Origin of the sequence: Jannaschia pohangensis, from assembly GCF_900113875.1 — a bacterium.
In the GTDB taxonomy this organism is placed as follows: domain Bacteria; phylum Pseudomonadota; class Alphaproteobacteria; order Rhodobacterales; family Rhodobacteraceae; genus Jannaschia; species Jannaschia pohangensis.
In genome coordinates, this window is the sequence record NZ_FORA01000001.1 from 1 (window position 1) to 112,360 (window position 112,360).

The following is a 112,360-nucleotide window of genomic DNA, read 5'->3' on the forward strand; positions in this document are numbered from 1 at the left end:
GGCCGTGAAAATACGTCGAAAACTGTAGCGGATGGACGGGTGATCCACGGGTGATCTGCGTCGGACGTGACTCGGGGTGGGTCCGGACAGGCTGAGGGGACGGCTTGAGTATTTGGGAAGCAGAGAAGAGATGGGATAGTGACGGGGGGGCGATGTCGGCGGTCGGGGGCGTCTGCTTTGATGTGGAGGACGATCCAAGTCCTTTGGGGCGGGCGGGCCGTTTCGCCGTGGTCTCCACCGCACCCTGCGCGCGCCCCGGTCGGCGAGGGGCGGCTGGTCGCCACCCCGAGGCAGCGCGAGAATGCCGCGCGCAACCTGTTGGACGTTGCGTGGCCGGGCAAGCGGGCGTAACCCGATCCAATGCGTATTCTTTTTCTGGGCGATGTGATGGGGCGAAGCGGCAGGCGCGCGGTGAGCGAGCGATTGCCGGGGCTGCGTCGCGACTGGCGGCTGGATGCCGTGGTGGTGAATGGCGAGAACGCGTCGTCGGGCCGGGGCCTCAACGCCGCGCAGGCCAAGGACCTGTTCGAAGCGGGGGCCGATGTCGTGACCCTGGGCGATCATGCCTTCGACCAGAAGGACATGATGCAGGCCATCGAACAGGATGCCCGCATCCTGCGCCCCATCAACTTTGCCAAGCAGGCCCCGGGCAAGGGGTGGCGGGTGTTCGACATCGGCGGGCGCAAGCTGCTGGTGGCGCAGGTTCTGGGGCAGGTGTTCATGTCGCGGCCCTATGACGATCCGTTTTCGGCCATCGACCCGGTGCTGAACGCGCATCCCCTGGGCCGGGCGGTCCACGCGACGCTGGTCGATGTGCATTGCGAGGCCACGTCCGAGAAGATGGCCATGGGGCACTTCTGCGACGGGCGGGCGAGTGTCGTGGTCGGCACCCACACCCATGTGCCCACGGCGGATGCCGGGATCCTGCCCAAGGGGACGGCGTATCAGTCGGATGCCGGAATGTGCGGCGATTATGATTCGGTGATCGGGATGGATAAGACGGAGCCCTTGCGGCGTTTCGTGACGGGCATGACCCGCGCGCGGTTCGAACCTGCGGGCGGGGAGGCGACGCTCTGTGGTCTTTTCGTCGAGACCGAGGATGCCACGGGCCTTGCGCGGACGGTCACACAAGTGCGCGTCGGCGGACGCCTGTCGCAGTCGGGGCCGGAGGCATGAGCCTGCTGGACCTGCCGGCCGGGTCGGAAGCCTGGATCACGCTGGCCACGCTGGCGGTGATGCTGGCCCTGTTCATAAAGGAGGTCTATCCGACCGAGGTTGTCGCCATGTCGGGCGCGGCTTTCCTGCTGGTCCTGGGCATCCTGCCCTATGACGCGGGGCTGGCGGTGCTGGCGAACCCGGCGCCCTGGACTATCGCGGTCATGTTTCTTCTGATGGGGGCCCTGGTGCGGACCGGCGCGCTCGACTGGTTCACGCGCTTTGCCGAAGGGCAGGTGGGGACGCGCCCCAAACTGGCCATTGCCATGCTTCTGGCCTTCGTTCTGGTGGCGTCGGCCTTCGTGGCCAACACGCCGGTGGTGGTCGTGATGATCCCGGTCTTCGTGCAATTGGCGGCGGCGATGAAGATCGCGCCGTCGAAGTTGATGATCCCGCTGAGCTATGCGTCGATCCTGGGGGGGACGATTACCCTGATCGGGACGTCGACGAACCTGCTGGTGGATGGCGTGGCGCGGGCGCGGGGGCTCGAGCCGTTCACCATCTTCGAGGTGTCGCCGCTGGCCGTGCCGCTGGCGATTGCGGGGATGGCCTATCTCTATCTGGTGGGGCGGCACCTGTTGCCGGACCGGACGTCGATGGCCGCAATGCTGGGCAAGTCGCGAAAATCGGCCAAGTTCTTTGCCGAAGCGGTTATTCCGCCCGACTCGAACCTGATCGGACGCGAGGTGCTGGACGTGAAGCTGTTCCAGCGCGACGGCGTGCGCCTGATCGACGTGCTGCGCGGGGATGCGTCGCTGCGCCGGGATCTGAAGGGGGTGACCCTGCAGATGGGGGACCGGGTGGTCCTGCGCACCGAGATCGCGGAATTGCTGACGTTGCAGCGCAGTCCGGACCTCAAGCGCATCGACCAGGTGGGCGCGGTCGAGACGACGACCGTCGAAATCCTGATCACTCCCGATGCCAGCATGGTGGGCCGGCGTTTGGGCGCGCTGCGTCTGCGGCGGCGGTACGGTGTCTATGTGCTGGCCTTGCACCGGCGGGATCGCAACATCTCGGGTCAGCTGGACGATATCGTGGTGCGGGTCGGGGACACGCTTTTGCTGGAGGGGAACGCAGAGGATATTCACCGCCTGGCCCTCGATCAGAACCTGGTCGAGGTGAGCCAGCCGCGCGAACAGGCCTATCGCCGCGAAAGGTTCTGGATCCCCGTGGCCGTGGTGGCGGGCATCGTGGCGATGGCGGCGCTGACCAGCGTGCCCATCCTTGCCCTGGCCGTGATCGGGGCGGTCATCGTCCTGCTGACGCGGTCGGTCGATGCGGACGAGGCCTTCGGCTTTGTCGAGGGGCGGCTTCTGGCGATGATCTTTGCCATGCTGGCCGTGGGCGCCGCGCTCGAGGCGTCGGGCGCGGTCGAGATGATCGTGGCCGCCATCGCGCCCTTCCTGACGGGGCTGCCCGGTCCGCTCCTGGTGCTGGCGGTCTTTGCGCTGACCTCCACGCTGACCGAAGTGGTCAGCAACAATGCCGTCGCCGTGGTGGTGACGCCGATCGCCATTGCCCTGGGTCAGACGCTTGGGGTGGACCCGCGCGGGCTGGTCGTGGCGGTGATGGTGGGGGCGAGTTGTGCCTTTTCGACACCCATCGGATATCAGACGAACATGTTGGTCTATGGTCCGGGCGGATATCGGTTTACCGATTTCATACGCGTAGGAATCGGTATGAACATCGTGATCGCTCTCCTCGCGTCGGTTCTGATCCCTTTGATCTGGCCGCTCTGAATTGCCAAAAACGGAGGCCCGAATGCGCCCCATCCTTGCCCTTGCCCTTGCCCTTGTTCCTCTTGCTCTTGCCGCGTGCCAACCCATTTCCGGCGCTGGCGGCGCCACCTCCACGCCGGTGCCGTCCGGGCAGGTGCGCGTGGCCGACGCTTCGGCGACGCCCAACCGTCTGACCCTGCGCATGTCCGATGGCGCGCGCTGCGTCGCCGACCGCCCCGAAGGACAGACCGGCGGCTGGTCCGGTGTCACGCAGGATTGCGGTTACGCCCTGCCGTTCACGGTCGCCTTCTACCAGAGCGGCACGGCACAGCGGTTCACCATCGAGGCGACGCCGGTGCCCCTGGGGCCGGACGGCCGTCCGGGTGCCCGGGCCGAGATCTTCGTGACGGATGTGGACGGGGTGCGCCGGTTGTTCATCTCGTCCCTCGGGCCGAACGTCCGCTTCGAGACGGCGCCGCAGGGCTGAGGCGAAGGGCGGGTTATTCGCCCGCCAGCAGGGTCCGGTCGCCGCGTTGCGGGGCGCTCGGTTCCAGATTTCCGGGGGCCTTGCGGCCCTCGGCGGCCAATTTCGACAGCGCGGCATTCAGGCGACGGCGGGCCGCCGGACCATTTGTCTTGCGCAGGATGTGCCCTGCGACCAGCGCCTGAAGCCAGGGGCGGTCGATCCGGTCGGTCTTGCGCAGCAATCCCGTCAGCCAGGGCGCGTGATCGCGCCGGGCCCGCCAGAGTTGCGCAAAGCGCAGCGGGGTCAGGGTGTCGGCCTCGGCGGCGGCGACAAGCCGGTCAAGAATGCCGATCCCGTCCAGACGCGCCAGGATATCACCGCCCGCATGGGGGGCAGGCAGGCGCGTGACATGGTCGCCCTGAAACAGGCTTGCGTGCATGGCGTCGGCGTCTTCGGTCGGGTCGGTCACGACAAAGACGCGGCGCGCGCCGTCGATCATCCGCGCCGCATTGCTGTAGCGCGGCCCGAACGGCAGGACCCAGCTGGAGCGGAAGCGCCGCTCCCACGGGGCGATGTCGCGGGCCAGCGTCGCGTAGGGCTGCACCAGAAAGACGGTCGATCCGGGTGCCGCGACCGAGAAGGCGGCCGCGCCGTAAGCGCCCATCCCGCCGCCCATGAAGACAACGCTGTCGTAGTCGTCGAAGAACCCGTCGTCGGTCAGCCCGTCGAAATAGTCGAAGAGATCATCCTCGCGAAACCAGGTCCGCCCCTCGGCCATGATGTCGAGGGTGGCCCAACCCTTCTTGCGGGCGACCCCGGTGCTGATCGGCAGGCCACCGGGCCGGTCGCGCATGTCATCGAGCATCTCGAAGCTGACCACGAGGGTGTCGCCGCCGTCGCGGTGCAGAGCCAGATGATCGTCGCCGACCTGTCGCAGATAGCCGACCTCGCCCGCCGCGGCCGTCAGGGCGACTCGGTGCTCGGCACGGGTCATGGACTGATGGGCTGTGGCCGGCATGGGAATCCTCGCAAGATAGGGCTAGGTCCAGCCTAACCCGGAAAACCGGTGCGTTCAGGCCAAAAAAGGCCAAATTTGGTTTATATTCCGATTGTATTGTCCCCGTATGCGCAATGATCGGGGGCCGCGCCGATCGATCGTCCGTCAGTGAGAGCCATGCCAGACACCAGACCTACGCCCCGGATCACCGTCGTCACCTGTCTTCGCGACGAGGGTTCGTTCCTGGTCGACTGGGTTGCACATCTGCGCGCGCTCGGGGTGGACCGGGTGCTGGCCTATACCAACGATTGCCGCGACGGGACCGAAGCGCTGGTCGAGGCGCTGGCCCCCGAAGGCGTCATCCATTGTCCGCAGGGCGACATTCTGGGCGACGGCGGGGCCAAGCCGCAATGGCGCGCCATGGCCGACGCCTGGGATCATCCGGCCTGTGCCGAGGCCGATTGGCTGCTCCACATCGACCCGGACGAATATATCGCCCTGAACGGTCCGACGGATTTGCCCGGTCTGATCGACGCCATGCCCGGTGCCGAGGCGATTGCGCTACCCTGGCGGTTGTTCGGCTGCGCCGGGCGGCTGGAGGCGGGGGACGGCAGCACGCCGGTGCGGTTCGACCGGGCCGCGCCGCCCGGAATGGCGTTTCCGGCGCTCGGCAGCTTCATCAAGACGCTGTTCCGCCGCGACGGTCCCTTTGCCGGCTTCGGTATCCATCGACCGCAGCAATCGCGCCCGCCGGTCTTTTGCGATGACACCGGGCGGCGCGACGACGATCTGGCGGCGGACGGCAAGCGCATCCTGCTCTGGCGCGGCGGTATCGTGGTCGAGGACCGGCTGGTGCAGTTGAACCATTATTCGACACGGTCGATTCACGAATTTCTGGTCAAACGGGGGCGCGGATTGCCCAATCATGTGGGCAAGGCCATCGACCTGGAATATTGGGTGGAACGGAACTTCAACGAGACGCGCTGCGCCATGATCAAGCCCCAACTTCCCGTCCTAGCCCAGGTTGCGGCCCGGCTGCGCGCTCTGCCGGGGGTCGCAGGGGCCGAGGGTGCGGCGCGCGACTGGCATCGCGCCGCCCTGTCGCAGGTTCTGGCCACGCCCGAGGGCGCGAAGCTGTGCGGCCGTCTGGTTCTGGCCGCAGGCAGCCGCGCGCCCGAGGCGGGCCTGGGTCGCATGTTGCTGGCGCAATACGCAGCGGCGCAAAAGGCCCGGTCATGACGGTTGAGACGCGCGCCCTGTCCGCCCGGATGGCGGGCGATGTGCCGGTGCTCGATGTGCTGGCGGACGGGCCGGACCGGCTGCGCCTGTTCCTCGGGGCCGGGGTCGCGCCCGCGCGTCTGGCGGCACGGGGGGGCGTGGTGCCGACCAGGGTCGTGTCGGTGAACGGGTCGCTGATGGTGATCTGCGCGCGCGATGCGGGCGGGCCGGAGGTCGAGTTGCCGGTTTCGGACGTCGCGGCGGTTCTGCCCGTGACCGCGCCCGAGCCGGAGCTTTTTGCCGGGATGCGCGTCCTGATGGGCGTGCGCAACGGTCAGACGGCCGGGCAGGTGCACGACTGGCTGCGCCATCACGTGGACGGTCAGGGGGCGGATGCCGCGCTGATCCTGGACCGGACCCGGCCCGGAGAGACGGCGCTGGCCGCCGACCTGGGGGACGCGTTGCGGGACGCGCCGATCGCGGGGCTGGCGCGGGTCGTCTGCGTCACCTCGGACCTGCCGCTTGGGGCCGATGAGATCAGCGAACGGCACCCGATGCAGGCGCCCGATGCGCCCGGCAAGGACCGCATGGCCCGACCCGAACCCGACCCCTGGACGGCGCCGCTTGGGCATCTGATCCTTCTCGACCAGCTGCGCTGGCGCTTCCTGACGGCGGCGCGGGCGGTTGCCTTTCTGGACGTGACCGATGTGCTGGCCCCGATGCCGATTGGTCGGCGGGCGTTCGATCTGGTGGAGGGATCGGAGTTGGGCATCGTGTCGCTGGTCGGGCGGCGCATCTATCCCTGGCGGGTGCGCAAGGGGCAGGCGGCGACCTTTGGCGATCACATTTGCGACCTGTTCGACAATCCGGGCGGCAACCGCCGGTGGGTGGCCGACCCGGCCCGTGTGCCCGAGGATGCGCCGTTTCGCCTTGTCCGGGTGGGCGGGTTGAAGCCCGATCCGCGCGACGTGGCGTTTTTCTATCGGGCGATGGCGCTGCGCTGTCCCGAGGCGGATGGCCTGCCGCTGGCACCCAAGACGGGCCTGATCCTCGACGATGATCTGCTGAAACTTGCGCGCGACGGGTTCGGGGCGGACCCGGTCCTGCCGCCCGCGTCGGATGGTGGCGCGCAGTCGTCGGCGGCGATGCCCGCGGCGGTGCCGGGGCGGACGGCCATCGTGACCTGCATGAAGAACGAGGGGCCGTTCATCCTGGAATGGATTGCCCATCACCGCGCCATCGGCGTGGACGACTTTCTGGTCTACACCAACGATTGCACCGACGGGACCGATACCCTGCTGGACCTGTTGCAGGCGCATGGCGTGGTGCAGCACCGCGAAAACCCGTTTCGCGGCACCGATCTCAAGCCGCAGCACGCCGCGCTGCAAGCCGCCGAGGCCGAGCCGATCATGGCGCGGGCGGGGTGGGCCATCTGTATGGATGTGGACGAATTCATCAATGTTCACGCGGGGGGCGGGCATCTGCGCGATCTCTATGCCGCCGTGGGCGATGCAAACATGATCTCCCTGACATGGCGGCTGTTCGGAAATTCCGACTTGCATGATTTCATCGACATGCCGACACCCGCGCGCTTTACCCGCTGTGCCCCCGAAATGGCGCGCAAGCCGCATCAGGCCTGGGGGTTCAAGACGCTGTTCCGCAACCTGGGGCTCTACAAGAAGATGGGCGTGCATCGACCCAAGGGCCTGAAGCCCGACCTTTGGGAAGAGATTTCCTGGGTCAACGGGTCGGGGCAGGAGATGCCGAAGGAGATGCTGCGAAATGGCTGGCGCTCGACGGTGGATACCTATGGCTACGCCCTGGCGACGTTGAACCACTACGCGGTGCGCGATGCCGAGAGTTTCCTCGTGAAGCGCGACCGGGGGCGGGTGAACCATGTGGAGCGGGATCAGGGCCTCGCCTATTGGTTCCGGATGAACAACAACGCCGAGGAAGATACCTCGATCCAGCGGATGCTGCCCGCGCTCGAGGCGGAACTGGCCAAGCTCAGGGCGCTGCCCGGGGTCGCGGCGCAGCATGACGCCTGCGTCGCCGCGCATCGCACCCGGATCGAGACGCTCAAGAGCGGGGAGGCTTTCGGGGCGTTCTATGCGGAAATCACCGGCGACCGGATGCAGCGGCTGAGCCGGATGCACACCAGCTTCGGGTCCAATGTCTTTCTGGCCGGTCCCGATTGCGTGCCGGACGAGGTGGTTTTCGAAGATCAGCCCGAGGGGTTCTTCTTCACGGTGGAGACGGTGGACGAGACGGCCCACTGACGCCGCGCTTCAGCTGTCGCAAATCTCGCGCAGGGCCTGCCATGTGATGTCGTCCAGCACGGGCGGCATGTCCGTGGGCGGCGCCTCGCCCGACGGTTGGCCCGTGGCGGCGGCATAGGGGGCCCAGGGCAGCCGGGCGGCGGCAAAACCGGGCTGCAAGGCGTCGGGCCCCAGAACGACCGGAGGGCGCAGCAGCAATTGTTCGACATGGTCGGTGATCGTCTCGTCCCGGACTTCGCCCGAGGCGAGGATGCGGACCAGCGCCTGTGCCCCGACCCCATCGAGAAAGGTGCCGAGCGGGGCGCGTTCGCGCGCGGTCAGGAAGGCGGCCATGATGTGACCCGCCGCGACCGTCGGGTCATCCTGTGTCACCAGCACGACATCGGAAATGACAACCAACCCGCCCGGCAGTGCAAGTGCCGGCTGCGGCAGGTCGCGCAGCACCGCGAAGCGCACGGGCGACGTCGGGATCAGGCGGTCGCGCAGGATCCGCAGCGCCTCGTCCCCCGTGGGCGATCCGCAGGGCGGACCGGTCAGGGTCGTCAATTCGGTCATCATCCGGTCGCCGATGTCGGCGCGCTGCGCCGCGGGCATGACGTTTTCGGCGTGGTTGCGCAGGGCCCCTGGCAACCACAGGATCAGAAGCCCGACCGAAAAACCGGCGATCAGACCCACAGTCAGACGGCGCAGCGCCCCGGGCCTGCGGCGGCCCATCTCGACGGCGTCCATGACCCGGTCAAGCGCCGCGATCATCACGCTTTCGTCGATCTCCAATTCCTCGTCCGCGCCTTCGGATGGGGCATAGATGGCGGGCGATTCACCCGGATTTCGCCGGATCAGCGCGGGAAGGGACCAATGGCTGAGCGCCGTGCCCCCCCGGTCCTGCACGACCAGTTCCGCCTCGCCGATGCTGACATAGACCTCGCGCCGCTGCGCGCCCGCTTCGGGGCGCCACAGAGCCGTCGTCTCCAGCCGGGCCAGTCCGTCGATTGCGGTGGTGCCCCTCATCCCCTGACGCGTTCTCGCAGGACGAATTTCTGGATCTTGCCGGTGGACGTCTTGGGAAGCGGCCCGAAGACCACCGATTTCGGCGTCTTGAACCCGGCGAGGCGGGCGCGGACGAAGGCGATCAGATCGGCCTCGCTCACTTCGGCGCCGTCGCGCAGTTCCACGAAGGCGCAGGGCACTTCGCCCCATTTGTCATCGGGTCGGGCCACGACCGCGCAGAGCGAGACCGCGTCATGGTGCATGATCGCGCCCTCGACCTCGACCGAGCTGACGTTCTCGCCGCCCGAGATGATGATGTCCTTGGCCCGGTCGCGGATCTGGACATAGCCATCGGGATGCTTGACGCCCAGATCACCCGATCGGAACCAGCCGCCTTGGAATGCCTCTGCAGTCGCCTCGGGATTCTTGAGGTAGCCCTTCATCACCGCATTGCCGCGCATCGCGATTTCGCCCTGCGTCTCGCCATCGGCGGGGACGGGGCGGCCATCATCGGCAAAGACCTCCACCCCCTCCATCATCGGGAAGGGCACGCCCTGCCGCGCCTTCATGGCCGCCCGGTCGGTGGCATCCAGCGCGTCCCAATCGCCCGGTTGCCAGACGTTCTCGACCACGTGGCCATAGGTTTCGGTCAGACCGTAGACATGGGTCACGTTGAACCCAAGCGATTCCATCCGGGCCAGCGTCGCGGCGGGGGGCGGAGCGCCGGCGGTATAGACCTCGACGTGCTGATCGAACGGCCGACGCGCGTCGGCAGGCGCGTTCACCAGCGCGTTGAGCACGATTGGCGCGCCGCCGAAATGGGTCACGCCTTCGTCCGCCAAGGCGCCGAAAATCTCGGGCGCAGTCACATCGCGCAGGCAGACGACCGTGCCCCCGACCAGCGGCATCATCCAGCTGTGACACCAGCCGTTGCAGTGAAACAGCGGCACCACGACCAGAAGGCGGGGATAGAGCACCATGCGCCAGCTGACCACGGTGCCCATGGTCATCAGATAGGCGCCGCGGTGGTGATAGACGACGCCCTTCGGTCGCCCTGTCGTCCCCGAGGTATAGTTGAGCGCGAGGCTCTCCCATTCGTCGGCGGGCATGTGCCAGGCGAAATCGGGATCGGCCTGGGCCAGCAGGTCTTCGTAGGTCGGGTGGTCGCCCGTCGGCAGAAGGCCCGCCTCCAGGTCCGGAACCTCGACGATGACGGGCGGCATGGCGAGGGTGGCACATGCCGCCACGGCCAGATCGAGGAATTGGGTATCGGCCAGCACGACCTTCGCGCCGCCATGTTCGAAGATATAGGCGACGGTATCCACGTCGAGCCGGGTGTTGATCGTGTTCAGCACGGCTCCGCAGGCGGGCACGCCGAAGCTCGCCTCGACCTGTGCGGGCACATTGGGCAGAAGGGTCGCGACCACGTCGCCGGGGGCCACACCCAACCGGGCGAGGGCCGAGGCCATGCGGCTGACCCGCTCCCGGTAGTCCCCGTAGGTCCGCCGGATGTCGCCGTAGACCAGAGCCTCGCGCCCGGGCCAGATCGCGGCGGCGCGCACCAGATGCGACAGCGGTGTCAGGGCCACGTGGTTCGCGGCACATCTGTCCAGACCCGTTTCGTCGTGCATCCAGCCCATGTGAACCCCCCGTTGCTCTTGCTCCATCCCGGGGGCAATACTGCACAGGCGCGCGGGCGAAGGACAAGGTGCAATGCAGAACAGACCGCTGGCCTCCGCGTCGTTGATCCTGGTCGCGATGGCGATCATCGGCTTCATCGACCAATACGTGCAGGTCATCGCCGAAACCTCGAGCCTCTGGACGTTTCACCTGCTGCGGTCGGTGATGATGTTCGCGCTGGCGGGGGTGTTCCTCGTGCTGACGGGGCGGCGGCTTCGGGTGTTGAACTGGCGCGGGGTCCTGGGGCGGTCGGCCTTCAATTCGACGGCGATGATCATCTATTTCGGCTCGCTCGGGTTCATGCCGGTGGCGCAGGCGGCGGCAGGGCTCTTCACGGCTCCCCTGTGGGTCTTGCTGTTTTCGGTCGCGCTGTTCGGTTTGCGGGTCGGGCCGGTGCGTGTCCTGGCGGTGGTCATCGGATTCGCGGGCGTCCTTCTGGTGCTGTCGCCCGATGTGTCGTCGATCACGGCGCTGACCTTCATCCCCGTGGTCGCGGGGGCCTTCTATGCGGTATCGGCGATAGCCACGCGGGCCTGGTGCGCGGGCGAAGATGCCCTTGGCCTGACCCTTGGCATATTCGGCTTCATGGCGCTTTGGGGCCTTGGCGGTGTGATCCTCTCGGGCGGCGGGGACAGCTTCCTGTCGCGCGGTTGGGTCATGCCCACGCCGCAGGTCTGGGGCCTGATCGCGATGCAGGCCGTGGGCAGCCTTGTCGCCGTCGTCCTGCTGGTCCGGGGCTACCAATTGGCCGAGGCGTCGGTGGCCAGCATGTTCGAGTTTTCGGTGCTCGGGTTTTCGGCGCTCTTCGGCTGGCTGCTTCTGGGACAGGCGACCGGCGCGCTCGGGCTGACGGGTCTGGCCCTGATCGCGTTGGCGGGCAGCATGATCGCACTGCGCGGTCGGCAGGTGCAGGTGGCATGATCGTCTCGCCCGGACGTGGCTATGTGATGGTCCATGCGCCCAAGACGGGGGGCACGGCCCTGACGCTTGCGCTGGAAGAGCGGGCGATGGCCGATGACATCCTGATCGGGGACACCCCCAAGGCACAGCGGCGCAAGGCCCGGCTGAAAGGCGTGCAGACCGCCGGGCGACTGTGGAAGCACTCGACCCTGCGCGACATTCGCGGGTTGTTGCCCGATGCCGTGCTGGACGGTCTGCGGCCCATCCTGCTGGTGCGCAATCCCTGGGACCGGGTGGTCAGCTATTACCATTGGCTCAAATGTCAGACATTTGAACATCCCGCCGTCGTGGCGGCCAAAGGTCTGACATTCGACGCCTTTCTGGCGGATGGGGCCGTGGCAAACAGCTTCCGCGCCAATCCCTATGCGTCCTATGTCGCGGGCGGGCGGGATCCGATCTTCGTGCGGCTGGAGCATCTGGCGACGGACCTGGCCCCGGTCGAGACGCTGCTTGGCTTTGCCATCGACATGCCCGTGGTGAACCGATCCGACCGCGCCCGCGATTGGCGCGGCTACTACGATGCGGCGGGGCGTGACCGGGTGGCGGAATTCTGCGCGGCGGACATATCGGCGTTTTCCTACCGATTTGACGGGGACGATCCGGCGTAAGCCTGCCGGTTTCGGCCCTGTGCAAAGTTTCGCGCACCTCCGCTGGGCGAGGCGGGCAGGATGGTGAGCGGTGTCTGCCGCAACACCCCAAGGGACGAAAGAAACCCATCCATGACCCAGCCTGTTCTGTTCAGCCGCCCGGCCTTTCCGATCTCCGAACTCTCCCCCGATGCGATCCCGCGTTTCATGAGCGGCACGCTCTTTGCGACGTCGACCGCGCCCCGTGCGATCGAGGCGATTTCCGTCGGGGACTCCATCCTGACCAAGGACGGACCGCGGCGGGTGTCGCGGGTGGCGCAGACGAATGTGTTGCGACAGGATTGGGCGTATCACCGTGACATCTGGCCGGTTCGGGTGCCCGTGGGCAGCCTCGGGAATGCGCGGCCCCTGCGGTTGTCGCCCGATCAGCGGGTGATCCTGTCGGGGCAGGTCGTGCGCAAGGTCTGCGGTGTCGCGGCGCTGTCGGTGCCCTGTCGGGACCTTGTGGGACTGCGCGGGTTGATCGTCGAGCGGCCCCTGGCGGACCTTCGGTATTACGGCATCAGCTTCGGGATTCCGGCGCAGGTGGATGCCGAAGGGGTGTGGTGCGATCTGGATGAGACTCCGCCCTGTCCCGTGGACCGGGAGGCCGTGCGCGAGGCCTATCAGGCGATGCATGCGGCGGGTGAACCGGCGCTGCGCCCCCTGGAATAGACCCTAGCGGAGGGTCCAGCTTTCTTCGGTCGAGCGGCCGCGCTTCTGCTGCATGACCACGATATTTCCACGCATGTAGAGATACTTGCAATCAAGCTCCACCTCCAGCCCGTTCAGCCGGGTGCGGTGGCAGAGCGCGCCGTTGTTCCAGACCCACCCACCCGAGACGGTGGCGCGGTCCTGCTGACCGCCGATGCCACCGTTGGCCGCGAACACGCGGGTTCCGCCGAATTCATCGACCAGGGTGCGGTCGGCGATATAGGAGCGGAAGGCGTCTTCGGTGCCGATGCGGGTGAAGTCCACGGCCTGCGCCGTTGGGGCGCAGGCGAGGGTGGTGATGGCCGCCAGGGCGACCACGCGGAGTTGATGTTTCATTTCCCATATCCCAGTCAGTTGGGGGGCTTCGCCGCAAAGGGTGACGGCCAATCGGGGCAGAAATGTGGACAGTCTGGGGTTTCTATGGGCGATTGTTGCCGGGGCGTTCGGGGCGTCGAATTTCAGGGGTGATCTGCGGGTGATCCACGGGTGATCTGCGTCATACCTGAATTTCGCACAGACTCTGGGGTCTGGACTGCATTCGGTGCGCACCACGCGGGGCTTGCCCGTTACCCGTCGCGGCCCGGCTCATCCGGGTTGCTGGAGAAGAGCGCGATCTTGTTGCCTTGCGGGTCGCGCAGATAGCCGACGTAGAACTGCGGACCATAGGAGGCGCGGAAGCCGGGTTGGCCCTCGTCGGTGCCCCCCGCGGCAAGGGCGGCGGCGTGGAGATCGCGGACCTGTTGCTGGCCGCCCGCCTGAAACGCGGTCATCGCCCCGTTCCCGGCCGAGGCTGGCCGTCCGTCGAAGGTCGGCTTGACGTAGAAGTCGGGGAACGTCGGCGCGTGACCGGGCGCGACGGGCAAGGCGAAGCTGAGCCCCTCGGGCCCCTCGGTCAGGTCGTAGCCAAGGGGCGGCAGGATGGCCGCATAGAATCGCTTCGCTCGGGCGATGTCATCGGCCCCGACGGTGACATAGGCGATCATGCGGGACGGTCCTTTCGGGTCATTGGTCGGGTCACCCCAGGCGATGTGGGTCAGATGGGGGCGGGTTTCGTGTGGCGCGTCAAGGGGCGGCTTCAGCTTCGGGCCGCGGATCGCTTTGGGTGTCGGTTTCCGTCCAGTTGGGAGGGGAGTGCGAGGTCTTGGCGGAATGACCGCTTTGAGCCCATACCCACCGAATGCTGCAAAGCAGCTAGATGATCCGTTGCTCAAGCTCGGTAGGATCGGCAACGTCGATATGCCAAAAGGCGCGCGCTCCAACCGGGAGCTTGGCTAAGACGCGCTCGAAGTCTCTTCCGTTGGTGCAGCGCCGAACTGCCCATGCCGTTGCCTCAATCGCATTGTCTGGCGTCAAGTTGTGGTTCACCCGCACCTGTTTGACTTCCGAGATGAGCGCCTCTCGGCCAACAAATGCCGCGCGAGGCTCCGTAACATCCCAGTCTTGAACAAAAATCGCACGAAGAACGCAGGGCAAAACACTTGCGAATTCCAAACCCTCTTGAGCGGTCAGACGACACCGGAATACCTGAAATACCGCATCGACGGCCGTGTAAGCCATGTTGTCCGACTCAAGGGACATGCGCTCTTTCACGTCATCAAGGAAAGCGCGCCACTCCTTGGAAGAGTGCCGATATGTCCACGGCATTGGCATGAGTCGCTGGTTCCTTCGTCAGCAGTGTCACCGACAGCCTTATCGAAATACACGAGCTTTGTCGAAGAAGCCAACGGCAGCAAGGTCCGCACAGCCGCCCTCCACCACAAACGAAATGACCCCGGGCGGTGGCGCGACACCCGGGGCCTGCTCGATAGGGGCGGGTGGCGCGCCCGCCGCCGGTAGACCGTGTCCCGACATGCGGGGCACGGGGAAGGTCAGGCGGCTTTGGGGGCCGCGCTGCCGTAGAACGTGGCGCCGGACGCGGCCATTTCGGTGAGGGTCTTCGGCGTGGCGAAGCGGTCGCCGTATTTGGCCGCAAGCGCACCCGTGGTTTCCGCGGCCCAGGGGGCACCGACGATGTCGAGCCAGCTGAACGGGCCGCCGGACCAGGGCGCGAAGCCCCATCCGAGAATGGCACCGACGTCGCCTTCGCGGATGTCCTCCAGCACGCCTTCCTCCAGCGCGCGGACGGCTTCGAGGACCTGGGCGAACATCAGGCGGTTCTGGACCTCGTGCAGGTCGGGCTGATCCTCGGCCAGCGGATAGCGCGCGCCCAGTTCGGACCAGAGGCCCTGGCGCTTGCCCTTGTCGTCGTAGTCATAGAAGCCCGCCGACGATTTGCGGCCCAGACGGCCCGCATCGGCGAAGGCAAACAGCACCTCGTCCACCGCGCCGTCGGGATAGGCGTCGCCCATGGCGGCCTTGGTGGCCTTGGCGATCTTGACGCCGAGGTCGATGGAGGTCTCATCCACCAGCTGGAGCGGCCCGAGGGGGAAGCCAAGCTGCTTGGCCGCATTCTCGATCAGCGAAGGCGAGACGCCTTCGGCGACCATGCGGATGCCTTCGTTGATGTAGGGGATGATGCAGCGGTTGGCATAGAAGAAGCGCGCATCGTTCACCACGATGGGCGTCTTGCGGATCTGGCGGACGAAATCGAGCGACTTGGCCACGGCGCGGTCGCCCGTCTCTTTGCCCTTGATGATCTCGACCAACAGCATCTTGTCGACGGGGCTGAAGAAGTGGATGCCGATGAATTGCGCGGGGCGCACGCTGGCCTTGGCGAGTTCGGTGATCGGCAGGGTGGAGGTGTTGGTGGCGAAGATGCAGTCGTCGCCCACGATCGCCTCGACCGCCTTGGTCATCTCGGCCTTGACGCCCACATCCTCGAACACGGCCTCGACGATGAGGTCACAGCCCTTGAGGGCCTGGAGGTCGGTGGTGGCGGTGATGCGGCCCAGAACCTCGGCCTTCTTCTCGGCGGTGACTTTCTTGCGGGCCATGCCCTTGTCGAGCAGGCCCTCGGAATAGGCGCGGCCCTTGTCGGCGGCGGCCTGTTCGCGGTCGATCAGTACGACCTCGATGCCCGCGTTGGCCGAGACATAGGCGATGCCGGCGCCCATCATGCCCGCACCCAGGATGCCCACCTTGGCGACCTTCTGATCGGGCGCGTCGGGGCGGTTCGCGCCCTTTTCCAGCGCTTCCTTGTTGATGAAGAGCGAGCGGATCATTGCCTCGCTGCTGGGGTTCATGAGGACATGGGTGAACCAGCGCGCCTCGATCCGCAGGGCGGTGTCGAATGGCACGAGCGCGCCTTCGTAGACCGCCGAAAGCAGGGCCTTGGCGGCGGGAAACGCGCCTTGGGTCTTGCCGTTCACCATGGCGGAGGCGCCCACGAAGGTCATGAAGCCGGCGGGATGATAGGGGGCGCCGCCGGGCATCTTGTAGCCCTTCTGGTCCCACGGCTTGACGATATCGGCGTCGGTCGCCGACAGGACCCAGGCGCGGGCGTCGGCCATCGGGTCGGCGCTGACCTCGTCGATCAGGCCCGCGGCCTTGGCGCGCTGCGGATCGCTGAGCTTGCCTTCGAGCAGGAAGGGCGAGGCGGCCATGGCGCCCAGTTTCTTGGACAGGCGCGTGGTGCCGCCCATGCCGGGGAAGATGCCGACCATGATCTCGGGCAGGCCGATCTTGGCCTTGGGGTTGTCGGCGGCGAAGATGCGGTGGCAGGCCAGCGGGATCTCGAACCCGATGCCGAGCGCGGTGCCCGGCAGGACGCAGGCCACGGGCTTGCCGCCCTTGTTGGTCTTGGGGTCCATGTTGGCGCGTTCGATGCGGCGCAGGATGGCGTGGGATTTCATCAAGCCGTCCATCAGCCCCTTGGCGGGGTCGTCGCCCGACATCGCCTTCATCTTGGCGATGACGTTGAGGTCCATGCCGCCGGCGAAGGTGTCCTTGCCGGAGGTGATGATGATGCCCTTGACGGCGTCGTCGGCCAGTGCGTCGGTGACGCAGGCGTCCAGATCGTCCCAGCCTTCGAGGCTGAGCACGTTCATCGACTTGCCCTTGACGTCCCAGGTGATGGTGGCAACGCCGTCGGCGTCCTTGGTAAGCGTGAAATCGGTCATGTGTCTATCCTGTCGGTCGGCTGTGCGGGACGGTGGCGGCCCCGGGGGGCAGGCGCGCTATCCTGGTTTCAGAGTTTGTCGGGCGGCGAGGCGTCGCCCTGGCGGTTGCGCTTGACCAGCGCGGGGTTGAGTACAGTCACCTGGCTGTTGCGGACGGCAACGCGGATGCCGATGCCGAGCCAGACCCCGTCAATCAGGGCCAGACTCATCCAGCTGGCGAAGGGCGGGGTGACATAGGTTCCGGCCTTGAGCACATGCACCATGTGCTGGCCGTCGATCCGGTCACAGCCGGGCGTGGCGAACTCCGCCTCGGTGCAGACCCGGTGGTAATCGGTCGCCCCCTGCCTGCGAAGGCTTTCGACAAAGCCGATTGCGCTGGTTTGCAGGTCTTCCGGTGTTTCGACGCGCAGGGTGCTATCATTGGTCTGCATCTCGTGGGGATAGGACATGGCCGCCGAAACGGTCGCCATGTCGCCCCGCCAGACCGCCTCGGACACAATGTCGAGGTGGCGCTGATAAATGTCCCGCGCGCTCTGCATCAGACCCGCTCGATGATGGTGGCGGCCCCCATACCCGACGCGACGCAGAGGGTGGCAAGGCCGACTTCCTTGTCGGCGCGCTCCAGCTCGTCCAGCAGGGTGCCGATGATGATCGCGCCCGATGCGCCCAGGGGATGACCCATGGCGATGGCGCCGCCGTTCACATTGAGCTTGTCGTGATCGACGTCGAAGGCCTGCATGAAGCGCAGCACGACCGACGAGAACGCCTCGTTCACCTCGAACAGGTCGATGTCGCGGATGGCCATGCCGTGGTCTGCCAGGATCTTGTGGGTCACGGGGACGGGGCCGGTCAGCATGATGGTCGGATCGGTCCCGATCTTGGCCGTGGCGCGGATGCGGGCGCGGGGCTTCAGGCCCCACTTCTCGCCGAACTCCTTGTTGCCGATCAGGACGCCCGCGGCCCCGTCCACGATGCCGCTGGAATTGCCGGCGGTGTGGACATGCTCGATCCGCTCGAGGTGGGGGTATTTCATCAGGGCGATCTTGTCGAAGCCGGGCATGACCTCGCCCATGGCCTGAAACGCGGGGTTCAGGCTGCCGAGCGACTGCATGTCGGTCTGCGGGCGCATGTATTCGTCGTGGTCGAGGATCGGCAGGCCGTTGACATCGCGCACGGTCAGGATCGAGCGGTCGAAGCGGCGGTCGTCCCAGGCGGCCTTGGCGCGGCGCTGGCTTTCGACGGCGAAGCTGTCCACGTCGTCACGGCTGAACCCGTATTCGGTGGCGATGATATCGGCGCTGATGCCCTGGGGCACGAAATAGGTCTCCATCGCGATGGAGGGGTCGACGGCGATGGCCGCGCCGTCCGATCCCATGGCGACCCGGCTCATGCATTCGACGCCGCCCGCGATATAGCCATCGCCCGCGCCGCCCCGCACCTGATTGGCGGCGAGGTTCACGGCCTCCATCCCGGAAGCGCAGAAGCGGTTGATCGACAGGCCGGGGATACGCTCGTCCAGCTTGGAGGCGAGAACGGCGGTCCGGGCGAGGCAGCCACCCTGTTCCATGACCTGCGTGGCATTGCCCCAGATCACATCCTCGACCGCGTGCCCGTCAAAGCCGCTGCGGTCGGCCAGCCCGTCGAGAACCTGGGCCGAAAGGCGCGCGGCCGTCACCTCGTGCAGCGCCCCGTCAGCGCGGCCCTTGCCGCGCGGCGTGCGGATGGCGTCGTAGATATATGCTTCGGTCATGTGGGGGCTCCTTGTTGGCGATCCGAGGGATTGCCGGGCATCAGGTCATAGGGGTGTTTCCAGCCGGGCAGGGCGGAGATGCGGTCCAGCCAGGCGTCGATATGGGGCCAGTCGGCGCGGTCGAAGCCGAAGGGTTCGGGGTAATAGAGATATCCGCAGCACGACAGGTCGGCATTGGTCAGGCCGTCGCCCACGATCCAGTCGCGCCCGTCCAGATGGCGGTTCAGCGTGTCATACGCGGCCTTGAGACGGCCCTGAGAGAAGGCGATGACCTCGGTCGGGCGTTTGTCTTCGGGAAGGAAGTTCATCAGGAAACGGGTCATTCCGGCCTGGCTGGACAGCTTGTGGTTGTCCCAGAGGACCCAGCGCAGCACTTGGTACTTGTCCGCGCCGTCGCCCCCGAACTTGCCGGAGCGGTCGGCGATCCATTGCTGGATGGCGCCCGATTGGGACAGGTGCATGTCGCCGTCGACCAGCACCGGCACTTCGCCCATCGGGTTGGCGGCGCGCCATTCGGGGGTGCGGGACTGGCCGCCGAAGAAATCGACGAAGACCGGCTCCCACTCCAGGCCGCTCAGCTCCAGCGCCAGCGCGGCCTTGTAGCTGTTTCCGCTTTCGCCGAAGCAGTGAAGCTTGATGGTCATGCCGCCGCCTCCTCCTGACGTCTGCGTTCCTTGTGGCCCGAAAAGCCGGGGGTTTTCCACCCCCGGTCCCCCGGAGGATATTTGAACCGAGAAGAAGACGCGCGGTCTTTTCCGGCCCTGTTAAGCGCGCGTTAAGGTTAACGCGCCATGGTTGTCCGGCGGTACAGGCGGGGACGCCGATGACCGCCCGAGGAGAAGCCCTGCTTCCCCGTCCCCGGGGCAGTGATCTGCCCTGGGGGGTTCTTCTCGGCCCAAATATCCCCGCCGGAGGCCCGACACGTCTCCCGCGTGCCGGATCCGAAGCGGGGTGGGCCCGTTCAGAAGGCGGAGGCTTCCAGACCCATGACCGTTTCCGGACCGGATTGGATGCGCGCCAGATGCATGCCGGTGGCGGGCAATTGGCGGGCCATGTAGTAGCGGCCCGTGGCAATCTTGGCTTCCAGGAAATCGCGGTCGGCTCCGTCTTCGCGCAGCTTTTCGCCGGCGACCTTGGCCATCCGCGCCCACATCAGCCCGAGACAGACGTGCCCGAAGAGGTGCATGAAGTCATAGGAGCCGGCCAACGCCGCGTTCGGGTTCTTCATGCCCGATTGCATGAAATACATGCCCGCGGCCTGAAGATCCTTGGAGGCGGCCTTGAGCGGCTCGAGGAAGCCCGCTTTCAGCGTCTCGTCCTCGGCGTTGTCCTTGATGAAGCTCTTGACCATGTCGAAGAAGGCCATGACGTGCTTGCCGCCATCCTGCGCGAGCTTGCGCCCCACGAGGTCCAGCGCCTGCACGCCGTTGGCGCCTTCGTAGATCATGGCGATCCGGGCGTCGCGGGCGAACTGGGACATGCCCCATTCCTCGATATAGCCGTGGCCGCCGTAAACCTGCTGCGCCGCGGTGGCATAGTCGAAGCCCTTGTCGGTCAGGAAGCCCTTGATGACCGGAGTGAGCAGCGAAATCAGCCCCTCGGCGTCCTTGTCGCCCGAGCGGTGGCCCTTGTCGATCATCATCGCGCCCCAGAAGACGAAAGCGCGCGCGCCTTCGACGAAAGACTTCTGGTCCATCAGGTTGCGGCGGATGTCGGGGTGCACGATCAGCGGGTCGGCCGGGCCGTCGGGGTTCTTGGCCCCGGTCACGTCGCGCCCCTGCAGGCGATCCAGCGCATAGGCCAGCGCGTTCTGATAGGCGATCTCGGCCTGGGCATAGCCCTGGAGGCCGACGCCCAGACGCGCTTCGTTCATCATGGTGAACATGGCGCGCATGCCCTTGTTCTCTTCGCCCAGCAGATAGCCGGTCGCGCCGTCGTAGTTCATCACGCAGGTCGAATTGCCGTGGATGCCCATCTTTTCCTCGATCTTGCCGACCGAGACGCCGTTGCGCGCGCCGATGGTGCCTTCGTCATCGACGAGGAATTTCGGGACGATGAACAAGCTGACACCCTTGATGCCCTCGGGGGCGCCGGCGATCTTGGCCAGCACGAGGTGGACGATGTTATCGGCCATGTCATGGTCGCCCGACGAGATGAAGATCTTCTGCCCGGTGATGGCATAGCTGCCGTCGCCGTTCGGCACGGCCTTGGTCCGCATCAGGCCCAGATCGGTGCCGCAATGCGGCTCGGTCAGGTTCATGGTGCCGGTCCATTCGCAGGTCACCATCTTGGGCAGCCACTTGGCCTTCTGCGCATCCGAACCGTGGGCGTGGATCGCGGAATAGGCACCATGGGTCAGGCCCTGGTACATGTTGAACGCCATGTTGGCCGACGACAGGATCTCGCCCACACCGGTCTGCATCAGGTAGGGAAGGCCCTGGCCGCCATATTCCGGGTCGCAGTCGAGCGCCGTCCAGCCACCATCGCGCACCTGGTCGAAGGCCGCCTTGAAGCCGTCGGGCGTGCGGACGATGCCGTTTTCCAGGACACAGCCCTGGGTGTCGCCGATGGCGTTGAGGGGATGGAGGACGTCTGTGGCCAGTTTGCCCGCCTCTTCAAGCACGGCGCCGGTAAAGTCGCGGTCCATCTCGTCATAGCCGGGGATGGATTGGGCGCTGGCTTCCAGAACGTCGTGCAGAATGAACTGCATGTCCTTGGTCGGGGCGGTATAGCTGGGCATTCTTGTCGTCCTCCTCGAGTCGAAAGGGGGTGCCTGCACCCCCGGTCTGGTCTTTGGTCAGCCCGCCTTGCGCGGCTGGGCCTGGGCCATCATCTTTTCGCCCCACCGGAGTTGCTCCTCCAGATCGGCGATCGCAGTGTTGAGATCGTCGCGCTCGGCGACCATGGCCGCCAGACGCTCCCGTCCGATCTCATAGGTGCGGGCCAGCTGGGTCAGCTGTCCATCACCAAGGTCGTAGAGGTCCAGAAGCTGGCGGATATCCTCCAGCGAGAACCCGAAACGCTTGCCGCGCAGGATCAGCTTGAGCCGGGCGCGGTCGCGGCGGGTGAACCACCGCTTCTGTCCCTCACGCTGGGGGAACAGCAGTTCTTTCGCCTCGTAGAAGCGAAGGGTCCGGGGTGTTACGCCAAAGGCGTCGCACATTTCACGGATCGTCATCAAAGTCTCAGACATCCTAGTGTCATCCTCGTCCGATTTCATCTTTGGCGCTGGGCCGAAATGCGGACGCTTGCGACACGTTACAAGCGGGGATGACGTTTACGTAACCCAGACGTTGCGTCACTTACAAGTTGACGTAACTTACCGTCACGTAATCCGCCGATGCGCGACATTTTCTTTCCGCGCGGAAACGATCACGGTTTGGTAAACGTATTGTATTTAAGGGGAATTCTACGGAGTTCGCATCACATATGATGCGCGGGCCGACTCGCGCGCCTTTCGGCGGGGGGTCAGCCCTCTTTGCGCAGGTCGCGCTCGACGTTGTCGCGCAGCTGGCGCAGTTCCTCGATGGCTTCCTGCAGGTCACGCTGGCGTTCGCCAAGCTCGCCCAATTGCTTGTTGGCCATCTCGATCCAGGTCTTCATCTGGGTGCGGCCTTCGGGATCGGCGTCATAGAGCTCCAGCCATTGGCGGATTTCCTCGAGCGAGAAACCGAACTTGCGGCCCCGCAGGATAAGGGTCATCCGGGCGATGTCACGCGCATTGTAGAAGCGGGCGCGTCCGTCGCGTTCCGGAGCCAGCAATTCGATGTATTCGTAGTGCCGCAATGTCCGTGGGGTCACGTCGAACCGCGCGCACATTTGTTTGAAATCCAGCCGTTCCGTCATCGCACTCTCTCCCCCCGTGACAGTCTGACACACAGTCGCCGCCGCTGTCCATCGGTCCGGTGCAGGGTTGCGGGGCCGGTCGCTTCGCGGCAAGGCTGCGGCATGACACAGACCAAAAACGATGCCGATGCCCGCGACCGTGCCGCGCGCCAGTTCATTGCCGCCCTTCCGCATTGCCGCGCCCTGTCCATGCAGGTCGAGGCGGTGGCCGAGGGGATGGCCGAAATCTCCATGCCCTGGGCCGAGGCGATCGTGGGTGACCCGCGCACCGGCGTGGTCCACGGTGGCGCGGTTTCGGCGTTGATGGATACGTCGGGCGGGGCGGCGGTGCTGAGTCATCCGACGGCCCCCCTGGGCACCGCGACGATGGACCTGCGCATCGACTACATGCGCGCAGCGACCCCGCACCAGAAGATCACGGCGCGTGCCGTGTGCCACCATGTCACCCGCTCCATCGCCTTCGTGCGGGCCGAGGCCTTTGACGAAGACCGCGACAAGGGGCCGGTCGCGGTCGCGAACGGGGCGTTCACGCTGGACCGGGGGGACAAGCCATGAAGCGGCCCGAACCCATCCAGGTGGTCAAGCAGCGGCGGGACAAGGCGCTGGCCGCCTTGGTCGACGGTGTGCCCTATATCCAGTTCCTCGGGATCACCTTCGACCGGCGCGGGGATGAACTGACCGGGATCCTGCACTACGATGACAAGCTGATCGGCAACCCGATGTTGCCCGCATTGCATGGCGGGGTGACGGCGGCTTTCCTCGAGGTGACGGCCATCGTCACACTCAGCTGGTCGATGCTGTGGGACGATCTGGAGGCGGGGCGGCTGGAGCCGGAGGGGCTGACGCATGAGACGCTGCCGCGCCTGCCCAAGACCATCGATTTCAGTGTCGACTACCTGCGCTCCGGTCTGCCGCGTGACGGCTATGCCCGGGCGCGGATCAACCGCTCGGGGCGACGCTATGCCAGCGTCCATGTCGAAGGCTGGCAGGACAATCGCGAACGTCTGTTTGCGCAGGCGACCGGTCATTTCCTGATGCCGCAGCGCGACGCATGACCGCGACGCCACCGGTGGACCTGTCGCATCGGCGCATTCTGCGGGTGGCGGTTCCGGTGGTTTTGTCGAACGCCACGGTCCCGATCCTGGGGGCGGTCGACACCGGCGTGGTGGGCCAGATGGGGTTGGCCGCGCCGATTGCCGCCGTCGGGGCAGGGGCCATCATCCTGTCTTCGGTCTATTGGATCTTCGGCTTTCTGCGCATGGGGACGACCGGGATGGTGGCGCAGGCCCTGGGTCGCGACGACCGCGCCGAAGTGGTGGCCCTGCTGTCTCGCGCCCTGCTGATCGCTGCGGCGGCGGGGGCCTTTCTCATCGCGTCCCAATGGGCGCTCTTCGCGGGGGCTTTCCGCGTCGCGCCCACCTCGCCCGAAGTCGAGGCGCTGGCGCGCAGCTATATGTCCATCCGCATCTGGTCGTCACCCGCCGCCATCGCGATCTATGGACTGACCGGCTGGCTCATCGCGCAGGAACGGACGGCGGCGGTCCTTGCGGTGCAAATTGGCATGAACGGGGCGAACATCCTGCTGGATCTGTGGTTCGTCCTGGGTCTGGGATGGGGTGTGCCGGGCGTGGCCTGGGCCACGTTGCTGGCCGAATGGAGCGGTCTGGCGCTGGCGGTCTGGTTTTGCCGCGACGCCTTTGTCGGCCCCGCCTGGCGCGCCACGGCACAGGTCTTCGATGTGGAGCGGCTGCGCCGGATGCTGTCGGTCAACGGCGACATCCTGATCCGATCCGTCCTGTTGCAGGCGACGTTCGCGTCGTTCCTTCTGATGGGCGGGCTCTTCGGGACGGTGTCGCTGGCCGCCAATCAGGTGCTGCTTCAGTTCCTCTTCATCACGGCCTATGCGCTCGACGGCTTCGCCTTCGCGGTCGAAGCGCTCGTCGGCCGCTATTTCGGGTCGGGCGACCGCGCGCGCCTGCGCCGGGCGGTGATGATGTGCGGGGGGTGGGGGCTGGCCACGGTGACGGTGCTGGCCCTGGCCTTCGCGCTTTTTGGCGGGTTGCTGGTCGATGTCATGGCCAAGTCGCCCGAGGTCCGGATCGAGGCGCGCAATTTCCTGCCCTGGATGGTGGCCGCGCCGCTGATCGGTGTCGCGGCCTGGATGCTGGACGGCGTGTTCATCGGGGCGACCCGGTCGCGGGACATGCGCAACATGATGATCCTGAGCTTCGGCATCTACCTGGCCGCGTTGGCGCTTCTGGTGCCGCTCTTGGACAACCACGGGCTTTGGGCGGCGCTGATGGTGTCGTTCCTGGCACGGGGCCTGTCGCTTGGCGCGCGCTATCCCGCGCTGGAGCGGGCGGCGGGCACCGAACGCTAGAGCCAGCGGTCCCGGTCGGTCCCCACGGCCTGCGCCACGTTGGCAAAGCCGTCCCGCGCAAGCAGGGTGTCGAGGCCGGTGGCGATGTCACCGGCAAGGCTGATCCCGCCATAGACGAGCGCCGTGTAGAGTTGCACCGCGGACGCGCCCGCACGGATCTTGGCATAGGCCTGTTCGGCCGTGGCCACACCGCCGACCCCGATCAGGGGAACGCGACCGTCGGTCAGGTGCGACAGGCGGGCCAGAACGCGGGTCGATTTCTCGAACAACGGCTGGCCAGACAGCCCGCCCGCCTCGGCCGCGTGGGGGCCGTGCAGGCCGACCCGGTCCAGCGTCGTGTTGGTGGCGATGACGCCGCTGATCCGCATGGTCGTGGCGATCTCGGCGATGTCGGCCAAGGCCGCGTCGTCGAGGTCGGGGGCGATCTTGATGAAGATCGCGACCTCCATCCCGTGCAGGTCACGCACGGCAATCACGCGATCCAGGATGCGGGTCAGCGCTTCCTTGCCCTGCAGATCGCGCAGCTTTTCCGTGTTCGGGCTGCTGACGTTGACGGTCGCGAAGTCGAGGTGGTCGCCGCAGGTCTTGAACACGGCGGCGAAATCCTCGGATCGGTCGGTGCTGTCCTTGTTGGCCCCGAGGTTCAGGCCGATCACCGCGCCGTCGGGCCGGGCGGCCAATCGCGCGGCCATCTCGTCCATGCCGTTGTTGTTGAACCCGAAGCGATTGATCGCGGCGGCATCCTTGGCCAGGCGAAAGAGACGGGGTCTGGGGTTGCCGGGTTGGGCGCGCGGGGTGGTGGCACCCACTTCGAGGAAGCCGAAGGCGGTGCGCGTCAGCGGCCCCAGGGCATCGGCGTTCTTGTCGAAACCGGCGGCCAGCCCGACCGGATTGGGCAGGTTCATCCCGGCGACCGTGGTGCGCAGGCGCGGCGACGTGACGGGCCCCGCCAGCGGGCCGAGGCCCGCCTTGAGCGCCGTCAGTGCCAGCCCATGGGCCCGCTCCGGGTCGATCCGGTGCAGAAGTGCCAGGCCCAGTCGTTCGATCATTCGAGGCCGGCCGGAAATTGATGCGCACCGTCGACCAGCGGCAGCGGCTGCGCCCAGTCCACCTGATCGAGGGTCAGCGCGGCATAGAGGTGCGGAAACCTGTCCCCGCCGCGCGACACTTCCCATTTCAGCGCCTCACCCAGGGGGCCGTCATCCACGCCCAAGAGCCACAGCCCCTCGACCCCGGCGAAGTGCTTCGCCGCCGTCTCGACCACCTGATCGGCGGTGGAGAAGTGGATGTAGCCGTCGCTCAGGTCGATGGGCGCACCCATCGTCCTGCCATCGGAGCGGAGTGCCTGCCATTCGGGCGTCGTGAAAAGCTTGTAGATCATGTCGCCGGGGATGCCCGCGGGAAAACGCGGCGTCAAGCGGGCCGAACCCTGTCATATCGCTTTGACATGCCCGGGCTAGCTGCGCACCATTGCGCCATCCAACCTAGGGGGTTTGACCAAAATGAACCGATTCCTCACCACTTCCGCCGTGCTGGCCCTGACGACGGGCGTCGCACAGGCCGAGTACACACTGAATATCCTGCACATCAACGACCTGCACAGCCGGATCGAATCGATCAACGCTTTCGACAGCACCTGCGACGCCGAGGGCGAAGCTGCCGGCGAATGCTTTGGCGGTGTCGCCCGGCTCAAGACCTATATCGACGGGCGCCGTGCCGCGCTCGAAGGTCAGAACCTTCTGGTGCTCGACGCGGGCGATCAGTTCCAGGGCTCGCTGATGTACACGACCTACAAGGGCGAGGTGGAGGCAGAGATGTCGAACGCCATCGGCTTTGACGTCATGGCCGTGGGCAACCACGAATTCGACGACGGCCCCGAGGCGCTGGCCAAGTTCGCCGACGCCGCCGATGTGCCGATCATTTCGGGCAACATCGACGTCAGCCAATCGAACGTTCTGGCGGGCAAGGTCGACGACCACATCATCCTGGAAGTCGGCGGCGAGCGGATCGGCATCGTATCGGCCTTGGCCACCGACACGCCCGAAACGTCGAGCCCCGGACCGAACGTCATCTTCACCCCCGAGATCGAAGCCATGCAGGCCGACATCGACGCGCTGACCGAGATGGGCGTCAACAAGATCATCGCACTGACCCACCTGGGCGTCGCCGCCGACACGCGGCTGGCCGAGGGCGTGACCGGGCTTGACCTGATCATTGGCGGGCACAGCCACACGCTGTTCTCGAACACCGAGGAAGGGGCCATGGCCTATCCGACGATGGTGAACGGCGTCCCGATCGTGCAGGCCTATGCCTATTCGAAGTACGTGGGCGACATGAAGGTCGTGTTCGACGACGACGGCAACGTGACCTCGGTCGAGGGCGACAGCATCCTGATGGACGCCTCGGTCACGCCGGACGAGGCGATCCTGGCGCGGGTGGCCGAACTGGCCGGTCCCATCGAGGAGTTGAAGGGCACAGTCATCGGTGAGGCGTCCGACGTGATCGAAGGCTCGCGCGAAGTCTGCCGCGCGGTCGAGTGCGCCATGGGCAACCTTGTCGCCGACGCCATGCTGGACCGCGTCGCGGATCAGGGCGTGACCATCGCCATCCAGAACGGCGGCGGTCTGCGCGCCAGCATCGACTCGGGCGAGATCACCATGGGCGAGGTCCTGACGGTCCTGCCGTTCCAGAACACGCTGGCCACCTTCGAGGCGACGGGCGAGACGATCATCGCGGCGCTGGAGAATGGCGTGAGCGAAGTGGCGGACGGCGCGGGCCGCTTCCCGCAGGTCGCGGGCCTGACCTATGCCTTCGACGCGGCCGCGGAGCCGGGCAGCCGGGTCAGCGACGTCATGGTCGGCGGTGAACCCATCGATCCCGCCGCGACCTATGGCGTGGTCACCAACAACTACGTCCGCAACGGCGGCGACGGCTATGCGATGTTCAAGGACGCGGCCAACGCCTATGACTTCGGCCCGGGCCTCGAGGTGGTCGTGGCCGACTACATTGCGGCCCAGGGGGGCACCTACTCGCCCTACACGGACGGGCGTATCACGGTGAAGTAGCCGATGTTCTTGCTATGTCTTATGACATAGCCGCGTAAATCATTGAGGGGGAAGGATTTTCAAAAATCTTTCCCCCTTTTGGTTTTTTAACCCGTGCGGTAGTGATTGGGGGTGGCGGGAGGCGTCAAAAACGATGGACCCTGCGCGAGTTTTTAGTAACGGATCATTTGAACCTGTCGCGGGATGCCCGTGGCCGAGACTTCGGAGACCTGCTCATGCTGGCCCCAACTCCGGTTAACCAACCCGACCGCCTTGCCGCCATCCGGCGCTATGACCTTGGAACGCAATCCCACAAGGGCGCCTTCGACGGGATCGTCGAGCTGGCCGCCCAGATCTGCAATTGCCCGATCGCGCTCGTTTCGATCGTTCATGAAGACGACCAGCGGTTCGAGGCGGTTTGCGGTTTGAACCTGTCGTCCACCGACCTGCCGTCGTCGATCTGTTCCCATGCCATTCTGCAGGAGGACTTGCTGGAAATCTCGGATACACGGCTCGACATGCGGACCATCGACAACCCGCTCGTCGTCGATGAATCGGACCCGATGCTGTTCTATGCCGGGGCGCAGATCCGCACCGCTTCGGGCATCGCGCTCGGGTCACTCTGTGTGCTGGACCGGCGTCCCAGGCGTCTGGGCGATGCCGAACGGCGGGGCCTGCGGATCCTGGCGGATCAGGTGATGCAGCGGCTGGAGCTGCACGACGCGCTGCGTCAGCAGGATGCCATCCGCCGCGAGGGAGACCACCGCGTCAAGAACAACCTGGCAAGCATCGCGGCGTTGACGCGGATGACCGCGCGTTCCGCCAGCCCGGAGGTCAAGGCCGCCCTGCAAGCCGTGGAGCGCCAGATCGACGCCATGTCGGAACTGCACGGCATGCTGCACCGGGCCGAGGCTTCGGAAGCGCCGGTGCAGGTGCAGGATTTCCTGAACGGTATCGCCGGGCGGCTGATGCATCTGGCCCCCGAGGGGGTCGTCGTGGAAAGCCGGATCGACCGGCTGATGGCCGAGGCCGGTCATGCTTCTGCCCTGGGCATGTTGGCCAACGAGATGATCTCGAACGCCTGCAAGCACGCGTTTCCGAACGGCGGACCCGGTCGGATCGTCTTGCAGGGGGTGCAGACGGGCACGCGCTACCGTCTCAGCTGCGATGATGATGGCGGCGGCGGTGCCGTGGTCGGAGAGCCTGGGCTGGGTCGGCGGATCATGGAAGCCTCGGCCCTGCAGGTCGGGGGCAACCTCGAGTTCGCCTGCCGTGATGACGGATGCCATGTCGCAGTGGAATTTGCCGTCCCGTCGATCTAGACCGGCGACATGTGTGGACGCTATGCCCTGACACTGCCCCATGACGCGATGGTCCATGTCTTCGGTGCCGTCCCGTCCAACGATTTGCCCGATGTGCCGAACTGGAACATCTGCCCGACGGTGCAGGTGCCGGTCGTGACGGCGGGCCGCAGGCTGGTGTCGATGCGGTGGGGGTTCGTGCCGCAGTGGTACAAGACCCCGACGGATGGCCCGCTTCTGATCAACGCGCGGGCCGAGACAATTGCCGAGAAGCCGGCGTTCCGCGCCGCCTGTCGCGAACGCCGCTGCCTGATCCCGGCGACCGGCTTTTATGAATGGACGAAGGACGAGGGCGGCAACCGGCTGCCGTGGTATTTCGCCCCGACGGACGCCGATCTGTTGGTCTTTGCGGGTATCTGGCAGGAGTGGGGGCCGGACGCGATGTCGACCTGCGCCATCGTGAGTTGCGCGGCGGGGCCGACCATGTCCGAAATCCATCACCGGGAGCCTGTGACACTGGCCCCTGAAGATTGGGGCCTGTGGTTGGGCGAGGACGGGAAGGGCGCAGCGCCCCTGATGCGCGCCGCGCCAGACGGGCGGATGCATCGGCACCGCGTCAGCCGCGCCGTCAATTCCAACCGCGCGACCGGGCCGGAGCTTATCGAGCCACTGATCGACGACGCGGATATCTGAAACCTTGGCCCGAAAGTGGAGCGACCCGCGTGAAACACGCGGGCCGACCAGTCTTTAGGGAGAGAGAGACTGACGACCGGCCCGGGGGATCGCTAAGGGGGGAGGATATTGATCAACCCCGAACCAGTTCGTCGTCTTGAGATCAAGATGCCGTCCGAATGTGGCGCGATTTGGGCAAACATGGGGTCATGTCGGGACAATCGCGTGTCTTGGCCGGATTGTTTCCGCTTCAGCGCAGGTCGGGCGGCATCGCTTCCAACCCGAGATCGCGGGTCACATCACCAAGGGGCAGGACATTCGTCGCCTTCTCGCCCAGACGGCGCAGGGTGACGGTGCGGTCCTCCACCTCCTGCTTGCCAATGGCCAGGATGACGGGAACCTTGCCCAGGGAATGTTCGCGCACCTTGTAGTTGATCTTCTCGTTGCGGATATCCGCTTCGGCCCGGACACCTGCCTTGACCAGCGCTGCCACGACTTCGCCGACGTAGTCATCCGCGTCCGACACGATGGAGGCGACAACGACCTGCCGTGGGGCCAGCCAGAAGGGCAGCTTGCCCGCATGTTCCTCGATCAGGATGCCGATGAAGCGCTCGAACGATCCAAGCGTCGCGCGGTGCAGCATGACGGGGCGATGCCGGTCGCCATCCTCGCCAATATAGCTCGCGTCCAGCCGTTCGGGCAGCACGAAGTCGACCTGATGGGTGCCGCATTGCCAATCGCGGCCGATGGCGTCGGTCAGCACGAATTCCAGTTTCGGGCCATAGAAGGCGCCTTCGCCGGGATTCACTTCGGGGTCGATCCCGGCAGCGCGGGTGGCCGACAGCAACGCCGCTTCGGCCTTGTCCCAGACCTCGTCGGAGCCGGAACGCACCTCCGGACGGGTGGAGAATTTCACCTTGAAATCGGTGAACCCGAGGTCGCGGTACATGGACGACAGGAAGTCGATGTAGATGCGCGTCTCGCTTTCGATCTGGTCCTCGCGGCAGAAGATGTGCCCATCGTCCTGCGTGAAGCCGCGCACTCGCATGATGCCGTGGAGCGCGCCCGAAGGCTCATACCGCGCGCAGGAACCGAATTCGGCCATGCGCAGCGGCAGGTCGCGATAGGATTTCAGGCCCTGGTTGAAGATCTGCACATGGCAGGGGCAATTCATCGGCTTGAGCGCGTTCACGGCCTTTTCGCGGGCATGTTCCTCGTCCACTTCGACGATGAACATGTTTTCCTGATACTTCTCCCAGTGGCCGGACGCGATCCAGAGCTTGCGGTCCACGACCTGCGGCGTGTTAACCTCCACATAGCCGCCGGCCCGCTGCTTGCGGCGCACGAAATCCTGCAAGGTGGTATAGATCGTCCAGCCGTTCGGGTGCCAGAACACCTGACCGGGGGCCTCCTCCTGCATGTGATAGAGATCCATCTCGCGGCCAAGGCGACGGTGGTCGCGGGCTTCGGCCTCCTCCAGGAACTGCTGGTGCTTCTTGAGGTCTTCGCGGTTGCGGAAGGCCACGCCATAGATGCGCTGCAACTGCGGCCGCGTGTTGTCGCCCAGCCAGTAGGCCGAAGAGACGCGGGTCAGTTTGAAGGCGTCCGCCGGGATCTGGCCCGTATGTTGCAGATGCGGACCCCGGCAGAGATCCTGCCAATGCCCATGCCAATACATCCGGATCGGCTCATCCCCCGGAATGCGGTCGAGCAGCTCGACCTTGTAGGGCTCGCCCGTGTCGACATAGTGCTGGCGCGCCTTGTCGCGGGGCCAGACTTCGGTGCGCACGGGGTCGCGGGCATTGATGATCTTCTTCATCTCCGCCTCGATCGCGCCCAGGTCGTCGGGCGTGAACGGCTCCTCGCGGTCGAAGTCATAGAACCAGCCGAAGTCGCGCACCGGGCCGATGGTGACCTTCACATCGGGCCAGATCGCCTGCACGGCGCGGGCCATGACGTGGGCCAGGTCGTGACGGATCAGCTCCAGCGCCGGGGCCTCGTCCTGCATGGTGTTGATCGCGATGGCGGCATCGGCCTCGATGGGCCAGGCAAGGTCGAAATGCGCGCCATTCACGGTCGCCGAAATCGCCTTCTTCGACAGCGACTTGGAAATGTCGGCGGCCACTTCGCCTGCGGTGATGCCGGCGGGCACGTCGCGCGTATTGCCATCGGGAAAGGTGAGGGTGATCTGGGACAAGGCCTGTCCTCCGTCGTTTTGGCGCCTACGAAACGCCCGGTTGCGGGTATATATGCGCGCCTTTTGGCCGGACGGGGATGGTTTGGCAAGTCGGACGTCGCGCCGCCGCCGTCCGATGGAGGGCGATCACGGAACCCGAGGGCATTTCAAGACGGTTTGATCCCGGTCAAGGCGACCGCCTGACGGGTCTGCACAGGATGGGCGCAACCCAGACAGGAGGACGCCAGATGGGACCGATCATCGCTGCCACGGACCTGAGCCCCCGTTCCGACATCGCGCTTCACCGCGCCGCACAGATCGCCCGCGCGACCGGCGCGCCGTTGCAGATCGTCCATATCCTGGACGACGAAATGCCCGCCGCCGTGCTGAACGATCAGGCCGAGGTGCTGGATCATTCGCTGCGCACCATTGTCGCGGCGATGGACGACGTGGCGAGCCTTTCGCCGCAGATCGACGTGGAGGTGGGACATGTGGCGCGCCTTCTGCCCAAGATCGCGACGGATCGGGGCGCGTCGCTGATCGTTCTGGGGTCGCATCGGGGGCGCGGTCTTGCCGACCTCTTCGGATCGCCCACGCTGTCGCGGGTGATGGGCGCGGTGGGAGTCCCGATCCTGGTGGCCGTGACGGAACCCGTGATGCCCTGGAAGAAGGCCATCGTCGGGTGGGATTTCTCGCCCGCCGCTGAGGCGGCGGCCCGGCTGGCCGTATCCCTCGCACCGGATGTGACCCTGTCATTGCTCCATGCCTGGGCGGACCCCGGCTTGGCCGGACCCTATGCCTTCGAGATGGGCGGCGTCGCCTCGGGGCAGACCATGCAACAGCTGAAAGGCAGCCTTGAGGAGGCGTCCAAGGCGCTTGGACATGCACCCGATGTGGACGGCATCCCCCATGACGCCCTTGTCGGCAATCCGGCCGAAGTGATCCTGCGCCAGGCGCGGGCCGAGCGCCCCGACGTGCTGGTGATCGGGCGACACGCGCGGTCGGGCATCGTGCGCGTCCTGATGGGGGACACGGCGGCGCGCGCGGCGCTTCATGCGCCCTGCGACGTGTTGATCGCGCCGCCCGACTGACGGATGGCGGGGGTTGCCCTCGGGACGGGGCCGTGAAACAGGAAATCGCCAACCGATGCCATGTTCCGGAGAGACCCGATGGAGATTCGCGAGGCCCTGACCTTCGATGACGTTTTGCTTGTTCCCGCCGAAAGCCGCGTCCTGCCCGGCACGGCGGACACGCGCACCCGGGTCACGAAATCGATCGCCCTCAACATCCCGCTGCTCAGTTCCGCCATGGACACAGTGACCGAGGCGCGCATGGCCATCGCCATGGCGCAGGCGGGCGGGATGGGTGTCATTCACCGCAACCTCGACCTCGATGCGCAGCAGAAAGAAGTGCGCCGCGTCAAACGGTTCGAGAGCGGGATCGTCTATAACCCCGTCACCCTGCGCCCCGATCAGACGCTGGCCGACGCCAAGGAATTGCAGGACCGCTACCGCGTCACCGGCTTTCCGGTCACCGACAATCAGGGCCGCGTTCTGGGCATCGTGACCAATCGCGACATGCGGTTCGCCAGCGACGATTCCACCCCCGTGTCGGCCATGATGACGGGCGACAACCTCGCCATCCTGCGCGAGCCGGTGGACCTGGGCGAAGCCAAGTCGATGATGCAGGCGCGCCGGATCGAAAAGCTGCTGGTGGTGAATGCCAAGGGTCACCTGACCGGCCTTCTGACCATCAAGGATATCGAGCAGGCGGTGCTGAACCCCCAAGCCTGCAAGGATGCCCTGGGTCGCCTGCGCGTAGCCGCCGCAACCACGGTGGGCGACGCCGGGTTCGAGCGGTCCGAGGCCCTGATCGACGCGGGCGTCGACCTGATCGTGGTGGACACGGCCCATGGCCATTCCGAAGGCGTCGGCATCGCCGTCGACCGTATCAAGCGGTTGTCCAACGATGTGCAGGTCATGGCCGGCAACGTCGCCACCGCCGAAGGGACCCGCGCGCTGATCGCCTCGGGGGCGGATGCGGTGAAGGTCGGGATCGGCCCGGGTTCCATCTGCACCACAAGGATCGTCGCGGGCGTGGGTGTGCCGCAACTGACCGCCATCATGGATGCGGCCGGCGCGGCGGGCGATGTCCCTGTCATCGCCGATGGCGGCATAAAGTTTTCGGGCGATTTCGCCAAGGCCATCGCGGCGGGCGCGTCCTGCGCCATGGTCGGCTCGATGATTGCCGGAACCGACGAAAGCCCCGGCGAAGTGATCCTCTATCAGGGCCGTTCCTTCAAATCCTATCGCGGGATGGGGTCGCTTGGTGCCATGGCGCGCGGGTCGGCGGATCGCTATTTCCAGAAGGACGCCGCCTCCGACAAGCTGGTTCCCGAGGGGATCGAGGGGCAGGTGCCTTACAAGGGTTCCGCCGGTGCCGTGGTGCATCAGCTCGTCGGCGGTTTGCGGGCGGCCATGGGCTATACCGGTTGTGCCACCATCGACGAGATGCGCCGCAACTGCGGCTTCGTGAAGATCACCGGGGCAGGCCTCAAGGAAAGCCACGTCCACGACGTGCAGATCACCCGCGAAAGCCCCAACTACCGCAGTTGACGCCCGGGATGGCGCGTCTTCCGTATCCCCAATCGAAGGTTCGCTCATGACCCCCGGCGCCCGGCTGCAGGCCGCAATCGAAATCCTGGAGCCGATCCTCGCGGGGCAGGCGGCCGAGCGTGAGCTGACCACCTGGGCGCGCGGCCACCGTTTTGCGGGGTCCGGGGATCGGGCGGCGATCCGGGACCACGTCTTCGATGCTCTGCGACGTCTGCGGTCCGCCGCCTGGGCGGGCGGCTGCGGGGATGTGCCGCTGGACCGGATGGAAGCACGGCGCGTCATCGCCGGTCTGATCATGCAGCAGGGGGCCGATGTCGCCACGCTCTTCAACGGGCAAGGCTACGGCCCCGAGCCGATCGACCTCGCCGATCCCGGACCTGTCCCCGCGGCGGTCGCGGCAGATGTGCCCGACTGGATGCAGCCGCTTTTCCGCGACAGTCTGGACGCCGAAGCCGAAACCGTCATGGCCAGCCTGCGCGACCGCGCCGCTGTGTTCTTGCGCGTAAACCTGGCCCGCACGTCGCGCGATTCCGTGCTGAAGGAACTGGAAACGCTCGGCCATGCCGCCGACCCGAGCGATGTGGCCAACACCGCGATCCGCCTGCGTGGTGCGCCCCGGGGCCTGACGCAGACACCGCTGTTTGCGGATGGCCTTGTCGAGCTTCAGGACGCCGGGTCGCAGGCGCTGGTGGCCCGGCTGCCTTGTCGCGCGGGCGCGCGGGTTCTTGACCTTTGCGCCGGGGGCGGCGGCAAAGCATTGGCCCTCGCCGACCGTGGTTGCGTGGTGTCGGCCCATGACATCGACGCCGACCGCATGGCCGATCTGCCCGTCCGCGCGGCCCGCGCCGGACAGACCATCGATTGCCTTACGGATCCCGCGGCCAGCTCTCCCTTCGACGGAGTCGTTGCGGACGTGCCCTGCAGCGGGTCGGGCAGTTGGCGGCGCGCGCCCGAGGCCAAGTGGCGCCTGACCCCCGCACGGCTGGCCGAACTGCACGAATTGCAATCCACCATCTTGGCCCGCGCCGAACGGCTGACCGTTCCGGGTGGCTGGATCGGCTATATGACCTGCTCGGTTTTCGCCGCCGAGAATGCCGGTGTGGTTGATGCGATGCTGGCGTGCCGCCCGGATCTGACGCTGGAGTCGCGCGTCGATCTTCGCCCCGGACCGGATCACGACGGTTTCCACCTGAGCGTTTTGCGCAAGAACGCCTAGGGGATTTTGGTTTTCGTGCTACCTTCGGCGGACCGTTAAGAGGGAATTAAGACTTGGGGTCGATACAGGAAGGGACTGATTCTGCGGCCAAGGGGCACGATGCATTTGCCCAGGGGAGAAATGATTTGAGCGGCATGACTGCGACTCTGCGCCGCCTTCGGACGGGCTCTCTTGTCCTTTTGCTGGTGGGCATCATTGCGGGCATCGTCGCCCTCGCCACCGCACAGGGGACAACCCGAGTCTTTCTGCTGATCGCCGCAGGGGGCATGATCGGCCTAGTCGTCCTGCTGCAGGGCTATGCCATTCTTGCCGAGCGTGTTGCGCGCAAGAAGCTCCGGATCGTGATGGAATTTCTCGAACACGACAGCGCGCCCGGCTTCTGCACTGATGAAGATGGCGCCATCTTCGCCCAGAACCTCTCTGCCATAGACCGCTTCGGTGCCAAGCACGGCGAGACGATGACCCGCACGCTGGAGCCGCTGTTCGCCAACCCCGATTCCGTCGTCCATCGCCTGCGCTCTGCCGCCCTCGGCCGCACCTCCGCCCGCGAAGACGTCGTAACCCGTCGCGGCCATGTCCGGGTTGCGGTGCATCGCGTGCCGGGCGGCTTCCTGTGGCGGCTCGAGGATCTGGCCGACCGCCCGCAGCGGACGTCCGACGGTGTCGGCCTGCCGATCCTGACGTTCGGGCCCTCGGGCACGGTTCTCTACATGAACGAGGTGCTTCGCGGTTTGATCGGACGGCGGGTCAAACGCCTGCGCGACGTGTTTGAATCGGTGCCGCTGCGCAATGGTCGGCTGAATCGCCTTCTCTCGAAGGAAGGGTCGCAGACCGTCCGGACCGTCTTGTCCGAGCCGGTGAACGGGCGACAGGAGGTCTTCGTTCTGCCGGGTGGCGAAGCGATCGAGGGCCAGGTCGACCTCGATTCCCTGCCGGTCGCGATGTTGCGCCTGGATTCCGAGGGGCGTGTGGTTTTCGCCAACCACCTTGCCCAGGATCTGCTGCCCGCTTGCAGCAACACACAGGAACCGCGCCTTGCCGCCATGGTCGAGGGGCTTGGGCGCAGTGTTCGCGAGTGGGTGGGAGAGGCTGCCGCCGGGCGCGGGCTCTATCGCCCCGAGACGGTTCGCATGACGGGGGCCGAAACCGAGACGTATTTGCAGATCACGCTCGGGCGGCCCCTGCAGGACGGCGAAGGCGGTCTGCTGGCCGTACTCAATGATGCCACCGAACTGAAAACGCTCGAGGCACAATTCGTCCAAAGCCAGAAGATGCAGGCCATCGGCCAACTGGCAGGCGGGGTTGCCCATGACTTCAACAACCTGCTGACCGCGATTTCGGGCCACTGCGACCTTATGCTGCTCAGACATGCTGAAGGGGACGAGGATTACGCCGATCTCATGCAGGTGACGCAGAATGCGAACCGTGCGGCGGCGTTGGTCGGCCAGTTGCTCGCGTTCTCGCGCAAGCAAACGCTCGAAATGCAGCCGATCAATCTGCGTGAAACCCTCGGCGATCTGGCGCATCTGTTGAACCGGCTGGTTGGCGAACGGGTCACGCTGCGCCTTGAACATGATCCGGCCCTGCTTCCGATCCGTGGGGATCGTCGGCAACTCGAACAGGTTTTGATGAACCTTGTCGTCAATGCGCGCGATGCGATGCCCGATGGTGGCGAAATCCGTATCCAGACCGAATGTCGCTTTCTGGAACAGCCGCTGTTGCGCGACCGCGTGAATGTGCCCGTCGGACAATATGTCGTCCTTCAGGTCAGCGATCAGGGCAGCGGAATCAGCCCCGACAACCTGGCGCGCATATTCGAGCCGTTTTTCACCACCAAGCGGCCGGGCGAGGGTACCGGGCTCGGGCTTTCGATGGCCTATGGCATCATCAAGCAGTCCGGCGGCTATATCTTTGCCGACAGTCGCATCGGGCAGGGCACGGTATTCAGCTTGTTCTTTCCGGCGATGTCCGGCGAGCAACCCCAGGTCGCCGGTGCGGCCGCCGAAGTCGAAGTCGAACAGGTCGAACACATACTCGCGAACCCTGAAGCTGATATTCCCGCAGAGCAGATAATCGAAGTCGATGCCGAAGAATTTGCTTACGAAGAGGATTGTGACGTCGCGGAATTGGAGGCTTATGAAATTGAGGGCTCGCCCGTGGACGAAGATGCTGGCCAGGTAGCGGATGAGCACTCGCTTGAGACCCTGCTGAACGGGGTGCTCAACAAGGCCTGGAACGATGCCGACCCGGACCCTGCAGAGCCTGCGCAGGAAGAAATCCTTCTTTCGGCAGAGGCAGAAGGCGTCTCAGGGACCGAAGATCTGGCAGTGACAGAGATCGTTTCTCCGCCAGTGGTCACGGCATCTGCCGATATTGCGCCGACGCCGCCAGTGCAGTCAGCCCCGGATACGGCCTTTGGGCCCGACCCATCGCGTCCGGTCGTTCTGCTTGTCGAGGATGAGGCGCCGGTACGGGCGTTTGCGTCGCGCGCCCTTCGCCTGCGTGGTTACAATGTTCTTGAGGCCGATTGTGCCGAAGCCGCCCTCGACCGGCTCGCTGACCAGGAACTTGCCGTCGATCTTTTCGTGACCGACGTCATGATGCCAGGTCTGGACGGGCCCTCGTGGGTCCGTGAAGCGATGAAGGCCCGGCCTGATGTGCGAACGGTTTTCATGTCCGGCTACACGCAGGATGCCCTGTCTGAGACGAGCGTACCGATCCCCAATGCGATGTTTCTGGCCAAACCGTTCTCACTCGCCGACCTGACGCGCACGGTCGAACGGGCGCTGTCATGATGGCGATGGAACAGGCCTAAGCCTGTCTTGTCAGCGTTTTCCACAGGGCGAAATCGGCGGCGGCCTGCTTCTCGAGGCGGCTCCGCATTTTTTCCGAAAGCGTCAGTTCAATGACCGGCGATACGTTCAAACGCGGCAAGTCTATGCTGCGTCCCAAGCGATCCTGAAGAAATCCCAAAAGATCCTCAGGCCTATCGTAACGGAAAAGGTAATCGACTCCTCCCTCAAGGAATTGTGCCTGCGATCCCACGCGCGCGAATTCCGGCGGCTTCGCGGAAAGATAGGCGTCGATGAACTCGTCAAAGCTGACCTTGGCCGTGGAATTCGGATGACCGTCGAGCTGCGGGCGACCGCGATACCGATACCAACTTCCGAGCCAGGAGATCGGCTCTCGCATGACGGCGCAGAGAGCGAGCGGACGCTTGCCCTTTTGCTCAAAGAACCCCGAAAGCTCCCTTCGGAATTTGCGGACGGTGCAATGTTTCAACCCGGGCGGATTGAGAATAGCGGCATCAGCAAAAGGCGTCAGCGCCTGTTCCAGAGCTGTCGTGCCAGTCTTCGGTACCGCGAGAATTGCGAGCTGCTCCTTCCAGAAAATCAGCATGGATCGGTTTCGCCTCGCTTGCGGTAACGGATATTTAACCTTGAGGCAGCATCATCGTTGCAAGTCGAAAAGACTTGCAAATGTTCCGCGTCTGTTCCATTTGGGTGAGTAGGAACAAGACGAGAACGCAAACCAACGTTGCCGCTTTGATGGCAGCATGCAACAAGGGCGCAAATCATGGCAACGGCGAACTTACTCGATATGGGCGAAAAACGCAGCGCGGACAAACAGAAGGCCCTCGATAGCGCCTTGGCGCAGATCGAACGGCAATTCGGCAAGGGCTCGATCATGAAGTTGGGCGGCCAGAACCAGCTGCCCGAGATCGAGGCGACTTCGACCGGGTCGCTTGGCCTCGATATCGCGCTTGGCATCGGCGGCCTTCCCAAGGGCCGGATCATCGAGATTTACGGACCGGAAAGTTCGGGCAAGACGACCCTGACGCTCCATGCGATTGCGGAAGAGCAGAAGAAGGGCGGTGTCTGCGCGTTTGTCGACGCCGAACATGCATTCGACCCGCAATACGCCAAGAAGCTTGGCGTGAATCTCGACGAGTTGCTGATTTCCCAGCCCGATACGGGCGAGCAGGCGCTGGAGATCACGGATACGCTGGTCCGCTCGGGCGCGGTCAGCATGGTGGTCGTCGATTCTGTTGCGGCCCTGACACCCAAGTCGGAACTCGAAGGCGATATGGGCGACAGTTCGGTCGGCGTTCACGCCCGACTGATGAGCCAGGCGATGCGCAAGCTGACGGGATCGATTTCCCGATCGAATTGCATGGTGATTTTCATCAACCAGATCCGGATGAAGATCGGCGTGATGTTTGGCTCGCCAGAGACGACGACCGGTGGCAACGCCTTGAAGTTCTATGCTTCCGTCCGTCTCGACATTCGTCGAATCGGCTCGATCAAGGACCGGGATGAAGTTGTCGGGAACCTGACAAAAGTGAAGGTGGTCAAGAACAAGGTCGCCCCGCCATTCAAGCAGGTCGAATTCGACATCATGTATGGCGAGGGCATCTCCAAGACGGGCGAGTTGCTCGACCTGGGCGTCAAGGGCGGTGTCGTGGAGAAGTCGGGAGCCTGGTATTCCTACGGCGACGAACGGATCGGGCAGGGACGCGAGAATTCGAAACAATTTCTCAAGGACAACCCGGCGATCGCGGATGAAATCGAAGACAAGATCAGGGCGGCCCATGGTCTCGATTTCGATATGAAACACGACGAGCGAGACGACGTCATCGACGACTGAACTCCGGGCCTGATCAAGCAGTGCCGGAAACCGGGGGCCGCGTGCAAACGTCGGCCCCTTTTGCTTGTCCAGACCTCGGCGTGGGGATAGGACAAGCGCGCATGTGAGCAGAGGGATGACCCATGGCCGGCCTGAATGATATTCGTACGAAGTTTCTGGAGTACTTCGCCCGCAATGGACATGCAAAGGTGGAGTCGAGCCCGCTCGTCCCCCGCAATGACCCGACCCTGATGTTCACGAATTCGGGCATGGTTCAGTTCAAGAACGTCTTCACCGGTGTGGAGCATCGTGATTACAACCGCGCAACCACCTCGCAGAAATGCGTGCGAGCCGGGGGCAAGCACAACGATCTGGACAATGTCGGTTATACCGCACGCCACCATACCTTTTTCGAAATGTTGGGAAACTTCAGCTTTGGGGATTACTTCAAAGCCGATGCGATTCCCTTTGCCTGGGAGCTGATCACCAAGGAATTCGGGATCGATCCGAAGCGGCTTCTGGTCACCGTTTACCATACCGACGATGAGGCGGCCGCGATCTGGAAGAAGGTGGCGGGTCTGTCCGACGACCGGATCATCCGCATTCCGACGAATGACAATTTCTGGATGATGGGCCCGACCGGACCCTGCGGACCCTGCACCGAGATTTTCTATGATCACGGCGACCATATTCCCGGCGGACCCCCGGGAAGTCCGGATGAAGACGGCGACCGGTTCATCGAGATCTGGAACCTGGTCTTCATGCAATATGAGCAGTTCGAGGATGGGACGCGGCGCGACCTGGCTGCCCAAAGTATTGACACCGGCATGGGGCTGGAACGGGTCGGCGCGCTTCTGCAGGGCAAGCATGACAATTACGACACCGACCTGATGCGTGCGTTGATCGAGGCGAGTGCCCACGCGACGTCGACCGAACCCGATGGGCCGGACAATATCCACCACCGCGTGATCGCCGACCACCTGCGGTCGACCTCCTTCCTGATCGCGGATGGGGTGATGCCGTCCAATGAGGGGCGCGGCTATGTCCTGCGCCGGATCATGCGGCGGGCGATGCGTCACGCCCATCAGGCGGGCGCGAAGGATACGGTGATGCACCGCCTTGTCCCCGCGCTGGTGACCCAGATGGGGCAGCATTATCCAGAGCTGGTCCGGGCCAAGTCCTTGATCGAAGAGACTTTGCGGGGCGAGGAAGAGCGGTTCCGCACGACGCTGGACCGCGGGTTGCGCCTGCTTGAGGACGAGGTCAGCAAGCTTCCCGATGGTGGCGTTCTGGGGGGGGAGGCTGCGTTCAAACTCTATGACACATATGGATTTCCGCTGGATCTGACGCAGGATGCGCTGCGCGAAAAGGGGCTGAAGGTCGACACGGAGGGGTTCGATGCCTCCATGGCCGAGCAGAAGGCCCGGGCGCGTGCGGCCTGGGCCGGGTCGGGGGAGCAGGCGGATGCTGCCATCTGGTTCGATCTTGCGGACCGGTTCGGAACCACCGAATTCCTGGGCTACGATACCGAAACCGCCGAAGGTCAGATCCTTGCACTCGTGTCGGATGGCGCCGAAACGCCGTCGGCCAAAGCCGGGCAAACGGTGGCGATCGTGGTTAACCAGACGCCATTCTACGCGGAAAGCGGCGGTCAGGTCGGCGATACCGGAACGATCCGGACCGAAGGTGGACGCGCGCGGATCACCGACACCCGCAAATCGGCGGGCGTCTTCATGCATGTGGCCACGGTCGAAGAGGGCGAAATCGCACCGGGGCAAACCGCAGAGTTGAATGTCGATCACGCTCGCCGTTCCGCGATCCGGGCCAACCATTCCGCCACCCATCTGCTGCACGAAGCATTGCGGGGGGCTTTGGGCGATCATGTCGCGCAGCGCGGCTCGCTCAATGCGCCCGACCGTCTCCGTTTCGATTTCAGTCATGGCCATGCGGTCACGGTCGAACAATTGGCGCAGGTCGAAGCCGAGGTGAACGGGTTCATCCGCCAGAATACGCCGGTGACCACCCGTATCATGGAGCCGGACGCCGCGCGCGACCTGGGGGCGCAGGCGCTATTTGGCGAAAAATACGGTGACGAGGTTCGGGTTGTCTCGATGGGTCAGCAGGCCGGATCGGGGAAGGGTGCGGACAAGCGGACCTATTCGATCGAACTCTGCGGCGGCACCCATGTCGGAAATACCGGCGAGATCGGCGCCTTCGTGACCTTGGGCGATCAGGCGTCAAGCGCGGGCGTTCGCCGGATCGAGGCGCTGACCGGACAGGCGGCGATGGACTTCCTGCGTGCGCAGGATCGTCGCGTCTCCGAGCTTGCCAATATCTTCAAGGTTCAGCCCGAGGAGGTGGGCGACCGCGTCCGCGCCCTCATGGACGAGCGGAAGGCGTTGCAGGCCGAAGTTGCGGACCTTCGCCGTGAACTGGCCATGGGGTCGGGGGCGGAAGCGCAGGAAATCAACGGGATGAAGGCCGTTCTTCAAGTACTATCCGGTGTTTCCGGCAAGGATCTCGGCCCGATGATCGACGCACAGAAACAGGCGCTAGGCTCCGGCGTCATCGTCTTTGTGGCAGACACAGGCGGAAAGCCCGCCGTCGCGGCCGGAGTTACCAAGGACCTGACCGACAAGGTCTCTGCCGTCGATCTGGTCAAGGCCGCGGTCGAAGCGCTTGGCGGTCGGGGTGGCGGCGGTCGTCCCGAGATGGCTCAGGGTGGCGGGGCGGATATCGCGCAGGCGGACGCCGCACTGGAGGCCGTGCGGGCGGTGATCGCGGGCGCCTAGTGCCCCGTGGTCCGCGAAAAGACCTGCATCACGACGATCCCGGTCACGATCAGCGCCATGCCGATCACCGCCGGTACGTCGAGCTTTTGTCCAAAGGCGATCCAGCCGATGCTGGCGATCAGGACGATTCCGAGGCCGGACCAGATGGCATAGGTCACCCCGACCGGGATCGTGCGCAGAACCTGTGACAGCAGGACAAGTGCGACCAGAAAGCAGCTGGCCGCGATGACCGATGGCCAGAACCGTGTGAACCCTTCGGACAGCTTCAGGGCCGATGTTCCGATGGTTTCGGCCACGATTGCGAAGAACAGGTAAATCCAGTGCATCAGCGCCCCACGTAGCGGTCGCGCCGATGATTGACGGCGATGATCAGGTTGACGATCACCGCCCCCAGGACCGAAGCCGCCACCGCAGGCAGGGGCAGCAGCGCCAGCGCGACGGCAAAGAGGACCGCATCGAACGCCAGTTGAACCCAGCCCGCCCGGATGCCGAACGCCTCCTGCACCCAAAGCGCCAGGATGCCGATGCCGCCGAGCGATGCACCGTGCCGGAACAGAACGATCAACCCCATGCCGATGACCGCACCCGACAGGGCCGAGGCGGCCCATGGGTTCAGTGTCTGGAACGTCACGACCTCGGGCATGACCCGCGACAGGACCGACACCATCGTGACGGCGATGGCGGTTTTCACGACAAAGCCCGGGCCCATCCGCAGCCAGCCAAGCACATAGAACGGCAGGTTCACCAGAAAGAACCAGACCCCGAAAGACCAGTCGGTCGCATAGGACAGGATCACGCCGAGTCCCGCGGTCTGCCCGGTAACAAGCCCCGCCGCAGTCAAGAACTGCACCCCGAGCGCGCAAAGCGTTGTGCCCAGCAGGAACGCCTGCGAGTCTTCCAGCAGACTGTGACGGAGCGGCGACGGGCGGTGCGGTTCGCGGCTGTCGGACGGGGGCAGGGAGCGTGTCATCCCCGTGACCTATTGCCGGGCGGAACACCTGTCCAGCGACGCAAACGGAAAAAGGGCGCAGCCGATGCCACGCCCTTCTTTCTTCTCGGCTCAAATATCCCGGGGGTGCGGGGGCTGGCCCCCGCTGCCTTATCCGGCCAGCGCTGCGTTCAGGTTCTGGTCGATTTTTTCCAGGAAACCCATCGTCGTCAGCCACTTCTGATCGGGGCCGACCAGCAGGGCCAGGTCCTTGGTCATGTCGCCCGCTTCGACGGTGTCCACGATGACCTTTTCCAGCGTCTCGGCAAACCGCAACAGCTGCGCATTGTCGTCCAGCTTGGCGCGGTGCTTCAGACCGCCGGTCCAGGCAAAGATCGACGCGATAGAGTTGGTCGAGGTCTGCTTGCCCGCCTGATGCTGGCGGTAGTGGCGGGTGACGGTGCCGTGGGCGGCCTCGGCCTCCACGATCTTGCCGTCGGGCGTCATCAGCTGCGAGGTCATCAGGCCAAGCGAGCCGAAGCCCTGCGCCACGGTGTCGGACTGCACGTCGCCGTCATAGTTCTTGCAGGCCCAGACATAGCCCCCCGACCACTTCATTGCCGAAGCGACCATGTCGTCGATCAGGCGGTGCTCATAGGTGATGCCCGCTTCCTTGAACTGGTCGGCGAATTCCGCGTCGAAGATCCGCTGGAAGATCAGCATGAACTGGCCGTCATACTGCTTGAGGATCGTGTTCTTGGTCGACAGATAGACCGGGTAGTTGCGCTTGAGGCCATAGTTGAACGACGCCCGCGCGAAATCCTCGATCGACTTGTCGAGGTTGTACATCGACATGAAGACGCCAGAGGACGGGGCATCGAAGACCTCGTGTTCCTCGACGGTGCCGTCCTCGCCGACGAATTTCATCGACAGCTTGCCCGGCCCGGGGAACTTCATGTCCGTCGCGCGGTACTGATCGCCAAAGGCGTGGCGACCGATGACGATGGGCTGCGTCCAGCCGGGCACCAGCCGCGGCACGTTGGAGCAGATGATCGGCTCGCGGAAGACGACGCCGCCCAGGATGTTGCGGATCGTGCCATTGGGCGAGCGCCACATCTTCTTGAGGCCGAATTCCTCGACCCGCGCCTCGTCGGGCGTGATCGTGGCGCATTTCACGCCGACGCCGACTTCCTTGATCTTCTCGGCGGCGTCGATGGTGATCTGGTCGTTCGTCTCGTCACGGGCCTCGATGCCCAGATCGTAGTAGAGCAGGTCGATGTCCAGATACGGCAGGATCAGCTTGTCCTTGATGAACTGCCAGATGATCCGGGTCATTTCATCGCCGTCGAGCTCGACGACAGGGTTGTCTACCTTGATCTTGGTCATGGGGGTCTCCGGTGGCGGTTTGATTTGCGGCGTCCTAGCGCAAATGCCGAACGGACGCTAGGCGGTATACGGTGGCATACCGGAATTTTCGCAGATTGGCTGACGAACCGTTTACCGTGCGAAGAACGCCGCGATCCGGGGGCTCAGCCAGTCCCAGAGGGCGGGCGCGCCACGGGCGATCTGGGTGCCGACACGGATGCGCACCGTCTCTTCGGTCACGTTGTAATCCGTCCAGCTGCCGCCGCCATTGGAGAGGTTCAGGTTGGGCGGCTGGAACCGGTCGAGCGACTTGGCAAAGATGGCGTCCGGCGTCTCGGCGGCCTCGAATTCATCCCAGAGGGCGCGGAATTCAGCGGCCTGATCCGCGGGCAGCAGGCCGAAGATGCGGTCTGCCGCGACGGCCTCATCCGCGGCCTGGCCCTGGGTTTCGCCGAAGATCGGCGTGTCGCCCGCGTCGATCTCGACCAGGTCGTGCAGGATCAGCATCCGGATCACCCGGTCGATCTGCACCCCTTCGGACGCGTGGGGTGCCAGCGTCAGGGCAAAGAGCGTCAGGTGCCACGAATGCTCGGCGGTGTTCTCATGCCGCGCCCCGTCGGCGTTCCGGGTCGCCCGGATCACCGATTTCAGACGATCCGCTTCGATCAGGAATGCCATGCGGGCGTCGAGGTCGGCGTGATCCTGCGACATCACCCCAGGTCCCAGGGCCCCTTTGGCGCCTGTTTCTCTTCCGGCTTCTCCGCTGGTTTCTCGGGGGTTTTCGGCGCGGGTTCGGCGGCCTTGGCCGTCTTGCGGGCTTCGTCCGCTTCGGCGGTGCGTGCTGCGGGCCGACTGACGGTGGACTTTGGCTTCTCCTTCGGCGCGTCCCTGGTCTCGGCCTGAGCCTTTGCGGGCTCCGGGATCGGGGCATCCTCCTCTACGGCATCCTTTGCCGTGGCCTCCGTCTCGTCCGGTTGAGCGGCCTTGGCCTTCGCTTCGGCGGCCTTTTCCAGGATCCGCGCGTCCAGAAGTTCGTCGGCCCGGATCGCTGCCCGCTGCACGCGGATCGACGTGATGAAGGCTTCCTGCAACGTCTGGGAGCTGTCGCCGATCGACTTGGAGATGATGTTGATCATCTCTTCATCGCCCGTCTTGTGGATGTGCTCGATCAGGCGCGCGGCGAGTTTGTCGGCAAGGTCGTCAGCAAGTGACACGGGCAGAGTCCTCTCTGGGGGTGGCGATAACCGATCAGCGCGACGTTTCCGTCAGGCGGCGGGCGACGTAGTCCCGCACATCGCCGATCATCGGGTCCATGTAGGGGTCTTCGAAGAAATGGCCCGCACCTTCCATTTCGGTATGCGTGATGGTGATGCCCTTCTGTTCGTGCAGCTTGGCCACCAGCGCGCGGGTATCGGTCGGCGGGGCAACGCGGTCATTTGCGCCGTTGATGATCAGACCGCTGGCCGGGCAAGGGGCGAGGAAGCTGAAATCGTAGCGGTCGGCCGGCGGCGAGACCGAGATGAAGCCGGTGATCTCGGGGCGGCGCATCAGAAGCTGCATGCCGATCCAGGCCCCGAACGAGAATCCGGCGACCCAGCAGTGCTTAGCATTGGGGTTCATCGCCTGAAGATAGTCAAGCGCGCTGGCCGCATCCGAAAGCTCGCCGATGCCCTGATCATATTCGCCCTGCGACCGGCCCACGCCCCGGAAGTTGAAGCGCAGGACCGTGAACCCCAGTTCCAGAAACGCATAGTGCAGGTTGTAGACGACCCGGTTATTCATCGTCCCGCCGAATTGCGGGTGCGGGTGCAGGATGATCGCGATCGGCGCGTCCTTGACCTTCTGGGGATGATAGCGGCCCTCGAGGCGGCCTTCGGGGCCGGGGAAGATCACTTCGGGCATGGTCGCTCCTTCGTCTGACGCGCGAGTTGACGGCGGAACGGGCCAGGGGGTAGTCCCCGTCAACCAGTCGTCCCTGTCGCCGGTGTCAGCAGGTATGCCAGACAGGCAGGGGCGTCAATCGGAGGGGGCGTCATGAAGCTGAGTACCAAGGGTCGCTATGCGATGGTCGCGCTCGCCGATCTGGCGCAGCAGCAGGCGGGGACGACCACCTCGCTGGCCGAAATCTCTCGCAGGCAGGATATCTCGCTCCCCTACCTGGAGCAGTTGTTCGTCAAATTGCGCCGCGCCGGCATGGTCGAGAGCGTGCGGGGCCCGGGGGGCGGCTATCGCCTGGCCCGTTCGCCCTCGGACATCCGTGTGTCGGACGTGCTGGAAGCCGTCGATGAGACGGTCAGCGCCATGCACACCGGCGCTGCCGCATCCGGAGGCCTGTCGGGCAGCCGGGCGCAGTCAATGACGAACCGTCTGTGGGAATCGCTGTCGGCGCATGTCTATGTGTTTCTCCACCAGACGCGGTTGTCCGATGTGGTCCAGAACGAGTTGACGCCCTGTCCGGCGGTGCCCTCCCTGTTCCAGGTCGTCGACGAATAGGACGCGGTTTCGCGCTGCCGCGCGAGAGTATTTGCAAAAGCAGAGAAGGGGGCCGGATGCCCGAACGGGTCTATCTCGACTGGAACGCGACGGCGCCTGTGCGCAGGGAAGCCCGGGACGCGATGATTGCCGCCATGGACGTGGTCGGCAACCCGTCGTCGGTGCACGGCGAGGGGCGCGCGGCCAAGGCCCTGGTGGAACGGTCGCGCGCCGAGGTCGCGACGGCCATGGGGGCCTCTGCGTCGGACGTCGTCTTCGTGTCGGGTGCCACCGAGGGCGCGGCCCTGGCCATGGCGGGGCGCGGCCTTGCCACATCTGCCATGGAGCATGACGCCGTCGCGGCCTGGGGCGACGGGTCGCTTGCCGTCGATGCGCGGGGGCAGGTCGCGGTGTCCGACCCCTCCGGCAGCGCGCTGCAACTGGCCAACTCGGAAACCGGGATCTTGCAGGACCTGCCTGCGGGCCTTGCGCTGAGCGACATGACCCAGGCCTTTGGGAAGATGCCACTGGCCTTCGACTGGTCCGGAGTCGAGATGGCGTTGGTCTCCGCGCATAAACTGGGCGGGCCCAAGGGTATCGGCGCGCTGGTGATCCGACGGGGCCTGGACGTCGTAAGTCAGATAAGGGGCGGAGGGCAGGAGATGGGGCGACGGTCCGGCACCGAAAACATTATCGGCATCGCGGGCTTCGGTGCGGCCGCCACCGCAGCGGCGCAAGATCTGGAGGCCGGAGTGTGGGACCGGGTTGCGCAACTTAGAACTTTTCTAGAAACAAGTCTTGAGGGCGCGGACAATCCGACTATTTTAGTCGGAAAGGAATCGAAGCGCTTGCCGAACACGTCCTGCCTCATCACCCCCGGGTGGAAGGGCGAGACACAGGTGATGGCCCTCGATCTGGCGGGATTCGCGGTCAGCGCGGGCTCTGCCTGCAGCTCGGGCAAGGTTCGCGCAAGCGCCGTGCTGACGGCAATGGGATACGGTCCGGGCGAGGCCGACTGCGCGATCCGCGTCAGTCTGGGGCCGGACACGACGCAAACACAGGTGGCCCGGTTCGTGGAAACGTTCCGCCGCCTGAGGGACAGGAGACGGGCATGACGGCTTTGGATGATGTGCAGGTCAAGGATGGCGTCGCACCGGACGTGCGCGTGAAAGATGGCGTCGACGCCGAAACCGTCGAGGCGGTCAAGGGCCTGTCGGGCACCTACAAGCACGGCTGGAACACCGAGATCGAGATGGAGTACGCCCCCAAGGGCCTCTCCGAGGATATCGTCCGCCTGATTTCCGAAAAGAACAACGAACCCGCCTGGATGCTGGAATGGCGGCTGGATGCCTATCGCCGCTGGCTCAAGCTGGAAGAGCCGACTTGGGCCATGGTCGACTATCCCAAGATCGACTTTCAGGATCAGTATTATTACGCCCGCCCGGCCAGCATGGCGGTCAAGCCCAAGTCCCTGGATGAGGTCGACCCGAAGCTGTTGGAAACCTACAAGAAACTCGGAATCCCGTTGAAGGAGCAGGCGCTTCTGGCGGGGGTGGAGCCCGCGGCAGAGGACCGGAAGGTCGCGGTGGACGCCGTATTCGACTCCGTCTCGGTCGGCACGACCTTCAAGGCGGAGCTGGCCAAGGCCGGTGTCATCTTCTGCTCGATCTCCGAGGCCATTCAGGACCACCCGGATCTGGTCAAGAAATACCTCGGCTCGGTCATTCCGGCGTCGGACAACTACTATGCCACGCTGAACGCGGCGGTGTTTTCCGACGGCAGCTTCGTCTACATCCCCAAGGGCGTGCGTTGCCCGATGGAGCTGTCGACGTACTTCCGCATCAACGCCGAGAATACGGGCCAGTTCGAACGAACGCTCATCATCGCGGACGAAGGCAGCTACGTCAGCTACCTCGAAGGCTGCACCGCGCCCAAGCGCGACGTGGCCCAACTGCACGCGGCCTGTGTCGAGCTGGTCCTGCTCGACGATGCGGAGATCAAGTATTCCACCGTGCAGAACTGGTATCCGGGCGACGAGAACGGCAAGGGCGGCATCTACAACTTCGTCACCAAGCGCGCCGATTGCCGGGGGGCGCGGTCCAAGGTGATGTGGACGCAGGTCGAAACCGGGTCGGCGGTGACGTGGAAATACCCGTCCTGCATCCTGCGCGGCGACGATTCACAGGGCGAATTTTACTCCATCGCCATCGCCAATAACATGCAGCAGGCCGACACCGGGACGAAGATGATCCACCTGGGCAAGAATACCAAGTCGCGGATCGTCTCCAAGGGCATTTCGGCGGGCAAGGCGCAGAATACCTATCGCGGCCTCGTGTCGATGCACCCGAAAGCCAAGAATTCGCGCAACTATACCCAGTGCGACAGCCTTCTGATCGGCGACAAATGCGGGGCGCACACGGTTCCGTATATCGAGGTGAAAAACAACTCCTCCCGCGTGGAACACGAGGCGACGACCTCCAAGGTGGACGACGATCAGCTGTTCTACTGCCGCTCGCGCGGGATGGACGAGGAAGAGGCCGTGGCCCTGGTGGTGAACGGGTTCTGCAAGGAAGTGCTGCAAGCGCTGCCGATGGAGTTCGCGATGGAAGCGCAGGCGCTGGTGGCGATCTCGCTGGAGGGGTCGGTGGGGTGAAGTTTCTTTGCGCCTCGCAAGACGCTGACAAGGAAAGACAATGTTGATGAGGGGCATGGCCAACGATCTTGTTCAGCCGATACCCGGAACGTGGTCGGGTGGCGGCCGGTGAAGCGGGCGCCGTTCACGATCCCCGGTCCGCTGGAGGTGTTGCGGGTTCTGCCGAAGGTGGGTCTGCACCTTCTGCTGCCGGCGATGGTTCTGGGTGCCGTGTTCGGAAGCCTGTTCGATCTGCTCATGACCCACAGCGGCTATCCCGTTGCCCTGGCGGGACTGGTGCTCGGGCCCGTCGTGTTTGCCTTTGCGATCAATGGCATCACCCGCGCGGACGAGGCCTATGCCGAAAAGATGGCGGCCTATGCGGAAAGCTACCGCAAGGCCGAAAACGCAAAACGCACGATTGCCGCACAGGAACGCGGCGATCTGGTTCAGTTGGAAGAACATCGCGCCCGGCGGCGCTGACGAGGAAAAGAAAATGCTGAAGATCAAAGACCTGCACGTAAAGCTCGAAGACGAAGACAAGCAGATCCTGAAGGGGATCGACCTGGAGGTGCCCGCCGGCGAAGTGCATGCGATCATGGGGCCGAACGGGTCGGGCAAGTCGACGCTCTCCTATGTCCTGTCGGGCCGGGACGGGTACGAGGTGACCGAAGGCACGGCGCATCTGGGCGAGCATGACCTGCTGGATATGGAGCCCGAAGAGCGCGCCGCCGCCGGCCTGTTCCTCGCATTCCAGTATCCCGTGGAAATCCCCGGTGTTGGCAACATGACCTTCCTGCGCACCGCCGTGAACGCGCAGCGCAAGGCACGGGGCGAGGAGGAGCTGTCGGCCGGTGACTTCCTCAAGATCGTGCGCGCCAAGGCGAAAGACCTCAAGATCGACGCCGAGATGCTAAAGCGTCCGGTCAATGTCGGATTCTCGGGCGGCGAAAAGAAGCGCAACGAGATCCTGCAGATGGCGATGCTGGAGCCAAAAATGTGCATCCTCGACGAGACGGACTCGGGCCTCGACGTCGATGCGATGAAGTTGGTGTCCGACGGCGTGAACGCGCTGCGTTCCCCCGACCGCGGGTTCCTTGTCATCACGCATTATCAGCGGCTTCTCGACCACATCAAACCGGATGTCGTGCACATCATGGCGGATGGTCGGATCATCAAATCCGGCGGGCCGGAGCTGGCTCTGGAAGTCGAGACCAACGGCTATGCCGACCTGCTGGAAGGGGCGGCCTGATGGTGGCCGACCCGAAGAAAAACGCGACCGATGAACGGCTTGCCAGCCTGACCCTGCCGCAAGAAAGTGGCTGGCTTGGCAGCGCGCGTCAGAATGCCCTTGCCCGGGTCAAGGCGACCGGCCTGCCGGGACGGCGCGACGAATACTGGCGCTATACCAACCCGGCGGCCCTGGTTCAGGCCGATCCTGGAACGACCGTCGGCACACCTCAGGCGGATCCATTCGACGCGATCGAGGCCGTTGTGATCATGGTCGAGGACGACAGGGTCACGCTGACCGAAGACCTGCCTGAAGGTCTTGAAATCATGCGTCTTTCAGATGCCGGAAAGGCGGACATACATTGGGCGCGCGATATCTATGGCGTGCTAGAAATGCGGGGGTCCGGGCCGGTGCCGCGGCCCTTGGCCATGCTCAACACCGCATTCGCGACCGACGGTGTCGTGATCCGCGCGACGGGCAAGATCGCGCGTCCCGTCCACATCCGCACCGTCGGGAAGGGTGACCTGATCCTGCATCACGTCGTCCGGGTCGAGGCCGGGGCATCGCTGACCCTCCTGAAATCCGGCACCAGCGGCGCTCGCGCCAATACCGTGACCGAGGTCGATATCGGCGAAGGCGGCGCGTTGCATCACCTGCGCATCCAGGGCCCCGATCATCACCGGCACGTCAACACCCATGTCTTCGTCCGTCAGGCGGCAGAGACCACGTTCAAGTCGTTCACCCTGTCTGCAAATGGTCAGATGACGCGCAACGAGGCGGTGATCGAGCTGACCGGCGACAATGCCGTGAGCACGACCGCCTGCGCGGCCTTCGGCAAGGGCGACTTTCATCACGATGACACGGTTTTCGTCACCCATGACGCTGTGAATTGCCAAAGCCGCCAGGTCTTCAAGAAGGTCCTGCGCGACGGGGCGACCGGCGTGTTCCAGGGCAAGATCCTTGTCAAGGAAGGCGCGCAGAAAACAGACGGTTACCAGATCAGCCAGGCCCTCCTGCTGGACGATGACAGCCAGTTTCTCGCCAAGCCCGAGCTGGAGATCTATGCCGATGACGTGGCCTGTTCGCACGGCTCCACCACCGGGGCCATCGACGAGACGGCGCTGTTCTACCTGCGCTCGCGCGGTGTGCCCAAGCGGGTCGCGACCGATCTGCTGGTGCTGAGTTTCCTTGCCGAAGCGGTCGAGGAGATCGAGGATGACGGCCTCAGGGAACACGTCGGAGCTTGCCTCGCCGACTGGCTGTCGCAGGGCTGACGTGTCTGTCACCCGCGACATTCCCCGGGCGTGGCTCCGGCCCCGTGCCGTGATGGTGGGGCGCCTCGCGCAGGGCGTGGATGAGCGTATCGCTTTCGTCTACCTCGCCGTCGCCTCAGTCCTGGGGTTCGTCGCGCAATTGCCGCGCCTCGTCCGCGCCTCCCGCGCCTCCGATCCGGAATTCGAAGCGGCGATCCTGTCGGAGGCCGAGCGTGTCGGCGTCGCCATCCCCGCCGATCTGGTCGATGCGAAATTCGAGGCGCTCTTCTCGGGCGCAATCATGGGCTGGATCTTCATCGTCCCGGTTTTTCTCTATATTCTGGCGTTCCTGTCGCATCAGATCGCGCGTCTCTTCGGCGGTCGTGGCACCGGCCTGCGCGCCCGTGTCGCGTTGTTCTGGTCCGTCCTCGCCGTCACACCTGCCATGTTGCTCTTGGGTCTGACGTCCGGTTTCATCGGGGCGGGCCCGGCCCAAACCCTGGTCGGCACTGTCGCGATCTGTGCCTTCATCTGGATCTGGCTCAATTCCCTTTACGTCGCGGAGACGCCCGAATGATTGATGTGGATGCCATCCGCGCGCAGTTCCCGATCTTGTCCCGGCAGGTGAACGGCAGGCCGCTTGTCTATCTCGACAACGGGGCATCGGCGCAGAAACCGCAGGTCGTTCTCGATACGATCCAGCGCGCCTATGGCCATGAATATGCAAATGTTCACCGGGGCTTGCACACGCTTTCGACCATCTCGACCGACAATTACGAGGCCGTCCGCGGCACCGTCGCCCGCTTCCTGAATGCGCCGAGCGAGGATCACATTGTCTTCACCTCCGGCACGACCGAGGCGATGAACCTGATCAGCTATGGGTGGGCCGCCCCGCGCCTTCAGGCGGGCGACGAGATCATCCTGTCGATCATGGAGCATCACGCCAATATCGTGCCGTGGCATTTCCTGCGCGAACGGCTTGGGGTGAAACTGGTCTGGGTCGATACGGATGTGAACGGTGATCTTGATCCGCAGGCCGTTCTGGATGCCATCACCGACCGCACCCGAATGATAGCGATTACGCATCTTTCCAATGTCTTGGGAACCGTTGTTGATGTGAAAACCATCTGCGTCGGCGCGCGGGCCAAGGGTATTCCCGTGGTCGTCGACGGCTCGCAGGCGGCGGTTCACATGCCGGTCGATGTGGCGGATCTCGGCTGTGATTTCTATGCGATCACGGGGCACAAGCTCTATGGCCCGTCCGGCTCCGGCGCGGTCTATATCCGACCCGAACGCATGGCCGAGATGCAGCCTTTCATGGGTGGGGGCGACATGATCCGCGACGTGGGCCGCGATACCATTACCTGGAATGACCCGCCCATGAAGTTCGAGGCCGGAACGCCCGGCATCGTTCAGACCATCGGTCTGGGCGCGGCGCTCGAGTGGATGATGGACCTTGGCATGGACAACATCGCCGCCCATGAGACGGCGCTGCGCGACTATGCGCGTGACCGGCTGGCGGGTCTCAACTGGCTGAATGTGCAGGGACAATCGGCAACCAAGGCCGCGATCTTCAGCTTCACGCTCGACGGCGCGGCCCATGCGCACGACATCTCGACCGTGCTCGACAAGAAAGGCGTGGCCGTGCGCGCGGGGCATCATTGCGCCCAACCTCTGATGCAGCATCTCGGCGTCAGCGCCACCTGCCGGGCCAGCTTTGCGGTCTACAACACCAAGGCCGAAGTCGATGTCCTGATCGACAGCCTTGAACTCTGTCACGATCTCTTTTCGTAACAACGGCTTGACGGGCAAACTTCACGTAAAATCGGCCAGCGTGGCTCCGGTCACGCGCAGCAAATCCTTCGGTGCAATCGGAAAGACGTGCCGCGGCGTTCCGGCTGCGGCCCAGACCACGTCGAAGTCGATCAAACGCGGATCCATCCAGACCGGGCTTGGCGTCAAATGGCCGATGGGCGACACGCCGCCAATGGCAAAGCCGGTCGTGGCGCGGACGACGTTTGCGTCGGCGCGGGTCAGCGGCATCCCGGCCAGTCCCTGCGCCTTGACGTCATCGACCCGGTTGCCCCCTGCCGTCACGAAGAGCGCGCACCCGTTGCCCTGACCGAAAATGATCGACTTCGCGATTTGATCGAGGGTGCAGCCCACCGAAGCCGCCGCCTGTTCCGCCGTCCGGCAATCGCCGAGTTCCGCCACATCGGCGGGCAGGCCCAGGGCCTCGAGCGTTGCGATCACGCGCTTCAATGACTTGCTCATGGGCCTTATCTGCCTGTTGACGCCAAGGCTGCCAAGGGGCCATCTCGGTCAATGTTCCGCAGTTCCATCACCCGCCATCCCATACCTTTCGACACGTCAGCCGGGCAGTCCGCCGTGGACGAAACCGCGCCGCCTGCGTCGGTCGTCGACCTTGTGGCCGGTGCCGCCGGGTGCAGCCCCTATCTCACGGGTCTGATGCGGCGCGAAAAGGAATGGCTGCCATTCCTTTGGGAGACTTCGCCCGAGGCTGTTCTGGAAAGCATCCTGAACGATATCAAAGCAATCGACGGCGACCCCATGGCCCCCTTGCGTCAGGCCAAGCGCCGCGCCGCCCTGCTGATCGGTTTGGCGGAACTGGGGGGTGTCTGGCCGGTCATGCGGGCCACGGCGGCTTTGACCGACTTCGCGGATGCGGCGCTTTCCAAATGTCTGACATTTGGAGTGGCGCGCCACGCCAAGGGGCCGGTGACAGGCGACGGCGGCCTCTTCGCGGTCGCCATGGGCAAGATGGGCGCGCATGAGCTGAACTATTCCAGCGACATCGACATCGTATTGCTTTTCGATGAAACCCGTTATGCGTCAGACGATTACGGGACGGCGCGTGCGATCCTGCTCAAGGCGGCGCGCACCGCGATGGCGCAAATGTCTGACATTACATCGGACGGCTATGTCTTTCGCACCGATCTGCGGCTGCGCCCCGATCCCGGCTCCACCCCCATCGTCCTGTCAACCGAAGCGGCCGAGCGGTACTACGAGGCCATGGGTCGCACATGGGAGCGGGCCGCCTGGATCAAGGCGCGGGCTGCTGCGGGGGCCACGCAGGCGGGAGAGGCGTTCATCGACCGGCTCAGCCCCTTCGTCTGGCGACGGCACCTCGATTTCGCCGTGGTCGAAGAGGCGCATGACATGCGGCGCCGCATCCGAGACCACAAGGGACTGGCAGGCGATTGGGACATTCCGGGCCATGATGTGAAACTGGGTCAGGGCGGCATCCGGGAGATCGAATTCCTCGCCCAGACGCAGCAGATCATCGCAGGCGGACGCGATCCGTCGCTCCGGGTGCGCGGCACCTTGCCCGCGCTCGATGCGCTGGTCGCGGCGGGTTGGGTCAAGCCGCGCGACAGGGAAATCCTCGCGCGGGAATACTGCTATCTGCGTCGTGTGGAGCATTGCGTCCAGATGGTGCAGGACGCCCAGACGCACCGCCTGCCGCGCGATGAAGACGGGTTGCGGCGTCTGGCCTGTTTCATGGGCGAGGGGGATGCCAAGGCGTTCGTCGCCGACCTGCGCGACCGGATGCGCGCCGTCGAGGCGATCACCGAGCCGTCGTTCCGGCCGCGCGGCGTCGTCGGGCCGGAGCAGACGATCGAAGGGGCCGACGCGGTCACCGAGCGCTGGATGACCTATCCGGCGCTGCGATCCGACCGGGCGCGCGTCATCTTCCGGCGGATCGGGCCGAAATTGCTCGGCTCGCTTGCCGGGGCCGTCAAGCCGACCGAGGCGCTCGCAGCCTTCGACGGGTTTCTGCGGGGCCTGCCCGCGGGGGTGCAGGTCTTTTCGCTGTTCGAAGCCAACCCGAAGCTGGTGGCGTTGTTGGCCGATATCTGCGCCACGGCCCCTGATCTGGCGCGCCATCTGGCGGGCAATGCGGGCGTTCTGGATGCGGTGATCGACGGCTCTTTCCTGTCCGACCTGCCGGAGCAATGGACGCCGCCTGACCTTCCGCCCGAGTTCGAGACCGGGCTGGATGCTCTGCGCCTTTGGCACCGGGAGGCGCATTTCCGGATCGGGGTTCATTTGCTGCGCAGCCTTGCCACACCGGACGCCGCCGCCCGCGCCTATGCCCGGCTCGCCGAGGCGACGCTGGCCGCCTGCTGGACCCTGGCCGAGGGCGAGACGGCGCGCCGCTATGGCCGGGTCGCGGGCCTGCGGCTGGCGGGGCTTGGCATGGGGTCGCTCGGCGCGGGGCGGCTGACGGCGCGGTCCGATCTGGATCTGGTTGTTCTGCATGACGGGGGCGAAGGTCAATCGGACGGCAAGCGGGCCATCGGTGCGGGCCAATGGGCGGCGAAATTCACGCAGGTGCTGATCACGGCGCTGACGGCACCCACGGGGGCCGGGCGGCTCTATGAGGTGGATATGCGCCTGCGCCCGTCCGGGCGACAGGGTCCGGTGGCCACGCCCTTGTCGGGGTTTCGCAGCTATCAGGAAACGGAGGCCTGGGCCTGGGAACACATGGCCCTGACCCGCGCGCGGGCCGTGGTCGGCGACCCGGAGCTTTGTCGCTCCACCGAGCAGGTGCGCGCCGACATCTTGCGCGCGTCGCGCTTTGATCGCAGCGCGGTGCTGGAGGCGCTGACCGACATGCGCGCGCGTCTGCTAGAGGCGGGGCGGACCGGCGAGGGATTGGCCGTCAAGGCGGGGCCCGGTCGGATGCAGGACATCGAACTTGCGGCCCAAGCCAACGCCCTGATCTCGGGCGCGGCCCCGCGCGACCTTGCGGCGCAGCTTGGGGGCGGGGGCTGGCTTCCGCAGGATGCCTGCGCGCGATTGAAACGGACGCACGATCTGCTATCGCAGGTGCAGCAGGTGCTTCGGCTTCTGGCACCCGGCGACCCGCCGACCGACCTTGGCGCAGGGGGCGAGGCCTTTCTGGCGCGGGTGATCGGCCAGCCCGATGCGGCCGCGGTCGAAGATGCCTGCGACACGGCCGCCGAAGACGCGCGGCGTGCCATAGACGACAACCTGGAGGAGGCCTGATGGCCAAGGAAGGACAGGGTCCAGACGACCCCAAGGCCCTGATCGCGGAAGCCTACCGCATCGAAGGCATCACCGAGGCCGAATGCCGGATCATCTTCCTCGACTGGGCGCTCAGCCTGCCGGGCGACGTTATCGCGACCATTCCGCGTGTGATGGAGGGCAAGCCCGAGGATCATCCGATGACCTCTGTTCTGCGCGACGGGCTGGTGCGTCCGGCCCGCACAGGTCGGCGCGGCGGCTGGTCCGCGCGCCATCCCGACGGCGACTGACCTCAGGCGTGGGTGCCCCGCTCGCGGTAGGGGGTCGTGCCGTAATGCGCGCGGTAGCATTTCGAGAAATGCGAGGGCGAGGAAAAGCCGCAGGCCAGTGCCACGTTGATGATCGACATATCCGTCTGCATCAACAGGTTGCGCGCCCGGGCCAGACGCAATTCCATGTAGTACCGCTTGGGACTGCGGTCGAGGTAGCGGCGGAACAGGCGTTCCAGCTGCCGCGTGGACATGCCGACCTGTTCGGCCAGGGTCGCGGGGCTGACCGGGTCTTCGATGGCCTGCTCCATCTCGCGAATGACCTGCGCCAGACGCGGATGCCGCACGCCGATGCGCGTCGGGATCGACAGGCGCTGCGTGTCCTGGTCGGTGCGGATCGACGAATAGATCAGCTGATCGGCCACCAGGGCCGCCAGATCCTCGCCGAAATCGCGGGCGATGAGATGCAGCATCAGGTCGATGGAGGCGGTGCCCCCGGCGGTGGTGATGCGCTTGCTGTCGACGGTGAAGATCGCCTTGGTCAGGGTGATGTCGGGGAAATCCTCGGCAAAGCCATCCTGGTTTTCCCAATGGATCGTGGCCTTTCGCCCGTCCAGCAACCCGCTTGACGCCAGCGCCCAGGCCGCCGTGCAGAGGCCCCCGATGACGCCGCCCTTGCGGGCCTCGCGGCGCAGCCAGGTCTTGACGCGAGGGGTCGTGGCGCGTGCCACATCGACGCCGCCCACCAGAATGATCGTCTCGTCCCGTCCGATCTCGCCCAGATCGCCGTCCAGCTGGATCGCCACCCCCGAGGAGCAGCGCTTGACCGCCCCGCCTTCGCCGATGACCCGCCATTCATACAGCGTCTGGCCCGACATCCGGTTGGCCAGGCGCAGCGCGTCGATGGCGCTGGAAAAGCACATAAGGGTGAAGTTATCGAGCAGGACGAAAACGTAGCTGCGTCGTCGATCCGATGCCGACGCTGGTGCGGACGTCTGCCCTTTTTGGGTCTGACTCATGCGGCTATTCCCTGGAAGGCGCGATATCGCCCTTCGAATCCCCTATAAAGGGCAAATCCCAACTTTTGTCCCGGATCAAGCCCATCGGCCGTTTGCGGCGGCACTTCGGATGCGCTAGGGCAAAACCTCACATGATCGCCGGAGGATATTGTCATGGCGTGGTCAAAGACCGACTGGAGAGCGAAACCCCGGGTGCAGATGCCCGATTACCTTGATGCCGAGGCGCTGGCCACGGTGGAGGCAAAGCTGTCGCGCTATCCGGTGCTGGTCTTTGCGGGTGAGACGCGGACGCTGAAATCCGAACTGGCCGCCGCCGGCCGGGGCGACGCCTTCCTGTTGCAGGGCGGCGATTGCGCCGAAAGCTTTGCCGAATTCTCTTCCGACACGATCCGCGACACCTTCAAGGTGATGCTGCAGATGGCCATGGTCCTGACCTATGGCGCCAAGGTGCCCGTGGTGAAGGTGGGCCGGATGGCCGGGCAATTCGCCAAGCCACGCTCGGCCCCGACCGAGGTGAAGGATGGCGTCGAGCTGCCGTCCTACCGTGGCGACATCATCAACGAGCTGGATTTCACCCCCGAGTCGCGCATCCCCAATGCCGCCAAGATGCTGGAGGCCTATACCCAGTCGGCGGCGACGCTGAACCTGCTGCGCGCCTTTTCCAAGGGCGGCTTTGCCGACATCCACAAGGTGCATCAGTGGACCCTGGGCTTTGCGCGCGGCGAGCGGGCGGAGCAGTACCGCGACATGGCGAACCGCATTCAGGATTCGCTCGACTTCATGGCCGCCGCGGGCCTCACCTCCGAGACGAATGCCGAACTGGCGACCGTCGATTTCTATACCTCGCACGAGGCGCTCCTTCTTGAGTACGAAGAGGCGCTCTGCCGTCAGGACAGCCTGACCGGCGACTGGCTGGCGGGATCGGGTCACATGATCTGGATCGGCGACCGCACGCGGCAGCCGGACGGCGCGCATGTCGAATTCTGCCAGGGCGTCATCAACCCCATCGGTCTGAAATGCGGCCCGACCACCACCGCCGAAGACCTGAAGGTGCTGATCGACAAGCTGAACCCCAAGAACGAGATGGGTCGCCTGACCCTCATCGCGCGCTTCGGGGCGGGGCAGGTAGGCGACCACCTTCCGCGCCTGATCAAGGCGGTTCGGGAGATGGACGCCAATGTCGTCTGGACCTGCGACGCGATGCACGGCAACACCATCAAGTCCTCCACCGGCTACAAGACGCGACCCTTCGAAAGCGTGCTGCGCGAAGTGCAGGAGTTCTTTGCCATCCACCGCGCCGAAGGCACCGTCCCCGGCGGTGTCCATTTCGAGATGACGGGCAAGGATGTAACCGAATGCACCGGCGGCGTGCGCGCCGTCACGGACGAGGATCTGTCGGATCGCTATCACACCGCCTGCGATCCGCGCCTGAACGCGTCGCAATCGCTGGAGTTGGCCTTCCTCGTGGCCGAAGAGCTTTCGGGCCTGCGCAAGGAGCGGGCGCGCGCCGCATCCTGACGCAAAAGCCACAGGTTGATAATCATGCGGCCCGTCGGACTTCCCGGCGGGCCGTTTTCCGCTTATCTGGCCGATCCACGCAACCCGCAGCCATGAAGGAGGGGACAACATGACAGTACATCAGATCCTTTCCAGCGCGGGTCGCAGCTAGGGGCACAGGCCCCGTACCCAATACTTGCGATCCGTCGACGCGGCCCTGACCCGGCCGTATCCGAAGACATGAAAGATCGTATCGATGGGCAATTCCCCAATCGGAACCGGCGGCGACGTAGCGCAGCTGTCCAAATTCTATCGCGCGGGCACCTGGATCGAGGGCCGCGCCGAAGACCAATTGACCGAAGTCGCGGGCTGGCCGGGCATGTCCCGCATCGCGGCCTTCCCCGACCTGCACCCCGGGCGCTTTGGCCCCGTGGGGGCGGCGTTTCTGGCGGACCGTCTGTGGCCGCAGCTTGTCGGGCCGGACATCGGCTGCGGCATGGCGCTGTTCGCGCTGGACCTGCCGGGGCGCAAGCTGAACCTGGACCGCGCGGCACGGCGCCTGCGCATGCTCGAAGGGCCGGATGACGGGGCCGACGCGGCCCTGGCGGCGGCGGACATCCCCGACCTCACCGCCATGGGCCTTGGCACCATCGGCGGCGGCAACCACTTCTGCGAGGTGCAGGAGGTGGCCGAGGTCGCACCGGGTGCACCGCTGGCCACCGGCGACCTCTGCCTGCTGGTTCATTCCGGCAGCCGGTCACAGGGCGCGGGCATCTTTGCCGCGCTTCAGGGGGAATGGGGCGCGGGCTTCGCCCCGGACAGCGATGCGGGCCGGGCCTATCTTGCGCGGCACGACGCGGCGGTCCGGTGGGCGCGCCTGAACCGGGCCCGGATCGCCGACCGCGCGGCCCAGGCCCTGCGGTGCCAAGCGACGCTGATCTGCGACACCTCGCACAACCACCTGCGCGAGACGGACAACGGCTGGCTCCACTGCAAGGGCGCGGCCGAGGCGGATCGCGGTCTGGCCCCCCTGGCCGGGTCCCGCGACGCGGCTTCCTACCTGCTGGCGGTGACAGGCCGCGACCCCGACGCGCTTGGCGCGCTCAGCCATGGGGCCGGGCGGCGCTATGACCGGGCCGCGATGCACGGGCGGATGCGCGAGGGGCGGGCCGATCTGGCGGCGATGACGCGCAATGCCCTGGGCGGGCGGGTCATCTGCGAGGATCGCGCCCTCCAGGTCGAGGAATCGGGTCGCGCCTACAAGAATGCGGCGGCGGTGGTGGCCGACCTGGCGGCGTTCGACCTGGCGCATCCGCTGGCGACATTGGTGCCACGCATCACCTTCAAGACCGCCCGGACAGGGGGCGAGGCATGAGCATCGCGACGCTTCTGGTCAGCGCGGGCAATGGTCCCGCCGAATGCCGCATGGCAGTCGGATACCTCATCCCCGTGATCGAAGCGGCGGCATCGGCGTCGGGTCTGGCCATGGACGTCGCGGCGCGCGCGGCACCCCATGGTCCGTCGTCGGCCATCCTGACGCTCACCGGGGCGGGGGCCGAGCCCTTTGCCCGCAACTGGACCGGGCCGGTGCTCTGGCAATGCCCCAGTCCGCTGCGCCCGGCCTATCGGCGCAAAAGCTGGTTCGTTCAGGTCTTCGCCCTGCCACACGGACCTTCTCAGGTTCGCATCGATCCGGCAGAGGTGCAGATGCAGGCCATGCGCGCTTCCGGCCCCGGCGGGCAACACGTGAACAAGACCGACAGCGCGATCCGGGCCCGCTGGCGTGATCCGGGCGGGCAGGAGTATGTGGTCGTCGTCCGGGGCAGCCGGTCGCAGCATCAGAACCGCAAGGCCGCGCTCGACCGTCTGGCGGCGCTGGTCACCGCCGATCTGACCGAGGCCGAGGCCTCGCGTCAGGGTCGGGCGCACCGCCTCCATCAATCGGTGCAGCGCGGTGCGGCGCAGAGGACGTTCAGCGGGCCGGACTTCCGGCCCGCATGACGGTCATTTCACCACGCGCAACCATGGAACGGACGAGGGACGCGCCTGAAACGGCGTCTGACCCTCGGCCAGCCCAAGGGCCGAAATCTCGACCGGCAGATGGTGATCGGTCAGCCGCCGCTGCGGCCCCGCGCCATTCCGCGCCCCGGCCAGCGGCACAAGTGTCGCGTTGGTCAGGCTGAACCTGCGCGGCGTGTCGCGCACCATGCGGTCGGTCACCATCACGGTCAGCGCCTTGGTCGGCTGCCCCGCCGCATCCAGCAGCGGCAGGACGAGCATGCGCCCCGTCACGATCCCTTCCTTGCCATCGGAAATCAGGTCCAGTTCCAGCGATGCGGGCGTATCGAACACCTGTTCGATCTGGTCCACCACGCGGGTGCGGTCGGCCACGTCGAAAAAGGCCCGGATCGGCAGGCCGCGCACATCCATCCCCATCAGGTCGTGCATGACATGGCCGCCGAGACGGACGCGCACCGTGCCGTGCCGGACCTGATCCAGGATCATCGCGTGCCCCAGGATCAGCCGCATCGCATGCGGGTCGAGTGCTGCGCGACGCGGAAGGTCCGACCCCTCCCGAAGCGAGGTCCAATAGCGCCAGGCCTCCTCCAGCAGGGGGGATTTGCGCATCATGCGCAGGCCCGTCAGATCGCCGAACTGGGCAGAATTGCCCCCGGTATTTTCAAAATTCATCATACCCACCGTTCCAATGTTCCTTGGTCTTGGCCGCATCTTCGCCATGTCCGGGACGAAAATGCGGCCAACGCCACCACCCAAAGGCAGAAATAAGGCAAGCTGCCTCAAAATGCTCGCATTTCCTTCACCTTTGGTTAATCGGTTCACGCACCACGAAGACTTGCCGCCGGGTCCGCCGCCGCGCTAGGCCGGGGTATGAAATCGATGACGGGATATGCGGCGCGCGATGCGGATGGACGCCGGTGGGAGCTGCGGTCGGTCAATGCGCGCGGGCTTGATCTGCGGTTGCGCCTGCCCGAGGTGCCGGGGCTGGAGCCTGCGGCGCGGGCGGCCTTGTCGGGGGTGGTGGCGCGGGGCAACCTGACCCTGTCGCTGCGCCTTGGGGAGGGCGAGGGTGGGGCGGTGCCGCGCCTCGACCCCGATGCCCTCGCCGCAGCCCTGGCAGTCATCGCCGAGGTGCAGGCTGCGGCAGAGGCGGCGGGTCAACTCCTCGCCCCGCAGAGCGCGACCGACATCCTGAGCGTGCGGGGCGTCTACGAAACCCGCCCGGCGACCGACGGCCTGACCCTGGCCGAGTTACAGGCCGACCTCACCGATCTGATCGCGGCTTTCGACGCCGACCGTGCCCGCGAGGGGGCGGGGCTGCGACAGGTGCTGGCCGACCAGATCGCGGAGATCGCCGACCTGACCGAGCGCGCCGCCCATCTGGCCGAGGCGCGTGCCGATCACATGGCCGAGACCTTCCGCGCGGCTCTGGCGCGCCTGCGGGATGCGCAGATCGACGAGGCCAAATTGGCGCAGGACATCGCCGCCCTGGCCATCAAGGCCGACATCACCGAAGAGATCGACCGGCTCCGCCTGCATGTCACCGCCGCGCGCGACCTGCTGACGACCAAGGGGCCCGTGGGCCGCAAGCTCGACTTCCTGACGCAGGAATTCAACCGCGAGGCGAATACCCTCTGCTCCAAGGCCAACATGGCCGAAATGACCACCCTGGGCCTTGCGCTCAAGGCCGTGATCGACCGCCTGCGCGAGCAGGTCCAGAACGTGGAATGACCCGATGACCCCCTTGCACGACAGCCGACGCGGCCTTGCCGTCATCCTCTCCAGCCCCTCGGGCGCGGGCAAGTCGACGATGGCGCGCCGCCTGATGGCCTGGGATCCGACGCTCAGCTTTTCGGTCTCGGCCACCACCCGGCCGCCCCGCGCGGGCGAGGAGGAGGGGGTGCATTACTATTTCCGCAGTCGGGAGCAGTTCGGCAAGATGGTCCTCGATGGCGAGATGCTGGAACATGCGGAGGTCTTCGGCAATCACTACGGCAGCCCCCGCGCGCCGGTCGAGGCCGCGCTGACGGCGGGTCGCGACGTGATCTTCGACATCGACTGGCAGGGTGGCCAGCAGATCCGCAATTCCGCCCTGGGCCGCGACGTGGTGTCGATCTTCATCCTGCCGCCGTCGATTGCCGAACTGGAACGCCGCCTGCGCGAACGCGGACAAGACAGCGCCGAGGTGATCGCCGGGCGCATGGCCAAGTCCGAGGACGAGATCAGCCATTGGGCGGAATATGACTACGTTCTGGTCAATGACGACCCCGACGCCTGCGAGGCGCGGCTTCGCACCATCCTGACCGCCGAACGTCTGCGCCGCGATCGGCAACCCTGGCTCAGCGGATTTACCCGCAGCCTGAACGACGAATTCCGAGGGAGAACGACATGATCTATGCGCTGGACGGTATCACCCCCGACATCGCCGACGACGCCTGGGTCGCCCCGGATGCCAACATCATCGGCGCGATCACCCTTTTGGCCGGGTCCAACGTCTGGTTCGGCGCCACGCTGCGCGGCGACAACGAACGGATCACCCTGGGCCGGGGCAGCAACATCCAGGAGGCCTGCGTGTTGCACACCGATCTGGGCTTTCCGCTGACCATCGGGGCGGATTGCACCATCGGGCACAAGGCGATGCTGCACGGCTGCACCATCGGGGACGGGTCGCTGATCGGGATGGGGGCGACCGTTCTGAACGGCGCCAGGATCGGGCGCGGCTGTCTGATCGGGGCCGGGGCTCTGATTACCGAAGGCAAGGTGATCCCCGACGGCAGCCTTGTGATGGGCGCGCCGGGCAAGGTGGTCCGCGAACTGGACGATGCCGCGCAAAAGGCGCTTGTCCAGTCCGCGGTTCACTACTGTGCGAATGCAGCGCGGTTCCGGGATGGGTTGAGGCCCGCCTGAGAGGGTCAGACAATCAGGCTCAGGTGGCGTTCATCCGCGCTGACCGAGACGGGGCGCCGCAACTTGCGGCTGATGTCGGCCAGGATGCCGAACTGCACCTCGGAGCCCTTCAGATCGCGGGGCAGGTCGCCCCGGCCGAGCGATTGCCAGAGCAACTCGTCGATCTTGAGGCGTTTGGCATCGACGTGGATGACCCAGGCCGCTTCGTTGCGGACGACCTCGATTTCCGCCCCCCAGGGGGTCGCCACCTCGATGCAGTTGAGCGCAAGGCAAGCCAGCCGCATTTCGGCGCGGCTGCGCGTCTCCTCGTCGCGCCAGATGACCCGCGACCGTGTCTCGCGGTACATCGCATCAAGGGTCGCGCGGATGTCGCGGGCCGACATCGCCGCCGCATCCGTCGCCGAACCGAAGGCCACGCGAAAGAACTTGATCCGCGCCACCGCCGCATCGACGGATGCCCGGATGAGCGCCATTTCCTCGCCGCCACCGCCGGACAACTCCAGCAATTCCAGTCCGTTGCCGATTGCGCCGATCGGACTGATCAGGTCGTGGCAGAGCCGCGATCCAAGCAGTGCCAGCAAATCAGGCTCGTTTCCCGTCTGGTCCATGGCTATATCGTTCATGTCCTTCATCGGAGGCCTTTCATGGTCCGTGACCTCAATTCCATCCTAGAACCCGGTATGCTTGTCCGCCACCCCGAGGTGCCCGACTGGGGTCTGGGTCAGGTTCAATCGGTCATCGGTCCCCGTATAACTGTCAATTTCGAGAATGCGGGCAAACAACTGATCGACGGGTCCAGAATAACCCTGACCCCGGTGTTCGACTGAATTCGCCCACGGCTACAATACCCCGGGTCTTGCACGAGATGGTTAACAGAAGGTTTACAGCAGGGATTCGCGCGTCAGCGTCGGCGCCTCCCCGCTTGCCTGCGGTGCCGCGGCGCAATAGGCAACCAGGCATGGAGACGAGCCTGACGCTGAGCATTTCGCGCGACCCTGCGGACCTTTGGGCCGTTCGCGCGCTGCGTCACCGGGTCTTCGTCGAGGAGATGGGCGCGACCCCGGGCCCCGACGGGCAGGAGGGGGACGAGTTCGACGCGGGCTGCGATCACCTGATCCTGCGCGACCGCGCGCGGCCCGACCTCGGCGTCGTCGCCACCCTGCGAACCAGACCCGGCGCGGCCTATACCGCGCGGGAGTTCGACGTCGCAGCCTTGCAGGCCACCGGGCGCAAGATGGCCGAGCTTGGGCGGGCCTGCTTGCACCGCGACTATCGTGGGGGATTGGCGGGGCTAATTATTTTCAAGGGCTTGCTCGACATTCTTCACGCGAATGGCGTGGGCCTTGTGGTCGGCACGGCGTCCTTTCCCGGGGCCGACGTCACCCCGCATTTGCCCGCCCTGCGGCGTCTGCGGGCCGAGGCATTGGCCCCGCCGCACCTCTGCCCGGTGGCGCGGGGTGCAGGTGCCGTTCCCATCAGCGGCGATGCGCCGCGCACGGCGATGACGGGGGTTCCGGCGCTCATCAAGACCTACCTCCGGGCCGGGGCATGGGTCGGCGACGGCGCCTATATCGATCGCAACTTCAACACCGTCGACATCTGCATGGTCCTCGACCTGGACCGGGTGGCACCCCTGGGTCGACAGGCGGGGCGGCGGATCACCACAAAGGGAGCAGACACGAATGTCTGACAATCGCCCATGATGTGGGACAACACGACCAAGCCGCCGGTGCGCAAACTGGGGCCAATGGATTGGGTTCGGGTCGTCCTGCGCGGCATCATACTGGCCGTGGTGACCTTCGGCGGGCTGCTCATCCTGTTGCTGACCCGGCTGATCGAGGCGCCGATCCACGGGATGCAGCGCCCCTGGACGCCGCGCATCACCATGGCGGTCTGCAAGTCGGCCTTCGTCATCCTGGGCATGCGGCGCGATGTGCGCGGGCAGGTGATGCAGGGCAAGGGCGCCGTGGTGGCGAACCACGGGTCCTGGCTGGATATCTTTGCGCTCAATGCCTCCAAGCCGATCTATTTCGTGGCCAAGGACGACGTGGCGAAATGGCCCGGCATCGGTTGGCTGGCGCGGGCGACCGGGACCGTCTTTATCAAGCGCGACCGCAGCGATGTGACGCGGCAGCTCGCCGTCTTCGACGAGCGGCTGCGGGCCGGTCACAAGCTCCTGTTCTTTCCCGAAGGGACCACGACCGACAGCCTGCGTGTGATCCGTTTCAAGCCGACGCTGTTCGGGGCCTTCCTGACGGAGGAACTGCGCGAATACATGCAGGTTCAGCCGGTCACCGTGGCCTATCATCCGCCCCCGGGCGTGCCCGAGACGTTCTATGGCTGGTGGGGCGATCACGACTTTGCCGCGCATCTGGTGCAGATGCTGGCCGTGCCGGGACATGGGCGGGTGGAGGTGATCTATCACCCGCCGCTCAAGGTCAGCGATTTCACCGACCGTCGTGAATTGGCGCAAGCCGCCGAAGACATCGTGCGGGCGGGCCTGCGCGACGCCGGGCGTCACATCGGCGAATGATCAGCCGCGCAGCGGGGCCGTCAACTCGCGCAGGCGGGCCATCGGGTCGTCAGCGGTCCAGATCTCTTCGCCCAAGGCGATGAAATCCGTGGCCCCGGCCAGCGCCGCGATGGTGTCGAGGTCGAGCGCGCCTTGAGCCACGACCGGCACCTCGATCATCTCGGACCACCACTGGAACAGGTCGATGTCGGCCCGCGCGCCGCTGCCCAGAACCGTGGGGCCCGCGGGCCCGAAGGCGACGTAGTCCGCCCCGGCTTCCCCGGCGGCCATTCCGTCATGGCGCGAGGTGCCGCAGAAGGCCCCGATGATCGGATCGCTGCCCCAGTCGTCGCGCAGTTTGCGCAACGGGCGCGGGTCGGTCAGATGCACCCCGTCCAGGCCAAGCCGTTCGACCAGTGCCGCGTGATCGGTGATGACCAGCGGCACATCGAAGCGATGCGCCACGTCGCGGCACAGGTCGGCCGCGCGCATCAGCCGGTCTTCGTCGCGGGTTGCAAGGTCGAGGCGCAGGCAGGCGATGTCGGCCCCCTCCAGCACGGCGGCCAGACGGTCGGGAAATCCGGCGTCGATCTCGGGCGGGGTGACGAGGTAAAGCTGCGGCATCTCGGACATGGTCTTCTTCCCCTTGAATCTCGGCCTTCGATTAGCGGTCAGGGCGTTGCGCCGCAAGCGGCGGCGGGGTAGGGCGCGAGGATGGAGAACAAGTCCCCTGCCTTCGTGCTCGTGCGGCCCCAGATGGGCGAGAATATCGGCGCGGCGGCGCGCTCGATGCTGAACTTCGATCTGGACCGGATGCGCGTGGTGGCCCCCCGCGACGGCTGGCCCAATGAGCGCGCCGTGGCGCTGGCGTCGGGGGCCGGACGGGTGCTGGACGCCGCCCAACTGACCGCCACGACGGCCGAGGCGGTGGCCGACTGCACCATGGTCTTTGCCACCACCGCGCGGGACCGCGACCTGACCAAGCCCGTCTATTCCCCCGAAGGCGCCATGGCCGAGGCGCGCGACCGCATTGCCCGGGGTGAGAAGGTCGCGGTGCTGTTCGGGCCCGAGCGGACGGGCCTTGAGAATGACGATATCGTGCTGGCCAACGCCATCGTGACTGTGCCCACGAACCCGGCCTTTCCGTCGCTGAACCTTGCACAATGCGTGCTGTTGATGGGCTACGAATGGCGGCGCGCCCTCGATGCGCCCGCCGCGATGCAGATGGAGCTGGCGGGCACCGACTGGGCCGCGCAGGCCGAGATGGAGGCGCTGGTCGCCCATTACGAGGAACGGCTGGAGGAAGCGGGTTTCTTCTTTCCCGAGGCCAAGGCCCCGGCCATGCGCCGCAACCTGCGCAATCTCTGGAGCCGGATGCCCCTGACCCGGGCCGACGTGCAGATCTTTCACGGCATGATGCGACAGATGGTGCGCTGGAAGGAGCGGGGCTGAGCCCCTACCTCAGGCCCTATACGCAGAGGAACGACCATGGCGAAACGTGCGATTTTCGAGGATGTGACCACCGCCGCGCGGCCCGCGACGACCGGCGGCGTGATCGATGCCGGGCGACGCGGCTCGCGGCTGGCGGTGCGGGCCTGGCTGGCGGTGCTGCTGGCGTTGGTGGTGCTGATCATCCCGGTGGGCGGGATGACGCGGCTCACCGACTCGGGCCTGTCGATCACCGAATGGAACCTGGTGACGGGGACCGTCCCGCCGCTCTCGGCCGAGGCCTGGGAGGTTGAGCTGGAGAAATACCGCGCAATCCCCGAATACCAGCTGCAGAATCGCGGCATGTCGATGGCGGAGTTCAAGTTCATCTATTGGTGGGAATGGGGCCACCGCCAATTGGGCCGGATCATCGGCCTTGTCTGGGGCCTGGGCTTCCTGTGGCTGCTGGCGACGAAACGCATCCCGCCGGGCTGGACCCCGCGCCTTGTGGGCGTGGGCGCGGCCATCGGTGTGCAGGGGGCCATCGGCTGGTGGATGGTGTCGAGCGGGCTGACGGGCACGATGCTCGACGTCGCGTCCTACCGCTTGGCCACGCATCTGGGCGGGGCCTTCGCGATTCTGGCCTTCATCTCCTGGTGTCTGCTGTCGCTGTCGCGCCCCGAGGCGGAGCTCTTGCAGGCCCGCCGCCTGTCCGAGCCGCGCCTGATGACGGCGGGCAATTGGTTGATCGGGCTGACCTTCGTGCAGATCCTCTGGGGTGCGCTGGTGGCGGGCATCGACGCGGGGCGCAACTACATCGACTGGCCCCTCATGGCTGGCGGTCTGACCCCGCCCGGCATGTGGGAGCTGGAGCCGATCTGGCGCAACCTGTTCGAGAACGACGGCACCGTGCAATTCTTCCACCGGCTGTCGGGCTACATCCTGTTTGCCGTCATCGTCGGTGTCTGGTGGGTCGCCCGACGGTCCGCAAACCGCAAGACCAAGGTGGCCTTTTCGGGCGTGATGCACATGGCGATCCTGCAGATGATCCTCGGGATCGTGACTGTGATGAATTCCTCGCCCTGGTATCTGGCGATCCTGCACCAGTTCGGGGCCGTCATCCTGATCATCCTCACCGTGCGGGCCCGGCACCGCGCGACCTATCCCCTCAAGCAATCTGTAAGGACCTGAGATGTCTGATTTTGACCGGCTGATGGCCTGGCAGCGCACGACCGAGGCCCTGGGCCAGGTCGCGGGGCGCACCGGATGGGATCAGGAGGCAATCATGCCGCGCGGGTCCGCGCCGCAGCGCGCCGAAGAGATGGCCGCCCTGGAAGAGGTGCTGCACGCCCGCCGGACGGCCCCCGAACTGGGCGAGCTGCTGGCCAAGGCCACGGCCCCCGATGCCGTGGGCGAGGCCAACCTGCGGGAAGTCCGCCGGTCGTATGACCGCAACATCAAGGTGCCCGCCGATCTGGCCGCCGAACTGGCCCGGGTCACGTCGCTGGCACAGGGGCAATGGGCGGCGGCCCGTGCCAAGGGGGACGCGCCCGCCTTCCTTCCGGTTCTGGCCGAAGTCGTGCGCCTGCGCCGCGAGGAAGCGGCCGCACTGGCCGAGGGCGGCGATCTCTATGATGCGCTGATGCAGGATTACGAGCCGGGCGGGAACGCCGACCAGATGGCCGCGATGTTCGATGCCATGCGCCCCCGGCTGGTCGCGCTGCGCCAGCGGGCGCTTGACGGCGCACCGGCCCCGCGCCTGTCGGGGGACTTCCCGAAGGCCGGGCAACTGACGCTGGCCCATGAAATCGCCGGGGCCTTCGGCTATGATTTCCAGCGCGGGCGTCTGGACCTGGCCGTGCATCCCTTCTCCTCGGGGTCGGGCATGGATGTGCGGATCACCACGCGGGTGGACGAGCGGGATCCGTTCAATTGCCTCTATTCGACGATCCACGAGGTCGGGCACGCCTGCTATGAGCAGGGCGTCGATGCCGCCCATTTGCTGACCCCCATCGGGCGCGGCGCATCCATGGGCGTTCACGAGAGTCAGTCGCGGTCCTACGAGAACCAGATGGGCCGGTCCGAGGCCTATTGCGGCTGGCTGTTCGGGCGGATGCGCGATGTGTTCGGGGATATCGGCCTGACGTCGGAGCGGGAGTTCTACCGGGCCGTGAATGCCGTCCGTTCGGGCTTTATCCGGACCGAGGCCGACGAGGTGCATTACAACCTCCACGTGATGCTGCGCTTCGATCTCGAGCGGGCATTGATCCGGGGCGAGCTGGAGGTGGACGACCTGGAAGGCGCGTGGAATGCGCGGTTCAAGGCGGATTTTGGCGTCGATGTCGACACACCGGCGAACGGCTTCATGCAGGACGTGCATTGGGCCGTGGGCCTTATGGGTTATTTCCCGACCTATTCGCTCGGCAACCTCTTTGCCGGATGCCTGATGGCTGCCGCGCGGCGCGACGTGCCGGGAATCGACGCGGGTCTGGCCCAGGGCGACCCGTCGCTGGCGACCGGATGGATGCGGGAGCGGTTGCAGCAGTTCGGTGCGCTGCGCCTGCCGGTCGAGACCATCGAGCGGGCCACGGGCGAGGCACCATCGGCGGAGCCTCTGTTGGCCTATCTGGAAGCGAAGTTCGGTGATCTCTATCCGTGACGGGGTGCCGCTCGCAGGCGTTGCGACGTGAGTATTTGGGAAGCAGAGAAGGGGGGCCGCGCGCCTCCCTTTCTTGTTCTTACCCTGCGCGTTTGGCGCCGTGGGCCCCGTAGTAGAGGCCGACGACATGCTCGGCTTCGGCAAAGAAGAGCCAGCGCTGAACCAGCACACCCGCCAGATGGGAAAGGACAGCGACGATGGCGGGCATGTGGTGCGGCCCGAAGATCAGAAGGACTGCGACCGGGATCACGACCATCAGCGCCAGCGCGATGACCCGCAGCTTGGCCGCGTGTTTGCGCCCGATCTGATAGACCATCTCGTGGGTCAGATAGTTTTCACCAGTGTGGGGCTTTTCCCAGAGGCTGACGCGGCCCTGAAGGCGGGTCGCCGTCTCGATGGTGGAGCCGGCCTCGGCAAAACGCCGGTCGCCCTTGATCCAGTGCCAGGCCGTGATCGCCCCGAGAACGACCATCAGGATGAGGGCCGCATCGACATTGCCCGACAGGAGCGCGCCGCCCGCCAGCGAGGCGGCGAGGAAGAAGGCGGGGGTCGCAGGCTGGTTCCAGCGCGGGATCGTCTTGAGCTGCGCGTAGATCATCGATGTGGTGAAGACGGTGGCCAGCGACAGGATCGCGCCGATCCAGCCCAGGGGCGCGACGGTTGTGCCGAAGAACACCTGAAGCGCTGCATGGAGGCCCATGACCAGCAGGGCGGCGACGGCGCACCAGGCCTCGCGGCTGAGCCAGGAGGTGCGCCACTGGCTATACGATTTGACGGCGTTCTTCTTGTTTCCAAGGTGGAACAACGCCGACATGAGGCCGCCGACCGCCAGGGCGTAGGCGATCAGGTAGAAGACGAAGGCGACCCAGCCGGTGACGGTTGGAAAGCCGAAGCCCAGAAAGAACAGAAGGCCGAAGCCTGCACCCGACAGGGACGAGAAGATGATGACGGACGGGGCGGGATGCATCAGAGTTTCTCCAGCGCGCGGTCGAGCCAGCCAAGGAAGCCTTTGGGGTCTTCGGCGACGGGAGCGAGGAAGGGGGCGAGGATGTCTTCGTCGCCGGTCATCACGTCCGCGATGGTGTCCCGGGGACGGGGGGGCAGATACTGGTTCACGGGTCGCGTGCCCTGTTCCGGCATGAGGTCGACGCCGCCCCTGTCGGCCACCAGAAGACTGACGGCAGAGGTCGGATCGCCCAGGTCGCCGAAGTGGCGCGCGCCCGCGGGACAGGTGCGCACGCAGGCCGGTTCGCGGTCTTCCTCGGGCAGGTTCTCGTTGTAGATGCGGTCGACGCAGAGGGTGCATTTCTTCATCACCCCCGCCGCCTGATCCATCTCGCGCGCGCCGTAGGGGCAGGCCCAGGCGCAGAGGCCGCAGCCCATGCAAGCGTCTTCATTTACAAGGACAATTCCGTCTTCCACGCGCTTGTAGCTGGCCCCGGTGGGGCAGACGGTGACGCAGGGGGCGTCGTCGCAGTGCAGGCAGGATTTCGGGAAATGAGTGGTGCGGGCGAGGCCGGTTTCGGGCTGGCTCTGAAAGCTGTGGATGCGGTTCAGGAAGGTGCCGGACGGCTTGCCGTAGGGGTCCTGATCGGACAGGGGCGCGCCGTAATTCTGGGTGTTCCAGCCCTTGCAGGCGGTGACGCAGGCATGACAGCCGACGCAGGTGTCAAGGTCGATGACGAGGCCGAGCTTCTTGTCGGTATGGCTGGGCAGGGCGGTCATGCACGGCTCCTTTCGGCGTCGGATTTCAGGTATGATCCACGGGTGATCCACGGATGATCTACGTCTGACGTCACTGGGCGCACATTTGGCGCATCGATCAGCATGGTTTTGTGCGTTTTTGTGGCTTGGGGTGTGGTCATTACTTCACCTCCCACGCCAGTTTGTCGGGACCGGTGCCGACGGGGGAGGACTGGCGGCCCGTGTTCGGTCTGGAGGTGCCATCGGCGGGGGCGGCGACTTTCTCGATCTTGACCTTGAGGTCGAACCACGCGGCCTGACCCGTGATCGGGTCGGAATTGGACCAGCGCATCCCGTCCTGTTTCGGGGGCAGCAGTTCGTGGATCAGGTGGTTCAGAAGGAAGCCCTCTTTCGCCTCGGGGGCGTTGTCGTGGAGCGCCCATGCGCCCTTGCGCTTGCCGATGGCGTTCCACGTCCAGATCGTGTTGCGGTTGAGCGCGGGCATATGCGCGACCGGTACGGTGATTTCGCCGTGGGGCGAGGTGATGCGCGCCCATGACCCTTCGTCGAAGCCGTGCTTTTCCCAGAGTTCAGTCGGGACATACATCGGGTTGCGCCCGTGGATCTGGCGCAGCCAGGCGTTTTGCGTGCCCCAGGAGTGATACATCGCCATGGGGCGCTGTGTGAGGGCGGTCACGGTAAATTCGCCCGCGTCCCCCCCATGGGCGGCGGCGGCATCCCACCAGATCGGCAGCGGGTCCATGGTCGCCTTGATCCGCTCGCGCAGGTGGTCGGGGGGCTGGCGTGGCCCATGGCCTTCGGCGGCCAGCTGGAAGCGGCGGAGCGGTTCGCACCAGAGGGTGAAGAGATAGGGCGAGGCCTTGTCGAAGAGGCCGATCTCGACCGCCCAGTCCTGATAGGCCTTGTTCCAGGGTTTGTAGAACTGCGCATCGTCCGGGATATGCGCGATCGCATAGCCGCCGTTGTCGATATAGGCCTGCATCTGCGTGGGGTTGGGCGCGCCACGCCCGGTCTGGTCGCCGTTTTCGCCGCGATAGCCCATCAGGGGGCCGACGCCGGGGCGGCGTTCGTGGCGGACGATGTAATCGGCGTAATCCTTGAACTTCGGACTGCCGTCGTCCTTGACGAAGCCCGGCAGGCCGAGGCGTGCGCCAAGGTCGATGAGGGCCGATTGGAAGCCTTTGACGTTGCGGTCGGGGTCCACCACCGGCCATCGGATGGCGTCGGCGGCGGCCTCCGCCTCGCAGATCGGGCGGTCGAGGAGCGAGATGCAGTCGTGACGCTCCAGATAGGTCGTGTCGGGCAGGATCAGGTCGGCGTAGGCCACCATCTCGGACGAATAGGCGTCGGAATAGATGATGTGCGGGATGACGTAGTCGCCGTTGTCGTCCTTGTCGGACAGCATCTTCATGGTGCCCGACGTGTTCATCGACGAATTCCACGCCATGTTCGCCATGTACATGAACAGCGTGTCGATCCTGTAGGGGTCGCCCGCGTGGGCATTGCTGATGACCATGTGCATCATGCCATGCGCCGACATCGGGTTTTCCCAGGTGAATGCCTTGTCGATGCGGGCGGGGGTGCCGTCGTCGCGCAGGGCGAGGTCGGCGGGGCCATGGACGAAGCCCAGATGCGGGCCATCCAGCGGCGCGCCGGGGGTGACCTTGCAGTGGGGTTTCGGATGCGCGGTCGCGGGCTTGGGGTAGGGCGGTTTGAAGCGGAAGCCGCCGGGGGTTTCCACGCTGCCGATGAGGATCTGGAGCATGTGGAGCGCGCGGCAGGTCTGAAACCCGTTGGCATGGGCACTGATGCCCCGCATGGCGTGCATCGACACCGGGCGGCCCGTCATCGTCTTGTGGGTGCGGCCCCGGAAGTCGGTCCATTCCTGTTCGATCTCGATCGCCTCGTCAAAGGCGACGCGGGCGATTTCGGCGGCAAGGCCCCGGATGCGGCCCGCCGGGATGCCGGTCCGCTCGGCCACGGTGTCGGGGGCGTAGTCGGCGCTCAGGTACTTGTCGATCATGTGCTGGAACACGGTGCGATGGCGGATGCCTCCCACCTCCCAGACGCCGGCAAGGTCGGGGTTCACGTCTTCGGCGTCGAAACAGCGGGCGCGTTTCTGGGTCCGGTCCCAGACCAGCTTGTGCCCGTCGTCGTCCAGCAGGGCGAGGCCATGGGTGGCCGAATTCGGGTCGGCGTCGATCAGGACGGGGGCGTCGGTGAAGTCGCGCAGGTATTCGAGGTCGATCTTCCCCGCCTTCATGAGGCAATGGACGAGCGACAGGATCAGCAGGCCATCGGTGCCCGGCGTGATGCCGAACCAGTCGTCGGCCACGGCGTTGTAGCCCGAGCGGATGGGGTTCACGCCGACGACCTTGGCGCCGTTCTTCTTGATCTTGCCGATCCCCATCTTGATCGGGTTGCTGTCGTGATCCTCGGCCACGCCGAAGAGGATGAAGAGCTTGGTGCGGTCCCAGTCGGGCTGGCCGAATTCCCAGAAGGCGCCGCCCATGGTGTAGATGCCGCCCGCCGCCATGTTGACCGAGCAGAAGCCGCCGTGGGCCGCGTAGTTCGGGGTGCCGAAGGCCTGCGCCCACCAGGAGGTGAAGGATTGGGATTGGTCGCGCCCGGTGAAGAAGGCGAGTTTCGAAGGGTCGGTTTCGCGGATCGGGCGCAGCCAGCCCTCGGCGATGGAATAGGCCTCGTCCCAGGAGATTTCCTCGAACTTGCCCTCGCCGCGCTCGCCCACGCGTTTCAGGGGCGCGCGCAGGCGGGAGGGGGCGTTGTGCTGCATGATGCCGGCGCTGCCTTTGGCGCAGAGGACGCCGCGATTGACGGGGTGGTCGCGGTTGCCCTCGATATAGGCGACCTTGCCGCCCTTCATGTGGACGTCGATGCCGCAGCGGCAGGCGCACATGTAGCAGGTCGTCTTGCGCACCTCGTCGGAGACCTTGGGCGACAGGTTCAGCTTGGGCTGGTTCATAGTGTCTCCAGTGCGAGGCGGACGAGGCTGGCGGCGGCGAGGCCGATCAGCAGGGTCAGGCAGAGCGGTTTGTAGTAGCGTTCGTACCTTGGCACAAAGAGGGCGCGTCCGGCAAAGACCCCGATCAGGGTGGGGACGATCAGGACAAGGCCACGGGTGGCCGCCGTGCCGGTCATGGTGCCGACGATCAGGTGGGTGGCAAGGCCGAGCGTGCCCGCCCCCAGAAGGTAGATGTTGAGCGTGCCGCGCATGGTGCGGGCGGGCAGCTGACGGGCAAGGGTGTAGAGCGCGATGAACATGCCGCCCGCGCCCGAAAGCCCGGTGATGAGGCCCGCGCCGAGGCCGGTCCCCCAGAGGCCGGGACGGGTGGCGAGTAACGGCAGTTTCAGGCGCGACAATTGCGCCAGCGCCAGGACGATCAGGACGGACAGGGCGACGGTCTTGGAGGTGGTTGCCGGGATCGCGAGGCTGAGGAGCAGGCCCGCAGGCAGACCGATGGCCGAGGTGATGCCGAGGGTCACGGCGATCGAGCGGTCGGCGTCTGCCCATCCGCCCTTCATCAAGAGGAGCGAGGAGGACATCTCGAGAAACCAGAACACCGGGATCAGCTGAATCGGCGGGATGACCGTGGCCAGCATCGCCATGGCCAGCGCCGAAAGGCCGAAGCCCGCGAAGCCCCGGATGGCACCGGCCAGAAAGCAGGCGGCGACGGCGAACCAGGCGACACCGGGGGACAGACCCAGCAGATCAGCCATGGGCCGCGTCGATCTGGGCCGAGGTCACGGCGATCATGTCGAGGATGTCGTCGGCGGTGCAACCCCGCGACAGGTCGTTGGCGGGCTGTGCCAGCCCTTGCAGGACCGGACCGATGGCGGTGGCCCCGCCGATGCGCTGCGCGATCTTGTAGCCGATGTTGCCCGCGTCGAGATCGGGGAAGATGAGCACGTTTGCCTGCCCCGCGACCGCGCTGCCCGGAGCCTTGGAGGCACCCACGCCCGCGTCGAAGGCGGCGTCGAACTGAAGCTCTCCGTCCAAGGCGAAGTCTGCCGTCGCGCGTGCGATTTCAACGGCTTCGATGACCTTGTTCACACGCATGTGGTGCGCGCTGCCCTTGGTGGAGAAGGACAGCATGGCGACCTTCGGGTCCACCCCCAGAAGCGCGCGGGCCGAGGCGGCGGATTGGTGGGCGATTGCCGCCAGCTCTTCGGGCGACGGGTCGATGACCAGTCCGCAGTCCGAAAAGATCAGCCCCGCACCCGGGCGGGTCGGGTGGCTTTCGGGCAGGACCATCAGAAAGAAGCTGGAGACGAGGGGCGCACCCTCGGCCATGCCGACGATCTGGAGCGCGGCGCGCACGGTGTCGGACGTGGTGTGGATGGCCCCGCCGATGGTGCCCCCGGCCAGCCCCTCGCGCACCATCAGCGCGGCCCAGACGAGCGGGTCGCCGATGGCCTCGACCGCCTGAACGGGGGTCGGTTTGCGTCGGGCGCGGGCGGCGAGGAACGCCTCGGCCATGGCGTTGCGGCGCGGGCTGGTCTTCGGGTCCTCAAGGGTGACGCCGGGGGGCACGGGCGTGCCTTCGGGGGCCAGCAGGGTAATGCGCGCCAGACCCTCCGCGACGGCGCGGCCCGCAGCATCCCGAACCCGGGGGTCGGTGCCTTCGGGCAGCACGATGTGGTGCCGGGCCACGCGGGCCCGGTCCCGAAGGGTCAGGAGCGGCGACATCACGCCGACCCTTTTGTTGTGCGATTACAGGTCACTCTGCGGCGACGTGCATGTCGTCCTTGGACACGCCCGCCACCCGAACCGGCTTTTTCATCGCATCGCGGCGGAAGGGTTCGCCCAGTTCCTGATTGAGCATCACCTCGATCAGGGTGGTCTTGTTGTCCTTCATCTGCGCCTTGATCGCGCCGTTGAGCGCGGCCGTCAGCTCGTCCATCGTCCTGACCGCGACGCCCTGAAGGCCGCAGGCCTTGGCGATGCCCGCATAGGACACCTGGGTGTCGAGTTCGGTGCCCACGAAGTTGTCGTCGAACCAGAGCGTGGAGTTCCGTTTTTCGGCGCCCCACTGGTAGTTGCGGAAGACGATCTGGGTGATCGCGGGCCAGTCGCCGCGTCCGATGGCCGTCAGCTCGTTGACCGCGATGCCGAAGGCGCCGTCGCCCGCGAACCCGACCACCGGCACATCCGGGCGGCCGATCTTGGCGCCGACAATCGACGGCAGGCCATAGCCGCAGGGGCCAAACAGGCCGGGGGCCAGGTATTTGCGCCCCTCGTCGAAGTCCGGATAGGCGTTGCCGATGGCGCAGTTGTTGCCGATGTCCGACGAGATGATCGCCTCGCGCGGGAGGGCGGCCTGGATCGCGCGCCAGGCCATGCGCGGGCTCATCCAGTCGGGCTTGGCGGCGCGGGCGCGCTCGTTCCAGGTGGTGCCGGGGTCATCCTGTTCGTGGTCAAGCGACGACAGCTCCTGCGCCCAGGCGGATTTGGTCTGGGCAATCTTGGCCTTGCGCTCCGCTCGGCCCGCGTCGCCCGCCGTGTCGGACAGACCCTTGAGGATGCCCTTGGCGACCTTGGCCGCGTCGCCGACGATGCCCACGGTGATCTTCTTGGTCAGGCCGATCCGGTCGGGGTTGATGTCGACCTGGATGATCTTTGCGTCCTTGGGCCAGTAATCCATGCCGTAGCCGGGCAGGGTCGAGAAGGGGTTGAGCCGCGTGCCGAGGCAGAGCACCACGTCCGCCTCGGAGATGAGCTGCATCCCCGCCTTGGACCCGTTGTAGCCGAGTGGCCCGGCAAAGAGCGGATGCGACCCCGGAAAGGCGTCGTTGTGCTGATAGCCGACGCAGACGGCGGCATCGAGCTTTTCGGCCAGCGCCATGGAGGCGGCGATACCGCCCTGCGACAGGACCACACCGGCCCCGTTCAGGATGACGGGGTTCTTGGCCGACGACAGCAGTTCGGCGGCCTTGGCGACCGAGTTTTCACCGCCCGGCGAAACCTCGAATTCGATGGGGTCGGGGATTTCGATATCGACGACCTGGGTCCAGAAGTCGCGCGGCACGTTGATCTGGGTCGGGCCCGACAGGCGATGCGCCTTGGCGATGACGCGGGTCAGAACCTCGGCGATGCGGGTGGGGTCGCGCACCTCTTCCTGGTAGGCCACGCAGTCGGCGAAAAGGTTCATCTGCTCCATCTCCTGGAATCCGCCCTGACCGATGGTCTTGTTGGCGGCCTGCGGCGTGACCAGCAAAAGGGGCGTGTGGTTCCAGTAGGCGGTTTTCACGGCGGTGACGAAATTGGTGATGCCGGGGCCGTTCTGGGCGATCATCATCGACATCTCGCCGGTCGCACGGGTGTATCCGTCGGCCATCATGCCTGCGCTGCCTTCGTGGGCACAGTCCCAGAACTTGATCCCGGCGGTCGGGAAGATGTCGGAAATCGGCATCATGGCCGACCCGATGATCCCGAACGCATGGCGAATGCCGTGGCGTTGCAGGGTTTTGACGAAGGCTTCTTCGGTCGTCATCTTCATGGCTGGGTCCTCCCGGGGGTGTTCGAAAATGAGACCCTTGGTCTCGATTTGATGTCGTCTTGCCGCAAGGATACGGCGCTGGTCAAGTCTTCTATAGGGCCAGTCCGGCGTCTGCCTTAGCGCCAGCCGGGAGCGCCGGAAATCAGGCCGTGCCGCGGCGGAGTGCCTCACCTTCCTCGGCGATGCGGCGGATGCCTTCGGGGATGTCGGGCACCCCGATGGAGGAATAGGCGAGGCGGTAGTGAGTGCCGGGATCGCGCCCCTCGCCGAAGAACGGCCCGGCCGGTTCGATGAGGACCTGCCGCTGACGCAGTCTTTCGGCCAGATCGGCGGCCCGCACCCCCTCGGGCGCGCGCATCCAGAGGGAGGAGCCGCCGAAATTGGGCGCGCCGGCGATTTCGAGGCCGTTGGCGGCGATGGCGGCCTCGGCCACGGCGCGGCGGTCGCGGTAGGCGCGGGCCATCTTGTGGACCTGCGCGTCGTAATGCCCCTGGGCCAGGAAATAGGCGGCGACCCTTTGGATGTGGCCGGGCACATGGCGCACCACCAGCGACCGCAGCATCCGCATCTCGCGGATCAAGGGTTCCGGGGCGACCACATAGCCGAGGCGCAGGCCAGGGAAGAGCGATTTGGCGAAGCTGCCGATGTAGGCCACGCGCCCCGCCCGGTCGAGCGATTTGAGCGCAGGCGAGGGGGTGGAGGCGAAGGCCAGCTCGAACTCGTAATCGTCCTCCACGATCAGGAAATCATGCTCTTCGGCCCGGTCGAGCAGTGCCCGCCTGCGGGCCATGGGCATCGTGGCCGAGGTCGGGCAATGGTGGGAGGGCGTGACGAAGAGGACGTCGGTTTCGGGCGGCACCGCGTCCGGCGGCAGCCCGTGTTCGTCGACGGCGATATCGGCGGTGTTGCAGCGCGATTGTTGCAGGATTTCACGCAGCGCCGGGTAGCAGGGAAATTCCATCACCGCCGTGCGGCGCTGCGTCAGCAGGATCTGCGCCAGCATCCAGAGCGCGTTCTGTGCGCCGAGCGTCACAAGCACTTCGGACGGGTCGGCGACGATGCCACGTCGGGGCAGGATGTGGCGGATGATCTGATCGACGAGCTGCGGGTCGTCGCGGCCATAGCTGTCTTCGGTGAGGGCCTGGAAGTCGCGCGCGCCGAGGGCCTGCAAGGCACATTTGCGCCAGTTCTGGTGGTCGAAGAGCCGCGCGTCGGTCTGGCCGTAGATGAACGGATAGCGATAGCGTCGCCAGTCTTCGGGCCGGTTCAGGGCCGCCGCCTCGGGGATGCGCTGGCCCAGGGCGCGCGACCAGTCGACCCGGCTTTCCGAACGTGTCGAAGGCGGGAAGACGGGGGGACGCGGCGCGGAGTCTGAGACGAAATAGCCCGACCGCCCGCGCGACGACAGATAGTCGTTCGCCACCAGTTCGGTATAGGCCAGCGTCACTGTGATCCGGCTGATCCCCAGATGTCGCGCCAGGCCACGCGACGACGGCATCCGGTCGCCCTGATGAAATCGGCCCGCCAGAATCCCGCTGGCGACGATCTCCTGCAATTGACGTTGCAAGGTGCCCTGGTGCCCGGGGTCCAGGAAGAATTGCTCGACGGGGATGGCCATGATTGGACCTATAGAGGAGGCCGCCTGGACTTAACAGGTTCATGTCCCATCCGCGCCAGAAGGAACAGCGTGCCGAACGGCGCGAGGAACACGCTGAGGTGCCCCCAGACCAGCGTCAGGGCCAGCGGTCCGATGGCATTGAGCGGTTCGGCAAGGCCCGACAGGTCGATCAGGCAGGTCGCACAGAGCGCGAATGTCGACAGGCAGATGCCGATCGCCAGACTGTCCAGCATGAGGCCGATGATGCGATGTCCCATACCAGAAGCCTAGGCCGCCGGACGGCATCATGGCAAGCACGGCCTGCGCGGGAGGCGCCGCATGGCCAGACCGCCCAAGCGCTTGCCCGTGTCGGCCAGGCCACGTCGCGGAAAAATAACGAATGTTGCCTTGGATTGCGCCCATTTCCGCAAGACAGAGACGCCACTTTTCTAATGACACCCCAAGGACGAATTCATGAACTTCCGCACATTTCTCGGCTGGACCGGGGCCATTGCCTTCACGGCCTATTATCTGTGGTCCTGGTGGACCGGAACCGGCTTGCACGCCTTTTTGACCGTCAAGATGGCCGAAATCTTCGGGTCGGCCGATGATCGTTTGCTGTTGTTCGTGCCCCTCATCTTCGGGAATGTCGTCATCCTGTGGCTTGGCGGGATCAAGGGCGGCCCCGCCGATGCGCCCAAGTTGACCCCGCTTCAGCAGGCGGACCTGAATGTCCGCGTCTCGTCGAGGGTGATCTTCGCCGGGGCCGTCGTGGTGGCCGGGGGCGTGGGCGCCTATTTCTATGCGCAAGGATTGCCCGACGGGACGGAAGACCCGATCGCGATGAGCATCGCGTCCTTGCCGGACCCGATCCCGGTCGGACAGAAAGTGATCCTGAAAGGTGAGCGGCCAGACGGCTTTGGCGCGATTATCGTGGAAGAGGGGCGCGGGTCGACCAAAGAGACCTTCTATGTCCCTGTCGTGCCGTTTGGCGTCGATCCCAGAACGGTCGAAGTCGCCTTTTTCCATGTCGTCACGCTGCAGGGCGAGAACAACAATCCCAATTTCAGGATGTTCGAGGAGCCAGGATATCTGCGCCGCACCACGCTGGAGCCTCTGGCCCGCAATCTGATGGAAGAGCAGGGTGTCGCGGTCGCGAGTTCGGTCTATTTCGTGCAATCATCTGGTCAGGGACCGAAGGGCGATTGGACCGTCGGCAGCTTCATCGCGATGGGCGTCGGCGGGCTCCTGTTCATCATCGGTCTGATCAACACGCTTCTCGCGATGGCGCGCCGTCGCAAGGTGCGCCGCGCCGAACTCTGATCCCATTACCAGGACGCAATGCGCCCCCGGGATGGTGACTCCCGGGGGCGTTTCCGTGGGCCAATTCCTTGGTCGTGCGGGTGAGGGAAGCGAGTGCCGGTTCGCGCCTGCTGCAATAAGCATGACGTTCGCTTTTACGAAGGTCCGCCATGCGCCGGAGCACACAAGAAATGTCGGCCATTTCTGCAAGGCGACTTGATTCCGATATGACGCCGTTTGATTTTTGGTGAAAATTGATGTAACTTTTAAATCCTGGGCGTCCCAGAGCCGACCCTGTTCTATGCTGAGGTTTTTCTGCTTCAGCGGGTCTTGTTTCTGTTCGCTTTGATCTTGCACGCCAGTATTTTCAGGCGTGTGGAATAGTGTTTTTCAATTGGTTATTGGTGCGACCGAATTTTATTTGGAGATTAGACATGCAAGAGATTCTGAAGAGATTGGGGGCCAAGAAGGGCTCAAAGGAGTCAATCAAGGACACGAAGGGCATTGCGCAGTTTGCGTTGGCGCCGAAAATTCCTGAAAGCCAGTTGGCGGAATACGAGGAACAGGCGCAGCAGGCGCAATCGGCAGGCGATCAGGTTCCGGTCATCGTGGACGGCATTCCCATGTTCATGTTCCGCGGCGTGGTCCAAGGTCTGGTCAGGATCGGGGCTTTTATCGTTGTTTGGCCCGGTACTGAAATTCACGTCGGATACGGCGAATCCGAGAATGGTTATCCGCCGGACTGGATTGGGCCGTATATCCCCAAGTAAAAACCGGCCGGAAGCTGCTGGTGGCACCTTCGGCTGTGTTGCAGAACTTCTGTCGGCGACGCCCCACCCTGTACGGGTGAGGCGTCTGTTTCTTACCCGAACACACGGGTCAGCGCCTTGTCGACCGCATCGGCGATCTGGTTCAGGTCGTCCTTCGTCGAGATGAGCGCGGGGCTGAAGCACAGGGTGTTGTTGTAGCCCGGAACCGACCGGTTGGTGGCCCCGATGATGACGCCCTGCTGCATGCAGTCGGCGACGACGGCCTGCACCTTCTTTTCGTCGGCGGGTTCCTTGGTGGTGCGGTCCGCGACCAGTTCGGCCCCGAGGAACAGGCCTTTGCCGCGCACATGGCCGATGACCGCGTGCTTTTCCTGAAGTGCCGCCAGCTGGTCGAGCATGTATTCGCCCATCCGGGTGGTGTTTTCCAGAAGGCCCTCGTCCTCGATGATCTTGATGTTGGCCAGTGCCGCCGCAGGACCCGAAGTGCAGCCGCCGAAAGTCGAGATGTCGCGGAAGAAGTGCAGGGGATCGGTGGGATCGTCCTTGAACATCTCGAACACGCGCTCGGAGGTGACGCAGCAGGAAATGGCCGCGTAGCCCGAGGCGACGCCCTTGGCCATGGTGACGAAATCGGGCTTCACGCCGTAGTGCTGATATCCGAACCAGGTGCCGGTGCGGCCCACGCCACAGACGACTTCGTCGATGTGCAGCAGGATGTCGTACTTGGTGCAGATTTCCTGCACCCGTTCCCAATAGCCCTTGGGCGGCACGATGACGCCGCCGCCCGCAGTCACCGGTTCGAGGCAGAGCGCGCCGATGGTATCGGGGCCTTCGCGCAGAATGACCTCCTCGATGGCGTCGGCGGCGCGGACGCCGTAGTCGTCGCCCGCCAGCCCCTGTTCGTGCGCGCGGTATTCAAGGCAATGCGGCACGGCGACGAAGCCGGGGGTGAAGGGGCCGTATTGCGCGTTGCGCTGCTCCTGCCCGCCGGCAGACAGACAGGCGATGGTGGTGCCGTGATAGTCGCGGTGACGATAGAGGATCTTGTACTTCTTGCCCCCATGATGGCGCGCCGAGATCTGGCGGACCATCTTGAAGGCCTTCTCGTTCGCCTCGGACCCGGAGTTGGCATAGTAGACCCGCGTCAGCCCCGGCATCTTGGAGATCAGCTTCTCGGCGAATTGCGATCCGGGGATGGAGCCTGCGGTCTGGGCAAAATAGTTCATCTTGACCAGTTGCGCGTGAACCGCATCGGCGATTTCGACCCGACCATAGCCGACGTTGACCGTCCAGACGCCGCCGGACACGCCGTCGAGGTGTTCCTTGCCGTTCTGATCCCAGACCCGCATCCCCTTGCCCTCGACGATGATCCGGGGGTCGGTGGTTTCGAACTGCTTGTGGGGCAGAAGGTGATGCCAGATGTGGGCGCGGTCGGCTTCGACGATGGCCGACAGATCGTTGGGGTTCAGGTTGTCCATGAATTCATATCCTCCCGGATGGGGCGCCGGCCCGCACGGGCCACTGTGTGGAATCCTGATATCACAAGCGCAGGAAAAGCGAGCATTCGATAGGGCCAGTGCGAATGCGGCATTATGTCCAGAGTCGCAGGCAGGTTGTCATATCGGCGCGCCGCCTTCTACGGTGGGGCCACTGCGCGGGGCCGGAACGGGTCGCGCGGTATCGCATGCGACCGTCAGATGTCGTGGCGAGCGGGCCTTCAACGGGGAGATGGCACCATGACAAGGACGAACAACCAATCGGGGGCGTGCCGATGACGGGTCTGTCGATCGAGAATATCTCGATGCGCTTCGATCTGCCAAATGGCAGTTTCGTGCAGGCGCTGAAGAACGTGACGCTCCGGCTCGAACCCGGCGAGCTGTTGTCGGTTCTGGGGCCGTCGGGCTGTGGCAAGACGACCCTTTTGAACATCGTGGCGGGCTTTCTGGCGCCGACCGAAGGGCAGATCGTGCTGAACGACAATCGCGTGTCGGGCCCCTCGGCCGAACGGGGCATGGTGTTCCAGCAGGGCGCGCTGTTCGAATGGATGTCGGTGCGCCAGAACGTGGAGTTTGGCCCCCGGATGAAGGGCGTCCGCATGGGCGAACGGCGCGAGAAGGCCGATCACCTGCTGGACATCACGGGGCTCGGCGATTTCAAGGACAAGGCCATCTATGAATTGTCGGGCGGGATGCAGCAGCGCGTGGCCCTGGCCCGTTGCCTGGCCAACGACCCCGACGTCATCCTGATGGACGAACCTCTGGGGGCGCTCGACGCGTTGACGCGCGAGAAGATGCAGGGGCTGGTCCTCAAGCTCTGGAAAGAGACAGGCAAGACCGTCATCCTGATCACCCATTCGGTCGAGGAGGCGTTGCTTCTGGGCGAGCGTCTGTTGGTGATGGCGCCGCGTCCGGGGCGCATCCACCGCGAATACCGCCTGCCGTTCGCCGAGATGGGCGTCGGCGCGGACCTGCGGGAGGTGAAACGCCACCCCGATTTCAGCAAGACCCGTGATGAAATCCTCTCCATGATCTGGGAAATGGAAGAGGAAATCATGGGCCGGACGGAGAGCGCGTGACATGACCGGCTTCATCCTTCTGGCGCTCTATGTGGCGCTGTTCGTGGGCGCGATGCTGTTGGTCGGGGCGCTGACCAAGGGGCGGGCGCGCAACGATTTCACCTCGCTCAAGACGGTCACCTTCGGGGACGAGAGCGCGGTGCGCCCGAACCGTTGGGCCTCGGTCATCTCCGTCGTGGTGATCTTTCAGCTGTGGGGGGCCTTCACAGGGTCGGTCATCGCGCCGTTCCACGTGCCCGGCCCGTTCCTGGGCGACAGTAGCTTTACCTATACGGCCGAAAACGCCAGCGGTCAGACCGACGAGGGCGAGGTGTTCTTCCGCGTCCACGGCTTTGGCGAAACGGTCGAGGCTCCGGTCATCGAACCGGGTGACGGGTTCGCCAAGAACGACGTGACCACCATCACGGCCTATCGGTCGGAATTGTTGCGCGTCACCGAAAACGACGGCGACGATACGCGGGTGACGCAGGTCAACGGCCAGGCCATCGCGCCGGGCGAAAGCGTCGACGTGGGCGACGCCACCGTCACCATGAGCCGACGCGGATCGCTGAGCGTGACGCCGAACCAGGGTTTGCAGATGGAGAGCATCTGGCTGCCCGCCCCCGAAGAGGTGATGGCGTCCTTCATCGAGATCGCGACCGACGGTTATCAGAACTTCACGCTGGCCGAGCATCTGGGCTGGTCGCTGATCCGGGTTCTCGCGGGTTTTGCCCTGGGCGCCATGGTGGGCATCCCGCTTGGCTATGCCATGGGTCTGTCGGGCTGGTTCCGGGGCTGGTTCGACCCCATCGTCGAATTCATGCGCCCGGTTCCACCGCTGGCGCTGATCCCGCTGGTCATCATCTGGTTCGGCATCTGGGAAAGCGGCAAGATCGTCCTGCTGTTCCTCGCTGCCCTCTGGATCATGGCGATCGCGGCGCGGGCCGGCGTGTCGGGCGTGAACATCACCAAGGTTCACGCGGCCTATTCGCTCGGCGCATCCAAGGCACAGATCCTGTTCCATGTGATCGTGCCGAATTCCCTGCCCGAGATCTTTACCGGCGCACGGGTCGCCATGGGGGTCTGTTGGGGCACGGTCGTGGCGTCGGAACTTGTCGCCGCACAAAAGGGCATCGGCATGATGATCATCGCGGCCTCCAAGTTCCAGCAGACCTATATCGTGCTCATGGGGATCATCCTGATCGGGATCGTGGGCTACGGCATGGATATCCTGATGCGGAAAGCCGAGAACTGGCTGGTGCCCTGGAAGGGGCGGAGCTGATGCAATCGGGGCGGCCTTCGGGTCGCCCTTTTCATGTCGGGGGGACGCGATGAGCGAGGCGCTTGGCCTGCGACAGGGGACGCTGGACCTGGTGCCCCATGATCCGTTCTGGGCGGCACTGTTCGCGGCTGAGGTTGCGGCCATCCGGGCGGTGCTGCCCCCGGGCCGGGTGGCAATCGACCATATCGGCAGCACGGCGGTGCCGGGCCTTGCGGCGAAGCCCATCCTCGACATCGGGATGCTGGCCAGTCCGATCCAGCAGGAGGCGATTGCCGCCGCCCTCGTCGGCATCGGCTATATCGACCGGGGCGAGCGGAGCGGGCGGCTTTTCATCCGCCTGCGGGATGGTGACATCCGGACCCACAACCTGCATCTCTATGCGCCGAACGACCCGGCCTTCGCGCGTCAGATCGCCTTTCGGGACATGCTGCGGGCCGATGCCGGACTGCGGGATGCCTATGCCGACCTCAAGCGGCAGATCATTCGCGATACCGATGGCCGGCGGGCGGGCTATGCCGAAGCGAAGGGGCCGTTCATCGAGGCGGCCCTGTCCCTCAGGTCGCGCGACGACGACTGACCCGCAGCCAGATCAGCGCGCCGCCCGCAAGCGTCAGGAACGGCACCATCGCCGTGTTGACCGCCGACCAGCCGCTGACCGCATCGACGGCGGAGCCCATCAGCCCGCCCGATGACAGCGACGCCATCGTCACCAGCCCGAAGACCAACGTGTCGTTGAGGCCCTGCACGGTGCCCCGTTCCTCGGGCGCGTGGTTCGCGGTCAGCATGTTGGTCGCGCCGATGAAGCCAAAGTTCCAGCCAAGCCCGAGCAGTATCAGCGCGACATAGAAGTTCGCCAGGGTTGTCCCCGACAGCGCCACCAGACCCGCCGCGGCCAGCAGCACAAGGCCCGTGGCGACGATCCGCGTGGTCCCGAAGCGCGCGATCAGGTGGCCGGTAAAGAAGCTGGGCGCATACATCGCGATCACATGGGCCGACACGATGTCGGCGGCATTGCCGGTGGTGAAGCCACAGCCGACGACCGCCAGCGGAGTCGAGGTCATCACCAGATTCATCAGCGCATAGGCCACCATGGCGCAGATGATCGACACCACGATCGCAGGGGAGCGCAGCAATTCGCCCCGGCTGCGCCCGCGCGGCGCATCAAGGGCGGGCTTCACGGGCGTCGGGATGTCCAGAAGGAAGAAGAGCCACATCCCGATCAGGTTCAGCGCGATGACCGCGCCATAGGTCGCCACGAAGGGAATGATCGTCTGGTCCGAAGTCAGCTTGACCAGCTGCGGCCCGATCAGCGCCGACAGAAGGCCCCCGGCCATGACATAGCTGATGGCCTTGGGCCGGAAAGCATCCGAGGCGGTGTCGGTCGCGGCAAAGCGGTAGAAGCCGAGCGTCGACATGAAAATGCCCGTCAGATAGGCGCCCAGCAGGAACAGAAGGAAACTGCCCCAGGTCAGGGCCAGAACCGACAGCGCGGCCCCCGTGGCCCCGGCCAACGCCCCGAGGACAAACCCCGTCCGCCGCCCGCGCGCCTGCATCAGCGGGCTGATCCAGGAGGCGGTGGTCATCGAGCCGAACACGATGAGCGAAATCGGCAGCGTCGCCAGAAGGGGTGTGGGCGCGAGCGTTAGGCCGACCAGGCCGCCGACGATGAAGTTGATCGGAAGCTGCGCGCCCAGGAACGCCTGCGCCATCACGAGGACGAGGACGTTGCGCCGGGCGCGGGCGTCGTCGGGGGCGGCTGTGTCGGTGCTGGCAATGCTCATGGCGCGATCCTAGGCCGCCCGGTCGGCCGGGGCCAGCGTTGCATTGTACCCAGACGGTTCGGTGCCGGCTCAGGTCGTGGCCGGGGCGATCACATGGGCGAAGGAGCCGGAGACCGATCCTTCGCGCAGACCCATGGCGGGCAGGGCCGTGCCCTCTGCGTCGCGGGCGGCAAAGAGCGGTGTGCCCGTCGCCCGAAGAGTGGTCGCATAGTGAAATTCGTGGCCGGTCCAGCGCCCGGCGAAGGAACCATGGTCGCCGCTGAGGTGGCGATAGCCTAGGTGCAGCTTGCGATGCGCGAAACTGGTTTCAAGGCGGAGCAGCCCGGCCATGGCGTGGCGGTGCCCCTCGGCATCGATCAGCCCGTCGCCCAGAACCATGTAGCCGCCGCATTCCCCGTGGACGGCCCGGCCTTGCAGCGAAGCGAGGAAGGTCTGGTTGGCGGCGATTCGCCCGGCATGAAGCTCGGGGTAGCCGCCGGGCAGGAAGACGAGGTCGGCGTCCGGGGCCGCGTCGTCGGCGAGGGGAGAGAAGGGCAGGATCTCTGCCCCCGCGCGGTGCCAGCCCTCGAGCATGTGGGGATAGGCGAAGGCGAAGGCCGCGTCGCGGGCGACGGCGATCCGCTGGGCGGGCGGTGGCAGATGGGGCAGCGGGGCCCCGGGCAGATCGGTGGCTTGGGCGGCGAGGGTGTCGAGGTCGATGTTGTCGCCCATGACCCTGGCCGCGTGGTCGAGGAAAGCTTCGAGGGCGGGATGCTCTTCGGCCTGCACCAGCCCGAGATGGCGCGACGGCATTGTCAGGGCCTCATCGCGAGGGATGGCACCCAGCACGGGCAGGGGGCAGGCCGCGCGCAGCATCGCCGCGTGCCGGGGCGAGCCGATGCGGTTCAGGATGACGCCCGCGATGCGCACCCTGGAGTCGTGGTTCGCGAAACCTGCCACCAAAGGCGCCAGCGATTGTGCCATGCGCGCGGCATCGACGATGAGGAGGGTGGGCAGCGCCATCTGTCGCGCCAGATCCGCCACCGCGCCGCGCCCGTCGGGCGGCGCGCCGTCGAACAGGCCCATGGCCCCCTCGATCAGCAACAGCCCCGGCCCGGCGGCCAGCCCCGCGATCATCGCGGGCGACATGGCCCAGGCGTCGAGATTGGGGCAGGGCACCCCGCTGGCCGCCGCGTGAAAGCGCGGGTCGATATAGTCGGGGCCGGATTTCGCCCCCCGCACATCCACGCCCCGGGACCGCAAGGCGCGCAACAGGCCAAGGGTGATCGTGGTCTTGCCGCTGCCCGACGTCGGGGCGGCGAGGATCAGGCCCGGCATCGGGTCGCGGGATATGAGTATTTGGGAAGCAGAGAAGCCCCTATCCCGCCTCGGCGGCGCGGCGTCTGTCGAGGGGGTCGGTGTTGCGCGGCGCCTCGCCCCGGGCCTGGGCCTGCCAGTCGAGGGCCTGGCGCAGGGCGACGGCCATGCCGACGCAGATGATCGCGGGCGGCTCAAGCCCGGCGGCGGCGATGTCGTCGGCGCAGGTGGCCAGCGTCGTCTCGAGGGTGCGCTGGTCGTCAAGGGTCGCGGTGGTGGTGACGGCGACCGGCTCGGACGGGTTGCGCCCCGCCGCGATCAGGCGGGCGGCGATCTGGCCGATGTGCTTGATGCCCATGTAGATGACGATGACCTGACTGCCCCGGGCGATGGCCGCCCAGTCGAGCGCCGTCGGGGCCTGCCCGCTGGCGTCGTGGCCGGTCAGGAAAGTCACCGACTGGTTGACGTCGCGGTGCGTGACCGGAATGCCCGCATAGGCCAGCCCCGCAATCCCCGCCGTGATGCCGGGCACGATACGGATCGGAATGCCGTGCTGGACCAGCGTCTGTGCCTCCTCTCCGCCGCGCCCGAAGACGAAGGGGTCGCCGCCCTTGAGCCGCAGCACCCGCTTGCCCGCCCGCGCGAGGTCGACCAGGCGAAGGGAGATGTCGCGCTGCTTGGCCGAGGGTTTGCCACCGCGTTTGCCCGCATAGATCAACTCTGCCTGCGGCGCCCAGTCGAGGATGCCCCCGTGGACCAGCGCGTCATAGACGATCACATCCGCCTGCCGCAGCGCGTTGAGCGCATGCAGCGTCAGCAGGCCCGGATCCCCCGGACCTGCGCCGCACAGCCAGACCCAGCCGCGTTGCAGCTCGGGCCAGGGGTGAGAGGAAAGCGTCGTCTCCATGCCCCATCTATGCCCAAGCCGCGCGGTCAGGGGAAGACACGTCGCGACCATTGGCGTGCCGGGGGCGGCATGTCATGAAGGCGCGATGGACGAGGCCCTGAACCTTCGCCGTGGCTGGACCACGGGCGCTTGCGCCACCGCTGCCTGCAAGGCGGCGCTTACGGGGCTGTGGAGTGGCGCGGTGCCGGACCGCGTGACGATCCGCCTGCCCAAGGGCGAGACGCCGACTTTCGACGTGGTGGGTGTCGTCCGTGGCGACGATTGGGTCGAGGCCGGGATCATCAAGGACGCGGGCGACGACCCCGATGTGACCCATGGCGCAGAGGTTCGCGTGCGGGTTTCGGCTTCGGGCGGGGGCGTCGTGTTCCGCGCGGGCGATGGCGTGGGGCAGGTGACCAAGCCCGGCCTGCCGATCCCGGTGGGGGAGCCCGCGATCAACCCCGTGCCGCGCGCGATGATGGACGAGGTGGTGGCGGAACTGGCCAGCGACTTCGGTCGCGCGCCGGATGTGACGGTGACCGTGTCGGTGCCGGGCGGCAGGGCGTTGGCGGCGAAGACCTGGAACCCGAGGCTTGGGATCAAGGGCGGCCTGTCGATCCTGGGGACGACAGGCATCGTGCGCCCGTTCAGTTGCGCGGCCTGGATCGCCTCGATCCACCGGGGCATCGATGTGGCGCGGGCCGATGGCCTGACCCATGTGGCCGGCTGCACCGGGGCGACGAGCGAACGGGTGGTTCAGGCCCTGCACGGGTTGCCCGACCACGCGATGCTCGACATGGGGGATTTCGCGGGCGGGATGCTGAAGTACCTGCGCCGCCATCCCATCGAGCGGGTGACCATCGGCGGCGGTATCGGCAAGCTGAGCAAGCTGGCGCAGGGGGCGATGGACCTGCATTCGGGGCGCTCTCAGGTGGATTTCGCCGTGTTGTCGGATTGGGCAGGACAGGATTTGACCGGTTGCAACACCGCGCTGGAGGCCGTGGGGCGTGTTCCCGATCTGGCGAGGCGCGTGGCCGAGGAGGCGCGGCGACAGGCCGGAACCCTGATCGAGGCGCGGATCGACGTGGTGGTGATCGACCGGGCCGGGGCGGTCCTGGCCCATGCGCGGTAGGGTGTTGATCCTGGCGGGCACGGGCCTTGCGCGGCGGGTCTGCGCGGCGGTGGCGGGCCTCGATGTGCTGGCGTCGCTTGCGGGGGTGACCGACAGGCCAATCGACCTGGGCGTGCCGACACGCGTCGGTGGCTTTGGCGGAGAGGACGGATTCCGCGACGCCCTGCGGGGCGTGGCGGCGGTGCTGGATGCGACGCATCCGTTTGCGGCGCGGATGAGCGGGCGGGCGGCGCGGGTTTGCGGGGATCTCGGCGTGCCGTACCTGCGGCTGACGGCGGCCCCCTGGAACGCAGAGCCGGGGTGGACGCGTCACGCGACGGTCGAGGATGCGGCGGCGGCCTTGCCAATCGGAGCGCGGGTGCTTTTGACGACGGGGCCGGGGTCGCTCGAGCCGTTTCAGGGGCGGGGCCTGACCCTCTGGTGTCGGCGGATCGACCCTGCGCCGCCCATGCCGGGGGTCACCTGGATCATCGGCACGCCGCCGTTTTCGCAAGGTGCCGAGGTCGACCTGATGCGCCGCCACGCCATCACCCATCTGGTGACCAAGAATTCGGGCGGGGACAGGGCCAAGCTGGACGCGGCCCGCGCGCTTGGGCTAGCGATCCACGTGATCGACCGGCCCGCCGCCCCGCCCGGAGAGGAAACCCATGACATCGACCGCGCCACAGCCTTCGTCCGCGCCCATGCCCGGCAATTGGCGGATCATCCGGACTGACGCCTGCGTCGCAGAGGGGGCGGCGTGGCTCGCGGCCCGGGACGACCGCTTTGCCCGCGCACTGGAGGTGACGGGACCGCTGCCGCTTCGGCGGCGGTCGGGCGGGTTCGCGGCCCTTCTGGGGGCAATCGTCAGCCAGCAGGTCAGCGTCGCCTCGGCCACTGCGATCCTGGCGCGCTGCGAGGCGGCGGGACTTGCCGACCCCGCGGTCACCCTGCGCGCTACCGATGAGGAAATGCGTGCCTGCGGCCTGTCTCGCCAAAAGATCAAATACATCCGCTCGCTGGCCCAGGCGGGGATCGACTTCGACGCGCTGGATCAGGCCCCGACCGACGACGTCATCGCCAGGCTGACCGAAATCTCGGGGATCGGGCGCTGGACCGCGGAAATCTATGCGATGTTCAGCCTCGGCCACGCGGATGTCTTCGCTCCCAATGATCTGGCGTTGCAGGAGGGCGCGCGGCTCCTCCTCGACCTGCGCGAGCGGCCCAAGGAAAAGGCGATGCGCGCCATTGCCGAAGACTGGTCGCCCTGGCGTGCGGTTGCGGCGCGGCTTCTGTGGGCCTACTACGCCGAGGCGAAATCGCGCGAGGGGATCAGATGACACTCAGGTTTGAACGCAAGGGCCCGGCGGCGGCCAAACGGCTGGTGATCTTCCTGCATGGCTACGGCGCCAATGCCGCCGACCTGATCGGCCTGGCCGACCCCTTGATGCCGCATATGCCCGATACCGCCTTTCTGGCCCCCGATGCACCCGAGGACTGCGCGGGCGCGCCCATGGGGTTCCAGTGGTTTCCCATCCCGTGGATCGACGGCTCCTCGGAAGAGGAATCGATGGCCGGGATGGACCGCGCGGTCGACGACCTGAACGCCTGGCTCGACGAGATGCTGACGGGCGAGGGCGTGGCGGCGGATCAGGTCATCCTCTTCGGATTCAGCCAGGGCACGATGATGACGCTGCATGTGGCCCCCCGGCGCGCGGACGCCTTTGCCGGGCTGGTGTGCTTCTCGGGTCGGCTGCTCAAGCCCGAGGATCTGGCCGACGAGGTGGTGTCCCGCCCCCCGGTCCTGCTGGTCCACGGCGATGCCGACGAGGTGGTCCCGGTACAAAGCCTGCCGCAGGCCGCCGAGGCACTGGAGGCCGCGGGCTTCGACCGTGTCTTCGCGCATATCATGAAGGGCACCGGCCACGGCATCGCGCCCGACGGCTTGCAGGTGGCGCTGGCCTTCATGCGGGATGTGTTGGGGGTGGAATAGGGGCGATTGCCTTAGTTCGGGCATCGATTGCGCATGAGGGCTCCCAATTTTCCTGCCACGTCGCGGTCATGCGGTTTTTGGTTCCTCTCCTTGTCCTGCTTCTTCCAATGGCCAGTTTCGCCGATGACGGTCGCCCGGCCTTCGATGTGCCGTTTTGGCAAGGTTTGATCGAGGCGGAGAGCTGTTCGCCCGACACCCTCGTCGACGCCCTTCGTGATCCGCAGGGCCGCAGGCAATGCCGCACGGGTGCACGCCGCTGTTTCGAAGCCTCCGCCCTGACGCTTGCGCGGATGTGCGGGGCTGGGCCAGAGGCGATCCCGGCGAGCCCCTGCGCCGCGCGGTTCGAGGCCAGCAAGGGAGATGGTCTGGCCTGTCTGATCAATCGAGGCTACGCCGTGCCCCACCCCGTCATCGCTGCACAGGTTACACCGGAAATGCTGAATTCGCCGGGTGGTGCGATCCTGCTGACGATGGGCGGCGGTCGGATGGATGTGGCCCCCGCCCAGTTGAACCTGTCCCCGGCGGATCTGGCGGATGAAACTGACGACAAGGTCTTTCCGGCACACCATCGGGCCGTTCTGGCCCGGATTACGGCGCTGCTCGACGCCATGCCGCGGCCGAGAGAGATCCGGAAATACGACGGGATGAGTTTGCCGGATCGGCGGCGCATCATGTCTGCGATCGAAGCCAGTATCCCGCGCGTGGTCAACGGCTGCCCGATCGAGACCGGTGGGCGGTCGGCTTTTGCGGCGATATTGGACACGCCCGAAGTCAAAGCTGAAATGGAAGATCTTGTGGAGGCGTTGGCCCTGCTTGCGCGCGCGCTCAACGGTGAAGAGGTTACCGTTCCCGAGAGGGCTGAGACGCCGAAAGCAGAGCCGCGATGTCAGTCACGGCCACAGGATACCGTATACCCCCGGATTGTTGAAACCATCGGCTTTGCCTTTGGCATGATGGAGCGCCAGAGATAGTGCCCCCATGCGTTGACTGTCACAGGCATTGATCGAACCCCATCTTGAGTCTTGCCAGTCTTCGAAGCCTATATATAGTCGCCCTCGACAGGGGCCGTGCGCCCGGAGGTTTCGGGTGCGCCGCCCCCACTTCAGGGAGGCGCGAGATGACCGCCTTGTCGATGACGACCGCCCCGCGGGGCGACGGCGATTTCAGGACGGAGTTCACCCGCGATCCGGCGGGTTTGCGGCACTTTCCTGCGCTGGTTCTGAATGCCGACTACCGGCCTTTGTCCTACTATCCGCTGTCGCTCTGGCCGTGGCAGGATGCGGTGAAGGCCGCCTTCCTCGACCGGGTCACCATCGTCAGCGAATACGAGGAGGTCGTGCGCTCGCCCACGACGACGATCCGCATCCCTTCGGTGGTGGTGCTCAAGGATTACGTCGCCCCGCAGCGGCGGGTGGCCTTCACGCGGTTCAACCTGTTCCTGCGCGACGAGTTCTGCTGCCAGTATTGCGGATCGAAGGGCGATCTGACTTTCGACCATGTGGTGCCGCGCGCCCGGGGCGGTGTGACGAGTTGGGAAAACGTGGTGGCCGCCTGCGGGCAGTGCAACCTGCGCAAGGGGTCGCGGTCGCTCAAGCAGGTCGGTTTCAACCTGCGCCGCGCGCCGCGCCAGCCGAGCGCGCCCGAGCTGATGAACATGGGCCGCCGGTTTCCGCCCAACTACCTGCACGACAGCTGGATGGACTTCCTCTACTGGGATGCGGAGCTGGAGGCCTGACGCCGGACCAGCACGCCGTCCCAGGCGCATTGGACCACGTCCGCAAGACGCGGCGGGGCGGTCTGGTCGAGGCGGAATTGCAGCGCGTCGAGAGAGCGGGCCAGATCGCCGCTGATCCGCGGGCTGTTGATGTAGTCGGCCTGCGACAACAGCCCCTCGACCGGCGTCGAGACGGCAAGGTCCGGATTGTCGGTCGAAAGCATCCAGATCGCGCCAAGGCAGAGATCCCGGTCTTCCGCGCCGCAGCTTTCGGTGCAGAAGTCGACGAAATGCGTCATGCCGGGACCCCGCGCGATGTTCGCGCCCTCGGTTCGCAGGTCGGCGTCATCCGGTGAGCGGCCCAGGCGTCGGAACGGGAACCAGGACTCGGGCCCGGGCACGGTCGCAACCCCGGTGGCGAGGTCGATGCTGTCGAGATGCGGGCCCCAATCGGAAATCGCATCGGGGGCATCGCGGCGCCTGGCGATCTCAAGGGCGGCGGCGAATTCGCCTTGGGCCAGAAACGCGGGCCAGACGGTCCGTGCGATGCGCGTTTCGCCCATCTCGAGCAGGGTGACGATGGCCTCTCCGCGCGTTTCGGCCAACGCGCTCTGACGGATCGCATCGGCGCGGGGCGAGGTTTCAGCGGCGACCTCGGTCCAGCTTTTGCCCGACAAACCACCGGGCGCACGCATCAGCTGGTTCCGCTCCCGGCGTGGCAGTGCGGCAATCTCGGCGGGCCAGAGCGCGCTGTTGGTCGAAATCTGGCCCAGGAACACTTGCGCGTCGACATCGCCGCCTTCGGCCAGCGATCTGAACGCCGCGATGGCGGCCATATCCTCGCCGTCGGTCCAGAGGGTCAGGGCTTCGTCAAAGCTCTGCGCGGCGACGGGCCCGGTGAGGGCAAGGACAAGAGCAATGGATTTCCACATCACATCAACTCCGGTTCACCGCCTGCGCGACGTGCGACGCGGGCGACGGTCAAGCCCTGCACGATGATCGAGAACAGGACAACGATGTAGGTCGCCGTCAGCATCAGCGGCTTCCATTCGCTGTCGGGCAGCGACAGGACCAGCGCGACCGAAATGCCGCCCTTCAGACCGCCCCATGTCATGATGCGGATCACGCCGTCTTCCATGTTGTCCGAAAACGGTTTCAGAAGCGTCACCGGCACCACCACCGCCGCGAATCGCGCCAGCAGATGCAGCCCGATAGCGGCAAGCCCGGCCAGAAGGTAGCTCGTATCGAAGGCCACGGCGAAGACCTCCACCCCGATCAGCAGGAACAGGATCGCATTCAGGATTTCGTCGATCAGGGTCCAGAAGGTGTCGACATGGGCGCGCGTCTCGTCGGACATGCCGTATTTGCTGCCGACATCGCCGATCAGAAGACCGGCCACGACCGCCATTATGGGCGCCGAGACATGCAGCCAGACGGCCAGTTGATAGCCCCCGAAAGCCAGCGCCAGCGTGATCAGCACCTCGAGCGGCGGATCGTCGATGCGGCGCATGATGCGGAAGGTGACCCAGCCCAAGGCCCCGCCCAGGGCTGCGCCGCCGAACGCCTCCTGCACGAAAAGGGTGGCCGCCGCCGACAGGCCCCCGCCGTGGTCGTCGCCCGTGGGAAAGGCGATCCCGACCAGCACCAGGAAGACGACATAACCCACGCCGTCGTTGAACAGGCTTTCGCCCGCGATTTTGGTTTCCAGCGTCTTGGGCAGGTTCGCCGCGCGCAGCACGCCCAGAACGGCAACCGGGTCCGTGGGCGAGATGAGCGCCCCGAAAACCAGCGCGATCAGAAGGGGCGTGCCGGTGATCCAGCTGAAGCCGACGCCCGCGATGGCCGTCGACAGGCCGACGCCAAGCGTCGCCATCAACAGCACCAGTAGCCATTCCTTCTTGAGGTCTGCGACCTTGACATGGAGCGCGCCCGCAAAGAGCAAAAGCCCGAGCATTCCTTCGAGCAGCGCCTCGGAAAACTCAATCTCGAGCACAACCGACCGGATCGCCCCCGCAACCCCGAGCGTGGGGGCCGCGATGTCGATCAGCAGGATGCCGAAGCTTGCCACCAGGGCCACGATCAGGATGCCGATGGCTGATGGCAGTTTGAGAAACAGGTAGTTCACGGCCCCGAAGGCGGCGGCAAGCACCAGAAGGAGGGACGCGATTTGTAGCAAATCCATCGTGTTACAGCCCGTTCTTCATCTTGGAATGTCGAAATCCGGGGCAGCAAGCTCGAACCCCTCGAACCGGAAGCCGGGCGAGACGGTGCAACTGACCAGCGTCCAGTCGCCAGTGGTGCGCGCGGCCTGCCAGTGATCCTTCGGGATCACGCCTTGCAGCACCATGGACGCCAGATCGGGCCCGAGCGTCATATCCTCGGCCGGACCGGCGTCGGTGGCGGCACGGCTCAGGATCAGGGGCGCACCTGCATGCCAGAACCAGATTTCATCCGCGTCGACCCGGTGCCAATGGCTGCGTTCCCCGGCTTTCAGCAGGAAATGGATCGCCGTGCCCGCGGGGCGTTCGTCGCCGTCGGTCGGCGCGACATAGGTCTGTCGAAACCAGCCCCCTTCCGGATGGGGAACGAGGCCCAATGTCGTGATGATGTCGTCGGCTGTCATGCGTCGACCCGCTCCCGCCAGAGGATGTAGAGACCTGTTCCGATTGTCACGGCGATCCCGGCAAGCGCAAGGGGGTTGGGCAAATCTCCGAACAAAGCCAATCCGATAACGGCCGCGACGGGGATCTCCAGGTATTGGATCGGGGCCAGCGTACTGGCCGGGGCATAGCGCAGCGACCACGTCATCAGAAGGTGACTGAGCGTGCCGAGCGCGCCCATCAACACAAGGATGGGCCAGTTTTCCCCGGGCGTCAGCAGAACCATCGCCGCGTCCTTCGAAAGGACAACATAGGCAAGGCCCAGAAGGCCAACGGCCATCGCGCCCGACGTGGCCTGCATGGCGAGCGGGTCCGCCTCATGCGCGATGCGCCGGGTAACCAGCATGAAACCGGCAAAGACGAATGCCACCGACAACGGGTAGAGAACCGGCCAGCCGACGGCGGCAAAACTCGGCTGCATGACCATCAAAGTGCCGACGAACCCCACGCCACAGGCCGTCAGGCGGCGCAGGCCCACGGTTTCGCCCAGGACGAAATGCCCGAGCAGCAGCAGGATGAAGGGCATCACGAACGCAATTGCGATGGCGTCGGCGAGCGGCAGATAGGTCAGCCCCGTCACCATCAGCCAGATGCCCGCGATTTGCAGCAGCGTGCGCAGGATGGTCAGCTGCCAGCCAAGGCGCGACATGCGCCAGCTTCGACCGCTTGCCACGACCATCGGCGCCAGAACGACAGCCTGAAATAGGAAACGGATGAAGACCAGTTGCAGGACGGAAAAACCGATTTGCGCCAGATACTTGGCCGTTCCGTCGCTGAGCGGGGCCAAAACGCAGAAGCCGATCATCAGGGCAAGGCCCAGGACGGGCCGGTCGATCGAGACGCGCGCGGCCGACGGTGTCGCGGTCATCCCCGCAGGCGCAGGCGGGCGGTCGTGCCCTTGCCCTCCGAGCTTTCCAATTCGAACCGTCCGCCCGCCTGTTCGGCAAAGGTCCGCACCATCGACAGGCCCAGACCCGTTCCCTTGCCCTCGGGCTTGGTCGTCACGAAGGCCTCGGTCGCGTGGCGCAGCACATCGGCCGACATGCCCGAGCCATTGTCCGAGACGGAGATCATGATTTCGCCAAGTGTTTCCGCATCGCCGGAACTCAGGCGGCGGGCCTCGACGGTGATGATGCCTCCGTTCGGCATCGCATCCTTGGCGTTGACGATCAGGTTGAGCAGGGCGGCCTCGAGCTGTGCGGAATCGATCCGCATGCTCAGCCGCGGCTCCGCCTCGAGGTCGAGGGCCACGTTGGCGGGCAGGACCCGGCGGGAGAAGGTGAGCAGACTTGCAAAGAACTCGTCGATGGCGATCAACTCGGGGTCGTGGGATTTGCGCCGACTGGTGGCCAGCAGCTGCCCGACCAGACGTCCGCCGCGTTCTGTCGCATCGCCGATCTCGCGCAGGAGGGGCGCGCGCTCATCCTCGGGCAATTCGCCCAGAAGGTCGATGTTGCCGCGCATGACGGTCAGCAGGTTGTTGAAATCATGTGCGATTCCGCTGGTCAGGCGGCCCACGGCCTCGCCCTTCTGGGCGTGCAGCAGTTCTTCGGTTCGCGCGGCAAGCCGGGCTCGTGCCGATGCTGTCGCCAGGGCGACCCGGCTGAAGAAGACCGTGATCAGGGCGACCGCGATATGCAGGAAGATCCGGTCCGAGTCCGAGAAACCGCCCGCCAACCCGAGGCCGAATGCCGTCATTTGCGCGCCGGCGCCCACCACGACCAGGCCGATCAACGTCGCATCCATCGACCGCGTGTCGTTGCCGATACAGTTGAGCGCTTGTCCGAACATCAGGATAACGGCCGACCAGGCGGCGGTTTGCGATGGCCAGAACGCGTTGACGACGGCGAGCGCGGTAAAGGCGACGATCGTGATGGCATGATGTGCCAATAGCTTTGTGAGCATCGGGCGGGTGACATGCTGTGCCTGCGCGACCCGGCGCGCATGGCCGATATAGGTGAGGTCGGCGGCGAAATAGATCGCGGCGACGATGGCCACCGTGATCGGCGCCTCATAGACGAGCATGAGCGTGACGCCCAGTGCGATCAGGCCAAGGCGAAGAGGCCTCTCGGGGGCCTGATCTTGCTCGATGGCAAGGAAATCAGAGACGCGCCGACGGAACTTGCGGTCAGCTTGGGTCGGAGAATACATCATCGCGACGCTCCATTCCTGCTGACGGTACCATGCGCGGATTATTGCGCAAGGGTTCCCCGGGCAGGGGTTCCCTTGCGTTCACGGATCATCAACCGCGCAGAATGCTGCGGCCCGCATAGACGGCGGTTTCTCCGAGCATTTCCTCGATCCGGATCAATTGGTTATATTTGGCCAGCCGGTCCGACCGCGCCAGCGAGCCTGTCTTTATCTGGCCACAGTTTGTCGCAACGGCCAGATCGGCGATGGTCGCGTCCTCTGTTTCGCCCGAACGGTGCGACATCACGCAGGTCATGCGGTTGCGATGCGCCAGGCTCACGGCCTCCATGGTTTCCGACAGGGTTCCGATCTGATTGACCTTCACCAGAAGCGAATTGGCCGCGCCCCGTTCGATCCCCTCGGCCAGGCGCACCGGGTTGGTGACGAACAGGTCGTCGCCCACCAATTGCACCTTGTCCCCAAGCGCCTCGGTCAGGGCGATCCAGCCGTCCCAGTCGTCCTCGGACATGCCGTCCTCGATGGACAGGATCGGGTAGTCACGTACCAGCGCGGCGAGGTATTCGACATTCTCATCCGACGAAAGTGTTTTCCCTTCGCCAGCAAGCACATATTTGCCGTTCTTGAAGTACTCCGTGGCCGCGCAATCCAGCGCCAGCATCATGTCCTCGCCGGGGGTATAGCCCGCCTTCTCGATGGACTTGAGCACGAAATCCAACGCGTCCCGCGTCGACGACAGGTTCGGGGCAAAGCCGCCCTCGTCGCCGATACCCGTCGACAGACCCGCCGCCGAAAGCTCACCCTTGAGGGTGTGGAACACCTCCGACCCCATGCGCACCGCCTCGGCGATTGAGGTGGCCGAGACCGGCATGATCATGAATTCCTGGATGTCGATCGGGTTGTCGGCATGTTCGCCGCCGTTGATGATGTTCATCATCGGCACCGGCAGGACGCGGGCAGCGGTGCCGCCGACATATCGGAAGAGCGGCAGGGCGCTGGCATCGGCCCCGGCCTTGGCCACGGCCAGAGACACGCCAAGGATCGCATTGGCCCCCAGACGGCCCTTGTTGTCGGTGCCGTCCAGTTCGATCATCGCGGCGTCGATGGCCTCCTGCTCGGCGGCGTCGAAGCCGACGATGGCGTCGGCGATTTCCCCGTTCACCGCTTCGACCGCCTGCAAGACTCCCTTGCCCTTGTAGCGGGCCTTGTCCCCGTCGCGTTTCTCCACTGCCTCATAGGCGCCGGTCGATGCGCCCGACGGCACGGCGGCCCGGCCCATCGTCCCGTCTTCCAGCATCACGTCGACCTCGACTGTCGGGTTGCCCCGGCTGTCCAGAATCTCGCGGGCGTGGATATCTGTGATTGTGAACATGGCGGCCTCCGGGTGGGGTTGGCGAAAATGGGTTCGCGGCCCCTCTAGCGCGTCTGGCTACACTTGGGAAGCCGTCCGCAAGCGTGCCTCGCGGATCAATGTATAAAGGCCGCTAGCGATAACAATCGCGACCCCGACCAGTGTCCAGACGTCCGGCCGCTCGCCAAAGGCGACGCCGCCCACCACCAGCGCAAAGAGCATTCGCGAATAGCGGAACGACGACACGAAGGAGATGTCGCCAAGCCGGGTCGCCGCCACGATCGTCAGATAGCCGAACATCCCGATCCCGACGCAGAGCGCCAGAATGCCGAAGCCAACCCCATCGGGCACCACGACCGGCGCACCCAGGGCGAGCTGCAATGCGACGCCGGTCGGGAAGAGCGCGGCAAAGGCATGGAGCGACAGCCGTGCGCCCGACACCACGCCGGGCATGGTCCGCGTCACCAGATCGCGCGCCGCCAGCCCCAGCATCCCGCCGACCGCCAGCAGGGTCGCGGGGTCGAAGCTGTCGGCGCCGGGGCGCAGGATGACCATGACGCCGACAAACCCGACGATGATGGCAAGCCAGCGTCGCCAGCCCACCTGTGCCCCAAGGAACAGCGCCGCCCCCATGGCCACCACCAACGGCGTCGCCTGAATCACCGCCGAGGCGGTGGCCAAGGGGATCAGTGACAGGGCCGACACAAAGCAGAGCGTCCCGAACACCTCGAACCCCGACCGCAGCAGGACCTGGGGGCGGATGTAATGCGCCGACCAGACCGCCTGACCTGACAACCGCAGCCAACCGACGAAGGCCAGCGCCCCGCCAAGGCCCAGCATCCAGATGATCTGTGCCGCCGGGATCGTCCCCGACAGCGCCTTGATCAGCCCATCCTCGACGGCGAAGGCGGCCATGGCGGCGACCATCAGGGCTGCGCCGCGCAAACTGTCGGTCATGGGCGCGTCACCTGTCCGAAGATCCGGGTGAGGAGGGCGCTCGATGGCTTGCCACCCTGCAAGGCTTCGGCCACCCCCGTGCCGGTCAGCGCCGCGATCCCGTCCGGGCGAATGGCGATGGCGCGCAGGTCCCGCGTATCCTCGATCTGCCATTCCAGAAGGCGCGCCGCTGTCAGCCGCGCCGACCCGATCTCCGGGTCGATATGGACCGCATGACGATGACGCAGCCCGAACAGCCCCGTCGTCCGGTTCACGAGCACAAAGGCGTAGCGCCGATCATGGGTGCCATCGTCGCGCAGGTCACTGAATGTCCGCTCGACCACGAGCGCCCAGTCGGGCGCGGGCGCCAGTGCCGTCACTTTCGGCACGATGACCTCGGCGCGAAACCGCTCTGCCGTCGCGGCGAGAAACGCGCCGCGCGGGACTGGATCGACGCAGAGCACATCCGAGACCCCGCCCAGGCCCAATGCTGCGGTGTCGCGCGTGATGTCGTTGCGCGCCATGCCAAGGGTCAGCGCGGCAAGCGGCCCGGCGCCTTGACCGTCCAGCATCGCGGCCAGTTCGCGGGCGCCGGTCTCGACCCGGTCGGGCAGGGCGTCCACGGCTTGCCCCAGGGCCAGGGCATTCTGGCGCAGGTCTTCCGCCGTGCGCAGCCAGACGCGCGGATCGTCGGACTCCATTTCAAGAAGCTCGACCAGTTCCAGCACCATGACTGGCGGTTGGACCTTGCGCAGAACGTTCAACGCCCCGGCCACCTCGGCCGACAGGATCGGGTCCGGCATCTCTTCGGCCAGATGCGCGACGATCCGCAGAAACTTGATCGCCCGGGACCGGTCGGTGCCGAACAGGTTGGGCACGTTCACAAGATCGCCCGACGGATCGCGCACGGCACTCGCGCTCAGCACGCTCACGCCGATGCGGGTGTCGCCCGAGACCAGAAGCAGCGCCAGCGCGGGTACATGCCAGGACCATTCCCCGATCCCGTCATAGCGGCGACCCCGGTCCAGCGTCTTCACCGGCGCGCGGTCGGTCGCGTAAAGATAGCTTCGGTTCGCCATGGCGCGCGGTTACTTGCGGCGCACGGCGAACAGCTCGAGCCGATGGCCCTTGAGGTCATAGCCAAGGCGTTCGGCGATCTTCTCCTGCAGGGCCTCGATCTCGGGGTCGACGAATTCGATGACCTCTCCGGTCTGAAGGTCGATCAGGTGATCGTGGTGTTCCCGCTCCGCATCCTCGTAACGGGCGCGGCCGTCGCCGAATTCGCGCCGCTCCAGAATGCCCGATTCCTCGAACAGCTTGACGGTGCGATAGACAGTGGCGACGGAAATGCTCGGGTCCTGTTCGGCGGCGCGGGCGTGGATCGTCTCGACGTCCGGGTGGTCCGACGCATCCTCCAGCACCTGCGCGATCACGCGGCGCGGTCCCGTCAGGCGCAGGCCCTGCGTCTCGCAGCGGTCAAGGATCGTCGGCAATGTCATGCCCGATCCCTAGCCTTCGCTGCGACGCAGGGCAATCATGTCCCGCAAAACGTCCGGATGACCCGTTCGTCGTCGGTCGCGGGGCGGCGATAGGGGGCGTTTGCCTCGGTCTCGTGCCAGGGGTCGGCCAGCACGGCGTTCAGCGCTTCGAACGGCGCGAAATCCCCGGAATAGGCCGCCGCGATGGCCTCCTCCACCCGGTGATTGCGCGGGATGATGGCGGGATTGGCGCGCGCCATGGCATCCCGGTCGGGGTCGGCCTCCTGCCAACGGCGCATCCAATCGCCCAGGCGCGTGGCGTCAATGACCTGATCGCGCGCGGTGTCCGGGGCAACGGTCAAGGCGCGGAACATGTTGGTGAAATCGGCCTGACCCTCGGCCATGATGTCCAGAAGCTCCAGCGCCAGACCGATGTCCGAAACGCCGATCTTGGCGGCCATGACCGCCCGCCATTCCCGCTCGTGCAGGGCGGCGAAGCCTTCCAGCACCTCGGTCGCCTCGGCCACCGCCGCCTGGCGCTCGCCCATCAACGGCAGCAAGGCCGTGGCCAGTTGCGCAAGGTTCCAGAGCGCGATGTCGGGCTGGTTCTTCCAGGCATAGCGCCCGAACTGGTCGATGGAGCTGAAGACCATGTCGGGGCGATAGACCTCCATGAAGGCGCAGGGGCCATAGTCGATCGTCTCGCCCGACAGGGTCATATTGTCGGTGTTCATCACGCCGTGGATGAAGCCCAGACCCATCCATTGCGCCACCAGCCGCGCCTGAGCCGCCATCGCGTGACGCAGCAGGCCCATGGGCCCCTCGGCCCCGGGCGCGTGGCGCGCCAGCGTATGGTCCAGCAGGGCCTGCAACCCGTCGACGTCCTCGCGCGCGGCATAGACCTGAAAGGTGCCGACGCGGATGTGGCTGGCGGCGACGCGGGTCAGCACACCGCCGGGCAGGGGGCCCGTCTCGCGCAGAACGCGGTCGCCGGTCGCCACGGCGGCCAATGCGCGCGTCGTCGGCACCCCAAGCGCGAACATCGCCTCGCTCAGCACATATTCGCGGATCACCGGCCCGAGTGCCGCGCGCCCGTCGCCCATCCGGCTGTAGGGCGTCGGCCCCGATCCCTTGAGCTGGATGTCCACGCGCCCCTGCGGCCCCATGTGTTCCCCCAGAAGCAGCGCCCGCCCGTCGCCCAGTTGCGGCGACCAACCCCCGAACTGGTGCCCCGCATAAAGCTGCGCCAGCGGGGCCGCCCCGTCCGGCACCCGGTTGCCCGCAAACACATCCAACGCCCCGCGCAATTCGTCGGGGTCCAGCCCCAGATCGCGCGCCAACCCCGCGTTCAGGGCGACCCAGGACGGGGCCGAGACAGGCGTCGGCGGCATCCGGGTAAAGAACCGTTCCGGCAGGCGCGCATAGGAATTGTCGAAGCTGAACATCGGTCCGGTCTTTCTCTGCTTTGCAAATACTCAGGCCGCGCCGCCGCAGCCGTCGCACCCTAGAGCCGGGCGATCCGCTCCGTCAGAAGCGCGTAATACCCGTCGGCATCGAGATCCCCGATGAACAGCGCATTGGCCGCCCGATCAGTCACGCCCCACCAGTCGGCCACGGTCATGCCGCGGGTCAGCGGGCTTTCGACCTCGATCTCCACGTTGATCTCCCGGCCTGTAAACAGGTCCGGTCGCAACACCCAGGCGATGACGCAGGGGTCGTGCAGCGGTGCCCCTTCCGAGCCGTATTTCGCCATGTCGAACCGCTCGAAAAAGCCGGTCCAGCCCGCGACGGCCGGCCCCACGCGGCCCGCCGCGCGAAAGGCGTCATTGCGTGCCCGGGTGGTCAGCGCCTTGTGCGTCACATCCAGCGGCAGGACCGTCAGCGGCACGCCCGACGCAAAGACGACCTTGGCCGCCTCGGGGTCGACGTAGATGTTGAATTCCGCCGTGGGGGTGATGTTGCCCACCTGGAAATAAGCCCCGCCCATCAGGACGATGCGCTGGATCCGCCCCGCGATGTCGGGCGCGCGGGAGATGGCCGTGGCGATGTTGGTCAAGGGGCCAAGCGGGCAGAGAATGACGCTGCGTTCGGGTTCCGCGCGCAGGGTGTCGATGATGAAATCCACCGCATGGCCGTCCGCGACCGGCATGGTCGGGTCGGGCAGGTCGGCCCCGTCGAGGCCGGTGTTGCCGTGCACATGCTCTGCCGTAACAAGGTCGCGCGCCATGGGCCGGTCGCATCCGGCATGGACCGCCACATCGGGTCGCCCGGCCAGTTCGCAGACCACCCGCGCGTTGCGCGTCGTCAGGCCCAGCGGCACATTGCCCGCAACCGTGGTGATGCCCAGAACCCGCACCTCGGGCGAGGCCAGTGCCAGAAGGATGGCGACGGCGTCGTCCTGGCCCGGGTCGGTGTCGATGATGATGCTTTGTGTCATGGTCCCACATCAAGCGCCCGCCGGTCCGATTGTCCAGACCGGCGCGGCGTGTCAGACCGGATCAGCCGTCGAAGTCGACTTCCTCGACCAGTTTCAGGGCCTCGGCCCGGTGGCTGGCGATCGCGGTCAGGTCGGTTTCGTCCGGCGTCAGCGCGCCCCAACCGGCCACCAGGGCCGAAGGCGTGGCCCCCGGCGCGACCGGGTATTCGTTGACGACATTGGCATAGATTTCCTGCGCCTCGGCCGACGACAGGTATTCCATGAAGGCCAGCGCCTCGGCTTCGTTGTCCGCGCCCTTCACCATGCCGACGCCCGAGATGTTCACATGGGTGCCCGCACCGTCGGCGAAGGTCGGGAACTCGATGCGCACCGAGTTGGCCCATTCGACCTGCTCGGGGTCGGCCAGCATCGCGCCCATGTAATAGGTGTTGCCAAGCGAGATGTCGCACTCGCCCGCCCAGATCGACTTGACCTGCGCGCGGTCGTTGCCGTCGGGCGATTTGGCGAGGTTGGCCTTCAGCCCTTCCAGCCAAGTCTTGGTCGCTGCGACTCCGTTGTGCTCGATCATGGCCGACACGAGGCCGATGGTGTATTCATGGGTGCCCGAGCGGGTGCAGATGCGTCCGGCCCAGATCGGGTCGGCCAGCGCCTCGTAGGTCGTGACCTCACCCTCGCCCACGCGATCCTTGCTGGCATAGACGATGCGCGCCCGCGTCGTCAGTCCGAACCACATGTTGTCGTCATCGCGCATGGCATCAGGGATGTTTGCGGTCAGAACCTCGCTTTCCACCGGTTGCAACACGCCCGCCTCCTTGGCCTCGGACAGGCGCGAGATGTCGACGGTAAAGATAAGGTCGGCGGGGCTGCGCTCGCCCTCGGCGACCAGACGCTCCGTGATGCCCTTGTCGATGAAGACGACATTGGCGGTGATTCCCGTCGCAGCCTCGAACCCGTCGATCAGCGGCTGGATCAGTTCGGGTTGACGGTACGAATAGACGTTCACCTCCTGCGCGATGGCGGGGGCTGCCAGGACAAGGGCGGTTCCGGTCAGGAAAAGGGTACGGATGGACATCGGGGTCTCCTGTTGGTGTCGCCCCGTTTATTCCCGACTCTTTTAGTCGGGTCAATCCCGATTATTATGGTCGGGTATTTTTTCCGCCCGCTTCGCCGCGTCCCAGAGCCGGTCCATCTCGGCCAGGTCCGATTGCGCCGGGCCGCGCCCCTCGGCGGCCAGTGCATCCTCGATGGCCTCGAACCGGCGGGTGAACTTGGTATTCGCGGCCCGCAGCGCCGCCTCCGGGTCCACATCGAGGTGCCGCGCGAGGTTGGCCACCACGAACAGCAGATCGCCCATCTCCTCGGTCACCGCGTCCTGGCTCAAGGTGTCCTTCGCCTCGACCAGCTCCGCCGCCTCTTCGCGAAGCTTGTCCAGAACGGCGATTGTCTCGGGCCAGTCGAAGCCCACGCGCGCGGCGCGGTTCTGCAACTTCACCGCGCGCAGCAGGGCCGGCAGGCCAAGCGCCACCCCATCCAGCGTGCGGCCCTTGCGCTCTTGCGCCTTGGTGGCCTCCCAATCGGCGACCTGCTGTTCCGCGGACTTGTCGCGGTCGCCATCTCCCCAGATGTGCGGATGCCGGTCGACCATCTTCTGGGCCACACGCTCGGCGATGGAATGGAAATCGAACCGCCCCTCCTGTTCGCCCATCCGCGCGTGATAGACGACCTGCAGCAAGAGGTCGCCCAATTCACCCTCCAGCTCGTCCCAGGCGCCGCGTTCGATGGCGTCAGCAACTTCATAGGCTTCCTCGATGGTATAGGGCGCGATGGACGCGAAATCCTGTTCGATGTCCCAGGGGCATCCCGTCTCGGGGTCGCGCAGCCGTTCCATGATCGCCAGAAGCCGGGGCAGGCCGCCACCGGGCCGGGTGCAGATGTCGTCGTCCATTGCGTCCTCCGGGTTGTGGGTGTTTCCTGCACGGCGACCCGCCGAAAGGAAACCCCGTGCCCGTTCTCAATTCGATTGCCGCCTTGGAACCCGAAATGCGCGAATGGCGCCGCTGGCTGCACCGCAACCCCGAGCTTCAGTTCGACCTGCCCAAGACCGCCCGCTTCGTCGCCGACAAATTGCGAGAGTTCGGGATCACCGAAATCCACGAGGGCATCGCCGAGACCGGCATCGTCGCGATCATCGAGGGGCAGGGCGACGGCCCGACCATCGGGCTGCGCGCCGACATGGACGCCCTGCCCATCGAAGAGGCGTCGGGCGTCGAACACGCCAGCGAGACGCGCGGCAAGATGCATGCCTGCGGTCATGACGGCCACACCACGATGCTTCTGGGGGCGGCGAAATACCTGGCCCAGACGCGCAACTTCCGGGGTCGCGTCGCGCTGATCTTCCAGCCCGCAGAGGAAGGCGGCGGCGGCGCCCGCGTCATGGTCGAGGAAGGGATCATGGACCGGTTCGACATCGGCCAGGTCTATGGCATCCACAACGCGCCCAACTTCGCCGAGGGCGAATTCTTCACCGCGCCCGGGCCGATCATGGCCGCCGTCGATACCTTCCATATCGATATCGTCGGCAAGGGCGGGCACGGCGCGATGCCCCACGACACCAAGGACCCGGTCGTCGCGGCCCTGGGCATCGGGCAGGCGATCCAGACCATCGTGTCGCGCAACCACTACGCGCTCGATGAACTGGTCGTGTCGGTGACCCAGATCCACACGGGGACGGCCGACAACATCATTCCCGCCAGCGCCTATATCGAAGGAACGGTGCGCACCTTCGATCCGGCGGTGCAGGACATGGTGGAACGCCGCCTGAACCAGATCGTGGCGGGGCAGGCGGCGAGCTATGACGTCTCGGCCTCCTGCCGGTACGAGCGGGGCTATCCCGCGACGGTCAACGATGCCGAAAAGGCCGAATTCGCCGCAAGGGTCGCCGCCGATGTGGTGGGCGCAGGCCGGGTGACCGCCGATTCCCCGAAGGAGATGGGGGCCGAGGATTTCAGCTACATGCTCGAGTCGCGCCCCGGGGCCTATCTGTTTCTGGGCGCGGGCGCGGGGCCGGTGCTGCACCACCCGGAATACGACTTCAACGATGCCATCGCCCCCGTCGGCGCGAGCTTCTTCGCCCGCATGGTCGAGACGGCGCAGCCGGTCTGAAGGATTCGGTAGGGTGCGTGGTAACCACGCACCTTACGGCGCCACGCGGCTCTCCCGAAGGTGCGCCAACAGGGCTTCGGCCGACCACCCCGCGTCGCGGTAGCTGGCGATGGAGCGCGCGTCGTCCCGCTTGGCCAGCCGCTTGCCGGCCCCGTCGCGCACCAGATCGTGGTGATGATAGACCGGCGTCGGCAGGCCCAGGAGCCGTTGCAGCAGCACATGGATCGGCGTCGCCTCGAACAGATCCCCGCCGCGCACCACATGGGTAACCCCCTGCGCCGCATCATCGACCACCACCGACAAGTGATAGGAGGTGCCGAATTCCCGCCGCGCCAGAACCACGTCACCGATATCGCGCAGGTAGCTGTCGCGCGACGTGGCGACGGTGCCCGGATGCAGGGGACCTGTCTCGAGAAACGAAAGCCCCCAATGATCCGCCTGATCCTGCAGGATCATGTGCTCGCAGGCCATCTGCGCCACATTCATGTCGATCCGAAGATGCACGTCTTCGGGCCGCGGCGGCCAAGGATAGCCCGTCGGCGCATCCGCCCGGCAGGTGCCGGGATAGACCGGGCCGTCGGGGCCCAGGGTCGGCTCGACCCCTTCTTGCGGCGCGCTCAACGCCTCGGCGATGTCCCGGCGTGAACACGTGCAGGGATAGAGGAGGAACCGCGACCACAGATCATCGAGCGCCGCCCCATAGGCGTCCATCCGGTCCGACTGCCGCATCGGTTCCGCGTCCCAGACGATGCCCAGCCAGTTCAGATCGTCCTTCAGCTGCGCTTCCCATTCGGGCCTTGCGCGCTGCCGGTCGATATCCTCGATCCGCAGAAGGAAACTGCCCCCCTCCGCCCGCGCCATGTCATGGGCGATCATCGCCGACCAGGCATGCCCCAGATGCAGCGGACCGGTGGGCGAGGGCGCGAAGCGCGTGATCATTCGGCGGCCTGACGGACCCCCAGCCAAGCCTGCCAATCGGCCTTGGCGCGGTCGGTATACATCTTGTAGCGCACCTGCCGCCCCTTGCGCCCGCCACGCGCATCGACGGGCGGGAACAGGCCGAAGTTGACGTTCATCGGCTGGAACGTCTTGGCGTCCGCGCCCCCGGTGATGTGGGTAACGAGGGCGCCCATGGCGGTG

At 65.8% G+C, this 112,360-nt stretch carries 110 protein-coding genes (1 of these 110 cut by a window edge); 54 read left to right on the forward strand and 56 right to left on the reverse strand.

What is annotated here, in order from left to right:
* Positions 1-360 precede the first annotated feature (360 nt).
* Genes BM002_RS00005 through BM002_RS00015 form a run of 3 tightly spaced genes read left to right on the forward strand, consistent with a single transcriptional unit; the run spans position 361 to position 3,420 of the window.
* Positions 361-1,176 (forward strand): TIGR00282 family metallophosphoesterase, encoded by an 816-nt coding sequence (locus BM002_RS00005; protein ID WP_092775784.1) that lies wholly within the window; start codon positions 361-363, stop codon positions 1,174-1,176.
* Complete coding sequence (locus tag BM002_RS00010) at positions 1,173-2,954, forward strand: SLC13 family permease (RefSeq protein WP_092775788.1); 1,782 nt, start codon at positions 1,173-1,175, stop codon at positions 2,952-2,954. Before BM002_RS00005 ends, BM002_RS00010 begins: the two co-directional genes overlap by 4 nt.
* 22 nt (positions 2,955-2,976) lie before the next feature.
* Positions 2,977-3,420 (forward strand): hypothetical protein, encoded by a 444-nt coding sequence (locus BM002_RS00015; RefSeq protein ID WP_092775791.1) that lies wholly within the window; start codon positions 2,977-2,979, stop codon positions 3,418-3,420.
* Between the two features lie 13 nt (positions 3,421-3,433).
* Here the strand turns inward: BM002_RS00015 and BM002_RS00020 are convergent, their stop codons facing one another.
* Positions 3,434-4,393, reverse strand: a complete 960-nt coding sequence (locus tag BM002_RS00020; RefSeq protein WP_092775795.1) for a hypothetical protein — start codon at positions 4,391-4,393, stop codon at positions 3,434-3,436.
* Positions 4,394-4,573: 180 nt separating this feature from the next.
* Between BM002_RS00020 and BM002_RS00025 the strand changes: the two genes are divergently transcribed.
* A complete protein-coding gene (locus BM002_RS00025; protein WP_092775797.1) occupies positions 4,574-5,635 on the forward strand; it encodes a glycosyltransferase family 2 protein in 1,062 nt (353 codons plus the stop codon).
* A complete protein-coding gene (locus tag BM002_RS00030) occupies positions 5,632-7,893 on the forward strand; it encodes a glycosyltransferase family 2 protein (RefSeq protein WP_175484754.1) in 2,262 nt (753 codons plus the stop codon). Before BM002_RS00025 ends, BM002_RS00030 begins: the two co-directional genes overlap by 4 nt.
* A 9-nt stretch (positions 7,894-7,902) precedes the next feature.
* On the opposite strand, the gene BM002_RS00035 is transcribed toward BM002_RS00030, so the two are convergent.
* The gene (locus BM002_RS00035; protein WP_092775800.1) at positions 7,903-8,901 is read right to left on the reverse strand and encodes a hypothetical protein; all 999 of its coding nucleotides are present in this window, start codon (positions 8,899-8,901) and stop codon (positions 7,903-7,905) included.
* Positions 8,898-10,520 carry an AMP-binding protein gene (locus BM002_RS00040; RefSeq protein WP_092775803.1) on the reverse strand — a complete coding sequence of 541 codons (1,623 nt, stop codon included), beginning with the start codon at positions 10,518-10,520 and terminating at the stop codon, positions 8,898-8,900. The genes BM002_RS00035 and BM002_RS00040 overlap by 4 nt, the downstream gene beginning before the upstream one ends.
* A 73-nt stretch (positions 10,521-10,593) precedes the next feature.
* Here BM002_RS00040 and BM002_RS00045 point away from each other — a divergent pair, with 73 nt between their 5' ends.
* The 3 genes from BM002_RS00045 (at position 10,594) to BM002_RS00055 (ending at position 12,821) form a co-directional block, all read left to right on the forward strand.
* The gene (locus tag BM002_RS00045) at positions 10,594-11,481 is read left to right on the forward strand and encodes a DMT family transporter (protein ID WP_092775806.1); all 888 of its coding nucleotides are present in this window, start codon (positions 10,594-10,596) and stop codon (positions 11,479-11,481) included.
* Entirely contained in the window at positions 11,478-12,128 is a 651-nt protein-coding gene (locus tag BM002_RS00050) for a sulfotransferase family protein (RefSeq protein WP_092775809.1), read from the forward strand. Before BM002_RS00045 ends, BM002_RS00050 begins: the two co-directional genes overlap by 4 nt.
* Before the next feature lie 111 nt (positions 12,129-12,239).
* Positions 12,240-12,821, forward strand: coding sequence for a Hint domain-containing protein (locus tag BM002_RS00055; RefSeq protein ID WP_175484755.1), 582 nt, complete (start codon positions 12,240-12,242; stop codon positions 12,819-12,821).
* A gap of 3 nt (positions 12,822-12,824) precedes the next feature.
* Here BM002_RS00055 and BM002_RS00060 read toward each other — a convergent pair whose 3' ends face one another.
* The 10 genes from BM002_RS00060 to BM002_RS00105 form a co-directional block, all read right to left on the reverse strand.
* Positions 12,825-13,196 carry a hypothetical protein gene (locus tag BM002_RS00060; protein WP_092775816.1) on the reverse strand — a complete coding sequence of 124 codons (372 nt, stop codon included), beginning with the start codon at positions 13,194-13,196 and terminating at the stop codon, positions 12,825-12,827.
* A gap of 230 nt (positions 13,197-13,426) precedes the next feature.
* Positions 13,427-13,843 (reverse strand): VOC family protein, encoded by a 417-nt coding sequence (locus BM002_RS00065; protein ID WP_092775819.1) that lies wholly within the window; start codon positions 13,841-13,843, stop codon positions 13,427-13,429.
* Between the two features lie 208 nt (positions 13,844-14,051).
* Complete coding sequence (locus tag BM002_RS00070; protein ID WP_092775822.1) at positions 14,052-14,510, reverse strand: DUF2267 domain-containing protein; 459 nt, start codon at positions 14,508-14,510, stop codon at positions 14,052-14,054.
* A gap of 218 nt (positions 14,511-14,728) precedes the next feature.
* Positions 14,729-16,918 carry a 3-hydroxyacyl-CoA dehydrogenase NAD-binding domain-containing protein gene (locus BM002_RS00075; RefSeq protein WP_092775825.1) on the reverse strand — a complete coding sequence of 730 codons (2,190 nt, stop codon included), beginning with the start codon at positions 16,916-16,918 and terminating at the stop codon, positions 14,729-14,731.
* Positions 16,919-16,986: 68 nt separating this feature from the next.
* Positions 16,987-17,457, reverse strand: a complete 471-nt coding sequence (locus BM002_RS00080; protein WP_092775828.1) for a hypothetical protein — start codon at positions 17,455-17,457, stop codon at positions 16,987-16,989.
* The gene (locus tag BM002_RS00085) at positions 17,457-18,668 is read right to left on the reverse strand and encodes an acetyl-CoA C-acetyltransferase (protein WP_092775831.1); all 1,212 of its coding nucleotides are present in this window, start codon (positions 18,666-18,668) and stop codon (positions 17,457-17,459) included. Before BM002_RS00085 ends, BM002_RS00080 begins: the two co-directional genes overlap by 1 nt.
* Positions 18,665-19,312 carry a glutathione S-transferase family protein gene (locus tag BM002_RS00090; protein ID WP_092775834.1) on the reverse strand — a complete coding sequence of 216 codons (648 nt, stop codon included), beginning with the start codon at positions 19,310-19,312 and terminating at the stop codon, positions 18,665-18,667. Before BM002_RS00090 ends, BM002_RS00085 begins: the two co-directional genes overlap by 4 nt.
* 317 nt (positions 19,313-19,629) lie before the next feature.
* The gene (locus BM002_RS00095; protein WP_092775837.1) at positions 19,630-21,408 is read right to left on the reverse strand and encodes an acyl-CoA dehydrogenase C-terminal domain-containing protein; all 1,779 of its coding nucleotides are present in this window, start codon (positions 21,406-21,408) and stop codon (positions 19,630-19,632) included.
* Between the two features lie 57 nt (positions 21,409-21,465).
* Positions 21,466-21,861, reverse strand: a complete 396-nt coding sequence (locus BM002_RS00100; protein WP_092778506.1) for a MerR family transcriptional regulator — start codon at positions 21,859-21,861, stop codon at positions 21,466-21,468.
* Between the two features lie 275 nt (positions 21,862-22,136).
* On the reverse strand, positions 22,137-22,514 hold the full coding sequence (locus BM002_RS00105; RefSeq protein WP_092775840.1) for a MerR family transcriptional regulator: 378 nt from the start codon (positions 22,512-22,514) through the stop codon (positions 22,137-22,139).
* A gap of 102 nt (positions 22,515-22,616) precedes the next feature.
* Here BM002_RS00105 and BM002_RS00110 point away from each other — a divergent pair, with 102 nt between their 5' ends.
* Genes BM002_RS00110 through BM002_RS00120 form a run of 3 tightly spaced genes read left to right on the forward strand, consistent with a single transcriptional unit; the run spans position 22,617 to position 24,894 of the window.
* Positions 22,617-23,069, forward strand: coding sequence for a PaaI family thioesterase (locus BM002_RS00110; RefSeq protein WP_092775843.1), 453 nt, complete (start codon positions 22,617-22,619; stop codon positions 23,067-23,069).
* Positions 23,066-23,569 carry a PaaI family thioesterase gene (locus tag BM002_RS00115; RefSeq protein ID WP_092775846.1) on the forward strand — a complete coding sequence of 168 codons (504 nt, stop codon included), beginning with the start codon at positions 23,066-23,068 and terminating at the stop codon, positions 23,567-23,569. Before BM002_RS00110 ends, BM002_RS00115 begins: the two co-directional genes overlap by 4 nt.
* Entirely contained in the window at positions 23,566-24,894 is a 1,329-nt protein-coding gene (locus tag BM002_RS00120; protein ID WP_092775849.1) for an MATE family efflux transporter, read from the forward strand. Before BM002_RS00115 ends, BM002_RS00120 begins: the two co-directional genes overlap by 4 nt.
* On the opposite strand, the gene BM002_RS00125 is transcribed toward BM002_RS00120, so the two are convergent.
* Complete coding sequence (locus BM002_RS00125) at positions 24,891-25,943, reverse strand: quinone-dependent dihydroorotate dehydrogenase (protein ID WP_092775852.1); 1,053 nt, start codon at positions 25,941-25,943, stop codon at positions 24,891-24,893. The genes BM002_RS00120 and BM002_RS00125 overlap by 4 nt on opposite strands.
* Positions 25,940-26,275, reverse strand: coding sequence for a DUF952 domain-containing protein (locus tag BM002_RS00130; protein WP_092778508.1), 336 nt, complete (start codon positions 26,273-26,275; stop codon positions 25,940-25,942). Before BM002_RS00130 ends, BM002_RS00125 begins: the two co-directional genes overlap by 4 nt.
* A 121-nt stretch (positions 26,276-26,396) precedes the next feature.
* On the opposite strand from BM002_RS00130, the gene BM002_RS00135 reads away from it, so the two are divergent.
* The 3 genes from BM002_RS00135 (at position 26,397) to BM002_RS00145 (ending at position 29,932) form a co-directional block, all read left to right on the forward strand.
* Complete coding sequence (locus BM002_RS00135; protein ID WP_092775854.1) at positions 26,397-27,959, forward strand: bifunctional metallophosphatase/5'-nucleotidase; 1,563 nt, start codon at positions 26,397-26,399, stop codon at positions 27,957-27,959.
* 215 nt (positions 27,960-28,174) lie between these two features.
* Positions 28,175-29,260 carry a histidine kinase dimerization/phosphoacceptor domain -containing protein gene (locus BM002_RS00140; protein WP_092775856.1) on the forward strand — a complete coding sequence of 362 codons (1,086 nt, stop codon included), beginning with the start codon at positions 28,175-28,177 and terminating at the stop codon, positions 29,258-29,260.
* A 9-nt stretch (positions 29,261-29,269) separates the two neighbouring features.
* Positions 29,270-29,932, forward strand: coding sequence for an SOS response-associated peptidase (locus tag BM002_RS00145; protein WP_092775858.1), 663 nt, complete (start codon positions 29,270-29,272; stop codon positions 29,930-29,932).
* Positions 29,933-30,161: 229 nt separating this feature from the next.
* Here BM002_RS00145 and thrS read toward each other — a convergent pair whose 3' ends face one another.
* Positions 30,162-32,108: a threonine--tRNA ligase gene (gene thrS / locus BM002_RS00150; RefSeq protein ID WP_092775861.1), complete on the reverse strand. Its 1,947-nt coding sequence runs from the start codon at positions 32,106-32,108 to the stop codon at positions 30,162-30,164.
* 227 nt (positions 32,109-32,335) lie between these two features.
* On the opposite strand from thrS, the gene BM002_RS00155 reads away from it, so the two are divergent.
* The 3 genes from BM002_RS00155 (at position 32,336) to BM002_RS00165 (ending at position 35,918) form a co-directional block, all read left to right on the forward strand.
* Entirely contained in the window at positions 32,336-33,178 is an 843-nt protein-coding gene (locus BM002_RS00155) for a universal stress protein (protein WP_175484756.1), read from the forward strand.
* A 78-nt stretch (positions 33,179-33,256) separates the two neighbouring features.
* Entirely contained in the window at positions 33,257-34,702 is a 1,446-nt protein-coding gene (guaB, locus tag BM002_RS00160) for an IMP dehydrogenase (protein ID WP_092775867.1), read from the forward strand.
* Positions 34,703-34,748: 46 nt separating this feature from the next.
* Complete coding sequence (locus BM002_RS00165) at positions 34,749-35,918, forward strand: RsmB/NOP family class I SAM-dependent RNA methyltransferase (protein WP_092775870.1); 1,170 nt, start codon at positions 34,749-34,751, stop codon at positions 35,916-35,918.
* A 275-nt stretch (positions 35,919-36,193) separates the two neighbouring features.
* On the opposite strand, the gene BM002_RS18955 is transcribed toward BM002_RS00165, so the two are convergent.
* Positions 36,194-36,511: a hypothetical protein gene (locus tag BM002_RS18955; RefSeq protein ID WP_139212194.1), complete on the reverse strand. Its 318-nt coding sequence runs from the start codon at positions 36,509-36,511 to the stop codon at positions 36,194-36,196.
* 117 nt (positions 36,512-36,628) lie between these two features.
* Between BM002_RS18955 and BM002_RS19460 the strand changes: the two genes are divergently transcribed.
* Positions 36,629-38,713 (forward strand): ATP-binding protein, encoded by a 2,085-nt coding sequence (locus tag BM002_RS19460; RefSeq protein WP_175484757.1) that lies wholly within the window; start codon positions 36,629-36,631, stop codon positions 38,711-38,713.
* A gap of 16 nt (positions 38,714-38,729) precedes the next feature.
* On the opposite strand, the gene BM002_RS00175 is transcribed toward BM002_RS19460, so the two are convergent.
* Complete coding sequence (locus BM002_RS00175) at positions 38,730-39,317, reverse strand: gamma-glutamyl kinase (protein WP_092775873.1); 588 nt, start codon at positions 39,315-39,317, stop codon at positions 38,730-38,732.
* Between the two features lie 177 nt (positions 39,318-39,494).
* On the opposite strand from BM002_RS00175, the gene recA reads away from it, so the two are divergent.
* Both recA and alaS read left to right on the forward strand, forming a co-directional pair.
* Positions 39,495-40,565 carry a recombinase RecA gene (gene recA, locus BM002_RS00180; RefSeq protein ID WP_092775876.1) on the forward strand — a complete coding sequence of 357 codons (1,071 nt, stop codon included), beginning with the start codon at positions 39,495-39,497 and terminating at the stop codon, positions 40,563-40,565.
* A 122-nt stretch (positions 40,566-40,687) separates the two neighbouring features.
* Complete coding sequence (alaS, locus tag BM002_RS00185) at positions 40,688-43,336, forward strand: alanine--tRNA ligase (RefSeq protein ID WP_092775879.1); 2,649 nt, start codon at positions 40,688-40,690, stop codon at positions 43,334-43,336.
* Here alaS and BM002_RS00190 read toward each other — a convergent pair.
* From BM002_RS00190 to BM002_RS00215, 6 genes are all read right to left on the reverse strand, one after another.
* Positions 43,333-43,665, reverse strand: coding sequence for an SMR family transporter (locus tag BM002_RS00190; RefSeq protein ID WP_092778510.1), 333 nt, complete (start codon positions 43,663-43,665; stop codon positions 43,333-43,335). The two genes, alaS and BM002_RS00190, sit on opposite strands and share 4 nt — an antisense overlap.
* The gene (locus BM002_RS00195; protein WP_092775882.1) at positions 43,662-44,306 is read right to left on the reverse strand and encodes a YitT family protein; all 645 of its coding nucleotides are present in this window, start codon (positions 44,304-44,306) and stop codon (positions 43,662-43,664) included. The genes BM002_RS00190 and BM002_RS00195 overlap by 4 nt, the downstream gene beginning before the upstream one ends.
* Before the next feature lie 129 nt (positions 44,307-44,435).
* Complete coding sequence (locus BM002_RS00200; protein ID WP_092775885.1) at positions 44,436-45,650, reverse strand: NADP-dependent isocitrate dehydrogenase; 1,215 nt, start codon at positions 45,648-45,650, stop codon at positions 44,436-44,438.
* Positions 45,651-45,761: 111 nt separating this feature from the next.
* A complete protein-coding gene (locus BM002_RS00205) occupies positions 45,762-46,340 on the reverse strand; it encodes an HD domain-containing protein (protein WP_092775889.1) in 579 nt (192 codons plus the stop codon).
* Entirely contained in the window at positions 46,340-46,843 is a 504-nt protein-coding gene (locus BM002_RS19205) for a hypothetical protein (protein ID WP_175484758.1), read from the reverse strand. Before BM002_RS19205 ends, BM002_RS00205 begins: the two co-directional genes overlap by 1 nt.
* 34 nt (positions 46,844-46,877) lie before the next feature.
* Positions 46,878-47,531, reverse strand: coding sequence for an alpha/beta hydrolase (locus BM002_RS00215; RefSeq protein ID WP_092775892.1), 654 nt, complete (start codon positions 47,529-47,531; stop codon positions 46,878-46,880).
* Positions 47,532-47,663: 132 nt separating this feature from the next.
* On the opposite strand from BM002_RS00215, the gene iscR reads away from it, so the two are divergent.
* The 8 genes from iscR (at position 47,664) to BM002_RS00255 (ending at position 55,011) form a co-directional block, all read left to right on the forward strand.
* Positions 47,664-48,122: a Fe-S cluster assembly transcriptional regulator IscR gene (iscR, locus tag BM002_RS00220; protein ID WP_092775895.1), complete on the forward strand. Its 459-nt coding sequence runs from the start codon at positions 47,664-47,666 to the stop codon at positions 48,120-48,122.
* A 56-nt stretch (positions 48,123-48,178) separates the two neighbouring features.
* Positions 48,179-49,216 (forward strand): cysteine desulfurase family protein, encoded by a 1,038-nt coding sequence (locus BM002_RS00225; RefSeq protein ID WP_092775899.1) that lies wholly within the window; start codon positions 48,179-48,181, stop codon positions 49,214-49,216.
* The gene (gene sufB / locus BM002_RS00230) at positions 49,213-50,754 is read left to right on the forward strand and encodes a Fe-S cluster assembly protein SufB (RefSeq protein WP_092775902.1); all 1,542 of its coding nucleotides are present in this window, start codon (positions 49,213-49,215) and stop codon (positions 50,752-50,754) included. The genes BM002_RS00225 and sufB overlap by 4 nt, the downstream gene beginning before the upstream one ends.
* 108 nt (positions 50,755-50,862) lie before the next feature.
* On the forward strand, positions 50,863-51,216 hold the full coding sequence (locus BM002_RS00235) for a hypothetical protein (protein ID WP_139212196.1): 354 nt from the start codon (positions 50,863-50,865) through the stop codon (positions 51,214-51,216).
* 13 nt (positions 51,217-51,229) lie between these two features.
* Complete coding sequence (gene sufC / locus BM002_RS00240; protein WP_092775909.1) at positions 51,230-51,985, forward strand: Fe-S cluster assembly ATPase SufC; 756 nt, start codon at positions 51,230-51,232, stop codon at positions 51,983-51,985.
* Positions 51,982-53,238, forward strand: coding sequence for a Fe-S cluster assembly protein SufD (gene sufD / locus BM002_RS00245; RefSeq protein WP_092778512.1), 1,257 nt, complete (start codon positions 51,982-51,984; stop codon positions 53,236-53,238). The genes sufC and sufD overlap by 4 nt, the downstream gene beginning before the upstream one ends.
* A gap of 1 nt (position 53,239) precedes the next feature.
* Positions 53,240-53,794 (forward strand): hypothetical protein, encoded by a 555-nt coding sequence (locus BM002_RS00250; protein WP_092775912.1) that lies wholly within the window; start codon positions 53,240-53,242, stop codon positions 53,792-53,794.
* The gene (locus tag BM002_RS00255) at positions 53,791-55,011 is read left to right on the forward strand and encodes a cysteine desulfurase (protein WP_092775915.1); all 1,221 of its coding nucleotides are present in this window, start codon (positions 53,791-53,793) and stop codon (positions 55,009-55,011) included. Before BM002_RS00250 ends, BM002_RS00255 begins: the two co-directional genes overlap by 4 nt.
* Before the next feature lie 21 nt (positions 55,012-55,032).
* Here the strand turns inward: BM002_RS00255 and BM002_RS00260 are convergent, their stop codons facing one another.
* On the reverse strand, positions 55,033-55,491 hold the full coding sequence (locus BM002_RS00260; RefSeq protein ID WP_092775920.1) for a YbaK/EbsC family protein: 459 nt from the start codon (positions 55,489-55,491) through the stop codon (positions 55,033-55,035).
* A 51-nt stretch (positions 55,492-55,542) separates the two neighbouring features.
* Here BM002_RS00260 and BM002_RS00265 point away from each other — a divergent pair, with 51 nt between their 5' ends.
* Both BM002_RS00265 and BM002_RS00270 read left to right on the forward strand, forming a co-directional pair.
* Entirely contained in the window at positions 55,543-58,251 is a 2,709-nt protein-coding gene (locus BM002_RS00265) for a [protein-PII] uridylyltransferase family protein (protein WP_092775923.1), read from the forward strand.
* Positions 58,251-58,520, forward strand: a complete 270-nt coding sequence (locus tag BM002_RS00270; RefSeq protein WP_092775926.1) for a hypothetical protein — start codon at positions 58,251-58,253, stop codon at positions 58,518-58,520. The genes BM002_RS00265 and BM002_RS00270 overlap by 1 nt, the downstream gene beginning before the upstream one ends.
* 2 nt (positions 58,521-58,522) lie before the next feature.
* Here the strand turns inward: BM002_RS00270 and BM002_RS00275 are convergent, their stop codons facing one another.
* Positions 58,523-59,518 (reverse strand): GlxA family transcriptional regulator, encoded by a 996-nt coding sequence (locus BM002_RS00275; protein WP_092775930.1) that lies wholly within the window; start codon positions 59,516-59,518, stop codon positions 58,523-58,525.
* Between the two features lie 153 nt (positions 59,519-59,671).
* On the opposite strand from BM002_RS00275, the gene BM002_RS00280 reads away from it, so the two are divergent.
* The 3 genes from BM002_RS00280 (at position 59,672) to BM002_RS00290 (ending at position 63,016) form a co-directional block, all read left to right on the forward strand.
* Positions 59,672-61,036 (forward strand): class II 3-deoxy-7-phosphoheptulonate synthase, encoded by a 1,365-nt coding sequence (locus BM002_RS00280; protein WP_092775933.1) that lies wholly within the window; start codon positions 59,672-59,674, stop codon positions 61,034-61,036.
* A gap of 235 nt (positions 61,037-61,271) precedes the next feature.
* Positions 61,272-62,390: an RtcB family protein gene (locus BM002_RS00285; RefSeq protein ID WP_092775936.1), complete on the forward strand. Its 1,119-nt coding sequence runs from the start codon at positions 61,272-61,274 to the stop codon at positions 62,388-62,390.
* Complete coding sequence (locus tag BM002_RS00290; RefSeq protein WP_092776005.1) at positions 62,387-63,016, forward strand: peptide chain release factor-like protein; 630 nt, start codon at positions 62,387-62,389, stop codon at positions 63,014-63,016. Before BM002_RS00285 ends, BM002_RS00290 begins: the two co-directional genes overlap by 4 nt.
* A gap of 3 nt (positions 63,017-63,019) precedes the next feature.
* On the opposite strand, the gene BM002_RS00295 is transcribed toward BM002_RS00290, so the two are convergent.
* Positions 63,020-63,706, reverse strand: coding sequence for a PAS domain-containing protein (locus tag BM002_RS00295; protein WP_175484759.1), 687 nt, complete (start codon positions 63,704-63,706; stop codon positions 63,020-63,022).
* A 198-nt stretch (positions 63,707-63,904) separates the two neighbouring features.
* Between BM002_RS00295 and BM002_RS00300 the strand changes: the two genes are divergently transcribed.
* The 3 genes from BM002_RS00300 to BM002_RS00310 are packed head-to-tail and all read left to right on the forward strand — an operon-like array spanning position 63,905 to position 65,941.
* Positions 63,905-64,765, forward strand: coding sequence for a YicC/YloC family endoribonuclease (locus BM002_RS00300; protein WP_342707286.1), 861 nt, complete (start codon positions 63,905-63,907; stop codon positions 64,763-64,765).
* A 4-nt stretch (positions 64,766-64,769) separates the two neighbouring features.
* Complete coding sequence (gmk, locus tag BM002_RS00305) at positions 64,770-65,426, forward strand: guanylate kinase (protein ID WP_092776011.1); 657 nt, start codon at positions 64,770-64,772, stop codon at positions 65,424-65,426.
* Complete coding sequence (locus BM002_RS00310; protein ID WP_092776014.1) at positions 65,423-65,941, forward strand: gamma carbonic anhydrase family protein; 519 nt, start codon at positions 65,423-65,425, stop codon at positions 65,939-65,941. Before gmk ends, BM002_RS00310 begins: the two co-directional genes overlap by 4 nt.
* 5 nt (positions 65,942-65,946) lie before the next feature.
* Here the strand turns inward: BM002_RS00310 and BM002_RS00315 are convergent, their stop codons facing one another.
* Positions 65,947-66,564 (reverse strand): histidine phosphotransferase family protein, encoded by a 618-nt coding sequence (locus BM002_RS00315; RefSeq protein ID WP_175484760.1) that lies wholly within the window; start codon positions 66,562-66,564, stop codon positions 65,947-65,949.
* Positions 66,565-66,585: 21 nt separating this feature from the next.
* On the opposite strand from BM002_RS00315, the gene BM002_RS00320 reads away from it, so the two are divergent.
* The 3 genes from BM002_RS00320 to olsA all read left to right on the forward strand — a co-directional run bounded on the left by BM002_RS00320 (position 66,586) and on the right by olsA (position 68,474).
* Positions 66,586-66,768, forward strand: coding sequence for a DUF3553 domain-containing protein (locus BM002_RS00320; protein WP_092776019.1), 183 nt, complete (start codon positions 66,586-66,588; stop codon positions 66,766-66,768).
* A 131-nt stretch (positions 66,769-66,899) separates the two neighbouring features.
* Positions 66,900-67,631, forward strand: coding sequence for a GNAT family N-acetyltransferase (locus tag BM002_RS00325; RefSeq protein ID WP_175484761.1), 732 nt, complete (start codon positions 66,900-66,902; stop codon positions 67,629-67,631).
* Between the two features lie 9 nt (positions 67,632-67,640).
* Complete coding sequence (gene olsA, locus BM002_RS00330; protein WP_092776025.1) at positions 67,641-68,474, forward strand: lyso-ornithine lipid O-acyltransferase; 834 nt, start codon at positions 67,641-67,643, stop codon at positions 68,472-68,474.
* Here olsA and BM002_RS00335 read toward each other — a convergent pair whose 3' ends face one another.
* Positions 68,475-69,086 carry a thiamine phosphate synthase gene (locus tag BM002_RS00335; RefSeq protein WP_092776028.1) on the reverse strand — a complete coding sequence of 204 codons (612 nt, stop codon included), beginning with the start codon at positions 69,084-69,086 and terminating at the stop codon, positions 68,475-68,477.
* Between the two features lie 81 nt (positions 69,087-69,167).
* Here BM002_RS00335 and BM002_RS00340 point away from each other — a divergent pair, with 81 nt between their 5' ends.
* From BM002_RS00340 to BM002_RS00350, 3 genes are read left to right on the forward strand one after another with little or no spacing between them, the layout of a single operon-like run.
* Positions 69,168-69,905, forward strand: coding sequence for an RNA methyltransferase (locus BM002_RS00340; protein ID WP_092776031.1), 738 nt, complete (start codon positions 69,168-69,170; stop codon positions 69,903-69,905).
* Positions 69,906-69,941: 36 nt separating this feature from the next.
* Positions 69,942-71,072 carry a heme A synthase gene (gene ctaA, locus BM002_RS00345; RefSeq protein WP_092776034.1) on the forward strand — a complete coding sequence of 377 codons (1,131 nt, stop codon included), beginning with the start codon at positions 69,942-69,944 and terminating at the stop codon, positions 71,070-71,072.
* A gap of 1 nt (position 71,073) precedes the next feature.
* Positions 71,074-72,540 carry a carboxypeptidase M32 gene (locus BM002_RS00350; protein WP_092776036.1) on the forward strand — a complete coding sequence of 489 codons (1,467 nt, stop codon included), beginning with the start codon at positions 71,074-71,076 and terminating at the stop codon, positions 72,538-72,540.
* Between the two features lie 79 nt (positions 72,541-72,619).
* Here BM002_RS00350 and BM002_RS00355 read toward each other — a convergent pair whose 3' ends face one another.
* The 8 genes from BM002_RS00355 to BM002_RS00390 form a co-directional block, all read right to left on the reverse strand.
* The gene (locus tag BM002_RS00355) at positions 72,620-73,507 is read right to left on the reverse strand and encodes a dimethyl sulfoxide reductase anchor subunit family protein (protein ID WP_092776039.1); all 888 of its coding nucleotides are present in this window, start codon (positions 73,505-73,507) and stop codon (positions 72,620-72,622) included.
* Positions 73,507-74,265, reverse strand: a complete 759-nt coding sequence (locus tag BM002_RS00360) for a 4Fe-4S dicluster domain-containing protein (RefSeq protein WP_092776042.1) — start codon at positions 74,263-74,265, stop codon at positions 73,507-73,509. The genes BM002_RS00355 and BM002_RS00360 overlap by 1 nt, the downstream gene beginning before the upstream one ends.
* A 139-nt stretch (positions 74,266-74,404) precedes the next feature.
* Positions 74,405-77,227 (reverse strand): molybdopterin oxidoreductase family protein, encoded by a 2,823-nt coding sequence (locus tag BM002_RS00365; protein WP_092776045.1) that lies wholly within the window; start codon positions 77,225-77,227, stop codon positions 74,405-74,407.
* A complete protein-coding gene (locus BM002_RS00370; protein ID WP_092776048.1) occupies positions 77,224-77,982 on the reverse strand; it encodes a sulfite exporter TauE/SafE family protein in 759 nt (252 codons plus the stop codon). The genes BM002_RS00365 and BM002_RS00370 overlap by 4 nt, the downstream gene beginning before the upstream one ends.
* Entirely contained in the window at positions 77,975-78,952 is a 978-nt protein-coding gene (locus BM002_RS00375) for a phosphotransacetylase (protein ID WP_092776052.1), read from the reverse strand. Before BM002_RS00375 ends, BM002_RS00370 begins: the two co-directional genes overlap by 8 nt.
* Before the next feature lie 31 nt (positions 78,953-78,983).
* Positions 78,984-80,762 carry a sulfoacetaldehyde acetyltransferase gene (gene xsc, locus BM002_RS00380; protein ID WP_092776055.1) on the reverse strand — a complete coding sequence of 593 codons (1,779 nt, stop codon included), beginning with the start codon at positions 80,760-80,762 and terminating at the stop codon, positions 78,984-78,986.
* A gap of 142 nt (positions 80,763-80,904) precedes the next feature.
* The gene (gene pdxR, locus BM002_RS00385) at positions 80,905-82,380 is read right to left on the reverse strand and encodes a MocR-like pyridoxine biosynthesis transcription factor PdxR (protein ID WP_092776057.1); all 1,476 of its coding nucleotides are present in this window, start codon (positions 82,378-82,380) and stop codon (positions 80,905-80,907) included.
* An 8-nt stretch (positions 82,381-82,388) separates the two neighbouring features.
* Positions 82,389-82,637, reverse strand: coding sequence for a hypothetical protein (locus tag BM002_RS00390; protein ID WP_092776060.1), 249 nt, complete (start codon positions 82,635-82,637; stop codon positions 82,389-82,391).
* A 196-nt stretch (positions 82,638-82,833) separates the two neighbouring features.
* Here BM002_RS00390 and BM002_RS00395 point away from each other — a divergent pair, with 196 nt between their 5' ends.
* On the forward strand, positions 82,834-83,682 hold the full coding sequence (locus tag BM002_RS00395; RefSeq protein ID WP_092776063.1) for a hypothetical protein: 849 nt from the start codon (positions 82,834-82,836) through the stop codon (positions 83,680-83,682).
* Positions 83,683-84,095: 413 nt separating this feature from the next.
* Positions 84,096-84,431 (forward strand): hypothetical protein, encoded by a 336-nt coding sequence (locus BM002_RS00400; protein ID WP_092776066.1) that lies wholly within the window; start codon positions 84,096-84,098, stop codon positions 84,429-84,431.
* A 92-nt stretch (positions 84,432-84,523) separates the two neighbouring features.
* Here the strand turns inward: BM002_RS00400 and BM002_RS00405 are convergent, their stop codons facing one another.
* A complete protein-coding gene (locus BM002_RS00405; RefSeq protein ID WP_092776069.1) occupies positions 84,524-85,909 on the reverse strand; it encodes an aminotransferase family protein in 1,386 nt (461 codons plus the stop codon).
* 293 nt (positions 85,910-86,202) lie between these two features.
* Here BM002_RS00405 and BM002_RS00410 point away from each other — a divergent pair, with 293 nt between their 5' ends.
* The 3 genes from BM002_RS00410 to BM002_RS00420 are packed head-to-tail and all read left to right on the forward strand — an operon-like array spanning position 86,203 to position 88,844.
* The gene (locus tag BM002_RS00410; RefSeq protein ID WP_092776072.1) at positions 86,203-87,006 is read left to right on the forward strand and encodes a taurine ABC transporter ATP-binding protein; all 804 of its coding nucleotides are present in this window, start codon (positions 86,203-86,205) and stop codon (positions 87,004-87,006) included.
* 1 nt (position 87,007) lies between these two features.
* Positions 87,008-88,267 (forward strand): ABC transporter permease, encoded by a 1,260-nt coding sequence (locus BM002_RS00415; protein WP_092776075.1) that lies wholly within the window; start codon positions 87,008-87,010, stop codon positions 88,265-88,267.
* A 49-nt stretch (positions 88,268-88,316) separates the two neighbouring features.
* Positions 88,317-88,844 carry a GrpB family protein gene (locus BM002_RS00420; protein WP_092776078.1) on the forward strand — a complete coding sequence of 176 codons (528 nt, stop codon included), beginning with the start codon at positions 88,317-88,319 and terminating at the stop codon, positions 88,842-88,844.
* Here BM002_RS00420 and BM002_RS00425 read toward each other — a convergent pair.
* From BM002_RS00425 to cobA, 3 genes are all read right to left on the reverse strand, one after another.
* Positions 88,822-90,048, reverse strand: coding sequence for an MFS transporter (locus BM002_RS00425; protein WP_092776081.1), 1,227 nt, complete (start codon positions 90,046-90,048; stop codon positions 88,822-88,824). The genes BM002_RS00420 and BM002_RS00425 overlap by 23 nt on opposite strands.
* 69 nt (positions 90,049-90,117) lie before the next feature.
* On the reverse strand, positions 90,118-91,365 hold the full coding sequence (locus BM002_RS00430; RefSeq protein WP_092776084.1) for a cobyrinic acid a,c-diamide synthase CobB: 1,248 nt from the start codon (positions 91,363-91,365) through the stop codon (positions 90,118-90,120).
* A 40-nt stretch (positions 91,366-91,405) separates the two neighbouring features.
* Complete coding sequence (gene cobA, locus BM002_RS00435) at positions 91,406-92,251, reverse strand: uroporphyrinogen-III C-methyltransferase (protein ID WP_092776087.1); 846 nt, start codon at positions 92,249-92,251, stop codon at positions 91,406-91,408.
* A gap of 85 nt (positions 92,252-92,336) precedes the next feature.
* Here cobA and BM002_RS00440 point away from each other — a divergent pair, with 85 nt between their 5' ends.
* From BM002_RS00440 to BM002_RS00465, 6 genes are all read left to right on the forward strand, one after another.
* Positions 92,337-93,362, forward strand: a complete 1,026-nt coding sequence (locus BM002_RS00440) for a cobalt-precorrin-5B (C(1))-methyltransferase (protein WP_092776090.1) — start codon at positions 92,337-92,339, stop codon at positions 93,360-93,362.
* Positions 93,352-94,077, forward strand: a complete 726-nt coding sequence (locus BM002_RS00445; protein WP_092776093.1) for a precorrin-6A/cobalt-precorrin-6A reductase — start codon at positions 93,352-93,354, stop codon at positions 94,075-94,077. The genes BM002_RS00440 and BM002_RS00445 overlap by 11 nt, the downstream gene beginning before the upstream one ends.
* Positions 94,046-94,681: a DNA-3-methyladenine glycosylase family protein gene (locus BM002_RS00450; protein ID WP_092776096.1), complete on the forward strand. Its 636-nt coding sequence runs from the start codon at positions 94,046-94,048 to the stop codon at positions 94,679-94,681. The genes BM002_RS00445 and BM002_RS00450 overlap by 32 nt, the downstream gene beginning before the upstream one ends.
* Positions 94,678-95,334 (forward strand): alpha/beta hydrolase, encoded by a 657-nt coding sequence (locus BM002_RS00455; protein WP_092776099.1) that lies wholly within the window; start codon positions 94,678-94,680, stop codon positions 95,332-95,334. The genes BM002_RS00450 and BM002_RS00455 overlap by 4 nt, the downstream gene beginning before the upstream one ends.
* 107 nt (positions 95,335-95,441) lie before the next feature.
* The gene (locus BM002_RS00460; protein WP_139212197.1) at positions 95,442-96,305 is read left to right on the forward strand and encodes a hypothetical protein; all 864 of its coding nucleotides are present in this window, start codon (positions 95,442-95,444) and stop codon (positions 96,303-96,305) included.
* 146 nt (positions 96,306-96,451) lie between these two features.
* Positions 96,452-97,069 carry an HNH endonuclease gene (locus BM002_RS00465; protein ID WP_245749079.1) on the forward strand — a complete coding sequence of 206 codons (618 nt, stop codon included), beginning with the start codon at positions 96,452-96,454 and terminating at the stop codon, positions 97,067-97,069.
* On the opposite strand, the gene BM002_RS00470 is transcribed toward BM002_RS00465, so the two are convergent.
* The 13 genes from BM002_RS00470 to mazG form a co-directional block, all read right to left on the reverse strand.
* The gene (locus tag BM002_RS00470) at positions 97,042-97,980 is read right to left on the reverse strand and encodes a hypothetical protein (RefSeq protein WP_092776104.1); all 939 of its coding nucleotides are present in this window, start codon (positions 97,978-97,980) and stop codon (positions 97,042-97,044) included. The two genes, BM002_RS00465 and BM002_RS00470, sit on opposite strands and share 28 nt — an antisense overlap.
* Positions 97,980-99,230: a cation:proton antiporter gene (locus BM002_RS00475; RefSeq protein ID WP_092776107.1), complete on the reverse strand. Its 1,251-nt coding sequence runs from the start codon at positions 99,228-99,230 to the stop codon at positions 97,980-97,982. Before BM002_RS00475 ends, BM002_RS00470 begins: the two co-directional genes overlap by 1 nt.
* Positions 99,231-99,248: 18 nt before the next feature.
* A complete protein-coding gene (locus BM002_RS00480; protein ID WP_092776110.1) occupies positions 99,249-99,671 on the reverse strand; it encodes a cupin domain-containing protein in 423 nt (140 codons plus the stop codon).
* Entirely contained in the window at positions 99,668-100,576 is a 909-nt protein-coding gene (locus BM002_RS00485) for a DMT family transporter (protein WP_092776113.1), read from the reverse strand. The genes BM002_RS00480 and BM002_RS00485 overlap by 4 nt, the downstream gene beginning before the upstream one ends.
* On the reverse strand, positions 100,573-101,862 hold the full coding sequence (locus tag BM002_RS00490; RefSeq protein WP_092776117.1) for a sensor histidine kinase: 1,290 nt from the start codon (positions 101,860-101,862) through the stop codon (positions 100,573-100,575). The genes BM002_RS00485 and BM002_RS00490 overlap by 4 nt, the downstream gene beginning before the upstream one ends.
* A gap of 88 nt (positions 101,863-101,950) precedes the next feature.
* Positions 101,951-103,228: a phosphopyruvate hydratase gene (gene eno / locus BM002_RS00495; protein ID WP_092776120.1), complete on the reverse strand. Its 1,278-nt coding sequence runs from the start codon at positions 103,226-103,228 to the stop codon at positions 101,951-101,953.
* Between the two features lie 57 nt (positions 103,229-103,285).
* Positions 103,286-104,164, reverse strand: a complete 879-nt coding sequence (locus BM002_RS00500) for a DMT family transporter (protein ID WP_092776122.1) — start codon at positions 104,162-104,164, stop codon at positions 103,286-103,288.
* A complete protein-coding gene (locus BM002_RS00505; protein ID WP_092776125.1) occupies positions 104,161-105,222 on the reverse strand; it encodes a DUF7822 domain-containing protein in 1,062 nt (353 codons plus the stop codon). Before BM002_RS00505 ends, BM002_RS00500 begins: the two co-directional genes overlap by 4 nt.
* Before the next feature lie 9 nt (positions 105,223-105,231).
* Positions 105,232-105,642 carry a Fur family transcriptional regulator gene (locus tag BM002_RS00510; protein ID WP_092776128.1) on the reverse strand — a complete coding sequence of 137 codons (411 nt, stop codon included), beginning with the start codon at positions 105,640-105,642 and terminating at the stop codon, positions 105,232-105,234.
* Positions 105,643-105,677: 35 nt separating this feature from the next.
* Positions 105,678-107,066, reverse strand: a complete 1,389-nt coding sequence (locus tag BM002_RS00515) for a protein adenylyltransferase SelO (protein WP_092776131.1) — start codon at positions 107,064-107,066, stop codon at positions 105,678-105,680.
* A 59-nt stretch (positions 107,067-107,125) separates the two neighbouring features.
* Positions 107,126-108,058: a nucleoside hydrolase gene (locus tag BM002_RS00520; protein ID WP_092776134.1), complete on the reverse strand. Its 933-nt coding sequence runs from the start codon at positions 108,056-108,058 to the stop codon at positions 107,126-107,128.
* A 61-nt stretch (positions 108,059-108,119) separates the two neighbouring features.
* Positions 108,120-109,130, reverse strand: coding sequence for a Fe(3+) ABC transporter substrate-binding protein (locus BM002_RS00525; RefSeq protein ID WP_092776137.1), 1,011 nt, complete (start codon positions 109,128-109,130; stop codon positions 108,120-108,122).
* A gap of 51 nt (positions 109,131-109,181) precedes the next feature.
* On the reverse strand, positions 109,182-110,003 hold the full coding sequence (gene mazG, locus BM002_RS00530; protein ID WP_092776139.1) for a nucleoside triphosphate pyrophosphohydrolase: 822 nt from the start codon (positions 110,001-110,003) through the stop codon (positions 109,182-109,184).
* Between the two features lie 56 nt (positions 110,004-110,059).
* Here mazG and BM002_RS00535 point away from each other — a divergent pair, with 56 nt between their 5' ends.
* Positions 110,060-111,220, forward strand: coding sequence for a M20 aminoacylase family protein (locus BM002_RS00535; protein WP_092776142.1), 1,161 nt, complete (start codon positions 110,060-110,062; stop codon positions 111,218-111,220).
* A gap of 33 nt (positions 111,221-111,253) precedes the next feature.
* Here BM002_RS00535 and gluQRS read toward each other — a convergent pair whose 3' ends face one another.
* Both gluQRS and trmFO read right to left on the reverse strand, forming a co-directional pair.
* Positions 111,254-112,159: a tRNA glutamyl-Q(34) synthetase GluQRS gene (gene gluQRS / locus BM002_RS00540; protein WP_092776145.1), complete on the reverse strand. Its 906-nt coding sequence runs from the start codon at positions 112,157-112,159 to the stop codon at positions 111,254-111,256.
* Positions 112,156-112,360 carry the 3' end of a methylenetetrahydrofolate--tRNA-(uracil(54)-C(5))-methyltransferase (FADH(2)-oxidizing) TrmFO gene (trmFO, locus tag BM002_RS00545; protein ID WP_092776148.1) on the reverse strand. Its footprint extends 1,145 nt past the window's final position, so the window shows 205 of its 1,350 coding nt (coding positions 1,146-1,350); the start codon falls outside the window, past its right edge; it ends in the stop codon at positions 112,156-112,158. The genes gluQRS and trmFO overlap by 4 nt, the downstream gene beginning before the upstream one ends.

Coding starts and splice junctions, on each gene's coding strand:
- BM002_RS00020 (WP_092775795.1), bottom strand. CDS start 4,393: ATGACCCGTGCCGAGCACCGAGTCGCCCTGACGGCCGCGGCGGGCGAG.
- BM002_RS00355 (WP_092776039.1), bottom strand. CDS start 73,507: ATGCATCCCGCCCCGTCCGTCATCATCTTCTCGTCCCTGTCGGGTGCA.
- BM002_RS00470 (WP_092776104.1), bottom strand. CDS start 97,980: ATGTGGAAATCCATTGCTCTTGTCCTTGCCCTCACCGGGCCCGTCGCC.
- BM002_RS00350 (WP_092776036.1), top strand. CDS start 71,074: ATGTCTGATTTTGACCGGCTGATGGCCTGGCAGCGCACGACCGAGGCC.
- BM002_RS00375 (WP_092776052.1), bottom strand. CDS start 78,952: ATGTCGCCGCTCCTGACCCTTCGGGACCGGGCCCGCGTGGCCCGGCAC.
- mazG (WP_092776139.1), bottom strand. CDS start 110,003: ATGGACGACGACATCTGCACCCGGCCCGGTGGCGGCCTGCCCCGGCTT.
- BM002_RS00215 (WP_092775892.1), bottom strand. CDS start 47,531: ATGCCCGAAGTGATCTTCCCCGGCCCCGAAGGCCGCCTCGAGGGCCGC.
- BM002_RS00525 (WP_092776137.1), bottom strand. CDS start 109,130: ATGTCCATCCGTACCCTTTTCCTGACCGGAACCGCCCTTGTCCTGGCA.
- BM002_RS00225 (WP_092775899.1), top strand. CDS start 48,179: ATGCCCGAACGGGTCTATCTCGACTGGAACGCGACGGCGCCTGTGCGC.
- BM002_RS00035 (WP_092775800.1), bottom strand. CDS start 8,901: ATGAGGGGCACCACCGCAATCGACGGACTGGCCCGGCTGGAGACGACG.
- pdxR (WP_092776057.1), bottom strand. CDS start 82,380: ATGGCCATCCCCGTCGAGCAATTCTTCCTGGACCCCGGGCACCAGGGC.
- BM002_RS00135 (WP_092775854.1), top strand. CDS start 26,397: ATGAACCGATTCCTCACCACTTCCGCCGTGCTGGCCCTGACGACGGGC.
- guaB (WP_092775867.1), top strand. CDS start 33,257: ATGGAGATTCGCGAGGCCCTGACCTTCGATGACGTTTTGCTTGTTCCC.
- BM002_RS00485 (WP_092776113.1), bottom strand. CDS start 100,576: ATGACCGCGACACCGTCGGCCGCGCGCGTCTCGATCGACCGGCCCGTC.
- sufC (WP_092775909.1), top strand. CDS start 51,230: ATGCTGAAGATCAAAGACCTGCACGTAAAGCTCGAAGACGAAGACAAG.
- BM002_RS00195 (WP_092775882.1), bottom strand. CDS start 44,306: ATGACACGCTCCCTGCCCCCGTCCGACAGCCGCGAACCGCACCGCCCG.
- BM002_RS00295 (WP_175484759.1), bottom strand. CDS start 63,706: ATGAATTTTGAAAATACCGGGGGCAATTCTGCCCAGTTCGGCGATCTG.
- BM002_RS00260 (WP_092775920.1), bottom strand. CDS start 55,491: ATGAGCAAGTCATTGAAGCGCGTGATCGCAACGCTCGAGGCCCTGGGC.
- iscR (WP_092775895.1), top strand. CDS start 47,664: ATGAAGCTGAGTACCAAGGGTCGCTATGCGATGGTCGCGCTCGCCGAT.
- BM002_RS00315 (WP_175484760.1), bottom strand. CDS start 66,564: ATGAACGATATAGCCATGGACCAGACGGGAAACGAGCCTGATTTGCTG.
- BM002_RS00050 (WP_092775809.1), top strand. CDS start 11,478: ATGATCGTCTCGCCCGGACGTGGCTATGTGATGGTCCATGCGCCCAAG.
- gmk (WP_092776011.1), top strand. CDS start 64,770: ATGACCCCCTTGCACGACAGCCGACGCGGCCTTGCCGTCATCCTCTCC.
- BM002_RS00075 (WP_092775825.1), bottom strand. CDS start 16,918: ATGACCGATTTCACGCTTACCAAGGACGCCGACGGCGTTGCCACCATC.
- BM002_RS00270 (WP_092775926.1), top strand. CDS start 58,251: ATGGCCAAGGAAGGACAGGGTCCAGACGACCCCAAGGCCCTGATCGCG.
- BM002_RS19460 (WP_175484757.1), top strand. CDS start 36,629: ATGAACGAGGTGCTTCGCGGTTTGATCGGACGGCGGGTCAAACGCCTG.
- BM002_RS00015 (WP_092775791.1), top strand. CDS start 2,977: ATGCGCCCCATCCTTGCCCTTGCCCTTGCCCTTGTTCCTCTTGCTCTT.
- BM002_RS00285 (WP_092775936.1), top strand. CDS start 61,272: ATGGGCAATTCCCCAATCGGAACCGGCGGCGACGTAGCGCAGCTGTCC.
- BM002_RS00360 (WP_092776042.1), bottom strand. CDS start 74,265: ATGACCGCCCTGCCCAGCCATACCGACAAGAAGCTCGGCCTCGTCATC.
- BM002_RS00490 (WP_092776117.1), bottom strand. CDS start 101,862: ATGATGTATTCTCCGACCCAAGCTGACCGCAAGTTCCGTCGGCGCGTC.
- BM002_RS00290 (WP_092776005.1), top strand. CDS start 62,387: ATGAGCATCGCGACGCTTCTGGTCAGCGCGGGCAATGGTCCCGCCGAA.
- BM002_RS00080 (WP_092775828.1), bottom strand. CDS start 17,457: ATGCAGAGCGCGCGGGACATTTATCAGCGCCACCTCGACATTGTGTCC.
- BM002_RS00175 (WP_092775873.1), bottom strand. CDS start 39,317: ATGCTGATTTTCTGGAAGGAGCAGCTCGCAATTCTCGCGGTACCGAAG.
- BM002_RS00265 (WP_092775923.1), top strand. CDS start 55,543: ATGTTCCGCAGTTCCATCACCCGCCATCCCATACCTTTCGACACGTCA.
- BM002_RS00085 (WP_092775831.1), bottom strand. CDS start 18,668: ATGACCGAAGCATATATCTACGACGCCATCCGCACGCCGCGCGGCAAG.
- BM002_RS00445 (WP_092776093.1), top strand. CDS start 93,352: ATGCGCGGTAGGGTGTTGATCCTGGCGGGCACGGGCCTTGCGCGGCGG.
- BM002_RS00515 (WP_092776131.1), bottom strand. CDS start 107,066: ATGTTCAGCTTCGACAATTCCTATGCGCGCCTGCCGGAACGGTTCTTT.
- BM002_RS00130 (WP_092778508.1), bottom strand. CDS start 26,275: ATGATCTACAAGCTTTTCACGACGCCCGAATGGCAGGCACTCCGCTCC.
- BM002_RS00045 (WP_092775806.1), top strand. CDS start 10,594: ATGCAGAACAGACCGCTGGCCTCCGCGTCGTTGATCCTGGTCGCGATG.
- BM002_RS00100 (WP_092778506.1), bottom strand. CDS start 21,861: ATGTCTGAGACTTTGATGACGATCCGTGAAATGTGCGACGCCTTTGGC.
- BM002_RS00205 (WP_092775889.1), bottom strand. CDS start 46,340: ATGTCGCAGGATCACGCCGACCTCGACGCCCGCATGGCATTCCTGATC.
- BM002_RS00480 (WP_092776110.1), bottom strand. CDS start 99,671: ATGACAGCCGACGACATCATCACGACATTGGGCCTCGTTCCCCATCCG.
- BM002_RS00165 (WP_092775870.1), top strand. CDS start 34,749: ATGACCCCCGGCGCCCGGCTGCAGGCCGCAATCGAAATCCTGGAGCCG.
- BM002_RS00465 (WP_245749079.1), top strand. CDS start 96,452: ATGACCGCCTTGTCGATGACGACCGCCCCGCGGGGCGACGGCGATTTC.
- BM002_RS00310 (WP_092776014.1), top strand. CDS start 65,423: ATGATCTATGCGCTGGACGGTATCACCCCCGACATCGCCGACGACGCC.
- olsA (WP_092776025.1), top strand. CDS start 67,641: ATGATGTGGGACAACACGACCAAGCCGCCGGTGCGCAAACTGGGGCCA.
- BM002_RS00410 (WP_092776072.1), top strand. CDS start 86,203: ATGACGGGTCTGTCGATCGAGAATATCTCGATGCGCTTCGATCTGCCA.
- BM002_RS00090 (WP_092775834.1), bottom strand. CDS start 19,312: ATGACCATCAAGCTTCACTGCTTCGGCGAAAGCGGAAACAGCTACAAG.
- BM002_RS00340 (WP_092776031.1), top strand. CDS start 69,168: ATGGAGAACAAGTCCCCTGCCTTCGTGCTCGTGCGGCCCCAGATGGGC.
- BM002_RS00055 (WP_175484755.1), top strand. CDS start 12,240: ATGACCCAGCCTGTTCTGTTCAGCCGCCCGGCCTTTCCGATCTCCGAA.
- BM002_RS00110 (WP_092775843.1), top strand. CDS start 22,617: ATGACACAGACCAAAAACGATGCCGATGCCCGCGACCGTGCCGCGCGC.
- BM002_RS00475 (WP_092776107.1), bottom strand. CDS start 99,230: ATGGATTTGCTACAAATCGCGTCCCTCCTTCTGGTGCTTGCCGCCGCC.
- BM002_RS00335 (WP_092776028.1), bottom strand. CDS start 69,086: ATGTCCGAGATGCCGCAGCTTTACCTCGTCACCCCGCCCGAGATCGAC.
- recA (WP_092775876.1), top strand. CDS start 39,495: ATGGCAACGGCGAACTTACTCGATATGGGCGAAAAACGCAGCGCGGAC.
- BM002_RS18955 (WP_139212194.1), bottom strand. CDS start 36,511: ATGCACCGCAACCCGGACATGGCCGCGACGGGTTACGACGTCTTCGCG.
- BM002_RS00060 (WP_092775816.1), bottom strand. CDS start 13,196: ATGAAACATCAACTCCGCGTGGTCGCCCTGGCGGCCATCACCACCCTC.
- alaS (WP_092775879.1), top strand. CDS start 40,688: ATGGCCGGCCTGAATGATATTCGTACGAAGTTTCTGGAGTACTTCGCC.
- BM002_RS00450 (WP_092776096.1), top strand. CDS start 94,046: ATGCCCGGCAATTGGCGGATCATCCGGACTGACGCCTGCGTCGCAGAG.
- BM002_RS00415 (WP_092776075.1), top strand. CDS start 87,008: ATGACCGGCTTCATCCTTCTGGCGCTCTATGTGGCGCTGTTCGTGGGC.
- BM002_RS00010 (WP_092775788.1), top strand. CDS start 1,173: ATGAGCCTGCTGGACCTGCCGGCCGGGTCGGAAGCCTGGATCACGCTG.
- BM002_RS00120 (WP_092775849.1), top strand. CDS start 23,566: ATGACCGCGACGCCACCGGTGGACCTGTCGCATCGGCGCATTCTGCGG.
- BM002_RS00400 (WP_092776066.1), top strand. CDS start 84,096: ATGCAAGAGATTCTGAAGAGATTGGGGGCCAAGAAGGGCTCAAAGGAG.
- eno (WP_092776120.1), bottom strand. CDS start 103,228: ATGTTCACAATCACAGATATCCACGCCCGCGAGATTCTGGACAGCCGG.
- ctaA (WP_092776034.1), top strand. CDS start 69,942: ATGGCGAAACGTGCGATTTTCGAGGATGTGACCACCGCCGCGCGGCCC.
- BM002_RS00200 (WP_092775885.1), bottom strand. CDS start 45,650: ATGACCAAGATCAAGGTAGACAACCCTGTCGTCGAGCTCGACGGCGAT.
- BM002_RS00420 (WP_092776078.1), top strand. CDS start 88,317: ATGAGCGAGGCGCTTGGCCTGCGACAGGGGACGCTGGACCTGGTGCCC.
- BM002_RS00140 (WP_092775856.1), top strand. CDS start 28,175: ATGCTGGCCCCAACTCCGGTTAACCAACCCGACCGCCTTGCCGCCATC.
- gluQRS (WP_092776145.1), bottom strand. CDS start 112,159: ATGATCACGCGCTTCGCGCCCTCGCCCACCGGTCCGCTGCATCTGGGG.
- BM002_RS00320 (WP_092776019.1), top strand. CDS start 66,586: ATGGTCCGTGACCTCAATTCCATCCTAGAACCCGGTATGCTTGTCCGC.
- BM002_RS00460 (WP_139212197.1), top strand. CDS start 95,442: ATGGCCAGTTTCGCCGATGACGGTCGCCCGGCCTTCGATGTGCCGTTT.
- BM002_RS00155 (WP_175484756.1), top strand. CDS start 32,336: ATGGGACCGATCATCGCTGCCACGGACCTGAGCCCCCGTTCCGACATC.
- BM002_RS00520 (WP_092776134.1), bottom strand. CDS start 108,058: ATGACACAAAGCATCATCATCGACACCGACCCGGGCCAGGACGACGCC.
- BM002_RS00325 (WP_175484761.1), top strand. CDS start 66,900: ATGGAGACGAGCCTGACGCTGAGCATTTCGCGCGACCCTGCGGACCTT.
- BM002_RS00395 (WP_092776063.1), top strand. CDS start 82,834: ATGAACTTCCGCACATTTCTCGGCTGGACCGGGGCCATTGCCTTCACG.
- BM002_RS00370 (WP_092776048.1), bottom strand. CDS start 77,982: ATGGCTGATCTGCTGGGTCTGTCCCCCGGTGTCGCCTGGTTCGCCGTC.
- sufB (WP_092775902.1), top strand. CDS start 49,213: ATGACGGCTTTGGATGATGTGCAGGTCAAGGATGGCGTCGCACCGGAC.
- BM002_RS00105 (WP_092775840.1), bottom strand. CDS start 22,514: ATGACGGAACGGCTGGATTTCAAACAAATGTGCGCGCGGTTCGACGTG.
- BM002_RS00505 (WP_092776125.1), bottom strand. CDS start 105,222: ATGGCGAACCGAAGCTATCTTTACGCGACCGACCGCGCGCCGGTGAAG.
- BM002_RS00390 (WP_092776060.1), bottom strand. CDS start 82,637: ATGGGACATCGCATCATCGGCCTCATGCTGGACAGTCTGGCGATCGGC.
- BM002_RS00145 (WP_092775858.1), top strand. CDS start 29,270: ATGTGTGGACGCTATGCCCTGACACTGCCCCATGACGCGATGGTCCAT.
- xsc (WP_092776055.1), bottom strand. CDS start 80,762: ATGAAGATGACGACCGAAGAAGCCTTCGTCAAAACCCTGCAACGCCAC.
- BM002_RS00440 (WP_092776090.1), top strand. CDS start 92,337: ATGGACGAGGCCCTGAACCTTCGCCGTGGCTGGACCACGGGCGCTTGC.
- BM002_RS00255 (WP_092775915.1), top strand. CDS start 53,791: ATGATTGATGTGGATGCCATCCGCGCGCAGTTCCCGATCTTGTCCCGG.
- cobA (WP_092776087.1), bottom strand. CDS start 92,251: ATGGAGACGACGCTTTCCTCTCACCCCTGGCCCGAGCTGCAACGCGGC.
- BM002_RS00425 (WP_092776081.1), bottom strand. CDS start 90,048: ATGAGCATTGCCAGCACCGACACAGCCGCCCCCGACGACGCCCGCGCC.
- BM002_RS00125 (WP_092775852.1), bottom strand. CDS start 25,943: ATGATCGAACGACTGGGCCTGGCACTTCTGCACCGGATCGACCCGGAG.
- BM002_RS00300 (WP_342707286.1), top strand. CDS start 63,905: ATGAAATCGATGACGGGATATGCGGCGCGCGATGCGGATGGACGCCGG.
- BM002_RS00430 (WP_092776084.1), bottom strand. CDS start 91,365: ATGCCGGGCCTGATCCTCGCCGCCCCGACGTCGGGCAGCGGCAAGACC.
- BM002_RS00115 (WP_092775846.1), top strand. CDS start 23,066: ATGAAGCGGCCCGAACCCATCCAGGTGGTCAAGCAGCGGCGGGACAAG.
- BM002_RS00030 (WP_175484754.1), top strand. CDS start 5,632: ATGACGGTTGAGACGCGCGCCCTGTCCGCCCGGATGGCGGGCGATGTG.
- BM002_RS00070 (WP_092775822.1), bottom strand. CDS start 14,510: ATGCCAATGCCGTGGACATATCGGCACTCTTCCAAGGAGTGGCGCGCT.
- BM002_RS00095 (WP_092775837.1), bottom strand. CDS start 21,408: ATGCCCAGCTATACCGCCCCGACCAAGGACATGCAGTTCATTCTGCAC.
- BM002_RS00275 (WP_092775930.1), bottom strand. CDS start 59,518: ATGAGTCAGACCCAAAAAGGGCAGACGTCCGCACCAGCGTCGGCATCG.
- BM002_RS00455 (WP_092776099.1), top strand. CDS start 94,678: ATGACACTCAGGTTTGAACGCAAGGGCCCGGCGGCGGCCAAACGGCTG.
- BM002_RS00280 (WP_092775933.1), top strand. CDS start 59,672: ATGGCGTGGTCAAAGACCGACTGGAGAGCGAAACCCCGGGTGCAGATG.
- BM002_RS00500 (WP_092776122.1), bottom strand. CDS start 104,164: ATGACCGACAGTTTGCGCGGCGCAGCCCTGATGGTCGCCGCCATGGCC.
- BM002_RS00365 (WP_092776045.1), bottom strand. CDS start 77,227: ATGAACCAGCCCAAGCTGAACCTGTCGCCCAAGGTCTCCGACGAGGTG.
- BM002_RS00040 (WP_092775803.1), bottom strand. CDS start 10,520: ATGGGCTGGATGCACGACGAAACGGGTCTGGACAGATGTGCCGCGAAC.
- BM002_RS00065 (WP_092775819.1), bottom strand. CDS start 13,843: ATGATCGCCTATGTCACCGTCGGGGCCGATGACATCGCCCGAGCGAAG.
- BM002_RS00405 (WP_092776069.1), bottom strand. CDS start 85,909: ATGGACAACCTGAACCCCAACGATCTGTCGGCCATCGTCGAAGCCGAC.
- BM002_RS00025 (WP_092775797.1), top strand. CDS start 4,574: ATGCCAGACACCAGACCTACGCCCCGGATCACCGTCGTCACCTGTCTT.
- BM002_RS00510 (WP_092776128.1), bottom strand. CDS start 105,642: ATGACATTGCCGACGATCCTTGACCGCTGCGAGACGCAGGGCCTGCGC.
- BM002_RS00005 (WP_092775784.1), top strand. CDS start 361: ATGCGTATTCTTTTTCTGGGCGATGTGATGGGGCGAAGCGGCAGGCGC.